Source organism: Rhizobium sp. WCS2018Hpa-16, assembly GCF_031843705.1.
Taxonomy (GTDB): domain Bacteria; phylum Pseudomonadota; class Alphaproteobacteria; order Rhizobiales; family Rhizobiaceae; genus Agrobacterium; species Agrobacterium tumefaciens_C.
In genome coordinates this window covers 458,211-572,455 of the sequence record NZ_JAVTIX010000002.1, presented here as the reverse complement: position 1 = coordinate 572,455, position 114,245 = coordinate 458,211, and the positions used below count along the sequence as shown (strand labels likewise).

107 protein-coding genes, 2 tRNA genes and 2 pseudogenes (2 of these 111 cut by a window edge) are annotated in these 114,245 nt (G+C 57.1%); 41 read left to right on the top strand and 70 right to left on the bottom strand.

Annotation, left to right across the window (positions count from 1 at the left end; genetic code table 11):
• Nucleotides 1–633: the 5' end (the start) of a pseudouridine synthase gene (locus RQI55_RS08845; protein ID WP_243256597.1), read on the bottom strand. The gene continues 1,359 nt to the left of window position 1, outside the view; 633 of the gene's 1,992 nt are visible here — the first part of the coding sequence; the start codon lies at nucleotides 631–633; its stop codon lies beyond the left edge, outside the window.
• A gap of 72 nt (nucleotides 634–705) precedes the next feature.
• Between RQI55_RS08845 and RQI55_RS08840 the strand changes: the two genes are divergently transcribed.
• Nucleotides 706–1,161 (top strand): nucleoside deaminase, encoded by a 456-nt coding sequence (locus RQI55_RS08840; RefSeq protein WP_243256598.1) that lies wholly within the window; start codon nucleotides 706–708, stop codon nucleotides 1,159–1,161.
• A 126-nt stretch (nucleotides 1,162–1,287) separates the two neighbouring features.
• On the opposite strand, the gene RQI55_RS08835 is transcribed toward RQI55_RS08840, so the two are convergent.
• The 5 genes from RQI55_RS08835 to chrA all read right to left on the bottom strand — a co-directional run bounded on the left by RQI55_RS08835 (nucleotide 1,288) and on the right by chrA (nucleotide 8,604).
• Entirely contained in the window at nucleotides 1,288–1,914 is a 627-nt protein-coding gene (locus RQI55_RS08835; protein ID WP_236727951.1) for a hypothetical protein, read from the bottom strand.
• Between the two features lie 227 nt (nucleotides 1,915–2,141).
• On the bottom strand, nucleotides 2,142–5,084 hold the full coding sequence (gene ileS / locus RQI55_RS08830) for an isoleucine--tRNA ligase (protein ID WP_243256599.1): 2,943 nt from the start codon (nucleotides 5,082–5,084) through the stop codon (nucleotides 2,142–2,144).
• A gap of 257 nt (nucleotides 5,085–5,341) precedes the next feature.
• Nucleotides 5,342–6,322: a bifunctional riboflavin kinase/FAD synthetase gene (locus RQI55_RS08825; protein WP_243256600.1), complete on the bottom strand. Its 981-nt coding sequence runs from the start codon at nucleotides 6,320–6,322 to the stop codon at nucleotides 5,342–5,344.
• A 14-nt stretch (nucleotides 6,323–6,336) separates the two neighbouring features.
• On the bottom strand, nucleotides 6,337–7,185 hold the full coding sequence (locus RQI55_RS08820) for a TIGR01459 family HAD-type hydrolase (RefSeq protein ID WP_243256601.1): 849 nt from the start codon (nucleotides 7,183–7,185) through the stop codon (nucleotides 6,337–6,339).
• 90 nt (nucleotides 7,186–7,275) lie between these two features.
• Nucleotides 7,276–8,604, bottom strand: coding sequence for a chromate efflux transporter (chrA, locus tag RQI55_RS08815; RefSeq protein ID WP_311272479.1), 1,329 nt, complete (start codon nucleotides 8,602–8,604; stop codon nucleotides 7,276–7,278).
• Nucleotides 8,605–8,774: 170 nt separating this feature from the next.
• On the opposite strand from chrA, the gene groES reads away from it, so the two are divergent.
• From groES to RQI55_RS08800, 3 genes are all read left to right on the top strand, one after another.
• Complete coding sequence (groES, locus tag RQI55_RS08810) at nucleotides 8,775–9,071, top strand: co-chaperone GroES (protein ID WP_042618090.1); 297 nt, start codon at nucleotides 8,775–8,777, stop codon at nucleotides 9,069–9,071.
• Between the two features lie 63 nt (nucleotides 9,072–9,134).
• Complete coding sequence (gene groL / locus RQI55_RS08805) at nucleotides 9,135–10,769, top strand: chaperonin GroEL (RefSeq protein ID WP_192063478.1); 1,635 nt, start codon at nucleotides 9,135–9,137, stop codon at nucleotides 10,767–10,769.
• Nucleotides 10,770–10,967: 198 nt separating this feature from the next.
• Entirely contained in the window at nucleotides 10,968–11,414 is a 447-nt protein-coding gene (locus tag RQI55_RS08800) for a DoxX family protein (RefSeq protein ID WP_243256603.1), read from the top strand.
• A 69-nt stretch (nucleotides 11,415–11,483) separates the two neighbouring features.
• Here the strand turns inward: RQI55_RS08800 and hisG are convergent, their stop codons facing one another.
• From hisG to hisS, 3 genes are read right to left on the bottom strand one after another with little or no spacing between them, the layout of a single operon-like run.
• On the bottom strand, nucleotides 11,484–12,179 hold the full coding sequence (gene hisG / locus RQI55_RS08795) for an ATP phosphoribosyltransferase (protein ID WP_192063476.1): 696 nt from the start codon (nucleotides 12,177–12,179) through the stop codon (nucleotides 11,484–11,486).
• Complete coding sequence (locus RQI55_RS08790) at nucleotides 12,176–13,297, bottom strand: ATP phosphoribosyltransferase regulatory subunit (protein WP_192063475.1); 1,122 nt, start codon at nucleotides 13,295–13,297, stop codon at nucleotides 12,176–12,178. The genes hisG and RQI55_RS08790 overlap by 4 nt, the downstream gene beginning before the upstream one ends.
• Before the next feature lie 3 nt (nucleotides 13,298–13,300).
• Nucleotides 13,301–14,815, bottom strand: a complete 1,515-nt coding sequence (gene hisS / locus RQI55_RS08785) for a histidine--tRNA ligase (RefSeq protein ID WP_243256604.1) — start codon at nucleotides 14,813–14,815, stop codon at nucleotides 13,301–13,303.
• Between the two features lie 154 nt (nucleotides 14,816–14,969).
• Here hisS and RQI55_RS08780 point away from each other — a divergent pair, with 154 nt between their 5' ends.
• The 4 genes and pseudogenes from RQI55_RS08780 to RQI55_RS08765 all read left to right on the top strand — a co-directional run bounded on the left by RQI55_RS08780 (nucleotide 14,970) and on the right by RQI55_RS08765 (nucleotide 17,053).
• Nucleotides 14,970–15,203: a DUF6290 family protein gene (locus tag RQI55_RS08780; protein ID WP_062586601.1), complete on the top strand. Its 234-nt coding sequence runs from the start codon at nucleotides 14,970–14,972 to the stop codon at nucleotides 15,201–15,203.
• Nucleotides 15,187–15,455: pseudogene (locus RQI55_RS08775) on the top strand (type II toxin-antitoxin system RelE family toxin). The gene RQI55_RS08780 and the pseudogene RQI55_RS08775 overlap by 17 nt, the downstream one beginning before the upstream one ends.
• A gap of 3 nt (nucleotides 15,456–15,458) precedes the next feature.
• Nucleotides 15,459–16,223, top strand: a complete 765-nt coding sequence (locus RQI55_RS08770) for a hypothetical protein (protein WP_243256605.1) — start codon at nucleotides 15,459–15,461, stop codon at nucleotides 16,221–16,223.
• A 455-nt stretch (nucleotides 16,224–16,678) separates the two neighbouring features.
• Entirely contained in the window at nucleotides 16,679–17,053 is a 375-nt protein-coding gene (locus tag RQI55_RS08765; RefSeq protein ID WP_243256606.1) for a DUF305 domain-containing protein, read from the top strand.
• Nucleotides 17,054–17,074: 21 nt separating this feature from the next.
• Here the strand turns inward: RQI55_RS08765 and RQI55_RS08760 are convergent, their stop codons facing one another.
• The 3 genes from RQI55_RS08760 to RQI55_RS08750 form a co-directional block, all read right to left on the bottom strand.
• On the bottom strand, nucleotides 17,075–17,500 hold the full coding sequence (locus RQI55_RS08760; protein ID WP_279290479.1) for a hypothetical protein: 426 nt from the start codon (nucleotides 17,498–17,500) through the stop codon (nucleotides 17,075–17,077).
• A 14-nt stretch (nucleotides 17,501–17,514) separates the two neighbouring features.
• Nucleotides 17,515–18,144 (bottom strand): DNA-3-methyladenine glycosylase I, encoded by a 630-nt coding sequence (locus RQI55_RS08755; protein WP_243256608.1) that lies wholly within the window; start codon nucleotides 18,142–18,144, stop codon nucleotides 17,515–17,517.
• A gap of 76 nt (nucleotides 18,145–18,220) precedes the next feature.
• A complete protein-coding gene (locus RQI55_RS08750) occupies nucleotides 18,221–18,379 on the bottom strand; it encodes a hypothetical protein (protein ID WP_243257024.1) in 159 nt (52 codons plus the stop codon).
• Between RQI55_RS08750 and RQI55_RS08745 the strand changes: the two genes are divergently transcribed.
• On the top strand, nucleotides 18,333–19,055 hold the full coding sequence (locus RQI55_RS08745) for a L,D-transpeptidase (RefSeq protein WP_311272478.1): 723 nt from the start codon (nucleotides 18,333–18,335) through the stop codon (nucleotides 19,053–19,055). The two genes, RQI55_RS08750 and RQI55_RS08745, sit on opposite strands and share 47 nt — an antisense overlap.
• Before the next feature lie 161 nt (nucleotides 19,056–19,216).
• On the opposite strand, the gene glcF is transcribed toward RQI55_RS08745, so the two are convergent.
• The 3 genes from glcF to RQI55_RS08730 are packed head-to-tail and all read right to left on the bottom strand — an operon-like array spanning nucleotide 19,217 to nucleotide 23,207.
• Nucleotides 19,217–20,539, bottom strand: coding sequence for a glycolate oxidase subunit GlcF (glcF, locus tag RQI55_RS08740; protein WP_243256610.1), 1,323 nt, complete (start codon nucleotides 20,537–20,539; stop codon nucleotides 19,217–19,219).
• Entirely contained in the window at nucleotides 20,539–21,762 is a 1,224-nt protein-coding gene (glcE, locus tag RQI55_RS08735; protein ID WP_243256998.1) for a glycolate oxidase subunit GlcE, read from the bottom strand. The genes glcF and glcE overlap by 1 nt, the downstream gene beginning before the upstream one ends.
• A gap of 5 nt (nucleotides 21,763–21,767) precedes the next feature.
• Nucleotides 21,768–23,207 (bottom strand): FAD-linked oxidase C-terminal domain-containing protein, encoded by a 1,440-nt coding sequence (locus RQI55_RS08730; RefSeq protein WP_243256611.1) that lies wholly within the window; start codon nucleotides 23,205–23,207, stop codon nucleotides 21,768–21,770.
• A 272-nt stretch (nucleotides 23,208–23,479) separates the two neighbouring features.
• Between RQI55_RS08730 and RQI55_RS08725 the strand changes: the two genes are divergently transcribed.
• The 6 genes from RQI55_RS08725 to RQI55_RS08700 all read left to right on the top strand — a co-directional run bounded on the left by RQI55_RS08725 (nucleotide 23,480) and on the right by RQI55_RS08700 (nucleotide 30,113).
• Nucleotides 23,480–24,814 (top strand): glycosyltransferase family 1 protein, encoded by a 1,335-nt coding sequence (locus RQI55_RS08725; RefSeq protein ID WP_243256612.1) that lies wholly within the window; start codon nucleotides 23,480–23,482, stop codon nucleotides 24,812–24,814.
• Complete coding sequence (locus tag RQI55_RS08720; RefSeq protein WP_243256613.1) at nucleotides 24,811–25,548, top strand: HAD-IIB family hydrolase; 738 nt, start codon at nucleotides 24,811–24,813, stop codon at nucleotides 25,546–25,548. The genes RQI55_RS08725 and RQI55_RS08720 overlap by 4 nt, the downstream gene beginning before the upstream one ends.
• 203 nt (nucleotides 25,549–25,751) lie before the next feature.
• The gene (locus RQI55_RS08715; protein ID WP_192063462.1) at nucleotides 25,752–26,261 is read left to right on the top strand and encodes an NUDIX hydrolase; all 510 of its coding nucleotides are present in this window, start codon (nucleotides 25,752–25,754) and stop codon (nucleotides 26,259–26,261) included.
• Between the two features lie 58 nt (nucleotides 26,262–26,319).
• Nucleotides 26,320–27,813: an inorganic phosphate transporter gene (locus RQI55_RS08710; RefSeq protein ID WP_243256614.1), complete on the top strand. Its 1,494-nt coding sequence runs from the start codon at nucleotides 26,320–26,322 to the stop codon at nucleotides 27,811–27,813.
• Nucleotides 27,814–27,865: 52 nt separating this feature from the next.
• Complete coding sequence (locus tag RQI55_RS08705) at nucleotides 27,866–28,603, top strand: 16S rRNA (uracil(1498)-N(3))-methyltransferase (RefSeq protein WP_311272477.1); 738 nt, start codon at nucleotides 27,866–27,868, stop codon at nucleotides 28,601–28,603.
• Between the two features lie 136 nt (nucleotides 28,604–28,739).
• The gene (locus tag RQI55_RS08700; RefSeq protein ID WP_243256616.1) at nucleotides 28,740–30,113 is read left to right on the top strand and encodes a glutamate--cysteine ligase; all 1,374 of its coding nucleotides are present in this window, start codon (nucleotides 28,740–28,742) and stop codon (nucleotides 30,111–30,113) included.
• A gap of 99 nt (nucleotides 30,114–30,212) precedes the next feature.
• On the opposite strand, the gene RQI55_RS08695 is transcribed toward RQI55_RS08700, so the two are convergent.
• The gene (locus RQI55_RS08695; RefSeq protein WP_042619087.1) at nucleotides 30,213–30,494 is read right to left on the bottom strand and encodes a DUF1127 domain-containing protein; all 282 of its coding nucleotides are present in this window, start codon (nucleotides 30,492–30,494) and stop codon (nucleotides 30,213–30,215) included.
• A 190-nt stretch (nucleotides 30,495–30,684) separates the two neighbouring features.
• Here RQI55_RS08695 and RQI55_RS08690 point away from each other — a divergent pair, with 190 nt between their 5' ends.
• Nucleotides 30,685–31,638 carry a LysR substrate-binding domain-containing protein gene (locus RQI55_RS08690; protein WP_042619109.1) on the top strand — a complete coding sequence of 318 codons (954 nt, stop codon included), beginning with the start codon at nucleotides 30,685–30,687 and terminating at the stop codon, nucleotides 31,636–31,638.
• Between the two features lie 21 nt (nucleotides 31,639–31,659).
• Here the strand turns inward: RQI55_RS08690 and RQI55_RS08685 are convergent, their stop codons facing one another.
• The 4 genes from RQI55_RS08685 to RQI55_RS08670 all read right to left on the bottom strand — a co-directional run bounded on the left by RQI55_RS08685 (nucleotide 31,660) and on the right by RQI55_RS08670 (nucleotide 35,817).
• Entirely contained in the window at nucleotides 31,660–32,538 is an 879-nt protein-coding gene (locus tag RQI55_RS08685) for a dienelactone hydrolase family protein (protein ID WP_311272476.1), read from the bottom strand.
• Between the two features lie 121 nt (nucleotides 32,539–32,659).
• Nucleotides 32,660–33,079 (bottom strand): MAPEG family protein, encoded by a 420-nt coding sequence (locus tag RQI55_RS08680; protein ID WP_243256618.1) that lies wholly within the window; start codon nucleotides 33,077–33,079, stop codon nucleotides 32,660–32,662.
• A gap of 72 nt (nucleotides 33,080–33,151) precedes the next feature.
• Nucleotides 33,152–34,657, bottom strand: coding sequence for an IMP dehydrogenase (gene guaB / locus RQI55_RS08675; protein WP_042619085.1), 1,506 nt, complete (start codon nucleotides 34,655–34,657; stop codon nucleotides 33,152–33,154).
• A gap of 176 nt (nucleotides 34,658–34,833) precedes the next feature.
• Nucleotides 34,834–35,817: an MBL fold metallo-hydrolase gene (locus RQI55_RS08670; RefSeq protein WP_409233714.1), complete on the bottom strand. Its 984-nt coding sequence runs from the start codon at nucleotides 35,815–35,817 to the stop codon at nucleotides 34,834–34,836.
• 211 nt (nucleotides 35,818–36,028) lie between these two features.
• Here RQI55_RS08670 and RQI55_RS08665 point away from each other — a divergent pair, with 211 nt between their 5' ends.
• Nucleotides 36,029–37,426: an MDR family MFS transporter gene (locus tag RQI55_RS08665; protein WP_243256620.1), complete on the top strand. Its 1,398-nt coding sequence runs from the start codon at nucleotides 36,029–36,031 to the stop codon at nucleotides 37,424–37,426.
• 16 nt (nucleotides 37,427–37,442) lie between these two features.
• Here RQI55_RS08665 and RQI55_RS08660 read toward each other — a convergent pair whose 3' ends face one another.
• A complete protein-coding gene (locus tag RQI55_RS08660; RefSeq protein ID WP_243256621.1) occupies nucleotides 37,443–38,237 on the bottom strand; it encodes an RlmE family RNA methyltransferase in 795 nt (264 codons plus the stop codon).
• Nucleotide 38,238: 1 nt separating this feature from the next.
• Nucleotides 38,239–39,810 carry a Ppx/GppA phosphatase family protein gene (locus RQI55_RS08655; protein ID WP_311272475.1) on the bottom strand — a complete coding sequence of 524 codons (1,572 nt, stop codon included), beginning with the start codon at nucleotides 39,808–39,810 and terminating at the stop codon, nucleotides 38,239–38,241.
• 1,230 nt (nucleotides 39,811–41,040) lie between these two features.
• Here RQI55_RS08655 and RQI55_RS08650 point away from each other — a divergent pair.
• Complete coding sequence (locus RQI55_RS08650) at nucleotides 41,041–43,215, top strand: methyl-accepting chemotaxis protein (RefSeq protein ID WP_311272474.1); 2,175 nt, start codon at nucleotides 41,041–41,043, stop codon at nucleotides 43,213–43,215.
• 74 nt (nucleotides 43,216–43,289) lie between these two features.
• Here RQI55_RS08650 and RQI55_RS08645 read toward each other — a convergent pair whose 3' ends face one another.
• Nucleotides 43,290–44,315: a transporter gene (locus RQI55_RS08645; protein ID WP_243256625.1), complete on the bottom strand. Its 1,026-nt coding sequence runs from the start codon at nucleotides 44,313–44,315 to the stop codon at nucleotides 43,290–43,292.
• 621 nt (nucleotides 44,316–44,936) lie between these two features.
• A tRNA-His gene (locus RQI55_RS08640) sits at nucleotides 44,937–45,013 on the bottom strand.
• Nucleotides 45,014–45,415: 402 nt separating this feature from the next.
• Between RQI55_RS08640 and RQI55_RS08635 the strand changes: the two genes are divergently transcribed.
• Both RQI55_RS08635 and RQI55_RS08630 read left to right on the top strand, forming a co-directional pair.
• Nucleotides 45,416–49,033: an ATP-binding protein gene (locus RQI55_RS08635; protein WP_243256626.1), complete on the top strand. Its 3,618-nt coding sequence runs from the start codon at nucleotides 45,416–45,418 to the stop codon at nucleotides 49,031–49,033.
• Nucleotides 49,034–49,144: 111 nt separating this feature from the next.
• Complete coding sequence (locus RQI55_RS08630; protein WP_243256627.1) at nucleotides 49,145–50,812, top strand: iron ABC transporter permease; 1,668 nt, start codon at nucleotides 49,145–49,147, stop codon at nucleotides 50,810–50,812.
• Nucleotides 50,813–51,050: 238 nt separating this feature from the next.
• Here RQI55_RS08630 and RQI55_RS08625 read toward each other — a convergent pair whose 3' ends face one another.
• The 5 genes from RQI55_RS08625 to RQI55_RS08605 all read right to left on the bottom strand — a co-directional run bounded on the left by RQI55_RS08625 (nucleotide 51,051) and on the right by RQI55_RS08605 (nucleotide 56,668).
• A complete protein-coding gene (locus RQI55_RS08625; protein ID WP_042619078.1) occupies nucleotides 51,051–51,863 on the bottom strand; it encodes an ABC transporter permease in 813 nt (270 codons plus the stop codon).
• 3 nt (nucleotides 51,864–51,866) lie between these two features.
• On the bottom strand, nucleotides 51,867–52,775 hold the full coding sequence (locus RQI55_RS08620; protein WP_243256628.1) for an ABC transporter permease subunit: 909 nt from the start codon (nucleotides 52,773–52,775) through the stop codon (nucleotides 51,867–51,869).
• 12 nt (nucleotides 52,776–52,787) lie between these two features.
• Nucleotides 52,788–53,945, bottom strand: coding sequence for an ABC transporter ATP-binding protein (locus tag RQI55_RS08615; protein ID WP_042619076.1), 1,158 nt, complete (start codon nucleotides 53,943–53,945; stop codon nucleotides 52,788–52,790).
• Nucleotides 53,946–54,019: 74 nt separating this feature from the next.
• Nucleotides 54,020–55,117 (bottom strand): polyamine ABC transporter substrate-binding protein, encoded by a 1,098-nt coding sequence (locus tag RQI55_RS08610; protein WP_243256629.1) that lies wholly within the window; start codon nucleotides 55,115–55,117, stop codon nucleotides 54,020–54,022.
• Between the two features lie 132 nt (nucleotides 55,118–55,249).
• Nucleotides 55,250–56,668 carry a short-chain fatty acyl-CoA regulator family protein gene (locus tag RQI55_RS08605; RefSeq protein WP_243256630.1) on the bottom strand — a complete coding sequence of 473 codons (1,419 nt, stop codon included), beginning with the start codon at nucleotides 56,666–56,668 and terminating at the stop codon, nucleotides 55,250–55,252.
• Between the two features lie 225 nt (nucleotides 56,669–56,893).
• On the opposite strand from RQI55_RS08605, the gene aceA reads away from it, so the two are divergent.
• Both aceA and RQI55_RS08595 read left to right on the top strand, forming a co-directional pair.
• Nucleotides 56,894–58,183, top strand: coding sequence for an isocitrate lyase (gene aceA / locus RQI55_RS08600; protein WP_243256631.1), 1,290 nt, complete (start codon nucleotides 56,894–56,896; stop codon nucleotides 58,181–58,183).
• A gap of 31 nt (nucleotides 58,184–58,214) precedes the next feature.
• Nucleotides 58,215–58,460, top strand: coding sequence for a hypothetical protein (locus tag RQI55_RS08595; protein WP_243256632.1), 246 nt, complete (start codon nucleotides 58,215–58,217; stop codon nucleotides 58,458–58,460).
• 59 nt (nucleotides 58,461–58,519) lie between these two features.
• On the opposite strand, the gene RQI55_RS08590 is transcribed toward RQI55_RS08595, so the two are convergent.
• Together RQI55_RS08590 and RQI55_RS08585 are read right to left on the bottom strand one after the other, a co-directional pair.
• A complete protein-coding gene (locus RQI55_RS08590) occupies nucleotides 58,520–58,651 on the bottom strand; it encodes a hypothetical protein (protein ID WP_279290413.1) in 132 nt (43 codons plus the stop codon).
• Nucleotides 58,652–58,793: 142 nt separating this feature from the next.
• Nucleotides 58,794–59,978, bottom strand: coding sequence for an NAD(P)/FAD-dependent oxidoreductase (locus RQI55_RS08585; protein WP_243256633.1), 1,185 nt, complete (start codon nucleotides 59,976–59,978; stop codon nucleotides 58,794–58,796).
• 129 nt (nucleotides 59,979–60,107) lie between these two features.
• Here RQI55_RS08585 and RQI55_RS08580 point away from each other — a divergent pair, with 129 nt between their 5' ends.
• The 6 genes from RQI55_RS08580 (at nucleotide 60,108) to RQI55_RS08555 (ending at nucleotide 67,459) form a co-directional block, all read left to right on the top strand.
• Complete coding sequence (locus tag RQI55_RS08580; protein ID WP_192063443.1) at nucleotides 60,108–61,544, top strand: glutamine synthetase family protein; 1,437 nt, start codon at nucleotides 60,108–60,110, stop codon at nucleotides 61,542–61,544.
• Between the two features lie 10 nt (nucleotides 61,545–61,554).
• A complete protein-coding gene (locus tag RQI55_RS08575; protein WP_243256634.1) occupies nucleotides 61,555–62,841 on the top strand; it encodes an FAD-binding oxidoreductase in 1,287 nt (428 codons plus the stop codon).
• A gap of 153 nt (nucleotides 62,842–62,994) precedes the next feature.
• A complete protein-coding gene (gene zwf / locus RQI55_RS08570; protein ID WP_042619068.1) occupies nucleotides 62,995–64,470 on the top strand; it encodes a glucose-6-phosphate dehydrogenase in 1,476 nt (491 codons plus the stop codon).
• An 11-nt stretch (nucleotides 64,471–64,481) separates the two neighbouring features.
• Complete coding sequence (gene pgl / locus RQI55_RS08565) at nucleotides 64,482–65,180, top strand: 6-phosphogluconolactonase (RefSeq protein WP_311272473.1); 699 nt, start codon at nucleotides 64,482–64,484, stop codon at nucleotides 65,178–65,180.
• Nucleotides 65,181–65,267: 87 nt separating this feature from the next.
• A complete protein-coding gene (gene edd, locus RQI55_RS08560; protein WP_192063440.1) occupies nucleotides 65,268–67,088 on the top strand; it encodes a phosphogluconate dehydratase in 1,821 nt (606 codons plus the stop codon).
• A gap of 2 nt (nucleotides 67,089–67,090) precedes the next feature.
• On the top strand, nucleotides 67,091–67,459 hold the full coding sequence (locus tag RQI55_RS08555; protein ID WP_311272472.1) for a nuclear transport factor 2 family protein: 369 nt from the start codon (nucleotides 67,091–67,093) through the stop codon (nucleotides 67,457–67,459).
• 8 nt (nucleotides 67,460–67,467) lie between these two features.
• On the opposite strand, the gene RQI55_RS08550 is transcribed toward RQI55_RS08555, so the two are convergent.
• The 6 genes from RQI55_RS08550 to RQI55_RS08525 all read right to left on the bottom strand — a co-directional run bounded on the left by RQI55_RS08550 (nucleotide 67,468) and on the right by RQI55_RS08525 (nucleotide 74,573).
• Nucleotides 67,468–67,824 (bottom strand): hypothetical protein, encoded by a 357-nt coding sequence (locus tag RQI55_RS08550; RefSeq protein ID WP_042619105.1) that lies wholly within the window; start codon nucleotides 67,822–67,824, stop codon nucleotides 67,468–67,470.
• A gap of 299 nt (nucleotides 67,825–68,123) precedes the next feature.
• A complete protein-coding gene (locus tag RQI55_RS08545; protein ID WP_311272471.1) occupies nucleotides 68,124–69,212 on the bottom strand; it encodes a sn-glycerol-3-phosphate ABC transporter ATP-binding protein UgpC in 1,089 nt (362 codons plus the stop codon).
• 24 nt (nucleotides 69,213–69,236) lie between these two features.
• The gene (locus tag RQI55_RS08540; RefSeq protein WP_311272470.1) at nucleotides 69,237–70,913 is read right to left on the bottom strand and encodes an alpha-glucosidase family protein; all 1,677 of its coding nucleotides are present in this window, start codon (nucleotides 70,911–70,913) and stop codon (nucleotides 69,237–69,239) included.
• Nucleotides 70,914–70,918: 5 nt separating this feature from the next.
• Nucleotides 70,919–72,079, bottom strand: a complete 1,161-nt coding sequence (locus RQI55_RS08535; RefSeq protein WP_311272469.1) for a carbohydrate ABC transporter permease — start codon at nucleotides 72,077–72,079, stop codon at nucleotides 70,919–70,921.
• A gap of 1 nt (nucleotide 72,080) precedes the next feature.
• Nucleotides 72,081–73,094 (bottom strand): carbohydrate ABC transporter permease, encoded by a 1,014-nt coding sequence (locus RQI55_RS08530; RefSeq protein ID WP_192063435.1) that lies wholly within the window; start codon nucleotides 73,092–73,094, stop codon nucleotides 72,081–72,083.
• A 117-nt stretch (nucleotides 73,095–73,211) separates the two neighbouring features.
• Nucleotides 73,212–74,573: an ABC transporter substrate-binding protein gene (locus RQI55_RS08525; RefSeq protein ID WP_042619061.1), complete on the bottom strand. Its 1,362-nt coding sequence runs from the start codon at nucleotides 74,571–74,573 to the stop codon at nucleotides 73,212–73,214.
• Nucleotides 74,574–74,818: 245 nt separating this feature from the next.
• Here RQI55_RS08525 and RQI55_RS08520 point away from each other — a divergent pair, with 245 nt between their 5' ends.
• Nucleotides 74,819–75,841 (top strand): substrate-binding domain-containing protein, encoded by a 1,023-nt coding sequence (locus RQI55_RS08520; RefSeq protein ID WP_311272468.1) that lies wholly within the window; start codon nucleotides 74,819–74,821, stop codon nucleotides 75,839–75,841.
• A gap of 7 nt (nucleotides 75,842–75,848) precedes the next feature.
• On the opposite strand, the gene folD is transcribed toward RQI55_RS08520, so the two are convergent.
• Both folD and RQI55_RS08510 read right to left on the bottom strand, forming a co-directional pair.
• Nucleotides 75,849–76,748 carry a bifunctional methylenetetrahydrofolate dehydrogenase/methenyltetrahydrofolate cyclohydrolase FolD gene (gene folD / locus RQI55_RS08515; protein ID WP_311272467.1) on the bottom strand — a complete coding sequence of 300 codons (900 nt, stop codon included), beginning with the start codon at nucleotides 76,746–76,748 and terminating at the stop codon, nucleotides 75,849–75,851.
• Nucleotides 76,749–76,842: 94 nt separating this feature from the next.
• Nucleotides 76,843–78,663 carry a hypothetical protein gene (locus RQI55_RS08510; protein WP_311272466.1) on the bottom strand — a complete coding sequence of 607 codons (1,821 nt, stop codon included), beginning with the start codon at nucleotides 78,661–78,663 and terminating at the stop codon, nucleotides 76,843–76,845.
• Between the two features lie 212 nt (nucleotides 78,664–78,875).
• On the opposite strand from RQI55_RS08510, the gene flgB reads away from it, so the two are divergent.
• From flgB to fliP, 10 genes and pseudogenes are all read left to right on the top strand, one after another.
• Complete coding sequence (flgB, locus tag RQI55_RS08505) at nucleotides 78,876–79,265, top strand: flagellar basal body rod protein FlgB (protein WP_042618050.1); 390 nt, start codon at nucleotides 78,876–78,878, stop codon at nucleotides 79,263–79,265.
• A gap of 1 nt (nucleotide 79,266) precedes the next feature.
• Nucleotides 79,267–79,683, top strand: a complete 417-nt coding sequence (flgC, locus tag RQI55_RS08500; RefSeq protein ID WP_042618049.1) for a flagellar basal body rod protein FlgC — start codon at nucleotides 79,267–79,269, stop codon at nucleotides 79,681–79,683.
• A 2-nt stretch (nucleotides 79,684–79,685) separates the two neighbouring features.
• The gene (locus RQI55_RS08495; protein WP_042618048.1) at nucleotides 79,686–80,033 is read left to right on the top strand and encodes a flagellar hook-basal body complex protein FliE; all 348 of its coding nucleotides are present in this window, start codon (nucleotides 79,686–79,688) and stop codon (nucleotides 80,031–80,033) included.
• 18 nt (nucleotides 80,034–80,051) lie between these two features.
• Complete coding sequence (gene flgG, locus RQI55_RS08490) at nucleotides 80,052–80,840, top strand: flagellar basal-body rod protein FlgG (protein WP_042618047.1); 789 nt, start codon at nucleotides 80,052–80,054, stop codon at nucleotides 80,838–80,840.
• 18 nt (nucleotides 80,841–80,858) lie between these two features.
• The gene (gene flgA, locus RQI55_RS08485; RefSeq protein WP_243256643.1) at nucleotides 80,859–81,347 is read left to right on the top strand and encodes a flagellar basal body P-ring formation chaperone FlgA; all 489 of its coding nucleotides are present in this window, start codon (nucleotides 80,859–80,861) and stop codon (nucleotides 81,345–81,347) included.
• A gap of 83 nt (nucleotides 81,348–81,430) precedes the next feature.
• Nucleotides 81,431–82,468, top strand: a pseudogene (locus RQI55_RS08480) (flagellar basal body P-ring protein FlgI); the annotation flags it as partial.
• Nucleotides 82,465–82,995 carry a MotE family protein gene (locus RQI55_RS08475; protein ID WP_042618044.1) on the top strand — a complete coding sequence of 177 codons (531 nt, stop codon included), beginning with the start codon at nucleotides 82,465–82,467 and terminating at the stop codon, nucleotides 82,993–82,995. The pseudogene RQI55_RS08480 and the gene RQI55_RS08475, both read left to right, overlap by 4 nt.
• Nucleotides 82,992–83,717, top strand: coding sequence for a flagellar basal body L-ring protein FlgH (gene flgH / locus RQI55_RS08470; RefSeq protein WP_192063429.1), 726 nt, complete (start codon nucleotides 82,992–82,994; stop codon nucleotides 83,715–83,717). Before RQI55_RS08475 ends, flgH begins: the two co-directional genes overlap by 4 nt.
• Before the next feature lie 81 nt (nucleotides 83,718–83,798).
• Nucleotides 83,799–84,338 carry a flagellar basal body-associated FliL family protein gene (locus RQI55_RS08465; RefSeq protein ID WP_192063428.1) on the top strand — a complete coding sequence of 180 codons (540 nt, stop codon included), beginning with the start codon at nucleotides 83,799–83,801 and terminating at the stop codon, nucleotides 84,336–84,338.
• Nucleotides 84,335–85,072: a flagellar type III secretion system pore protein FliP gene (gene fliP, locus RQI55_RS08460; RefSeq protein WP_042618041.1), complete on the top strand. Its 738-nt coding sequence runs from the start codon at nucleotides 84,335–84,337 to the stop codon at nucleotides 85,070–85,072. The genes RQI55_RS08465 and fliP overlap by 4 nt, the downstream gene beginning before the upstream one ends.
• A gap of 210 nt (nucleotides 85,073–85,282) precedes the next feature.
• Here fliP and RQI55_RS08455 read toward each other — a convergent pair whose 3' ends face one another.
• The 6 genes from RQI55_RS08455 to flhA all read right to left on the bottom strand — a co-directional run bounded on the left by RQI55_RS08455 (nucleotide 85,283) and on the right by flhA (nucleotide 90,155).
• Nucleotides 85,283–85,816 (bottom strand): hypothetical protein, encoded by a 534-nt coding sequence (locus RQI55_RS08455; RefSeq protein WP_042618040.1) that lies wholly within the window; start codon nucleotides 85,814–85,816, stop codon nucleotides 85,283–85,285.
• Complete coding sequence (locus RQI55_RS08450) at nucleotides 85,813–86,178, bottom strand: hypothetical protein (protein WP_042618039.1); 366 nt, start codon at nucleotides 86,176–86,178, stop codon at nucleotides 85,813–85,815. Before RQI55_RS08450 ends, RQI55_RS08455 begins: the two co-directional genes overlap by 4 nt.
• A gap of 123 nt (nucleotides 86,179–86,301) precedes the next feature.
• Nucleotides 86,302–86,865 (bottom strand): rod-binding protein, encoded by a 564-nt coding sequence (locus RQI55_RS08445; protein ID WP_409233704.1) that lies wholly within the window; start codon nucleotides 86,863–86,865, stop codon nucleotides 86,302–86,304.
• 33 nt (nucleotides 86,866–86,898) lie between these two features.
• Nucleotides 86,899–87,306 (bottom strand): hypothetical protein, encoded by a 408-nt coding sequence (locus RQI55_RS08440; protein WP_192063426.1) that lies wholly within the window; start codon nucleotides 87,304–87,306, stop codon nucleotides 86,899–86,901.
• A 9-nt stretch (nucleotides 87,307–87,315) separates the two neighbouring features.
• A complete protein-coding gene (gene fliR, locus RQI55_RS08435; RefSeq protein WP_042618038.1) occupies nucleotides 87,316–88,068 on the bottom strand; it encodes a flagellar biosynthetic protein FliR in 753 nt (250 codons plus the stop codon).
• Nucleotides 88,065–90,155, bottom strand: a complete 2,091-nt coding sequence (gene flhA, locus RQI55_RS08430) for a flagellar biosynthesis protein FlhA (RefSeq protein WP_042618037.1) — start codon at nucleotides 90,153–90,155, stop codon at nucleotides 88,065–88,067. Before flhA ends, fliR begins: the two co-directional genes overlap by 4 nt.
• A 285-nt stretch (nucleotides 90,156–90,440) precedes the next feature.
• On the opposite strand from flhA, the gene RQI55_RS08425 reads away from it, so the two are divergent.
• Complete coding sequence (locus RQI55_RS08425; protein ID WP_243256645.1) at nucleotides 90,441–92,621, top strand: DUF1217 domain-containing protein; 2,181 nt, start codon at nucleotides 90,441–90,443, stop codon at nucleotides 92,619–92,621.
• An 86-nt stretch (nucleotides 92,622–92,707) separates the two neighbouring features.
• On the opposite strand, the gene yacG is transcribed toward RQI55_RS08425, so the two are convergent.
• The 9 genes from yacG to RQI55_RS08380 all read right to left on the bottom strand — a co-directional run bounded on the left by yacG (nucleotide 92,708) and on the right by RQI55_RS08380 (nucleotide 98,658).
• Nucleotides 92,708–92,938 carry a DNA gyrase inhibitor YacG gene (yacG, locus tag RQI55_RS08420; protein WP_042618035.1) on the bottom strand — a complete coding sequence of 77 codons (231 nt, stop codon included), beginning with the start codon at nucleotides 92,936–92,938 and terminating at the stop codon, nucleotides 92,708–92,710.
• 5 nt (nucleotides 92,939–92,943) lie between these two features.
• Nucleotides 92,944–93,567, bottom strand: coding sequence for a Maf-like protein (locus tag RQI55_RS08415; protein WP_243256646.1), 624 nt, complete (start codon nucleotides 93,565–93,567; stop codon nucleotides 92,944–92,946).
• A gap of 30 nt (nucleotides 93,568–93,597) precedes the next feature.
• Complete coding sequence (gene infA / locus RQI55_RS08410; protein WP_027673809.1) at nucleotides 93,598–93,816, bottom strand: translation initiation factor IF-1; 219 nt, start codon at nucleotides 93,814–93,816, stop codon at nucleotides 93,598–93,600.
• A gap of 105 nt (nucleotides 93,817–93,921) precedes the next feature.
• On the bottom strand, nucleotides 93,922–94,344 hold the full coding sequence (locus tag RQI55_RS08405) for a low molecular weight phosphatase family protein (RefSeq protein WP_192063843.1): 423 nt from the start codon (nucleotides 94,342–94,344) through the stop codon (nucleotides 93,922–93,924).
• A gap of 59 nt (nucleotides 94,345–94,403) precedes the next feature.
• Nucleotides 94,404–94,877 carry a UPF0262 family protein gene (locus tag RQI55_RS08400; protein ID WP_243256647.1) on the bottom strand — a complete coding sequence of 158 codons (474 nt, stop codon included), beginning with the start codon at nucleotides 94,875–94,877 and terminating at the stop codon, nucleotides 94,404–94,406.
• A gap of 3 nt (nucleotides 94,878–94,880) precedes the next feature.
• Complete coding sequence (gene hisD / locus RQI55_RS08395) at nucleotides 94,881–96,179, bottom strand: histidinol dehydrogenase (RefSeq protein WP_243256648.1); 1,299 nt, start codon at nucleotides 96,177–96,179, stop codon at nucleotides 94,881–94,883.
• A 186-nt stretch (nucleotides 96,180–96,365) separates the two neighbouring features.
• Nucleotides 96,366–96,803: a DUF2948 family protein gene (locus RQI55_RS08390; protein WP_311272465.1), complete on the bottom strand. Its 438-nt coding sequence runs from the start codon at nucleotides 96,801–96,803 to the stop codon at nucleotides 96,366–96,368.
• 157 nt (nucleotides 96,804–96,960) lie between these two features.
• A complete protein-coding gene (gene murA / locus RQI55_RS08385; protein WP_192063421.1) occupies nucleotides 96,961–98,253 on the bottom strand; it encodes a UDP-N-acetylglucosamine 1-carboxyvinyltransferase in 1,293 nt (430 codons plus the stop codon).
• A gap of 180 nt (nucleotides 98,254–98,433) precedes the next feature.
• The gene (locus RQI55_RS08380; protein WP_311272464.1) at nucleotides 98,434–98,658 is read right to left on the bottom strand and encodes a hypothetical protein; all 225 of its coding nucleotides are present in this window, start codon (nucleotides 98,656–98,658) and stop codon (nucleotides 98,434–98,436) included.
• Nucleotides 98,659–98,811: 153 nt separating this feature from the next.
• Between RQI55_RS08380 and RQI55_RS08375 the strand changes: the two genes are divergently transcribed.
• Nucleotides 98,812–98,886 (top strand) — tRNA-Thr (locus RQI55_RS08375).
• Nucleotides 98,887–99,146: 260 nt separating this feature from the next.
• Here RQI55_RS08375 and fliQ read toward each other — a convergent pair.
• The 16 genes from fliQ to RQI55_RS08295 form a co-directional block, all read right to left on the bottom strand.
• Nucleotides 99,147–99,413 (bottom strand): flagellar biosynthesis protein FliQ, encoded by a 267-nt coding sequence (gene fliQ, locus RQI55_RS08370; protein WP_042618030.1) that lies wholly within the window; start codon nucleotides 99,411–99,413, stop codon nucleotides 99,147–99,149.
• 105 nt (nucleotides 99,414–99,518) lie between these two features.
• On the bottom strand, nucleotides 99,519–99,941 hold the full coding sequence (gene flgD, locus RQI55_RS08365) for a flagellar hook assembly protein FlgD (RefSeq protein ID WP_042618029.1): 423 nt from the start codon (nucleotides 99,939–99,941) through the stop codon (nucleotides 99,519–99,521).
• Nucleotides 99,935–100,381, bottom strand: a complete 447-nt coding sequence (gene flbT / locus RQI55_RS08360) for a flagellar biosynthesis repressor FlbT (RefSeq protein ID WP_042618028.1) — start codon at nucleotides 100,379–100,381, stop codon at nucleotides 99,935–99,937. The genes flgD and flbT overlap by 7 nt, the downstream gene beginning before the upstream one ends.
• On the bottom strand, nucleotides 100,378–100,725 hold the full coding sequence (gene flaF, locus RQI55_RS08355) for a flagellar biosynthesis regulator FlaF (protein ID WP_042618027.1): 348 nt from the start codon (nucleotides 100,723–100,725) through the stop codon (nucleotides 100,378–100,380). Before flaF ends, flbT begins: the two co-directional genes overlap by 4 nt.
• A 55-nt stretch (nucleotides 100,726–100,780) precedes the next feature.
• Complete coding sequence (locus tag RQI55_RS08350) at nucleotides 100,781–101,794, bottom strand: flagellar hook-associated family protein (RefSeq protein ID WP_042618026.1); 1,014 nt, start codon at nucleotides 101,792–101,794, stop codon at nucleotides 100,781–100,783.
• A gap of 1 nt (nucleotide 101,795) precedes the next feature.
• Nucleotides 101,796–103,238, bottom strand: coding sequence for a flagellar hook-associated protein FlgK (gene flgK, locus RQI55_RS08345; RefSeq protein ID WP_243256651.1), 1,443 nt, complete (start codon nucleotides 103,236–103,238; stop codon nucleotides 101,796–101,798).
• A gap of 19 nt (nucleotides 103,239–103,257) precedes the next feature.
• Nucleotides 103,258–104,526, bottom strand: a complete 1,269-nt coding sequence (locus RQI55_RS08340) for a flagellar hook protein FlgE (RefSeq protein ID WP_042618024.1) — start codon at nucleotides 104,524–104,526, stop codon at nucleotides 103,258–103,260.
• Between the two features lie 286 nt (nucleotides 104,527–104,812).
• Entirely contained in the window at nucleotides 104,813–105,484 is a 672-nt protein-coding gene (gene rem / locus RQI55_RS08335; RefSeq protein WP_042618023.1) for a transcriptional activator Rem, read from the bottom strand.
• 279 nt (nucleotides 105,485–105,763) lie between these two features.
• Entirely contained in the window at nucleotides 105,764–106,327 is a 564-nt protein-coding gene (locus tag RQI55_RS08330; RefSeq protein WP_409233713.1) for a transglycosylase SLT domain-containing protein, read from the bottom strand.
• On the bottom strand, nucleotides 106,275–107,741 hold the full coding sequence (locus tag RQI55_RS08325) for a flagellar hook-length control protein FliK (protein WP_243256652.1): 1,467 nt from the start codon (nucleotides 107,739–107,741) through the stop codon (nucleotides 106,275–106,277). Before RQI55_RS08325 ends, RQI55_RS08330 begins: the two co-directional genes overlap by 53 nt.
• A 1-nt stretch (nucleotide 107,742) precedes the next feature.
• Nucleotides 107,743–108,990, bottom strand: a complete 1,248-nt coding sequence (locus tag RQI55_RS08320; RefSeq protein ID WP_243256653.1) for a chemotaxis protein — start codon at nucleotides 108,988–108,990, stop codon at nucleotides 107,743–107,745.
• Nucleotides 108,991–108,998: 8 nt separating this feature from the next.
• On the bottom strand, nucleotides 108,999–110,324 hold the full coding sequence (locus RQI55_RS08315; RefSeq protein ID WP_243256654.1) for a MotB family protein: 1,326 nt from the start codon (nucleotides 110,322–110,324) through the stop codon (nucleotides 108,999–109,001).
• Complete coding sequence (locus RQI55_RS08310; protein WP_042618020.1) at nucleotides 110,317–110,973, bottom strand: hypothetical protein; 657 nt, start codon at nucleotides 110,971–110,973, stop codon at nucleotides 110,317–110,319. The genes RQI55_RS08315 and RQI55_RS08310 overlap by 8 nt, the downstream gene beginning before the upstream one ends.
• Nucleotides 110,974–111,160: 187 nt before the next feature.
• Nucleotides 111,161–112,126, bottom strand: a complete 966-nt coding sequence (locus RQI55_RS08305; RefSeq protein ID WP_243256655.1) for a flagellin — start codon at nucleotides 112,124–112,126, stop codon at nucleotides 111,161–111,163.
• 290 nt (nucleotides 112,127–112,416) lie between these two features.
• Nucleotides 112,417–113,298 (bottom strand): flagellin, encoded by an 882-nt coding sequence (locus tag RQI55_RS08300; RefSeq protein WP_042618019.1) that lies wholly within the window; start codon nucleotides 113,296–113,298, stop codon nucleotides 112,417–112,419.
• Between the two features lie 320 nt (nucleotides 113,299–113,618).
• Nucleotides 113,619–114,245 carry the 3' portion of a flagellin gene (locus tag RQI55_RS08295; protein ID WP_192063413.1) on the bottom strand. The gene runs 249 nt beyond the window's last position, so only the last 627 of its 876 coding nucleotides appear in the window; its start codon lies beyond the right edge, outside the window; the stop codon is at nucleotides 113,619–113,621.

Sequence of the window (114,245 nt, the reverse complement as noted above, 5' to 3'; positions counted from 1 at the left end):
GTAGAGCACACCATCAACGGCGATGCCCTCTTTCAGCTTGTCCAGCGCCGCCTGATCGACCTCGCCATGGGCGCGCACGCGGTAGCGGCGCAGCCAGCCGGTTGTCGGCAGTTCAAGAACGCGCGACAGACCGCCATCATTGGTCAGCAGCAACAGCCCTTCGGTGTTGATATCAAGACGACCGATGGACAGGACGCGGGGCAGTTCCTTGGGCAGATTGTCGAAAACGGTCGGACGTCCCTCAGGATCGGAATTCGTCGTCACCAGACCTGAAGGCTTGTGGTACAGCCACAGCCGCGTGCGCTCGGCACCACGGATCGGCTCGCCATCGACCTCGATCTTGTCATCGAGGGTGGCATTGATCGCGGGGCTTTCCAGCTTGACGCCGTTCAGCGAAACGCGACCTTCCATGATCATGCGTTCCACATCGCGGCGCGATGCCACGCCTGCACGCGCCATGATCTTGGAAATACGCTCGGGTTTTGCCGCCGCAGTTTCGGCCACGGCAGGCTCCGTTCTTGCCACAAACGGCTTCTTCTCGCGTGCAGCATCGGGGCCACCGGAAGATTTTGGCTTCCTGTCCCGGTCGAATGTCTTACCACCACCGCGCGTCGGCTTGTCTTTGAATGTCATTTGTTGTTTGCCTGTTGTTTGCCGTGTCCTATCAGGTCACGCGGCATCGGTTAAGAGGAAATTGCACGGACAATGGCGGAAACGACGCATTTCATGGACCAGGCGCTTGATGAAGCGCAAGAAGCGGCCCTGCGAAACGAGGTGCCCATCGGTGCAGTGCTTGTGCTGGATGGCCGCGTGGTGGCCCGTTCTGGCAACCGAACACGGGAACTGAACGATGTTACGGCCCATGCCGAGATCGCAGTGATCCGCATGGCTTGTGAAGAATTGGGCCAGGAGCGGTTGGTGGGAGCCGACCTCTATGTGACGCTGGAGCCCTGCACCATGTGCGCTGCGGCGATATCCTTTGCCCGCATCCGCAGGCTTTACTACGGCGCGAATGACGCCAAGGGCGGAGCTGTCGAGAGCGGCGTGCGGTTCTTCAACCAGCCCACCTGCCACCATGCGCCGGAGGTGTATTCGGGAATGGCGGAGGTCGAGAGTGCGGAGATTTTACGGGGTTTCTTTCAGGGGAAGCGTGAGGTTTGAGCCACGTACGACGCTCCAAGAAGGCGTCATATCAGGGCTTGTCCTCAGGATCTGACCGCGTTCGATGTGGGGGTTCGTTAGATCCTCGGGTCAAGCCCGAGGATGACGTTTCTGCCCCACTCACCCTTACTGGAACGGGTTCCACCAGCTCTTGCCAGTGCCAGCCATGGCGGCATTTTTCTTGCGTTCTTTTTCTTTTTTCGCTTCCGGCGTACCGAGATCTGCGAGCTGTTCCTGCGGAACGCTGCGATATTCCAGCGGCGGGTCAGTGAGGAACTTGCGCTGATTGCTGTTGACGATTGTGCCGCCCTGCGCATCAGCCTTGGCCTTGCGGAAGGCTTCCCACTTCTGGGTCTCGGTCATCTGGCCGTTGGTGCCGTTACCGGCCAGCAATGGCGAACGGTATCTTGGATTGTCGCGGTTGTCGTCTGCTTCCTGACGCAGGCGCTCGCGCGCTTCTTCCGGTGTTTCAGGCCATTGCGGGTTGGTCTCGCGGTTGGCGAGGTTCTGCTGTGGCTGCGCCAACTGTCCGGCGCGGGCCTGTGCAGGCACGACGAGGCCTGGACGCGGATTGTATTTCAGGTTGCGCTTGTCCTGGTCGCCGGTGATGGAGGTGGCATTGCCAAGGTCATCGACCAACTGCTCGGCGGATGACTTTCCCGTACCATAGGTCGGGCTGGTGCAGGCGCTCAATGCGAGGCTGACAGATACCGCGCCAAGAATAGTGCCGTAGATGCGAAATCTCTGCGTCATGCTCATCGAAACCCTTCCGCCCCCAGCGCGTCGTTCGCCCTTACGGGCGCTCACAAAGCGCTCTTATATTAATTACAGGCATTGCGCATTCCAAAAATCGTTTCAGATTTTCGGCCTTATGCTGTCGCCGTCCACAGACCGGCAGCCCGCAGTGCTGCAAAAATCCGGCCAATTTCAGGCAGGTTTACCGGATGAACGCCCAAAGTGCAATTCACCCGGTACTTTTCTTAAGCAGTAACCCCTAGCTCACGAAGGGCTGCCGCGTCACGGGCCGAGACATCCGGGAAGGCTGGATCGGAGCCGACATCCGTGGTGATGCGCCACGAACGCGCACATTTCTGACCTTCGGCCAGCTTCTGCTCGACAGACACGTTCTGGACTTCGCCCAGACGGAACGCATCCGAAGGACCTTCGCCTGCCACAACCGAGATGGCCGAGGTGATGCAGATTTCCGCGAAATCCTGGCCTTCAAGGGCAGCCAGCAATTCAGCATCCGCAACATGCACCACGGGAGCCGCTTCGAGCGAGGAGCCGATGCGCTTTTCGCGGCGCTCGACTTCCAGTGCGCCCGTTACAACCGTGCGCACCTTGCGGATCTTGTCCCACTTGGCTTCCAGCGCCTCGTTTTTCCATTCCGCCGGAACGTCCGGGAACTGGACGAGATGCACCGATTCCGCATCTGGGTAGCGTGACAGCCATGCTTCTTCTGTCGTGAAGGGCAGCATGGGCGCAAGCCAAGTCACGAGGCAATCGAACAGCTTAGCGATCACCGAAAGCGATGCGCGGCGTTTGAGCGACGACGGCGCGTCGCAATAAAGCGTGTCCTTGCGGATATCGAAATAGAATGCCGAAAGCTCGACATTGGCAAAATCGATGAGCGCACGGGTGATCTTCTTGAAATCAAACGCGTCGTAACCGTCGCGCACGACCTGATCGAGCTCCGACAGGCGGTGCAGCACCAGCTTTTCCAGCTCAGGCAGATCGGCATAGGCAATGTCTTCGCCCGTGTCATGCGCCAGCGTGCCCAACATCCAGCGGATGGTGTTGCGCAGCTTGCGATAGGCGTCGATATTGGTCTGGATGATGGCCTTGCCCAGACGCTGGTCGTCCCAGTAATCCGTGGTCATGACCCACAGGCGCAGAATATCCGCACCCGACTCCTTCATGACATCCTGCGGTGCCACGACATTGCCGAGAGACTTGGACTGCTTGCGGCCCTGCTCATCCATGGTAAAACCATGGGTGACAACAGCTTTGTAGGGCGCACGTCCGCGCGTCGCGCAGCTTTCCAGCAGCGACGAGTGGAACCAGCCGCGATGCTGGTCGGAGCCTTCCAGATAGACATCGGCAGGCCATTTCAGGTCAGGCCGATCTTCCAGTGTGAAAGTGTGCGTGCAGCCGCTATCGAACCAGACGTCGAGGATGTCGCGGACCTGTACCCAAGGTTCCCCAGCACGCTCGCCCAGGAAACGCTCCCGCGCACCTTCGGCAAACCACGCATCCGCACCTTCAACCTCGAAAGCCTCAAGGATGCGGGCATTGACCGCTTCATCAACAAGCACTTCACCGTGCTCATCGGCAAACACGGCAATCGGCACGCCCCAGGCGCGCTGGCGCGACAGCACCCAGTCCGGGCGGTTTTCGATCATGGCGCGCAGACGGTTCTGGCCACCGGCTGGCACGAAACGGGTGTCATCGATGGCGGACAGCGAACGGGAGCGCAGCGTTGTGCCATCACCCAGTTCCTTGTCCATATAGACAAACCATTGCGGCGTGTTGCGGAAGATGACCGGCTTCTTGGAACGCCAGCTATGCGGATAGCTGTGCTTCAGACGGCCACGGGCAAACAGGTTATTGACGCCGATCAGCGCCTTGATGACACGCTCATTGGCATCACCCTTCTTGCCGTTATCGTCCATCACGCGGGCCGCACCACCTTCAGCCGATGGGCCGAAACCGGGCGCATCTTCGGTGTAGAAGCCATCATCGCCAACCGGGAACGGGATCTTTGTCGAGATGCGACGGGCTTCGAGTTCGCGCACATTTGACATCCACGCCTCAAAGTCTTCACGGCCGTGGCTTGGTGCGGTGTGCACGAAGCCCGTACCGGCATCATCGGTAACGTGATCGCCATCGAGCAGCGGAACTGCGAAGTCATAGCCGAGGTGAGCCAGCGGATGGGCGCAGGTGATCGCGCCGAGTTCTTCCGCTGTGACGGAACGAACCAGCTTGAATGTCAGCTTTGCCTTCTTGGCGGCTTCGTCAGCCAGCTTCGTTGCGAAGATCAGCTTTTCGCCCGGCTGCGGCCCGAACTCGTTCTCAGCCGTTTCGACTTCGAACAAGCCGTAAGGGAAGCGCGACGAGAACGAGATGGCGCGGTTGCCGGGGATGGTCCACGGGGTCGTTGTCCAGATGACGACGGAGGCATTATTTAGTTGCCATTCGGCCTCGGTTCTCCCTTTACCATCCTTGCCGACTATTGGTGATTTTACGTTAACCGGGAACTTCACCCAGATCATGTCGCTCTCAACGTCAGCATACTCGACCTCGGCCTCAGCCAGAGCGGTGCGCTCGACAACCGACCACATGACCGGCTTGGAGCCACGATAAAGCTGGCCGCTCTTGGCGATCTTCAGCAACTCGCCAGCGATGCGGGCTTCCGCGTGGAAGTTCATGGTCGTGTAGGGGTTTTCGAAATCGCCCTCTATGCCAAGACGCTTGAATTCAGCCGATTGCTTCTCGATCCAGCCAGCCGCGAACTCACGGCATTCCTGACGGAATTCGTTGATCGGAACCTCGTCCTTGTTCTTGCCCTTGGCGCGGTAGGCTTCCTCGATCTTCCACTCGATGGGAAGGCCGTGGCAATCCCAGCCGGGAACGTAGTTGCTGTCAAAGCCGCGCATCTGGAACGAGCGGGTGATGACGTCTTTCAGGATCTTGTTCAGCGCGTGGCCGATGTGGATGTTGCCGTTGGCATAGGGAGGGCCATCATGCAGCACAAATTTTTCGCGGCCAGCGGCGGAAGCGCGCAGCTTTTTGTAAAGACCCATCTGCTGCCAGCGGGCAACCGTTTCAGGCTCTTTCTGCGGCAGGCCGGCGCGCATCGGAAAATCCGTCTGCGGCAGGTAAAGTGTTTTGGAATAGTCTAATGTCTGTGCGGTGTCGTTCATGATCATACCGTTATGCGGCGGCCCCAGAATGAGAGGAAATGGCGGGGTCGCGCCGTCTTGAGTGCTAAAAGGGCAAAGGCGGAAGGCGCTTCTGGCAAGCGCCGAAATCCCGGACCTTTCGGCTGCTTATTGCGCACGAAAGGCCGGGCCAATAATTCGGGATATGAACGTCAACCGAAATTGGTGCATAGGCGTCTGCTTATGTGTTTTTGCAGCGTTTGAAAAGGGAATAGATGCCGCACAAAGGCCTATCGCGCTCAAAAAGCGATCAGAGCATCCAGTTCGCCCAGAGGTTTCACGCCTGATAGAAGCGCCCTCGCCTCTTCCTCGTCGCGTTTGATCTGCGCCACCAGCGCCTCCAGCCCGTCAAATTTCAGCTCATCCCGCAAGTTTCCGAAGAAGGACACCGAGCAGACTTCGCCATAGAGATCGCCTGAGAAATCAAACAGGAACGTTTCGAGCAGGGCTGCGCCATCGTCGGTCACTGTCGGGCGGTAGCCGAAGCTTGCGACGCCATCATGCAGCGTGCCATCGGGCCTGCGAAAGCGCACGGCATAGATACCGGGCTTCAGCTCGGTTTCCGGCGGCAGCGCCATGTTGGCGGTGGGATAACCCAGCGTGCGACCCAGCTTCTGCCCGCCAATGACTTCCGCCTCGACAGTGTAACGATAGCCCAGAAGACCGGCAGCCGCGACAACATCGCCTTGGCCCAGCAATTCCCGGATACGGCTGGAGGAAACGACTTCGGCACCCTCATCGCGAAATGCATCCACCAGCGTCACATCGAACCCGTAGCGATGTCCGGCCTCCATCAGGAATGCAGGTCCACCCTCGCGGCCTTTGCCGAAATGGAAATCGAAGCCGGTGACGACAGCGCTTGCGCCCAGCCAGTCAACCAGAACGGACTTTACAAAATCTTCGGCCGAGCGCTGGGAGAACTCCCGGTCGAAGGGATATTCGATGACGGAGTGAAATCCCTCCTTGGCCAGCAGCCGGGCCTTGACCGGGCCGGGCGTGAGGCGGAAAACCGGCTTATCCGGGCGGAAGACCGTTCTCGGGTGGGGCTCGAATGTTAGCGCCAGCACGGGAATGTCGCGCGCGCGCGCCAGTTCCAGCGCACGATCCAGCACGGCGCGGTGGCCGCGATGCACACCGTCAAAATTTCCAATAGCAACGACGCCGCCCTTCAGATTATCCGGAAGCGGTTCTTTCTGCTCATTGCGATGAAATACGGTCATAGGCGCATCTGCTTTCAGGCCAGGCGTGGCATCCACCAGCCGGGAGCGGCGTTCTGGCTTTCCAGATAGGCATTCATCAGCGCCTCATCCGTTTCGCCATTCAACATATATTCCGCAGCGTGAATTCCGCCGCTGATATAGAGCAGCTGCAGCCCGGCGGAAATCGCGCCCTTCACGTCTGTCGGCATGCCATCACCGATGGCCAGCACGCGTGCCTTGGAAAACTCGCCGCGCACCTCTTTTGCTGCCGCAAGACAGGCTTCATAGATCGGGGAGTGCGGCTTGCCCGCAATGCGCACTTCGCCGCCAAGCTGTCGGTAATAGGCCGCCATGGCGCCCGCACAGGGAACGATGCGCTCGCCACGCTCCACCACCAGATCGGGGTTGGCACAGATCATCGGCACGGAACGGGCGATGAAGCCCTTCAACATATCGGTGTAGTCTTCCGGCGTTTCGGTTTCGTCATCGAAAAAGCCGGTGCAGACAAGGGCTGTTGCCTCTGCCTCCGGCGCGACCTCGACGTCGAGACCGTCCATCAGCGGCATGTCGCGCTCCGGCCCCAGAAGGAAGACCTTGTTCGGGCCCTCAGCAATCAGTTTGCGGGTAACATCGCCAGAGGTGACGATGCGGTCATAAACACTGTCGGAAATGCCGAATGCCCGCAATTGGGCGATGACGCCAGGTCCCGGGCGGGGGGAATTGGTGATGAGCACCACAGTCTTGCCCGCCTTGCGTGCCGCCTCCAACGCAATCGCCGCATCGGCAAAAACGGTGACGCCATTGTGCAATACACCCCACACATCAGACAGAATAACGTCAAAGTCCGGGGTAATGTCGCCAAGCGTGGCAATGCGATGGGCCATGTAAAAGATTCCAAGCGTTCCGTGAATTCACGCTGTGACATTGCAAAGCGGGATGCCGAAGGCAAGCAAAAAAGCATTTTTGCATGCGGATCACATCAGCCAGAGCCTGAAAAACCCCGCTGCAATACACATGGAAAGAACCGGCACCATGCCCAGTTTCAGCCGGAAAAGCATGATCGATGATGCAATAAAAAGACTAAGAAGCATGGGATCTAGCGTCGCAAAGACGGGCCATGAAAAGCCAAAATTGATGGCGGGCACCAGCGCCACGCGCTCCACCTCACCAAACAGCACATGCAGACCAAACCAGACGGACAGGTTGAGAATGACACCGACGACCGCCGCCGTAATGGCTGATAGCGCCGATGACAGAAAGCGGTTGTGGCGCAGCTTTTCCATATAGGGCGCGCCTGCGAATATGAACACGAAGCTCGGCACGAAGGTTGCCCAAGCGGCGATGCTCGCACCCAGAATGCCCGCGGTCAGCGGATCAAACCAGCCGGGATGACGGAAGGCCGCAAGAAAACCGACATAGGAGAGAACCAGCACTAGCGGCCCGGGGGTCGCCTCAGCCAATGCCAAGCCATCCAGCATTTCGCCCGCCAGCATCCAGCCCTTCGTTTCCACAGCCACCTGCGCGACATAGGCCAGCACCGCATAGGCACCGCCGAAGGTGACTACCGCCATCTTGGAAAAGAATATCTGCAAATCAATAAGAGTGCCGGGGCCGGAGGTGATCCATAACAGCAGCAGGGGCAATTGCCAGATGACAATGCCAACCAGAAGTCCACGCAGCAGTTTTTTCCATGACGGATTGGCCGTGCTGACCTCGCCGCTTTCCGCGACCGCCAACGCATTTCCTCGCGCTTTGAAAAAGCCGACAAGCCCGGCAGCCAGAATGACCAACGGGAACGGCACGGCAAAGAAAAACAGCGCCACGAATGCCACCGCCGCGATGCCAACCAGAAAGCGGCTCGTCAACGCCCGCTTTGCCACCCGCAGCAACGCCTCCAGCACGATGGCGAGCACTCCTGCTTTCAGGCCCGACAGAAGTGCAGGCAGCCAATGCGTATCCTGATAAAGCGCATAGGCCGATGCCAGCGCGACGATGACCAGAAAGCCCGGCAGAATGAACAGCAGACCGGCGACAATGCCGCCGCGCCTGCCATGCAGCAGCCAACCGGAATAGGTGGCCAGTTGCTGCGCTTCCGGACCCGGCAACAGCATGCAATAATTCAGCGCGTGCAGGAACCGTTCTTCACTCAGCCAACCCTTCTCGTCCACCAGCACGCGGTGCATCAGGCCGATCTGTCCGGCGGGTCCGCCGAAACTCAAAAGGCCGATGCGCGCAAAGGCGGCAGTCATCTCCAGAAAGGAAGGGCGGGCGGGTGCGATATCGCTGCGTAAAAATTCTGTCATGCGCTGGTAGTAACCATTTTACATGAAAATTTTCCGACAGGCCGTCCTTGACTCGGCAACATGGGCTGCTTATCTCCGTGTTGCTGGCACTCTACACTAGGGAGTGCTAACAATCATCACGCGGACCTGTTGTTAGGTCCGCTCAGGTCATTTGATCGAGGGATTAGACAATGACAAGCACCAATTTCCGTCCGCTGCATGACCGCGTCGTCGTTCGTCGCGTTGAGTCTGAAGCAAAGACCAAGGGCGGCATTATCATTCCTGATACCGCCAAGGAAAAGCCACAGGAAGGCGAAATCGTTGCTGTTGGCACCGGCGCCCGCGACGAAAGCGGCAAGCTCGTTCCTTTGGACGTCAAGGCTGGCGATCGCGTTCTGTTCGGCAAGTGGTCCGGCACCGAAGTCAAGCTCAACGGCGAAGACCTTCTGATCATGAAGGAATCCGACATCATGGGCGTTATCGGCTGATCAGCCGGTTTTTCTCACTTTTCCATGACAACCAATGGGCAATGAGCCCGGGAGTTTTCTACAATGGCAGCTAAAGAAATTAAATTCGGCCGCACAGCGCGCGAAAAGATGCTCAAGGGCGTCGACATTCTCGCAGACGCAGTGAAGGTAACGCTTGGTCCTAAGGGCCGTAACGTCATCATCGACAAGTCTTTCGGGGCACCACGCATCACCAAGGACGGCGTTTCTGTCGCCAAGGAAATCGAACTTGAAGACAAGTTCGAGAACATGGGCGCACAGATGGTCCGCGAAGTTGCTTCGAAGACCAACGACATCGCTGGTGACGGCACCACGACTGCGACCGTTCTTGCACAGGCCATCGTTCGCGAAGGCAACAAGGCTGTTGCAGCCGGCATGAACCCAATGGACCTGAAGCGCGGTATCGACCTCGCTGTTTCCGAAGTTGTGAAGGATCTCCAGGCCAAGGCCAAGAAGATCTCCACATCTGAAGAAGTTGCACAGGTCGGCACGATCTCTGCAAACGGCGACACGCAGGTCGGCAAGGACATTGCTGAAGCCATGCAGCGCGTTGGCAACGAAGGTGTTATCACCGTCGAAGAAGCCAAGACTGCCGAGACCGAACTCGAAGTCGTTGAAGGCATGCAGTTCGACCGCGGCTACCTGTCGCCTTACTTCGTCACCAACCCTGAAAAGATGGTTGCTGACCTGGAAGACGCTTACATCCTGCTGCACGAAAAGAAGCTTTCGAACCTTCAGGCCATGCTGCCTGTTCTCGAAGCCGTCGTTCAGACCGGCAAGCCACTCGTCATCATCGCTGAAGACGTTGAAGGCGAAGCTCTTGCGACGCTCGTCGTCAACAAGCTGCGTGGCGGCCTGAAGATTGCTGCTGTCAAGGCTCCTGGCTTCGGCGATCGCCGCAAGGCAATGCTCGAAGACATCGCTATCCTGACCGGTGGTACCGTTATCTCTGAAGATATCGGCATCAAGCTTGAAAACGTCACGCTCGACATGCTCGGCAAGGCGAAGAAAGTTTCGATCACCAAGGAAAACACAACGATCGTTGACGGTTCGGGCCAGAAGTCCGACATCGAAGGCCGCGTTGCTCAGATCAAGGCTCAGATCGAAGAAACATCTTCCGATTACGACCGCGAAAAGCTGCAGGAACGTCTTGCCAAGCTCGCTGGCGGCGTTGCCGTTATCCGCGTTGGCGGCTCCACGGAAATCGAAGTCAAGGAACGCAAGGACCGCATCGACGACGCTCTGAACGCGACACGCGCTGCTGTTCAGGAAGGCATCGTCCCAGGCGGCGGTACTGCTCTTCTGCGTTCTTCCACGAAGATCACCGTTAAGGGTGCAAACGACGACCAGGAAGCCGGCATCAACATCGTTCGCCGCGCTCTGCAGTCGCTGGTTCGCCAGATTGCTGAAAACGCAGGTGACGAAGCCTCCATCGTTGTTGGCAAGATCCTCGACAAGAACGAAGAGAACTACGGCTACAACGCTCAGACCTCTGAATATGGCGACATGATTGCCATGGGCATCGTTGACCCTGTCAAGGTTGTTCGCACAGCCCTGCAGAACGCAGCTTCGGTTGCTTCGCTGCTGATCACGACTGAGGCCATGATTGCCGAACTTCCTAAGAAGGAATCGGCAATGCCACAGATGCCAGGCGGCGGCATGGGCGGTATGGACTTCTAAGAAGCCTGACCCTTCGGAATACGGAAAGGCGGTCCTCACGGGCCGCCTTTTTTCGTTTATGGCTTGCGCCCGCTATCGGCCCACTGTCTTTAAATAGTGAACAATTAGTCTTCACTTGTTCATCTATTCGGTAGCGACAATTTGGCGCATATGGTGGGCATACATTCCTGCCACACGGCACCATCTTTGGAGACTTTTATGTCCACTACCCAGAACGCACTCGTGCTTGTCGCACGCATTCTTCTTTCCTTCATGTTCATCCTCGCAGGCTTCGGCAAGCTGACCGACCCGGCTGGCACTGCTGGCATGATTGCTGGCGCAGGTCTGCCTGCTGCAACGGCCCTGTCTTACCTCGCAGGCGCATTCGAACTCGTTGCCGGCCTTGCTGTTCTGGTCGGTTTCCAGACAAAGATCGCCGCTTGGGCGCTTGCAGTCTTCTGCGTATTCACCGGTCTCGTTTTCCACAGCGGCACGGTTGCCGTTCCTGGCTGGCCTGATGCGGCTCTCGGCTGGATCAACACACTCAACGGCATCATGATGATGAAGAACATCACTCTGGCTGGCGCTTACATCCTGCTCGCAACATCAGGTGCTGGCGCCTATTCGCTGGACGCCCGCCGTGGCGGAGCAGTCGCGCACGCCTGATTGCATCAGGTGCAAATCAAAAGGCCGCTGGAGAAATCCAGCGGCCTTTTTTCATTCAGCAGAGATTTGCTAGAGCGCAGATTGGACGCGCGCGATGATGTCCGCTACCACGGCATCGCCCTCATGCTCGGCTTTCCGTGCCCGCACGAAGCAAGCCTCCGAGCGCAGGATAACGCCGTCGGTCAGGATTTTCAGGTGGTTTGCCTTCAGCGTCGAGCCGGTGGAGGTGATATCGACGATGATATCCGCCTGCCCTGCCGCCGGTGCACCTTCTGTCGCGCCCAGGCTTTCCACGATGCGGTAAAGCTGGATGCCGTGCTGGCGGGAAAAGAACTGCTGCGTCAGCCGCCAGTATTTGGTGGCGATGGCAAGGCGGCGGCCATGCCGGGCACGAAATTCCGAGGCGACGTCGCCCAGATCGGCCATGCTGTCAACATCAAGCCAGATCTCTGGCACGGCGACGACGACATCGGCGTGGCCGAAGCCGAGGCGCGCGCAAAACTCCACACGCTTTTCGACATCGCTCAAGTCTTCGCGCACCAGGTCTTCGCCGGTAACACCGAAATCCACCGTGCCGTTGCCGATCTCGCGCGCGATTTCCGACGCTGAGAGATAGGCGATCTCGATATCGTCTCGTCCTTCGACACGGCCGCGATAGGAGCGGTCATTGCCGATGGCGACAATTTTCAAGCCTGCGCGTTCCAGAATGGCTGAGGAATCATCCTTCATCCGCCCCTTAGAGGGCAAGGCAATGGTGATGGTCATGGTCTGGCCCTCACGGCTTCGATACGGTCCAGCCAGAGCGAGAAGCCGACTGCTGGAATTTTGTCTTTTGCGCCGAGAAGCGTCATCAACCGGTCAAACCGGCCACCGCCCGCTAGCACAGCTGTCTCGCCCTTCACGCTTACCTCAAACACGAGGCCGGTATAATAATCGAGCGGACGCCCGAAGGCTGCACCATAGGTGATCGTATCCAGATCGATGCCGCCATTGGCAAGGGCTGCAACACGCGCATCAAAGGCAGAAAGCGCTGCTTCCAGTTTCAGTTTCGCCTTATCGGCAAATTCGGACAGGGTTTGCGATGCCTGCGAAAGCGGTGCCTGAAGGCTCAGGAACTGCTTCAATAGCTCGAAACTCTCATCCGGCAGGCGCGTGGCGGCGAGCGCCAGCTTTTCGCGCAGGCGACGGGCGATCTCCTGCGGCGCGCGGCTGGCATTGGTGGAATAGCCGGTTTCCTGCATGACGGTATCGATATAATCCACCAGCACTTTTTCATCGCCGGTGGCCAGGAGCCCGGCAACACGGGCGTCAAGCCCCGTCATGGGCTTGGGGCTGACGAGGCTTTCCAGCAAGGCCTGGAGCTGCGCGGTATCACCAAAGGCTTGAACCAGCCGCTTCTGCCAACCAGTGGGCAGGCCGAGAGCGGCAATGACGGCCTCGAACACCTGCTGATCGCCCAGCGTGACGACAAGCGCACGCCCCGGCAACAGGCGTTTCAAAATGGCTGCGGCATCGTTGATCGTGCGGGCGTCTGCGGCGGCGATATCCTTATCGCCCAGATCTTCGATACCGGCCTGATAGAACTCGTTTGCCCCATCACGACGCTGGCGGAAGACTTCACCAAGATAGGAGTAACGCTTGGGCGTTCCGGTTGCGGTTTCGATGTGGCGCAGACAGACGGGAATGGTAAATTCCGGGCGCAGGCACAGGCTCTCACCCGTTTCGCTCTCCGTCATGAAAATTCGGCGGCGCAGGTCTTCCCCGGCCATATCCAGAAACGGCTCGGCGGGCTGGATGACAGGCGTGTTCACCCGCGCCGTCTTGCGGGCCGCAAATTCATCGAGAAGCTCTGCGGAGAAATCCGGCATGTCGATCATCGGCATGGTTCAGCCCGCCCGGCGCCGGTCTTCGGCCTGAGCCGCCAGCATGTCCTTGACCTTGGCAACCAGTTCCGCTTCCGGCACGGTTTCCTGTGCCACGCGGGCCTCGCGCCACGTGGCGTTGTCCTCGATCTCGCCAGACAGGCGCTTGCCCTCGATGAGGTCCTTGATCTGCACCATACCCTCCGCACGTTCGTCACTGCCCTGAATGATGGCCAGCGGCGCGTCCATGCGGTCAGCATATTTCAGCTGGTTGCCGAATTTCTTCCAGTTGCCCTGATACATTTCGGCACGAATGCCTTCATTGCGCAGCGCCTGCGTGAAGCGCTGGTAACGGCCAAGGCTTTCCACATCGCCATCCATGACGGTGACGAGAACGGGGGCCAGCGGCTTGGTCTGACCCAGCTTGCCAAGGTTCTTCAGCGCTGTCATGAGGCGCGAAACGCCGATGGAGAAGCCCGTTGCCGGAACCGGCTGACCCATGAAGCGCGATACCAGACCATCGTAACGGCCACCGCCGCCGACAGAACCGAAGACAACCTTTTCGCCCTTCTCGTTGGTCACATCGAAGGTCAGTTCGGCCTCGTAAACCGGGCCGGTATAGTATTCGAGGCCACGCACGACGGAGGGATCGATCTTGATGCGGTCAGCATCATAACCGGCGCCGGAAACCAGGGCACCAATAACGTTCAGCTCTTCAACGCCTTCCGTGCCCTTGGATGTCCCAGCAACGAGGTTGGCTAGATCCTCAGCGCTTGCGGCGTAGTCTTTGATTCCGACAAAGAACAGAACCTTTTCAATCTGCGCTTCATCCAAGCCCGCGCCCTTGGTGAAATCACCGGATTCATCCTTGCGACCGGGACCCAGCAGCAGCTTCACGCCCTCAACACCAAACTTGTCGAGCTTATCGATCGCCCGCAGCACGTTCAGACGACGGCCTGCATTCTCTTCACCGCCAAGCCCGATGGCTTCCATCACGCCATCCAGAACCTTGCGGTTGTTGACGCGGATCACGTAATCGCCGCGCTTGATGCCGAGAGCTTCCAGCGTGTCGGCCATCATCATGCACATTTCGGCATCGGCCTGAACGCCGAAGGCGCCGATCGTATCGGCATCGAACTGCATGAACTGGCGGAAGCGGCCGGGGCCGGGTTTTTCGTTGCGGAAAACATAGCCAGCGCGATAGGTGCGGAACGGCAGCTGTATTTCGTTGAAGTTTTCAGCGACATGGCGGGCAAGCGGCGCTGTGAGATCATAGCGCAGGCTCATCCACTGGTCGTCATCATCGGTCAGCGAAAACACGCCTTCATTGGGGCGGTCGCTATCAGGCAGGAACTTGCCAAGCGCATCGGTATATTCAAACAGCGGCGTTTCGATGGGGTCGAAGCCGTAGAGTTCATAGACCCCACGAATTTTCTCGATCATCTCATTGGTGGCATGGATATCGGCAGCCGAGCGATCCGTGAAGCCGCGCGGCAGGCGGGCTTTCAGTTTCTGAGGCTTTTTTGCTTTTTCGCTCATGATGCCGGTCCAATTGTCTCTTGAAATCAAGCCGGTCTATTAGAGGATGAAGCCCTGTGCGGCAAGGCGCGGCGGCGCAGTTTTACTGGCGCAGGCACGGAAATCATGCTAGGTGGGATACACGCATCCCACTCTGCCACCGGGAGAAGAGACCATGAGCAAACAAACCGCCATCCGACTGCCCGATGAAACCTATGAGCGCCTCAAAGCTCTATCCGAGCGCACCGGCCGCACATCAGCCTATTATATCCGCGAGGCCATTGAAAAGCATATCGAGGATATGGAGGATTTGTATCTGGCGGAAGAGGCGACGCGGCGTCGGCTTGAGGATAACGAACGCACCTACACTCTTGAAGAAGTGAAGCGCCGCCTTGGCCTGGACAATTGAGTTTCAGGAAAGCCGCTCAAGCAGCTTGAAAAGCTTGGGAAACCCAATGCAACGCGCATCATTTCCTTCCTCACAGACCGTATCGCGCTGGATGACAATCCACGGCGGACCGGCCAAGCCCTGCAAGGCTCCGAACTCGGCAACTACTGGCGCTACCGCGTGGGCGACTATCGCATTCTTTGCGATATTCAGGACAACAGGCTTGTGGTTCTCGTCATTGAAATCGGCCACCGCCGGGAAGTCTATCGCTGAACCATGATCCTCGAAGCCCTCAATTACGCTGCGACCTATTACAAGACGCCCGCCGAGTTCCGCCCCCATGTTCGATATTCCGTGAACCTTTGGGCGCGGGCCAATCGCTGCCAGAAGGCATGGGCCGAGCATGAAGAAAACAGCAAACGCTTCATTCTCTCCACCGCAGCTAAGCTGAAGCAGAGACGCACCGCCGTTGTGCTGGGTTCCGGCCTGTTGCGGGATGTGCCGCTGCACCAGCTGGCCGCTGCATTTGATACCGTGGTTCTGGTCGATCTTGTGCACCTGGCCAGTATCCGCGCCAGACTTTACACGCGCCACAGCCGCACTGTCGTTCTAAACCACCGCGACCTCTCGGGCTACGCCGATCTGGAGGCGGGACGACAGCCGGAGCCCTTGGCGTTTCTGCGGCTGGTGCCCTATCTCGATCTGGTCATCTCCGCCAATCTTCTGTCGCAGATCGGCACCGGCGTGCGCAACCGGCTGGAAAAACACCCCGATAATGGAATGCCAGTTGATACCTTACCGCAACTCATAAAAGCGCATCTGGATGGCCTGTCTGGCCTTCCCTGCAAGGCATGTCTTGTTAGCGACACCTCGTTTGAGGTCATCGATAGAAACGGCAGCGTCCGTCAGCAGGAAGATTTGCTGCACGGCGTGACGGTGCCCAAAATCATGCGCGGCTGGGACTGGCCGGTGGTGCCCTTTGGCGAAGAGAGCCGGGATTACCAGATCATTCACAAGGTTGTCGCCAGCGAGCTGACCTGACAGCCATTGTGCAGACGTTTGTCCGTCGCTACATCTAAATCATGCGTCCTGTCGTTCACATGCTGATGTTTCTGGCCTGGCTGCTCTACGGGGCGATGCCCGCGCAGGCGGCGTTTGGGCTTTCAGTCCCGACGAGCGACGCAAACAGGCAGATGTCTCACGCACAACATGCAGACCACGCCGCTTCGGAAAGTGAACCTCACCACGCCGGAAAAGGCGATCCCTGCCCGCACCGTGGGAGCATGAGCCATGCGCCTTTTTGTGCGGCCTGCATCGTGTTGATACCGCAGTTTCGCTTTGCACAAATGGAACGATTGCCGCATGGGAACCCGAAGAGCCATGTGCTGCACGCCTTCATCGGCTCTGTTCCCGCGCCGCCATTACCCCCTCCCCGTGCCTGACGGACACACGTGACTATCAATGCACAATTCCGTCAGACACAGGAAGGATAATCCATGTCCATGCGAACCATTTCGCTGGCCGCAATGCTTGTTGCTGCCTTTTCCCTGCCTGCCCTTGCGCAGGAAGCCGGTGGCCATGCCGGCCACGACATGTCCGCGAAAACGACGTCCAAGAATGCTTCAACCGAGGCTTTCAAGGAGGTCAGCAGCAAGATGCATGAGGATATGTCGGTGAGTTACACGGGCAACGCCGATGTCGATTTCGTGCGCGGCATGATCCCGCATCACCAGGGCGCGATCGATATGGCAAGGGTGCAGTTGCAGTATGGCAAGGATCCTGAAATCCGCAAGCTTGCCGAAGAGGTGATCAAAGCGCAGGAGGCCGAAATCGCCTCCATGAAGGCGTGGCTGGCCTCCAAGGGTTACTAAACGCGCAGGTGGAGAGGCGGCCTAAGGCTGCTTCTCCACAGTAACAGTATAATTTGCGCCAAGGCCACGGCGCGATGAGCTGAGAACGAGGATAGGGCGGATCAGCCAGTCCGTATCGGCCTTGGGGGTCAGCACCGCATCGTTTTTGCCTGCATCGCTGAAGAAGATGGCGTCGTCTTCCGGCTTGGCAAAATCGAAGATTGCCATGACAACATATTCGCTGCGGCTGGCCAGCGTGATCTTGAGTGTCTCTCCGGCCTTGACCTTGATGCGATAGACATCGCCTTTGCCCTGCCGCGTCCAGCCATTCAGCACCAGCGGGCCGGTAGCGGGCATGGTCGCTGTTTTCAGGGCCTCGCCATCATCAAGCCAGATGCCATCGACATTACGCGGCTCGGCATGAGCGGGAGCCGCAGACGTGAATGCCAGCGCGGCAGCGAGAAACATTGGTGCAAATCTGGTCACGGGCGAACAAACTCCAGCCTTTGCGTTTCGATGCGCGGGCGGCAATGGCAACCTTCAATATGGTCGTTGACCATGCCCATGGCCTGGATGAACGCGTAAACGGTGGTGGGGCCGACAAATGTCCAGCCACGCTTTTTCAGGTCTTTGGACAATTGCACGGAAACAGGCGTTGTCGGATTGGCGCGCAGCGTCGCATAATCAAAAACGTCTGGGCGCTCGTGTGGCTGAGGCTCATAGCTCCAGAAAAAACGGGCAAGCGAACCGAATTCATCCCGCATTTCAATAGCGCGGCGGGCATTGTTGATGGTCGAGACGATCTTGCCGCGATGCCTGATGATGCCTGCATCTGCCACGCACCGTTCAACGTCGTCCTCTGAAAATTGCGCGACCTTCTCGAAATCGAACCCGCAGAAAGCCGCCCGGAATGCCTCGCGCTTTCGCAAAACCGTCAGCCAGGAAAGCCCGGACTGGAAGCCTTCCAGACATATTTTCTCAAACAGTCTGGTATCGTCCTTAACGGGGCGGCCCCATTCCTCGTCATGATAGTGCGCGTAATCGGCCAATCCCTGCTGCCAGAAGCAGCGGATCTTGCCGTCCTCACCCGTCAAAAGCCCGGTTTCACTCATGGCGCTGCTGCCCTTCTTGTCGTGTGCGGGTGATTACCATTGATTCACTCTGTTTCAAAACCGCCCGCTAACCTTATTAAAAGCTTTCGACCAAATCGCGGCTTTTCATCAACTGCCATTTACCATTCGCTGTCGCCGAAGTGCGAACGTGGCGATTATCTTCCGGTGCCATGTAGAGAGTCCACCCGATGTCGATGAAATCTGTTTTTTTGGCGCTGAGCATCAGCTGCGCCATGACCATGCCAGCCCTTGCCAATGACCGTTACCGCGAGCGCCCGCCTGTGGTCGTCAGCCCTGACCTGACAGCCCCTTGGGTCATGCAGCTTGGTGGCGCAAAGGTCCGCCCCGTCGTTTATCCGCAGCAGCCTGCGCGTCCATCGCTGTTTCAGCGCCAGACCGTTCAGCCCCGCCCGCAGGCCGTGGCGGCACGCCCCAACGCACCGCGCCTTCAGATCGCGCCGCAGTTCTTGCCGCAAATGGTTCAGTATCAGGGCAAGGAAGCACCCGGGACGATCGTCATCGATACGCCAAACCGCTTCCTCTATCTTGTCATGGCAGATGGAAAGGCGCGGCGCTATGGCGTTGGCGTCGGTAAGCCTAGTTTTGAATGGGCTGGTACCCACAAGATTACCCGCAAGAATGAGTGGCCAAGCTGGACGCCGCCGCAGGAAATGATTACCCGCGAAGCCGCCAAGGGTCATTATCTGCCAGCCTTCATGGAAGGCGGGCCGCAAAACCCCATGGGTGCACGCGCCATGTATCTCGGCTCCACGCTTTACCGCATCCACGGCACCAACCAGCCATGGACGATTGGCAGCAACAACTCATCCGGCTGCATTCGCATGCGCAATGAGGACGTGACCGATCTCTATGAGCGCGTGAATGTCGGCACCCGGGTGATCGTGATCTGAATGCAACGCTGCCAACAAACCGTGCGCCGAAAGGTTGCATTTTAATAAAGAACACGTTGCCAAAAAACGAAACATTCGTTATTGCTTAATATGTACTCTGGCGGGGGACGCAGAGGGCTGGAAGCGCTTCAAGCAGCATGCCAGCGAGGAGAACGGGCGGGTCAAACCGCCCGTTTTTCGTTGATTCCCGCGATTTTTCCAGGTTTTTTGCCGCCATAGGCCCAGTCCAGCAGTTCAACCGTGTGGAGAATGGGCATAGAAGCCGCGCTGGCAATCTGCGTCATGCAGCCAATATTGCCTGTGGCGATGATATCAGCCTTTGTTGCCTCAATATTTCTGACCTTGCGGGCCTTCAGCTGCGCGGAAATTTCCGGCTGCAAAATATTGTAGGTGCCTGCCGAGCCACAACAGAGATGCCCTTCGGCCGGATCACGAACCACAAATCCCGCTGCTTTCAGGAGGAGTTTTGGTTGGGCGGTGATCTTTTGCCCATGCTGCATGGAGCATGCCGAATGATAGGCCACCGTCAGGCCGTTCCGCTCCAGAGGCGGCAGGTCGAGCGTTGAGAGATATTCGGTAATGTCCTTTGCCAGAGCAGATACGCGCTGGGCTTTTTCGGCATAGGCGGCATCGAGCCGCAGCATGTGCCCATAATCCTTGATGGTAGTGCCGCAGCCGGATGCGGTGATGATGATGGCATCGATCCCACCCTGCTCGATTTCACGCGTCCAGACATCGACATTGTGGCGTGCCGACGCCAAGGCCTGCTCCTCCCGGCCCATATGGTGAACCAGCGCGCCGCAGCATGCCTCGCCCTGCGGCAACACAATTTCAATGCCGAGCCGGGTCAAAAGCCGAATGGCGGCATCGTTGATGCCGGGGTCCAGCACCGGTTGAGCGCAACCGGTCAACATCGCCACCCGCCCGCGCTTTGCGACCTGCGCTGGATGAATGCCGGGATTTGCGAAGGCAGACATGGGTGGGGCGGCTTTCGGGGCCAAATCGAGCATTGATGCCAAGGGCCTCAACGCTTTGCTGTTGCGAAACAATGGCGCGAAAGGCTGGCCAAGGCGAGCGAGCGTGAGTGCCGCACGAAACCGGTCTGGATAGGGCAGCACGCGGGTCAGCACATTGCGCATCAACCTGTCCCAGAAGGGTCTCTTATATGTCTTTTCAATGTGGGCGCGGGCGTGATCGATCAGATGCATATAATCGACGCCCGATGGACAGGTGCTCACGCAGGACAGGCAGGAAAGACAGCGGTCGATATGCGTTACCACCTGGACGTCGGCCGGGCGGTCGTTTTCCAGCATGTCCTTGATGAGATAAATGCGCCCGCGGGGGCTATCCAGTTCGTTCCCAAGCGTGACATAGGTCGGACAGGTCGCAGTGCAGAAACCGCAATGCACGCATTTGCGCAGGATCTTCTCGGATTGCGCGACGTCTGGATCAGCGAGTTGCTGTGGCGTGAAGGAGGTTTGCATCAGGCAGAGCCTTTTTCAGCGTGGGTTCGGGTCACGGTACCCATCTTGCCGGGGTTGAAAATTCCTGCCGGATCGAGCTTTTCCCTGATGCGGGCAGAAAGCATCATCTCTGCCGAAGACAGCGGCTCGAACGCGGCCTCATCGCTGCGGACAGGTGCACGCACTAATGTGGCATGGCCGCCGCCCAGCGCTTTCACGTATTTACGCAGCAACATCGGCTCGGGGTCGGCCTCCATCTGCATCCAGACAAGACCGCCCTGCCAATCGTAGAAAGCATCAATGCCTGTTTCCAGCCGCAGCGCCGCCACCAGCTTATGGCCTTGAGAAGGTGCAACGGACACACGCCACAGAGGCTTGGCGGCGTTGCCAGCATAGGGCGCGATATCGCGGATGTCGCGCCAGAGCGATTGGCTCTCGTCCCTCGACAGCAATATTGAGGGGGCCACCTTGCCCAGCACAGTCTGCAAATTCTGCGCCCGTACCTGAACAGAGGCCTTCAGCCCCTCCAGCCGCAGCACCGTTGCCGCACCATCGGGCAAAGACCCGCCGAGGAAACGCGACCGGACACTTTCCGGCAAATGCGCCGCTCCCGAAACCTCCATGCTGGTCGCCATGGCTGCGGCCATGACATGGGTCGCCGCTTCATCTTCAAGGCCCGAAAGGACAAGTGTTGTCTGCGCAGGCGGCACCGGCAGAACGCGGAATGTGACCTCTGTGAGAAAACCCAGTGTGCCATAGGACCCGGCCAAAAGCTTGACGAGATCCAGTCCCGTGACGTTCTTCATCACCCGGCCACCGGCCTTGATGGCCTCGCCTTTGCCATTGATGAAGCGAATGCCGAGCAGGCTGTCTCGTGCCGCACCCGCCACGTAGCGTCGGGGGCCGGAAACATTGGCGGCAAAGACGCCGCCAATCGTGGGTTCGCCCACCGTTCCCATTACAGCACGATGGTCCACCGGCTCAAACGCCATCATCTGATTGGCGGCGGAAAGTGCCGCCTCAACCTCGGCGACCGGCGTACCGGCTCTTACCGTCATGACCATTTCCGCCGGATTATAGGCGACGATACCGCTCAAAGCGCGTGAGGAAAGATAGGTCTGGGCGTCCACTTCGTTTCCAAAGCCGGAGCGGGTGTTGCCGCCTATGATCGCCAGGGCTTGCCAGGCATCGGCATGGCCACGAATAATGTCGGCAGCTTCGATTTCACTTGCGGGTAACAGCATGTCACTCATGAGGCGGGGCGCCCTTCCAGCGGGAAGACCTTGGAGGGGTTGAGGAGCCAGCCGTCATCGAAGGCGAACCGCACGGACATCTGCTGCGCCAGATCCGCGTCCGAATACTGGTGTCGCATCAGGTCGCGCTTTTCGATGCCGACGCCGTGCTCGCCCGTGAGGCAGCCACCGGCATCCACGCAAAGCCGCAAAATCTGGTTTCCCGCCTCTTCCGCCTTTGCGGCCTCAACGGCATCATTGGCGTTGAACAGAATGAGGGGATGCATGTTGCCATCGCCTGCATGGAAAACATTGGCGACGCGAAGACCGAAATGATCAGTAATCTCGCTTGTTTTCTGAAGCACATAGGAAAGCTGGCTGAGTGGCACAGTTCCATCCATGCAGATGTAATCTGAAATGCGGCCCGTTGCACCAAAGGCGGATTTGCGGCCTTTCCAGATGGCGGCGGCCTCCATGGCCGACTGACATTCGCGCACGGTTTTTACCGCATGCTGGCGGGCGATGGCGACGATATCGGCCAACATGGCATCCATCTCGGCTTCAGACCCCTCCACTTCCACGATCAGCAGCGCGCCGACATCCGTCGGATAACCCGCTTTGGCAAAAGCCTCGCAGATTTCGATAGCCGGCCTGTCCATGAATTCGATGGCCACGGGAATGATGCCTGAGCCGATAATATCCGCCACGCAGGAACCTGCCTGTTCTGACGTATCGAAACCGAAGAGAACGGGACGCGCGCCTTCCGGCTTCGCAATCAACCGCACCGTGGCTTCAGTGATGATGCCGAGTTGGCCCTCCGAACCGCAGACGAGGCCGAGCAGGTCGTAACCGCTGGCATCCAGATGCTTGCCGCCCAGCTCCAGCACCGTGCCATCCACCATCACCATCTTGACGCCCAGCAGATTGTTGGTGGTGACGCCATATTTCAGGCAATGCGCGCCGCCGGAATTCATGCCGATATTGCCGCCGATGGTACAGGCCAGCTGCGAACTGGGGTCCGGCGCGTAGAAAAATCCCTGCGGACCGGCAGCATCGGAGATCGAAAGGTTTGTCACGCCCGCCTGCACCGTGGCAACCCGGTTGAAAAAATCCAGCTCCAGGATTTGCGACATTTTCGACAGGCCGATCACCACAGCATCTTCCTGCGGAATAGCGCCGCCTGATAGCGACGTGCCCGCCCCGCGCGGCACGATGGGGATGCCATAACGGTTGCAATATTTCATCACCGCAGCAACCTGAGCTGTCGTCTTCGGCAGAGCAACCGCAAGCGGAACCTTGCGATATGACACGAAGGCATCCGTCTCGAACGGCACAAGCTCTCGCTGCTCATGCACAAGACATTCAGGCGGCAGAAGATCGCTCAGGTCCGCTACAATTCTGGCTCTGTTATCCAGCACCGAGGCGCTGGGCTTCAGGAATTCTATGGTTTGCGACATGGTTGCTCCACAGGCCTCCTCCTTGCGATGCATGCCCCATGTTATCGGGCTTTACAGGGGAGAAGCAAGCCGTGGATTGGCGCCATATGGAGCATCTGTATACGCCTTGCATCTCGGCACTGTGGGCAAGCGAGCCAGTCCCTGACAGCGCCTTAAAATCTTGCCGAACCAACCGAGATTGACAGATTTTATCACTTTTTGATGGAACCTTTTCGGAAAGGAGCCATTTTCATGTGGTTAATGGAATTTTTTACTACGATGGGACGCTATTGATGACCTTGAGCGAAACTGAACGCTATCCCCGGATAGCACTCATATCGACACATGGCTATGTCGCCGCGCACCCGCCGCTAGGCGCTGCCGATACCGGAGGACAGGTCGTGTATGTCTTGGAGCTGGCTCGAAAACTCGGGCAGCTTGGATATACAGTCGATCTTTACACCCGCCAATTCGAAGACCAGCCGGAATTTGACGAAGTTGATGAGCGCGTTCGCGTCGTGCGCATTCCCTGCGGCGGCAAGGATTTCATTCCAAAGGAATATCTCCACCGCCACATGATGGAATGGTGCGAAAACGCACTTCGCTTCATCAAGAAAAACAACCTGAATTACACCTTCATCAACAGCCATTACTGGGATGCGGGTGTAGCGGGTCAACGTCTCTCGGAAGCGTTGAAGGTGTCGCATCTTCACACGCCGCACTCCATCGGCATCTGGAAAAAGCGCCAGATGGAAACCGATTATCCGGAAAAGGCGGATACGTTCGAACTGGAATTCAATTTCAAGGAACGCATACAGCATGAGCTGATCGTCTATCGCAGCTGCGACATGGTTATTGCCACGACACCGGTGCAGCTGGACGTTCTGATCGAAGATTACGGCCTGAAGCGCAAGCACATCCACATGATCCCGCCGGGTTACGACGACAACCGGTTCTTTCCGGTGTCGGAAGGTTCGCGGCAGATGCTGCGTCAGCGTTTTGGCTTCGAGGGCAAGACGGTTTTGGCGCTTGGGCGTCTTGCGACCAACAAGGGCTATGACCTGCTGATCGACGGCTTCTCCGTCCTCATCGAACGCGAGCCGGATGCCCGCCTTCATTTGGCCGTGGGCGGCGAGAACATGGACGAGCAGGAAACGACTATCCTCAATCATCTCAAGGAGCGGGTAAAGTCGCTAAACCTTGAGGATAAGGTGATTTTCTCCGGTTATGTTGCCGATGAGGACCTGCCCGACATCTACCGTGCCGCCGACATGTTCGTGCTTTCCAGCCGGTACGAACCCTTTGGCATGACCGCCATCGAAGCCATGGCAAGTGGCACGCCAACTGTGGTCACCATTCATGGCGGCCTGTTCCGAGCGGTCAGCTACGGGCGTCATGCGCTGTTTGCCGATCCTTTCGATAAGGAAGATCTCGGCATTACCATGATGAAGCCGCTCAAGCATGAGCGCCTCTATGGCCGCCTCTCGCGCATGGGCGCGCACAAGGCCCGCAGCCTTTTCACCTGGACAGGAATTGCACAGCAGCTGCTGGCCGTTGTGGAGGGGCGCCCGATGATGCCTGTTCTGGAAGAGTCGGACTGGGCTGAACCATGGAATGATGGCGATTGAAAAAGCTTCGCATTTTCTCAACAGATCTCGACGGCACGGTTGTGGGCGACAATGCTGCAACGGCCCGTTTCCGCGACTTCTGGCAGTCACTGCCGGAAGGTAACCGTCCGTTGCTTGTTTTCAACAGCGGGCGGCTGCTCGATGACCAGTTCGACCTGATGAAACAGGTTCCCCTGCCCTCGCCTGACTATGTCATCGGCGGTGTTGGAACGATGCTGTCATGCCGTGACGAACCCTCCTTGGAAACTGCTTACACGGCATCGCTCGGTCAGGCTTTCGACATCGACAAGATCAAATCGCTTGTTTCGGGTCTTCCGGGCGTCAGCATTCAGCCCGAACGTTACCAGCACGGCTTGAAATCCAGCTGGTACCTGCACGATGCAAAGGCCGAAGACATTGCCATCATCGAAAACCTCATGGCGGACAATGGCATAGACGCGCGCATCGTTTATTCCAGCCAGCGGGATCTCGATATCTTGCCGAAAGCAGCAGACAAGGGGGCCGCCCTCACATGGCTGTGCCACCGTCTGGCAATCGGTCTTGATGAGGTTGTGGTGGCTGGCGATACGGGCAACGACCGGGCAATGTTTGAACTTCCCGGCGTGCGCGGTATTGCCGTTGCCAATGCCTTGCCGGAACTGAAAGCATTGGCTGCGCAAAAGGGTAATATTTTCTCAGCCCTTGAAAATGAAGCCGATGGCGTTATATCCGGCCTGCAGCACTGGTTGTTTTGACGGATGTCATTTTGATCACAAAAAATATGTGCTCAACATGAAATATGCTTGAGCATTTGCTGCTATAGCCTTGACCTCAGGTTGTAACAACCTGACAATTTAGCGAATCGTTTCACATTCCATGCGAAGATATGGCCGTGAGCAACTGGCTATATCGGGCTGGATATTTTATATAAGATAAATCGAAAAAAGGATCTCATGAATTGAATCTTCTGAACCGACTGGCAAATGATGTTCGCCTTATTTTGCGCCGCCCACCGCGGCAGCAATATGCGGCGCTTTGCTATCGTCGCGCCAAGAAGAGTTGCTGTGTGGAGGTTCTTCTTTTGACCAGCCGCGACACGGGCCGCTGGGTGATTCCCAAGGGTTGGCCGATGGAAGGCAAGAAGGCGCATGCCGTTGCTGAGCGTGAAGCCTATGAAGAAGCCGGTGTGCGCGGTCGTGTCGAGAAAGACCATTTCGGATTTTTCACCTATGACAAGAAGATGCGCAACGGAATGAATGTTCTGTGCCGCGTGCAGGTGCATCTACTGGAAGTTGCCGAGCTCTTAAAAAACTTTCCCGAGAAAGAAAGCCGCACGCTGGAGTGGGTCAGTCCGCAGGAAGCTGCGCTGCGTGTGAACGAACCGGAACTGAAAGAACTTTTCCTTTCATTCGACAAGCAAATGGCGCAAACGCAACAGCAACCGCCGCTGAAAATCGTAAACCTATAATCTCTACCGACCGCTTGCGCCTGCATATGCGGTGAATACCGCAGCCGAAAGCAGACCCATGGCGCAACCACCCAACAACCGCATGAAACCAACGCTGGACAAGGATCTGGATAAGCTGACGCTTGTCGAGGAGGCCGGGTTTCACTTGACCCGTGGGCTAACGGCCGTTGGTCTTGGTCTGCTGTTCCTCATGCTTTCAGCGCTTGTCGCCAGCGTGTTTGTCATGGACCAGCCCGGCGCGGGAATAGTCTTTGCGGCCGTTATTATCGGCGCCTACATGGCCATGAACATTGGTGCAAAAGATGTGGCCAACAATGTGGGCCCTGCGGTTGGCGCCAAGGCGTTGCCTCTGGCGGCAGCGCTCATCATCGGAGCCATTTGCGAGGTCATGGGTGCCGTTATCACCGGCGGCAACGTGGTGGAAACGATTTCAAGCGGGATCATCAACACCCGGTCCATTCCCGAAAGCTCCATCTTTGCCTGGGCCATGCTCTCGGCACTCATGACCGCTGCATTGCTGGTCAATCTTTCCAATTATCTCAAGGCTCCCATTTCCACCACGCACACCGTTGTCGGCGGCGTGGCAGGCGCGGGTACCGCTGCCTATGGCTTTGCAGCGGTAGACTGGTTTTCGTTGAGCCGCATTGCCATGACCTGGGTCGCAACGCCCTTCATCAGTGCCTTTTTTGCCATTCTTCTGCTTGCCTTAATCAACAAATATATCATCTACCGCACGGACAAGATTGCCGCTGCTCGGACTTGGGTGCCGGTACTGATCGGCATCATGAGCGGCGTTTTCACCGCCTATCTCATCTGGGTCGGGTTTCACCATGTGGTCACCGTCTCCTACCAAACTGCAATATTGTCGGGGCTTGCAGTTGGCGTCATCAGCTGGCGTCTTTGCATACCGCTGATCGCGAAGCAGTCCCAGGGACTTGAGAACCGCAATCAGTCGCTGCGCAAGATGTTTCAATGGCCCCTCATTCTGGCTGCCGGCCTGATGTCTTTTGCGCATGGAGCCAATGACGTATCGAACGCCATCGGCCCCGTGGTTGCCATCGTGCGCGCAACGCAGGGCGTTGTCGTTAGTGAGACGGATCGGGCACCTGAATGGGTGATGCTGATTGGCGCGTTTGGCCTGTCTTGCGGTATTCTGCTGTTCGGACCACGGCTGATCCGTCTGGTGGGTGAGCAGATCACCAAGCTCAACCCCATGCGGGCTTTTTGCATATCGGTTTCGACTGCGCTGACCGTTCTCGTCGCCTCTCGCTTCGGCATGCCTGTCAGCACCACCCACACAGCCATCGGCGCTGTGTTCGGGGTCGGCTTTTTCCGTGAATGGTACATGGAAAGGGCACGCCAGCGGCTGGAAGCAGGCAGCGACAGACAGGTTGAAGACACCGAAAACTCATCCGAGGTCAGCCGCCGCTATCTGGTCCGCCGCTCGCATTTCATGACGATCATCGCAGCCTGGATCATCACCGTTCCGGTCAGCGCAGCCTTGTCGGCAACCTGTTATGGAATCATGTATATTCTGTTTATCAGGCTTTAGAGCAAGTCCAGCGGAAACGCTCTATAGCCTTCAATTCGGTCGAACGAGAAACATGCGCGCCAACTTCAGAATGCAACGTCTTTACGTCAGCCAGCCTTTAAGCGCGGTTGATGCCATCGAGGCTGACAGCGATCAGTTCAACTATCTGGCCAATGTGTTGCGGATGGCGGATGGCGCGGAAATTCTGGTGTTCAACGGTCGGGATGGCGAGTGGAAGGCGCAGCTTTCTTATCCCACCCGCAAGAAAATTCTGCTGACGCCGATTGAGCAGACAAGGCCGCAGCCGTCCAAACCCGATCTTCACTATCTCTTTGCGCCGCTGAAGACCGGTCGCATGGATTATCTGGTGCAAAAGGCCGTGGAGATGGGCGCGGGCGTGCTTCAACCTGTCATGACGCAGCATGTTCAGGGCAAGATCACCAGTCTGGAGAAGCTCCGCGCCAATGTGATCGAGGCCGCCGAGCAATGCGGCATTCTGGCCGTGCCGCAGGTTGAAGAACCGGTAAAGCTCAAAGACCTCTTGGAAACATGGCCCGCCTCCCGCCGCATCATCTATTGCGATGAGGGCGACGAAGGCCAAAACCCGTTGCCGATCCTCAGCGCAATCAAAGAAAAGCAGCTCGCTTTGCTGGTCGGTCCTGAAGGCGGTTTTTCGAAGGAGGAGCAGCACATGCTGCGCGACCATCCATCCGTGACACCCATTCCGCTTGGACCTCGGATTTTACGGGCAGATACGGCAGCGGTTGTAGCGCTTGCTGTCATTCAGGCAACGCTCGGCGATTGGAAATAGCGACTTGTCAGGCTGGTCACGGCGCACAACATAAGCCGTAAATCCATGCTTGAAAGAAATTCATTTGCGCGCCACGGTGCAGCACCCTATCAGCGAATTAAAGCCAGATTGGCAACATCGACCACAAGGTAATTTCATGGCCCGCGACACGACCGACCAGACCCCCATTTCCTCGACGCAGGAATTGATCGATTATCTGGCGCAAGGCTGCAAGCCGGTTGAAAAATTCCGTATCGGCACAGAGCATGAGAAGTTTGCCTTCTTCCGCGATGGCAACAAGCCCGTTCCCTATTTTGGTGATGCCAGCATTTCAGCGCTTCTGAAAGGCATGCAGGAAAAGCTCGGCTGGGAACCCATCATCGACGAAGGCAACATCATCGGCCTGAGCGAGCAGAGCGGCATGGGTGCCATTTCCATCGAGCCGGGTGGACAGTTCGAACTCTCAGGCGCGCCGCTCGAAACCCTGCATGAGACCTGCAAGGAATCCAACCGGCATCTGGCGATGTTGCGCGAGATTGCCGAGCCAATGGGCATTCGCTTTCTCGGCATAGGCGGCAGCCCGCTCTGGACCTATGACGAAACGCCGCAAATGCCGAAATCCCGCTATGCGATCATGACGCGCTATATGCCCAAGGTCGGTAGCCATGGTCTGGATATGATGTACCGCACCTGTACAATCCAGGTTAACCTCGATTTCTCCTCGGAAGAGGACATGCGCCGCAAGATGCGTGTTTCCATGAAGTTGCAATCGCTGGCAACGGCGCTGTTCGCCTCCTCCCCGTTTACCGAAGGCAAGCCAAATGGCCTCCTGTCCTGGCGCGGCGATATCTGGCGCGATACCGATAATGGCCGCTCGGGCGTGCTGCCCTTCGCCTTCCAGCCTGATTTTGGCTTCCATCATTATGTTGAATGGGCGCTGGATGTGCCGATGTATTTCATAGTGCGCGATGGCAGATATCGTGACTGTACCGACATGACCTTCCGCCAGTTCATGAACGGCGCGTTGAAGGGCCAGATTGCCGAGTGGGAACCGAACCTGGGTGACTGGACTAACCACCTCTCGACGCTCTTCCCGGATGTGCGCCTGAAGCGCTTCCTGGAAATGCGCGGTGCAGACGGTGGCCCATGGCGTCGTATCTGTGCGCTGCCTGCCTATTGGGTCGGCCTCCTCTATGATGACAGCGCGCTTACCGCTGCTGATGAACTGACGGCGGACTGGACAGTTGAAGACGTTGTTGCCATGCGCGACACGGTGCCGGTCCAAGGCCTCAAAGCCACCGTGGCTGGTCGCTCCGTAATGGATGTGGCGCGTGAAACCGTGTCGATCTCCCGCGACGGACTGCGCAATCGCAAGCGCCTCAATGAAGAGGGCCAGGACGAGAGCGTGTTCCTCAACCCGCTGGATGAGGTTCTGGCCAAGAAGTCAACCATGGCAGAGGACCTGCTGGCAGCCTACAATGGTCGCTGGAACCAGTCAGTCTTGCCGGTCTTTGATGAGTATCAATACTAAGATAGACGCACAAAAAAGCCCGGTGCAGCGCAAGCGCAGACACCGGGCAAAGGCAGGGTTATTGGCAATCACCCTGCGGGGAAACTGTAGAGGCCGCCGCTAAAGGGCCTTTGCGGCCGCCGTTCTGGCGCAATGCGCCAGCCGCGTGGTGGGGTCCGAAGTAAGGCCCGCGTCGAATGCGTTTTTCAAATCATTGCGCGTCAGCCCAATATCGGCCAGTTGATGGTCATCCATCTCATTGAGCCTATTAGCGGCGATGCGGTTGGAAATGCGGCGCAGAAACGTGCGGAATCCTTTGGCTACGCTGGCGACGACCACTTCAAGGGTCGCGGCCCGTGGTGCGAATAAGCCCAGTTCCATCTTCCGTACTGCCGTGCGCATAACACTATCCTTCATTCAGGCACGATGAGACAAAGCCTGCACACCCATGTGTGGAGGCCGCCGGTTCGATCATCCTTGGATGACCATTTGGTTGATTGATGTTTCTGGCGTCAAAATGTCGCAAGACTATTGATCAGTCCAACGAATGTTTCTAATGTCAGACATCAATCATTCTTATGGATGGCACGCGATGTCCGCACCCCTCGATATTGACCAGCTGCACACATTCATCGCCATCATCGACGCGGGCAGCTTCACCAAAGCGGCAGACCGGGTTTTCAAGACTCAGTCAGCGGTCTCGATGCAGATGCGGCGGCTTGAGGAGCGGCTTGGCAAGCAGCTTTTCGCCAAGGATGGACGCGGCAACCGGCTGACCGCAGAGGGTGAAAAGCTTATGCATTATGCCCGCCGTATCATCCGCCTCAACAACGAGGCTGTCGCCGCCTTTGACGACAACCGCCTCGAAGGCACGCTGCGCATCGGCACACCAGATGACTATGCAGACCGTTATATGCCTGAAATTATTGGCCGCTTTGCCAAGACGCATCCCAATGTCGAGCTTTACATTGTCTGCGAGCCATCGGTCAGCCTTGCGGAAAAGATGGCGCGTGGCGAGTTGGATATCGCGCTGGTGACTCACAATCCCCGCGCCCGCACATCTGATATCGTGCGCACCGAGCCGTTGTGCTGGGTCGCGTCCGCCAACCACCCTCTGCGTGATGACGTGCCTGTGCCGCTTGCGGTAGGACGCCGTGATTGCCATTGGCGGCAATTGGCTGCTTCGGCACTGGATGCCGATGGTCGTGATTATCAGGTGCTGTTTACCAGCTGGTCATCCACCGTCATAGCGTCAGCCGTGCTTGCGGGCATGGCCGTTTCGGTGCTGCCGGAATCCACTCTCAGAACCGGCATGAAGGTGCTGACAGCAGCGGATGGCTTCCCGCCACTGCCACCCGTTCAAATCGGACTGATGAAGCGTCCTGGCCTTTCGCCTTCCCTCATCAATGCCATCACAGATCACATCACCGCCTGCCTGGACAATATCTCGCCAGCCAGCGCCGCTGAGGATCTTGACAGTGATGGCAAGGCCTTTGGCCGCGCTACGCCACGCCTGCGCACCGCGCAACTCATGCCCGGCTGGTAGCGTCACGAGCCGGCACTATAATCAAGCCAGCGTCTTGGCGAAAAACGCGACCGTGCGGCTCCAGGCAAGATCGGCTGCCGCCTTGTCGTAGCGAGCGGACGAGGTATCGTTGTTGAAGGCGTGGTTCACGCCGTCATAGACGAAGATTTCGAACGTTTTGCCATTGGCTTCCAGCGCCTTGCGGTAGGCATCAATCCCGGCATTGATCCGCTCGTCCAGCCCCGCATAGTGCAAAAGCAGCAGCGCGGTGATAGCGGGAACGTCTTTCACCGGCGGCTGCGAACCATAATAGGCAACGCCTGCATTCAAACCCTGTGATTTCGTGGCTAGGCGGTTGACGAGGCCACCGCCCCAGCAAAAGCCTATGGCGCCCGTCTTGCCGTTGGATGCCGCACGCTTCGTCAGCCACAGCCGGGTGGCTTCTGCATTGGCGACAGTCGCGTTCATATCCATGCCCGAAAACATCGCCCGCGCCTTTTCCTCATCCGCAGGCGTTCCGCCCTGCGATGACAGAAAATCTGGAGAGAGAGCAACAAACCCCTCCAGCGCAATGCGGCGGGCAACATCACGGATATGGGCATTCAGACCACGGTTTTCGTGAATGACGATGACCGAGCCGAGTGGCTTGGAGACATCTTTCGGCGTCACCAGATAGCCCTTCATCTCGCCGTCAGCACCGGGATAGGTGACATCTTCGGCTACGATGCGGTCGTCTGTCTCAGCGATCATGGCAGCCTGAGCGCCTGAGGCGGCCAGCATGGGCGCGATGGCTGCGGCGGCTGCACCAGAGCCTGCTAGAAGCGTCAGCTTTTCCATGAACTTGCGTCGGTCGAGGCTAAGATGCGTGTACTCGTCGTATGCATCGATCATCGCCTGCGAAATCTTCGGGCCATCGGTCATCGTATGCTCCAATCTAGCTTTGCTGGAGCATGACACTTAACGGAAATACGCGACGAATGATGCAGTATCAGGGCGGTCAGAAAAACAACTTTTCGCGATCTGCGAGACAGGCCTTATACGCCTATTCCAGCGCAAGCCAGATGCCGAGCCAGCCCCACATGAGGATCAACGCGAGAAAACTGATGGCAAAGGCCGGTGCGCGGTAACGCAGGCGATTGCTTGTGACGTGCACATAGGAATGGACGTAACGGGCAGCGATAAAAATCCAGGCGAGGATGATGGTGGCGATGTTGTCTGCATCGGTGATGTAAAGCAAAAGACACGCCGCATGAAACAGCATCGGCAGTTCGAACTGGTTGGCGAGGTTCTTGTTCACCACCCGGCTTTGATCCGCCTCTTCCCCAGCATCCCGAAAGCGCTTGAACGATTCCTTATTGGAGAATGTATATTTTTTTCTACGAATAAAAAGAAGCATATAGAGACCGAAGACCAGAAGCGCATGCGCAATCATAGGCCAGAACATGGCAGTCGTTGGTGACATTGTCAGGCTTCCTTTTATAGAAAAACGCTCCCCGAACGATCTTGGTTCGGGGAGCGTGCATTGTTAGACGGATCAGACTGCGCCGGGATAGTTCGGGCTTTCGCGGGTGATCGTCACATCATGGGCGTGGCTTTCACGAAGACCCGCACCGGAAATGCGAACGAAGGTTGCGCGCTCCTGGAAGTCCTTGATGGTGCCGCCGCCGACGTAACCCATGGCAGCCTTCAGGCCGCCAGCAAGCTGGTGCAGCACGCCTGAGACCGGACCCTTGTATGGCACCTGGCCTTCGATGCCTTCCGGCACCAGCTTCAGCGTATCACGTACTTCCGCCTGGAAATAACGGTCTGCGGAGCCACGGGCCATGGCACCGACAGAGCCCATGCCGCGATAGGCCTTGAAGGAACGGCCCTGATAGAGGAACACCTCGCCTGGGCTTTCATCCGTGCCAGCCAACAGCGAGCCGATCATGACCGCAGACGCACCGGCGGCAATGGCCTTGGCAAAATCGCCAGAGAATTTGATGCCGCCATCAGCGATGACTGGAATATCCTCAGCCTGTGCCGCTTCAACTGCCGACATGATGGCCGCCAACTGTGGAACGCCAACGCCCGCCACGATGCGCGTGGTGCAAATCGAGCCGGGGCCAATACCGACCTTGACCGCATCCGCACCTGCATCGATCAGCGCCTTGGTGCCGTCTGCCGTCGCCACATTGCCAGCAATGATGCGAATGGCGTTCGACATCTTCTTGACCTGCGTGACCGCATCCAGAACGCGCTGGGAGTGACCATGCGCCGTGTCGACAACCAGAAGGTCGACACCTGCCGCGATCAGGCGCTCGGCCCGCTCGATGGCATCGGCACCCACGCTGATGGCAGCGGCAGCGCGAAGACGGCCCTGCGCATCCTTGGTGGCGTTAGGGTTGAGCTGCGACTTCTCGATGTCCTTGACGGTGATGAGGCCCACGCAGTTGCCGGCGCTATCCACAACCAGCAGCTTTTCGATGCGATGCTTGTGCAGAAGGCGGCGCGCTTCCTGCTGATCGACGCTGCTTTCCTTGACCGTGATCAGGTTTTCACGGGTCATCAATTCGTAGATCTTCTGGCTTGGATCAGACGCAAAACGCACATCGCGGTTGGTCAGAATGCCAACGAGGCGACCCGTCTTGTGACCGCCGGAACCACCATTTTCAACAACGGGAATACCGGAAATGCTGTAGGTCTTCATCAGCGCCTGCGCTTCGGCAAGCGTCGCATCCGGGCCGATCGTGACAGGGTTGACCACCATGCCGCTTTCGAACTTCTTCACCTGACGGACCTCTTCGGCCTGTTCGACCGGGGAAAGGTTGCGGTGAATAACGCCGATGCCGCCAGCCTGCGCCATGGCAATGGCCAGACGACCTTCGGTCACCGTATCCATCGCAGAGGACAGGATCGGCAGGTTGAGTTCGATATCACGGGCAATACGCGTGGAGATATTCGTCTGGCCGGGCATGACTTCGGAGTGCCCCGGCTGAAGCAGCACGTCATCGAATGTGAGAGCATCGAGACCGGTGGGGGTTTGAATAATGCGAGCCATGGCCAAATTCCTAATTTGAAAATGCATGGCCGTCCCGGAACGAATGTTCACCCCGGCGCCCTGCAAAGGATTGCTTGGAAGTTGGCGAGGGCTGGTAACACGTTCATGACAGGAAGGGAATAGAAAAAACCCGGAAACACGTTCCGGGTCTTGGTGTTGCACCTATGCAGCAGGTATCAGATGTCGAACTGATAGGACTTCGGAACGAAGCGATAGCCGACATCCTGGCGCTCCGCATAACCCACCGAAGGGAACGGCATGTGGTAGCCAAGGAACGGCAATCGGTCGGTCGCGACCATGTCGAACACCTTCTTGCGGCTGGCGGCAGCGGCGGCTTTGTCCATGTCGAAGCGCACTTCCCATTCAGGCCGCTGAAGCGACAGAACAAAGTGGTTGGCCGTATCGGCGGTCAGCACGAGGTGCTTTCCTTCCGACTCGACGTGGAAAATCATATGGCCGGGCGAGTGGCCAAATGCAGCGGCACTGGTGATGCCGGATACGACCGTTGCGCCATCACCGATGAAGGTGGCCTTTTCCGCAAGCGGCTTGACGTTGGCGAGCACCGCCTTATGGCCGCCTTCTGCCGGTGATCCCACGCGCTTGGTGTCGGTCCAGAAGTCGTACTCGGCCTGGCCCATGACATATCTGGCGTTAGGGAATGCAGGAGCACCCTTTTCCATAAGGCCGCCAATGTGGTCGCCGTGCATATGGGTCAGCACGACAACGGTCACATCTTCCGGCTTGAAGCCTGCGGCAGCGAGGCCCTCCATCAAGCGGCCATTGCCTGCGCCACGACCGCTCTCACCAAATCCCGTATCGAACAGAACGAGGTCGGAACCGGTATTGATGAGCGCAGGTGAGAAGCTGTTGACGAACTGGTCCGTGGGCAGGAAGTTTTCCTGCAGCAGTGCACCAACGGTTTCGGCGCTCTGGTTGGTGCCGAAGGTCTCACCGGGCTTGCCGGATGGTCTTGCTCCGTCTTTCACGACGAGAACTTCGAAATTTCCAAGTTTGAAGCGATTTGTATCAGGTGGCATGGCGTGATCGACCTTCATGGACGTTTGCGGTTGGTTTGCCTGCGCAAAAGCAGTGCCACGCAGAACGAAGGGAGCAGCGAGTACGCCGAGTCCTGCGGTGGCAAATAGGTTGCGTCTGTTCATCGTCAATAAATTTCTCATGAAATCCTCCAGATATATTCGCCTCAGCGCGATAGCTTTAACATTGCTAAACGTCAGGATTGAGCAGAAAGATCCGTCTCACACAGACGTGATGAATTCCCGAATGAAGGAATGTTTAGTTGGCAAATCCTGCGCGCAGGCGTAGGTAACAGGCAACGACCCTATCAGGATGCGGTCTTCCCGCAATCACCCCATGAATCGCGTCATTCCGCTTATACTCGCCGTTGCTCTTTTCATGGAGCAGATGGATTCCACAGTCATCGCGACATCCCTGCCCGCGATTGCCGCTGATCTCAATGTCGGGCCGATCACGCTCAAGCTGGCGCTGACGTCCTACATGGTCGCGCTCGCCATCTTCATTCCCATCAGCGGCTGGATGGCGGATAAATTCGGCGCGAAGAAAATCTTCCGCATCGCCATTGCCATCTTCGTCATCGGCTCGATCTGTTGCGCGGTGTCGTCCTCGGTCATCGAGTTCGTCCTCTCCCGCTTCCTGCAAGGCATGGGTGGCGCGATGATGACGCCGGTCGGAAGGCTAGTTCTGCTGCGCACCACAAAACGCTCCGAACTCGTCTCGGCCATGGCGCTACTGACCATCCCCGGCCTTGTGGGTCCGCTCACCGGCCCACCCATTGGCGGCTTCATCACCACCTATTTCTCCTGGCACTGGATTTTTCTCATCAATGTGCCGATTGGCGTCATCGGCATCTGGCTGGCGACGATCTATCTGCCAGAAATCGAAACCACCAATCCACCGCCCATGGATACCAAGGGCTTCATCCTCTCGGGCATCGCGGCATCGGGCGTCGTCTTCGGCGTCTCCGTCGTCAGCCTGCCCGCGCTTCCGCCTTCGGTCGGCATTGCGACGATGATCATTGGTTTCATCTGTGGCTTCTGGTATGTCCGGCATGCCAGATCTCACCCCGCCCCGATCCTCGATTTCAAGATTTTCCGCAATGCGACTTTCCGCGCTGCTTCGGTCAGCGGAACCCTGTTTCGCATTTCAACGGGCGCCATACCCTTCCTCATGCCCCTGATGCTGCAGATCGGCTTCGGGCTCAATCCGTTTCAATCCGGCATGATTACCTTTGCCGGTGCCATCGGTGCCATCACCACCAAGTTTGTGGCACGGCGCGTGTTCGCAGCAACGGGCTTTCGAACGATCCTGATCGGGGCGGGCATTGTCGGTGCGTTCACCACCGCCGCCAACGCGTTCTTCACGCCGTTAACGCCCTATCCGCTGATCATGATTTTTCTGGTAACCGCTGGCTTTGCACGGTCGTTTTTCTTCACCGGCACCAACGCGCTCGGCTATGCCGATATCGAGGATGCGCAGGCAAGCCAGGCAACGTCGATGTCATCGGTCTTGCAGCAGATCAGCCTTGCGCTTGGAGTGGCCTTTGCCGCCACCATTCTGGAAGCCAGCAGCTATCTATCGGGCGAGCACCTGCAGCTCGCGGATTTCCACACAGCCTTCACAATCGTGGCTGTCGTCTCGTTGCTTGCTATCGTACCGCTGATTGCGATGGACAGGAGTGCTGGCTCTGCCGTTTCAGGGCATCGTGACAAGGCGTCACAGCCCGCGGAATAGACGATATGCGCTGGGTTCAGCGCATATCCATGTCATCATAGTCATCTTCGCGTGGGTCGAACGCAAGTTCCCGCGTGTTGCGCTCGAGATCCTCTTCCCGGCTCGTGCGGTCGCCGGGCTCTCTTCCCTTGAAGTGCTTGGCCAACAGGAACATTTCCACGGATTCAGACCGCGACGATGCGGGCTTGATGTGAATGACCTGCTTGAAGTTCTTCTTGAGCATATCCAAAAGCGCCCGCTCCGTGCCGCCCTGGAAAGTCTTGGCAAGGAAGTGGCCGCCTTCAGCCAGAACCTGCACGGCAAAATCCGCCGCCACTTCGCACAGATGCATCGTCCTGATGTGGTCTGTCTTCTGGTGGCCGGTGGTAGGCGCTGCCATGTCCGACAGCACCAGATCCGGCGTTCCACCCACAGACTCGATCAACAGATCGGGCGCTCTGGAATCCAAAAAGTCGAGATGCAGGATCTTAACGCCGGGAATGGGGTCGATTTCTAGAAAATCGATGGCCGCAACGCGGATATCGTCCTCGGTCGAGTCCGTAACCTTGGCGGCAATCTGCGACCAGCTTCCCGGTGCGGCACCAAGGTCAATGATCCGGCGCGCATCTTTCAAAATCTGATGCTTGTCGTTGATTTCCAGCAGCTTGAATGCCGCGCGGGCGCGGTAGCCTTCGAGCTTCGCACGCTGCACATAAGGGTCATTGATGTGACGCTCGATCCAGGCGCGGGAAGAAGGCTTCAGCTTTGCCTTCTTCACCTTCTGGCCAATCTTGCGTCCGGTACGGGTTGTACTCGTGGGCGCTTTGCTCATATCAAGCCTTCCGTTCCGGTTTGCCCTGCGTAGCCGCACGGCGGATCTTGTTGCGGCGCCATGCGCCATCGTCTGCCATCATATCCGTCAAAATTCCTTCGCGAAGCCCTCTATCGGCAACACGCATGCGCCGGGAAGGCCAACGTTTGCGGATGGCCTCGAGAATGGCACAGCCTGCCAGAACGAGATCAGCCCGGTCAGGCCCAATGCAGGCATTGGCGGCTCGCCCTGCAAAATCCCAGGCCAGCAACTTATCCTGCATGGCCGTCACTTCGTCGTCAGACAGCCACAGGCCATCCACTTTTCTACGATCATAGCGCGGCAGGTCAAGATGCACGCCCGCCAGCGTGGTGACCGTTCCGGATGTTCCGATCAGGTGGAAGTCATCATTGGGCATGTCTTCGCCGGGTGCCGGGCAATCAAACCCGTTCAACAAGCCTTCGACTTCCGCCACCATCGCCGCGAAAACCTCTGGCGACACGTCGCGTCCGCCGTGGCGCTCGGACAGCGTCACAACACCCACCGGCAGCGAGGTCCAATGCGTGATGTGGTTTGCCAGCCGGCTGGAGCGGTTTTCGCCAACCTTTATGACGGCAATTTCGGACGAGCCGCCACCAATATCGAACAGCACGACAGAGCGCGCTTCACGACCGACAAGCGACGAGCATCCTGAAACGGCAAGGCGGGCCTCGGTCTCGCGGCTGATGATCTCCAGCGTCAGCCCCGTTTCGCGGGTCACGCGCTCAAGAAACTGTTCACCGTTCACCGCAGCACGGCAGGCCTCAGTCGCGATCAGCCGCATGCGCCGGATAGGTCGGCCCGAAAGTTTGGAGGCGCAGACACGCAAGGCTTCAACCGCCCTGTCCATCGCGTCATCGGAGAGGCGTCCCGTCGAGACCAGACCTTCGCCGAGCCGAACGATGCGGGAAAATGCATCGACAACACGAAACTGGCCGGGGCGGGTCGGCTGCGCAATCAGCAGGCGGCAATTGTTGGTGCCGAGATCAAGCGCCGCATACATGTCGGCGCCGATGTCATGCCCAGCATCCCGGTAATGGCTTTGCGACCGGCCGTGCGAGCGCCCCTGATGATCTGCCGTAGACGGAGCATGGGAAGGAGATGCCCCGCCGTTTTGACGGGCGGAGGGCTTGGGCGCATGGGTGGGCACCAGGGGCCTGCCCTGCGGTCCACGATGCGAGTGTTTGCTACCCCGGGCCCTGCGCTTTTCATGCGGAGATTGCGGCTTGGCGGGGCTTGCAACATCGCCTGCCGAAGCGCCAACTGTGTCGCCGTGTTCCACAGCTTGGGAAGGCTGTCCGCCGCCTTGGCCACGGGAACGCCTGCGGCGCTTGCGCTTTCGGGGTTCGGAGTCACGCTCCGCCTGGCCATTGTTTGGGGAATCCGCGCGGGAATCGGCAATATGAGGCTGCGCCAAAGCAGAAGCGTCACGGGGTTTCCCGCTACGCCTGCTTTTGCCACGACGGGAACGCTTCGCATTCCCTTTTTCCACCGCCGACGCCCCCGATTCCGACGGCTTTATGCCGTTACCGGGGTCAGTCACTGTTTTATCCATTCCGCCGCGCGAAAGCTTATTGCGATGCTGCTGGCGTTCATAAAGTTACGTTGCCGCAATCATAACAGTGCCGGACATTTTAGCCAACCGATTTTTGCCAGTAGCACTTAGCGCCACGGGTCAAAGCTCACCCATCGGCGCCGAACCAGCGCATGGCCTCCGCTTATTTCAGTTGTGCGCACAGGCCAATCCCAGCCTGAGTTGAATATCTGAAACGCATTTCCGGCACTGAGGTAAACCGCAGTATAGTGCCAGACTCGAACAAGGCTCAAGTCCGCACAGAAGGTCCGCACCTGCGGAAACATCAAAACGATGTCATAGCCTCAAAACATTAGGAGACAACGAACAGAGCTTTAATAAAATTAATCGCATTGACCATTCACGATAGTGAATTTAAATATTATAACAGCAAAACAAAATAACAATCAATATTCATAATAATCTTTAATAAAATAAATACACTTAAATTTGGAATTTACTGAATATTTTGTTCTATATGAATATAATATTATTTTGTAATGTATTATAATTCTAACAAAAATCAATTTTTATTTATTTCTAACATTTTCATGAATCTCCCACTTGGGATGCCACCTTGCCTCGCGGCCATGCAAGATCTGCCATATATTGGAAAGCGAACCTTAACTCTTTCAAGTTGTATGTCGACGATCATCAGCGGACAATAATCCATATTAACGGATATAAATGTGCCTGTTTGACGCCTGTCGAAGCAGTGTTCTTTCCGACGGCTTATATTCACTCAACCCACGGTAATTTAAAAATACGACGGCAAATAGGGGGGCCTCTCCAATCTGCCGCCCCTGCCCCATATCAGTTCAAGGCCGAGACTGCCTTGTGCCGAACTTCGCGATTTCCCTTAAAATCAAACTCCACTTAAAACTACATTAGATTTTCTTTAACCTGACATCGCATATACTCATAGTTGAGAAGGATTAATTCGTGTGCGCTGTTGAGTCGGCAGGTGGCTTTGCGACCTGTGGGACAGCCTACGCACTTTCAATGTGCTGTTTGAGATTGGAAAAGCCACCAGGCTTGCAACAGGCCGCCGTCGTCCAGTTTTGAGGGATCAAGCTGGTGGATTGGACGAGCCGGAAGCGCCATTTCACCACGATGAAACGGTCTGCCTCAACTTTATTGCATGTAGGTTCAAATTTCTTTCACCCGTTCATGGGGAGATTTTCCTCCCCGGGTGTCGCACTGGAGAAAACCGTGAAAAACTTCAGCCTTCGTAGCCTTCTTTATTTAATTGCATTTGCGCCACTGGCTGCTTTCCTTTTCCTGAGCATTTCCTCAGTGTGGACTAGCTATAACCGATATGTGAACCTGGAAAAGCAGCTGGTCGTGCAGCGGCTGGCCAATGCCGGGGCCGCCATTGCGGTTGTTTTGCCTTCCGAGGGCGTCGCGCCACCTGATAAGCTGGCGCAGAAACGCAAGGAAACAGATGATGCTTTGGTTGCGTTGAAACAGGCATATGATGACTGGAAAACGCTTGGCAAAGTCGATCCTGCCATTGATGCCGCCGTTAGCTTTGTTATGGAACGGAAGGATCGTATCAACGGATTTCGGGCCAAGCTTGACAATAACGCACCCAATCTCTCGGAAGAGGTGGCGGTCCTTCAGCCTATCGTTGGAAACAGCATCTCTCTGATTGCGCGGTCCAGCGCGACCATCGGCGACCTTGATCTCGCTCGCTTTATTGATGGCTACCATGCCCTGATGCAGGTGAACGACGGCAGCCTGATCGAGGGTGTTGTAGCAAGGAGCTATCTCGGTGAGGAAGGCATCGGCGGACCGTTGGTCAATCTTCTGTCTCATGCCCGCGAATTGAAACAGATCTATGGCGTCACGATGCGGGCGTTTCTTCCAGCCGATATTATTGCTTCGTTCGAAGCTTTTCAAAAAAGCGATCAGGGTAAAATGCTGGACGCCCTCGCCAAAGATATGGCGGTGAACGCGCCCAAAGGCCCGACGACCATTTCGATGGCTCAGTTCGGCGAAGCTGCCAATGCAGCCACTCGCACACGCTTCGAGATGATTGCAAAAACCGGGATAGCATTGAATGCCGCCGCGCAGGCCCGCAAGGACGCACTTTATTCCGATTTTATTGAGGGCAGCGTCATTGCTTTGCTCGTCACTGTTCTTGTTATCATTCTCTGTATCGTCGTCATGCGCACCGTGTCCGGAATTATCCGGGTGATAGAACTGCGCATGGGAGAACTGGCTGAGGGCAAAACTGAAGCCCCCATTCCCTTCTCCACCCGTCAAGATCAGTTCGGCAGCATTGCACGCAGCGTTGAAGTGTTCCGCCAGGGCGCCATTCGAACGCGCCAACTGGAAGCCGAAGCCGAAGAAACCCGCAAGCGCAATGAAGCAGAGCGCGAGGAGGTGCAGCGACGCGCCGAAGCGGAAGCGGAAGATCGCCTCAACAGGGCCACGGGCTCGCTGGCAACCGGTCTGCGCCAATTGGCAAGCGGTGACATGAATTGCGAAATCCGCGAGCAGTTTGCGCCACAGTTTGAAGCTCTTCGCCAGGACTTTAACGTGTCCGTCAACCAACTGCGTGATGTTCTTGTGGCTGTGGGTCAGTCCGCAAGCGCCGTGAAGGCCGGTAGCGGTGAAATCTCCCATGCCGCCGACAATCTGGCGCGCCGGACCGAACAACAGGCCGCATCGCTCGAAGAAACAGCGGCCGCGCTGGAAGAAATCACCACCAACGTGAAGTCAACATCGACACGCACCAACGAAGCGCGCGACCTTGTTCGCGAGGCGCGTGGCAATGCCGGACATTCCAGCGAGGTGGTGGGCAACGCGGTTTCGGCCATGGAGCGGATTGAACAGGCGTCCGGTCAGATTGGCCAGATCATCGGCGTGATCGACGAAATCGCCTTCCAGACCAATCTTCTGGCGCTGAATGCTGGTGTTGAAGCCGCCCGCGCTGGCGAGGCAGGCAAGGGATTTGCTGTCGTGGCACAGGAAGTCCGCGAACTTGCCCAACGCTCGGCGCATGCCGCTCGGGAAATCAAGGCCTTGATCAGCAACTCCAACAGTGCCGTCACTGAAGGCGTCAAGCTGGTGGGAGATACGGGCCAGGGCCTCAATGCGATTGCCGAAGTGGTACAATCCATCAATCAGCACATGGATGCCATTTCCGCTGCGGCACAGGATCAGTCATCGGGACTGACGCAGGTCAGCACCGCTGTCAACCACATGGATCAGGCAACCCAGCAGGGTGCCGCGATGGTGGAGGAGATGAACGCTGCCAGTGCTGGCCTTGCCCAGGAAGCCACGAAACTTGCCGATCTTCTCAGCCAGTTCAAAACCGAGGCCACCGGCGCACATACGGGCCGAGGCAGCAACAGATCCAGCATGTATGCTGCGGCTTGAATGACACGATTTTCTTCCCCACAGGCTTTGCTGCTTTTAGAGCGCGGCCTGTGGGGGAGAGAAGCATTCAAGCGTCAGATTTTCGGCTTGGGCACATAGAGTGGCGTGGAGAGCGATAGCCACACCGCATTGGCCTTCGGTGCGTTCTCCGCTAGCACCGAGAACTGGTAGCTGAGAGAAACCGTGGAGTGGCCAAGATCATACATCACGGTCGGGCCAAGATTTAAGCCCCTGAAACGCCTGTTCGCGATGGTAGTCGAGCCGATCTTGTCGTCCTCGATCTGAACGAGAAAACCACCATAGCCACCAATTTTCAGTTTATCCGTAACGGCATAGGTGAGCTTGAAGTCCGTGGCGAACAGATCGCCGGAAAGATAATCGGTATCTTCGTTGCGATTGTTGCGGTGATAACCAGCCATGACACCGAAATCCAGGCCGGTTGGATCAAAGTAGTTGTAGTGCACGGAAACATCGGCGGTAGAGTACCCATTCTGGACATTAATCTGCCGTGACGTTTTGTAGCTCGACGTATGCGCAGCATAGCCAATGGCGCCGCCAATATTATGAAAGTGCCCGAACGTGTAGTTCGCGATTTGAACAGCCCCCAGATTGCCGAAGCCATCGACCTCGCCGGATACCGGAATGTTGTCAAAGTCGGTGTTATTGTAAGCATAAGGGATCACCACCTGGGTTGCGAAACGCCAGCCATCCAGATCAACTGGCCACACACCCATAATTCTCGACACGCTGACCGCCGCCTTCTGGTCGAGATCAAACAGCGGGTCTCTGTTTCCATCTGGACCATTGTACTCGCTGGCCGTCAGATAGCCGGTCTTGTTCAGCAGAAATATGCCGGGAACAGGCGGCAACGCGCCAAAATAAGTGCCCGGGGCGCCAGGCCCCCAGTTCATTGCCCCCGGCTCTGCCGCCATGGCGGAGGAAGCCATGCCGCTCACACCGGCAACACAGGCGCCAGCCAGAATGTGGACAAGCGAAATCGAGCGCCGCTGCGATCTGTCACGACCGCCGATGGCGCCAGATTTCAATCGGTCAGGCTCATACTCTCGTACTCCCAATGCAAGTATAGGTACCATAATCATAATACACCCCTGCGTGTTATAAGTTTCAGATATACGCGCAACGATGCGACCGAAACCTGAACAGGAATCGGGCCACACGTGCTTTGCTTTTCATAAAAATTGTGCGCCGCAATAGACGAAAAGCCGCTAATGACGGCTTATGCTGATGACGGTGATTTTACGTTTCTGCCATTATCATTTTCTCCCCTATGATCCCCAATGGCCGAATCGATTACCATTGGTTGCATTCCCCAGAGTGGAAATATGAGGATAAGCTTGCTTGAAGCTAACTAATACTTTTGAAGCTAACTCGCCCTATGGTTTCAGGAAGGAAGGCAGCCTGTCAACATTTGTTGACTTTTCAGCACCACATTCTGGCGAGGTGAAAACGGATTGGCACAATCAGAAGCCACAGACGACATGCGCGCAAAACGGGCTGCGTGGATAGAAGACAGGGAGGTGAAAAAGGGGTCGAGACGCTGGCGGTTTCAGCCGGCCTCTGACGCCAGAGTGTATGATCGTTCGCGACGAAGCGCCCTGACCAAGGATAAAGAAAACTCTGTGGGCTGCAGTAAGGTATAGAAACTCAGCGCACCACAATGTTCCGGCTTACCGTAAACATCTGGATATATTGTGGAAAAATGGTACGGTTGGGGGGAATTGAACCTCCGACCTCAGGTGCCACAAACCTGCGCTCTAACCAACTGAGCTACAACCGCACATCACGGACGCCGTGTTGGCGTCACGGGGGCTCACATACGGGGAGTTTTTCCGTTTTGCAAGTCCTTCGGTGATTTTTACGAAAAAAGGGTCATAAAACAAGCATGTTTCGAATAGGCGTCGGCAAGAGCTGCAAAAAGCCTATGGAAGAAAGGCCGCAAACACCGATTGTCGATTGCATTTGGGCTGCTGCCGACACACATTGGATGTGATGTACAGTTCTGATCCTAAAAGTCTGGCGCATTAACTGTAATTGGCAATTCCCCTTACAGATGATGGACCAAAAGACCCTGTCAAGTTATTTAAGATTCTGTTAACATCGGGCCGATGCAGGCCGTATACCCCTCATGATGAGGTTTTGCGGTTGCGTGAGGTCAGGTCGTGCCAGAATAGGTATCCACATGCCCGCCGTACAATATCCATTTATTGACATTGCAGTCCATGAGCGCGTTCGTGACCATTTCGGTCGCGGCGAAGCCATGGCCCTATTCTCAATGGATTTGCAGACGGCGCTCTGGGCCAATGGCCGGGGTGCGGCCTTGTTCGGCACGCCCATGATCTATGATTTCCTGGAGCGCGGGCCAAGGCAGCAGGATGTAACATTCCGGCAATTTGCCGCAACGGCGGCGCGCCTTGCAAAAACCGGCGACAGCGGGCAGTTCAATATCCGCATTCATTCCGGTTTCAAAAGCGTTTCGGTTATGGCGACGGCCCAGATCATCGAACCGGAACCCGGCCAGCCTGCAATCCTCTTTACCGCGCCGATCGACGCCGTTGTCCCTTCGCTTCAGGAGCGGGCACGCCGGATGATTGAGGGTTTCGATGACCCTGACATTCACTTGGCGGTGCTGGATGCCGACAGCAAGGTCCTTGCGGCGTCGCAAGGCTTTTCGGCGCTAGGCATTACGCCTGTTACGACACGCACGCTTGTGGCCATGGCATCTGGCCAACCCGGCAAGCTGGTCAAGAGGCCGGTGCCTGCGGGCAAGGGTTATCTCCCTGCCGCCGCCGGGCAACTGTCACAAGACCCGCAGCTCAACCTTCTGTTCGTGGTTGAAACCGTCATCGGCACGCTTGATCCTTCCGCCGAGTTTACCCAGACAAGAGTAGAGCCAGCGGCCCAACAGCATGTAGAGCTTCCCGGTACCGTCTCGAAGGAAGAGGTTGCTGAGGCTGTCTCTGCCGATCCGGTTGACTCAGTTGACGGCCTTGCGACTGAAATGACCGATCTGGAGCCAGCGCTAGAGCCGCAAGTGCTTGACGAGGCTGACACAACGATCCCGGAAACGGTCATCGTTGAAGCTGAGGCCGACGTCGATGTCACGCCCTCCGAAGAGGAAATCACACCTGTAGAAGCCGTCCAGACTGAAACCACTGTCTTGGGCGAGGACGAGGCTGAAACAGAGACAGCCGACGTCGAGCCGGAACCGGTTGCCGTTGCCGATACAGTCGAGCTGGAAGATGCCGCGACATCGCCTGTTGAGGATGAGGCAGGATTCACATTCGATCCAAGTCGGCGCGCATCCCGCTTCGTCTGGAAGATTGATGCCGCCGGGCGGTTCAGCTCCGTATCGCATGAATTCGCGGATGCTGTGGGGCCAAAGGCTGCCAATGTTGAAGGCATGAGCTTTGCCGATCTGGCCGCTTTGTTCAACCTTGACCCGGATGGCAAGATTACCGAGCTTTTGAACCGACGCGACACGTGGTCCGGCAAGACGATCTATTGGCCTGTCGAAGGCACATCATTGATGGTTCCCATCGATCTTGCAGCCCTGCCAACCTATACGCGGTCGCGTGAGTTTGATGGCTTCCGGGGGTTCGGCATTGTTCGCATCACGGACGCGGTAGAAGATCCGAACGCCGTTGGCCTAGCGCTTGCGGGTGAAGAACAGCCAGCAGATGACGAACTGGCCGAAACAGTCGCGGATGATGCGGCCGTTGCGGCGGTTTCGCCAGCAGACGCTAAGGATGACGCGGCAGAAGACGCGCCCGCTCCCTTGCAGGCTGTGAACGAGAATATTGCCGAGGACGAACGCCCGCAGGCGCAGCGTGACTTCAATCCGCCAGAAACTGAAGTCCCTGTTCTTGAGATCACCGAGACGCCGAACCGCCGTTCTACCGACAAGGTCGTTCAGTTTGAACAACACCGCGCTAAGAACCGCGAGGGCTTGAGCGCGAGCGAGCAGGCTGCCTTCCAGGAAATCGGCCGCGCCCTCACGCCGGTTGTTGCCGACGAGAGGAAGACGGAACACGATAAAACTGTTTCGCCCGAGCCTATCGATGATGCGGCATCGGATGTCGAACCCGTCAATACAGACGAAGCATTGCAGCAGGAGTTGTTCACAGCAAACAGTGAACAGTCTGCAGACGTGTCCTCTGATGATGACGACGATTTCGCTGCCTACACGCGTGGTGATGAAAATGTTACCTTCATCGCTCCACAGAGCGTAGCCCGCCCCTCTCAAGCGGATGCGCCCGTTGAGACCCACAATGCGCCGCGCACGATCGCTACGCTGAATGCTGACACAATCGACCAGATGCCGGTCGCGCTTCTGGTTCACAGCGGTGACCGGCTGATCCATGCCAATCCGGAATTTCTGCGCCTGACAGGCTATGGCACCATCGAGGAACTGGCCGAGGTTGGCGGTCTTGATGCGCTGTTGCAGCGTGATGATCTCGACGCCGTGTCGCAGCGCTCGGGCGGCTTGGTGGCCGTCAGCGCAGAGAACGAACTCATTCCGGTCAAGGCACGCCTGCAATCCGTAAGCTGGGACGACGCGGGCGCTTTGATGCTGTCTCTCATACCGATGCAGGAGCCTGCCGCCAATCCCCTGCCCGCCAACGAGAATGACGTTCAACAACCTACAACCGATGCCACGGATGGCGAGGTTTCTGCGCTGAAAGGCCAGGTCGAGGAACTGCATTCGATACTGGAAACGGCGACGGATGGTGTAGTGCTGCTAGACGAAGGTGGCACGATCAGGTCGCTGAACCGTTCCGCCAATGCTTTGTTCAATTACGATAATGATGAAATCTCCGGCAAACCCTTCGTCATGCTGTTTGCTCATGAGAGCCAGCGTGCGGTTCTTGATTATCTCTCGGGCCTTGCCAATAATGGCGTCGCAAGCGTGCTGAACGATGGCCGTGAAGTCATTGGCCGTGAGGCATCCGGCGGTTTCCTGCCGCTGTTCATGACCATTGGCCGGCTGAAATCATCCAATGGCTATTGCGCTGTTATTCGCGACATTACCCAGTGGAAACGCACGGAAGAAGATTTGCGCAACGCCAAGCGCGCCGCAGAGACAGCAAACGCGCACAAGACCGATTTCCTCGCCCGCGTCAGCCATGAAATTCGTACGCCTCTGAACGCCATTATCGGCTTTGCAGAACTGATGGCAACGGAGCGTTTCGGCCCTGTCGGCCACCCGCGTTATGTGGAATATTCCAACGACATCGGTCGCTCTGGTCGTCACGTTCTCGATATCGTCAACGATCTGCTGGATATTTCCAAGATCGAGGCGGGCCAGATGGATGTCGACTTCAAGGCGGTCGCCCTGAACGACACGATTGCCGAGGCCGTGTCCATCGTGCAGCCGCAGGCGAACAACCAGCGGGTCATCATTCGCACTGCGCTGTCGCAGTCTGTGCCGCAGATCGTTGCCGATCTTCGCTCGATCAAGCAGATCATGCTCAACGTGCTGTCGAATGCCATCAAGTTCACGCCATCGGGCGGTCAGATCGTTGTGTCGACGGCCTACGAAGCCAATGGCAGCGTTGTTCTGCGCATTCGTGATACCGGCATCGGCATGACCCGCACGGAACTGGAACATGCCATGAAACCATTCCGTCAGGTTTCGGCCTCCAGCAACCGCGTTCGCGGCGATGGCACTGGCCTTGGCCTGCCGCTGACAAAGGCGATGGTGGATGCCAACCGTGCCAACTTCTCGATTACATCGGCTCCCAACGAGGGAACGCTGGTGGAAATCAGCTTTCCTTCGCAGCGCGTGCTTGCGAACTGAACCCTTCCAGGATTAGCAATGTCTGCGAGGCTCGTTCCTCCAGACATTTTTAGATCGACGCATCGGCTTTAGCCGATGTCGGAAGGAATAAAGGCATTGGCGTCATCACGGATGTTCTCTTCCCGCATATTCCGGCCAAGAGCGGGCGTCTCAGGCCTGTCCATAGCCACGCTGGTGCTGGCGGCAATGGTCTCCATGCCTTTGATTGCCATCTTTTCTATTGCGGCCACAGGCGGCACCGATGGCTGGCATCATTTGCTGGTCAATGTTCTGCCGCGTGTGGGTGTGCAAACGCTGGCGCTTCTCGTGATGACCGGGCTTACTTGCGCCGTCTTTGGCATCATCGCCGCATGGCTCGTCAGCAGCTTTGAGTTTCCGCTGCGCCGTCTGGTATCCTTTGCGCTGGTCCTGCCGCTTGCCATCCCGTCTTATCTGGCTGCCTATGCATTTGGCGAGTTCCTGGATTTCACAGGCCCTGTGCAGACGGCTCTGCGCTCTCTCTTGGGTTATCAATCCATCAAGGACTACTGGTTCCCGGATGTGCGATCGCTCGGTGGCGCGGTTCTGGTGCTGAGTTCGGTGCTTTACCCTTATGTGTACCTATCTGTGCGCGCCGCTTTTGGCCTGCAAGGCAGGCTGGCCACGGAGGCCGCCAGAACGCTCGGCGCAAGCCCTTTGCGAATATTCCTCACCGTGCAACTGCCCATGGCCAGACCCGCCATCATCATCGGTCTTGCACTTGTGATGATGGAGACGCTCAACGATATCGGAGCGGTCGAGTATCTGGGCGTTCGTACCCTGACATTCGCCATCTACGAAACCTGGCTCAATCGAGGAAATCTGGCTGGCGCAACACAGATCGCCTCGGTGCTCATCCTCATTGTCGTGGCGCTCATCATCACCGAAAGAAAGGCGCGCAGCAGCCAGCGGTTCACCGCCGCCAAATCCACGGCCATGAAGCAGCGCTTTGCCTTGAAGGCACTTCCGCCAGCAACCGGCTGGGCAGCGACGGCCTTCTGCCTGCTGCCCGTTCTCTGTGGTTTTGCAATCCCGGTTCTGGTGCTGGGGGGTTATGCCCTCAAGCGGCTTGGTGCGCTTGCCGATCCGAAACTCATCAAGGCGCTGGCACACAGTTTGGAAGTGTCGATTTGTGCCGCTGTCATCACCCTCGTCTTTGGCTTTCTTTTTGCCTATGTCCAGCGCATCAACGCATCGCCCTTTGCGCGTGTTGCCAGTCGCGTAGGCTCACTGGGTTATGGCATCCCAGGAACGGTGCTCGCCATCGGGGTGTTGTTGCCGCTTTCAGCCTTTGACAATGCGCTCGATGGCCTCTTGCGGGCTCACCTCAACATTTCGACCGGACTTCTGCTTTCGGGAACGGCATTTGCCATCATTTACGCCCATAGTGTGCGGTTCGTGACGCTTTCGGAAGGCACGATCGATGCGGGCTTTCAAAAGCTCTCGCCGCATGTCGATATGGCCGCCAGAACGCTCGGGCGCACGCGCTCCCGCACGCTGGTGGATGTGCTGTTACCCAACATTCGCCCGGCCGCCGTGACCGCCGCCCTGTTGGTTTTCATCGAATCCCTGAAAGAACTGCCCGCCACCATCATGCTGCGACCGTTCAACTTCAACACGCTCGCCACATTGGTCTATGAGAATGCGTCGCGCTCCAAAGTGCAGGATGCCTCCATCCCAGCTCTCATCATCATCGCCGCAGGACTTATTCCCGTACTCTTCGTTTCCCGGTCGCTCGACCACGGACCTGATGCACACTGACAGTGAAAAAAAAGGCAGCGAATGCTGCCTTTAAAAGTTTGTGCTAATAACGAGAGTAGGAATAAACAAACATCATGTCTTTGGGTCACCGACCCGGCCACCCTCTCATTGAGTGCACCCACGTTAAACACCATTTGAGACATTGCCCTTTAACAAAGTGTTAAAAGCGCACTACACCATTTAGGGACAACAAAATCCTAATCGGCTCATTTGCATTAAACCGCCACAAATAAGCCGATCAGCCTTTGGCCGCCGCGTGCTGATCCCGCATCCGCTGCAATTCCGAACGCTTGGTGGCAAGCGAGGCGCAGATGACGCCAACGGTGACGAAGGCGATCAGGATCGTGCAGATGGCATTGATCTCAGGCGTCACACCCAACCGCACCTGCGAATAGATCTTGATTGGCAGCGTTGTTGCGCCCGGCCCCGTGGTAAAGCTCGCGATGACCAGATCGTCCAGCGACAGTGAAAATGCCAGCATCCAGCCCGCAACGACACCCGGCAAGATCAACGGAAGAGTGATGCGGAAGAAGGTTTTGACGGGCGGGCAGCCAAGATCGAGCGCTGCCTCTTCCAGGCTACGGTCGAAGGTCAGCAGACGCGATTGCACCACGATCGCCACATAGCACATGGTGAAGGTCGTGTGCGCGATGATGACGGTCCAGAAACCGCGATCCACCCCGATGGAGACGAACAGCAGCAGCAAGGATAGGCCGGTGATAACCTCTGGCATGACGAGTGGCGCGTAGATCATGCCGGAAAACAGCATCCGCCCCGGAAACCGGGTAAAGCGAGTGAGTGACAGAGCTGCCAGCGTTCCCAGGATCGTGCCGATGGTCGCGCTCAAAAGCGCCACGCGCAGCGTGATCCATGCTGCATCCATCAGGCTCTCATTGCTCCACATGGACTGATACCAGTGTAGCGAGAACCCGCCCCAAACCGTGACGAGCTTGGACGCATTGAAGGAATAGATCACCAGAATGAGGATCGGAATATAGAGGAACGCAAAGCAGAGCGTGAGGATGGTGGTGTCAAATTTACCGCGCTTCATGGCTCAGCTCACCTTCTTCTGCTGGTTCTGGAAGATGGCGATGGGCACGACAAGCACCAGCAGCAACAACACGGCAACGGCCGAGGCCAGCGGCCAATCTCTGTTGCCGAAGAACTCCGTCCACAATGTCTTGCCGATCATCAGCGTTTCCGCGCCGCCCAGGAGATCGGGGATGACAAATTCACCTGTTATGGGAATGAAGCAGATCATCGATCCGGCAATCACGCCGGGCAGAGACAGTGGGAAGGTGATTTTCCAGAAGGCTTTCCATGGCGGGCAACCGAGATCGGCTGCGGCTTCCAGCAAGGTATTGTCGAGCTTTTCAAGGGCTGCATAGAGCGGCAGCACCATGAAAGGCAGGTAGGAATAAACGATGCCGATGAAGACCGATGTATCCGTTCGGAAAATATTGACCTGCTCGTCCGGGCCCAGAATGCCGATGGTCTGGAATAGAACCGTCAACAGCCCCTCTGGTTTCAAGATGCCGATCCATGCGTAAACACGGATGAGGAACGAGGTCCAGAACGGCAGAATGACCAGCATGACCAGAGTTGGCCTGATGGTCGTAGGCGCACGCGCCATGGCCAGCGCCATGGGGTAGCCGATCAACAACAGCAGGAGTGTTGAAATCAGCGCGATCCGCAGCGACGACAGATAGGCTTCAACGTAAAGCGGGTCCTGCGTGAGGAACAGATAATTCTCGAAATCGAGCTGCGACAGGAAATCGCCAATGACGCTGAAGCCGTCAAACACCGGCACATAGGGCGGCATGGCGATGGCCGTATCGGACAGCGAAATCTTGACGATGATCAGAAACGGCGCGGTGAAAAACAGCGCAAGCCAGATATAGGGAACGGCGACAATGAGCCAGCGCAGAGGGCTCTGCCGATTTTCAGGAGACGAGATAGCCATATGACACCTCCTTTAGCGGGTGAGAACCAGACCGGAATCGGCTTTCCACTTCAACCAGACCATATCCCCGAAGGTGATGGGTCGATCGACGAGGCGTGACACATTGGCTTGCGCCGCCCGCATGATGCGGCCATCACTCAATTTGACGATGAATATCGAGAAATCGCCAAGATAACCGATATCCCAGACTTCGCCGTGACCGACATTGACTGTCGTGTCCGCAGGCGGGTCGAGCGAGATGCCTACCTTTTCCGGGCGAATGGCAAAGGCAACCTTGCCGCCGACCGCGACGGCGCAATCCTGCTCCACCACAACGGGCAGACCTTCGCAGTCCAGACGGATATGGGCCGGCGCACCCTCACGCGGGGCGATATCCTTGACCTCGGCTTCGAAAATATTGATATCACCAATGAAATCCGCGACGTAGCGGCTGTTGGGCGCTTCGTAGATTTCGGCGGGCGTCGCCACCTGCACGACGGTGCCCTTGTCCATCACGGCAATGCGGTCCGAGACGGTCATGGCCTCTTCCTGATCGTGCGTGACGATAAGAAAGGTCAGGCCCAGCGTCTGCTGCAAATCCATGATTTCGAACTGGGTTTCTTCGCGCAGCTTCCGATCCAGCGCGCCCAATGGCTCATCCAGCAGAAGAACCTTCGGGCGCTTTGCCAGCGAACGGGCAAGCGCCACACGCTGGCGCTGGCCGCCGGAAAGCTGGCTCGGCTTGCGCTTGGCAAACTCGGTGAGCTTGACGAGGCGCAGCATTTCCTGGACACGGGTGTTGATCTCGGCCCGTGGCAGATTATCCTGTTCAAGCCCGAAGGCGATGTTCTTCTCAACCGACATATGCGGGAAAAGCGCGTAGGACTGGAACATCATATTGGTGGGACGCTTATAGGGCGGAACACCGGAAATATCCTTGCCCTGCAAAAGGATACGGCCCTCGGTCGGCTCTTCGAAACCGGCCAGCATGCGCATCAATGTCGTCTTGCCGCAGCCCGATGGCCCGAGCAGGGAGAAGAATTCGCGCTCGTAAATATCCAGCGTCAGATTATCGACGGCAACGAAATCGCCAAATCTCTTGGTCACATTCTCAAACCGAATGAACGGCACGGAGGCCGGGTCTGTCCATGGAGAGAATTTGCGCTTCACCGGACCAAGAGATTTAGCCATGTATTGTCCCATCTGTTTCATAAGCCTGAACGAGAAAGGGGCAGGAATGCGCCCGCCCCTTTTTCCAATCCCGGTCAGCTGCCGGTTTTTATCTGTGTCCAGACGCGGTTGAGAACGCGCTGTTCTTTTGGCCCGTAAGGCGAGATGGTGAAGAGCTTCTTCATTGTCTCGGCGTCCGGGTAAACACCGGGGTTCTTCGAAACAGCCTCATCCATCAATGCCTGCGATGCCAGATTGCCGTTGGCATATTGCACATAGTCGGATGCCTTGGCAGCGACATCGGGCTTCATCATGAAATTGATGAAGGCGTGGGCTGCATCGACATTTTTGGCATCTGCCGGAATGACGAAGGAATCCATCCAGATATAGGTGCCTTCCTTGGGAATGACGTAGTTCACTTCCACGCCATTCTTGGCTTCTTCAGCGCGCGCCTTGGCCTGAAGAATGTCGCCAGACCAACCGATGGTAATGCAGCTATCGCCATTGGCCAGCTCATCGATATAGGCCGAGGAATTGAAGGTCTTCACCGAAGGACGGATGGCCTTGTAGACATCGCCGCCTGCTTCCAGATCGGCAGTTTCCTTGCTGTCAGGGTTTTTGCCGATGTAGTTCATGGCAATGGCGAAGGTTTCGTCGGATGCATCCAGAATGTTGATGCCGCATGACTTCAGCTTTGCAGCATTTTCAGGCTTGAAGATAACATCCCAGCTATCGATCTTCACGTCGCCCAAGGCGGCCTTGATCTTGGCCACGTTGTAACCGATGCCGGTGGTGCCCCACATGTAGTTGACGGCATATTCGTTGCCGGGATCGTACTGCGCCAGACGGGTGGTGATCTCAGGCCACATGTTCTTGAGGTTCGGCAGCTTGGATTTATCCAGCTTCTGGTACACGCCAGCCTTGATCTGACGCGCAAGGAACGGCGATGTCGGCGCAACCACGTCATAACCGGAATTGCCGGCCAAAAGCTTGGTTTCCAGAACCTCGTTGCCATCATAAACGTCGTAAACGACCTTGATGCCGGTTTCCTTAGTGAATTCTTCCAGCAGAGAAGGTTCGATATAGTCGGACCAGTTATAAACGTGGACGACCTTTTCCTGCGCATAGGCCGTGCCGGCGGCCAGCGCCGCGGCCACAACAGCAAGACTGAAACGAAGCGAACGGTGTTTCATGGTAACTCCTGTTTGAGCGCGCCGTGGGAAGCGCGTGATCCCCTTGTTTTGTCAGAGACTAGAAAGGAAAACTTGCCGCCGCAAGCGGGAAATGTGCAGCGCGGCATTTTCAAACAATTGTCTTCAAATGCGTCACTGAAAATCGAAAACGCTGAGACCCGTGACCATCTCATCCAGCCCCAATGGCCGCGTCAACGGCGCTTCGGCACGCGACAGGCAGCCTTGCCTCTCACACAGACGACAGGATGGGCCGATGGCAACCCGCAGCGCTGCGCTTCCAACCGCGTCACCATAAACCGTTTCCCTGGCAAGTGCGGCATCGCAGGCGATCATGACCGTGGTGCGGCGAAGCCTTTCTCCAAAGCCTGCCTGCGGCCCCTCCAACGTGCGTGCAATGGTCAGATAGGCACCGCCATCCGGCATCTCCACCTGCTCGGCCAGAACCTGACCGGGCTGTGAAAAAGCGGCATGCACATTGAGCTTGGGACAGAGCCCACCAAAGCGGGCCTGCGGAAAGCCAAGCGCGCCCGCCTTGCGAAAACGGTTTCCGGCACTGTCGATTTCCATGAGGAAGAAGGCAATACCGTTGGCACCCGGCCGTACCAGAGTAACGAGGCGGCTTGCCGCCTGCTCGAACGATACGTTGAAGCGCCCGCGCAAGATGTCGATATCGTAACGCGCCCGCTGTGCGGCGGCGAGATATGCGCCATAGGGCATCATCAGCGCATGGGCGGCGTAACGCGCAAGCTCGAAACGGGCGATACGTTTCGCCTCTTCACTGGAAAGCGGCAGGTCTGCAAGCTCAACACCAATCTCCGTCGTCAGCGCCAAAAGACAGGCTTCCATGGCCATCTCACGCAGCTGATCCTGCGGCGAAAGGCGCTCGGAGAGAAACAGCCGCATGGAGTGGCGGTCATAACGCCTTCGCAAATTCGGCATGGCGTGCACCGGCATGGTGCGCACAACGATGCCGTGGTTTTTCTGAAGCCAGAGTTTCAGCGCCTGCGCCAGATCGTCTCCCGGCTTCAGCGCAGCGTGAAACGCTTCCGCCGCCGCATCCAGCTGCGCAAAAAAAGCGGGCCGCCGTTCAAAGATTTCCCGCACTTCGTCAATGGGCAGGCGCGTTGCCGAAAGCGTGGTCTGGTGCCCTTCCCGCGCCAGAAGATCGGAGAGGTCGCTGAGGCGCTGCGCCTGCTCGCGATAGGCACGGTAGAGCTTGTTGATACCAGCCGCCACATTGGGGGCCGCTTCCGCCACCTCAACCAGTTCCTGTCCCGACGGCACCTCCCCCGCCAAAAGCGGATCGGCAAACACTTCCCGCAGCTGGCTGGACATGCCGCCACTCTCGCCCTGCAGATCATCGAGATCCACCTTGTAGACAGATGAGAGTTTCAGCAGAAGCTGAACGGTCAGCGGGCGTTGGTTGCGTTCGATGAGGTTGAGATAGGACGGCGAAATCGACAGTGCCTCCGCCATCGCCGTCTGCGTCAAGCCCAGTCCATTACGCACACGGCGCACGCGCGCGCCTGCGAAAATCTTTGCTTCCACCAACGCCTCCCAGCAAGTGATGCAGACAGAATAACTCAGCCGGTCATTTTTACAAAATTTACAATTTTACAAATCTTGCTGTCAAATTCCCCACAGCGTGACCTCTTTCAAGTCACTGATATTGCTTTTGAACTGGCGACTGAAGGCAGTAAATTGTAAACATTTCTACATCGGATCACTGCTGATCGGGAGTGGATCAGCAAGGAGATGTGACAAAGGGAGAGAGATATGACGGATTTTTACAAGCTTGTACCGAAGGCTCCGAAGGGTCGTTTTGATGGCATTGAGCGCAGCTATACGGCAGCGGATGTGGAGAAGCTGCGCGGCTCTGTCGAGATCCGTTACTCGCTGGCGGAGATGGGCGCGAACCGGTTGTGGCAGCTCATCAATGAGGAAAGCTACATCAATGCACTCGGCGCGCTCTCCGGCAATCAGGCCATGCAGATGGTTCGCGCTGGATTGAAGGCGATCTACCTGTCCGGCTGGCAGGTTGCAGCGGACGCCAACACGGCCTCTTCGATGTATCCCGACCAGTCCCTATACCCGGCCAATGCCGCCCCGGAACTGGCAAAGCGCATCAACAAGACATTGCAGCGCGCCGACCAGATCGAAACCGCCGAAGGCAAAGGCCTGTCTGTCGATACCTGGTTTGCGCCCATCGTTGCCGATGCCGAGGCAGGGTTCGGTGGCCCGCTCAATGCGTTTGAAATCATGAAGGCCTTCATCGAGGCGGGTGCTGCGGGGGTTCACTATGAAGACCAGCTGGCATCGGAAAAGAAGTGCGGCCATCTGGGCGGCAAGGTTCTTATCCCGACAGCCGCGCATATCCGCAACCTGACGGCGGCGCGTCTGGCAGCAGACGTCATGGGCACACCAACGCTGGTCATTGCCCGCACGGATGCAGAAGCCGCCAAGCTTTTGACTTCCGATATCGATGAGCGCGACCGCCCCTTCGTGGATTATGATGCCGGTCGCACCGTCGAAGGCTTCTATCAGGTCAAAAACGGACTGGAGCCCTGCATCGCCCGCGCCAATGCCTATGCGCCCTATTGCGATCTGATCTGGTGCGAAACGTCCAAGCCCGATCTGGAACAGGCCAAACGCTTTGCAGAAGGCGTGCATAAGGTGCATCCGGGCAAGAAGCTTGCCTATAATTGCTCGCCGTCCTTCAACTGGAAGAAACATCTTGATGATGCGACGATTGCCAAGTTCCAGCGCGAACTCGGCGCCATGGGCTACAAGTTCCAGTTCATCACCCTTGCCGGTTTCCATCAACTCAATTACGGCATGTTTGAACTGGCACGCGGCTACAAGGACCGGCAGATGGCGGCCTATTCGGAGCTTCAGGAAGCGGAATTCGCCGCCGAAATCAACGGCTACACCGCCACCAAGCACCAGCGCGAAGTCGGCACCGGCTATTTCGATGCGGTATCCGTCGCCATTACGGGCGGCACATCATCCACAACTGCGATGAAAGAATCGACCGAACACGACCAGTTCCGCCCGGCAGCGGAATAAGCTATCAATCCCATTGAACGGAGGAAAAACAATGGCTTCGATTTCGAGAGTTAAGGAACGCACCGAGGAGCAATCCTCATCCATGAGCCACGATCAGCAAAGCGCCATCCGTATGCTCGCCAATGATTTGCACCGCCTCAATCAGGCGGTCATGAACGCTGTCGAAGCTGGCGTTTCGGTAGAGCTCGTCCGCTCCGCCCGCCACCATGGCGGCGACGGCAACTGGGGAGACCTGCTCATCCCCGTCATCGTTGCGCAGGGCAAGGCTGCGGCTTGAGCGCTTCCCACCAAATGTTCGTCATGCCGGGCTCTGCCCGGTATGGCGCAACGGAATTTTCAGAACAGCAAAACGAGAAACGCCGCAATCGCACCAGCCGAGATCAGGCTGAGGCGGAAGGCGTAAACTGCGTTGTCATGGGCGGTGCGAGCAATCGCGATAGCGCGGGCAGGTTTTCTGGACGTCATCATGAGCGGCTTCCTGAACGAGAAACATAACCGATCGATGCCGGGTTCCGGCGTCCAGCGGGACATCATGTATCAACTTGCGTTGTGCTGGCATTCGATCAGCATGACTCCGCGTCTCTTAATAAGGCCTTAAGATGGCGAAGCTTCACACAGATTCTCCAGCGGCGTGGCCGGATGCCCATGCCCACTGGAAATTATAGCCGCCCAGCCAGCCCGTGACGTCAACACATTCGCCAATGAAATAGAGGCCCGGCATGGCTTTCGCATGCATCGTCTTGGAATCGAGATGGGTGGTATCGACGCCGCCCAAGGTGACCTCAGCGGTGCGGTATCCTTCAGACCCCGACGGCTTTATGGTCCATTCCTGCATGGCGGAAGCAAGCGCGCCCAAAGTCTTGTCCGACATATCGCCCAGATTGCCCGTGACCCCTGCCCGCTCCACCACATGCTGCGCCAGACGCTTAGGCATGATGTCACCAAGCACCGTTTGCGCGGACTGGCGGCCATTCGTCTTTTTCGCCGCCTTCAGATGGCCGATGACATCGAGTTCCGGCTCCATCTTCAGGCTGATCTCGTCACCCTCGCGCCAAAAGGAAGAGATTTGCAGAATCGCGGGGCCGCTCAGGCCTCGGTGGGTAAACAGCAGCGCCTCTTTGAACGATGTCTTTCCATGCGAAAGCTCCGCAGGAACAGCAATGCCCGACAGCGGTGAGAGCTTTTCCAGCACCACCGGATCGAGCGTGAGCGGCACAAGGCCGGGCCGTGTTTCGATGATCGGCAACCCGAACTGCTCGGCCACGCGGTAGGCAAAGCCGGTCGCGCCCATTTTCGGGATGGATTTTCCACCGGTGGCGATGACCAGACTGTCCGCTTCGATCATCCCGGCCGATGTTGCAACCCTGAAGCCACCGGTGCCGATGGCTTCCACCGATGTGATCTCCGTCTGCAGCCGCAGCTTCGCACCAACCGCCTGCATTTCGCCAAGCAGCATGCGGATGATATCCTTGGCGCTGTCATCGCAGAACAATTGGCCAAGCGCCTTTTCATGGAAGGCAATGCGGTGCTTTTCCACAAGGCCAATGAAATCACGCGGCGTGTAACGGGCAAGCGCGGATTTGGCAAAGTGCGGATTGCTGGAAAGATAGTTCTTCGGGCTGGTATGCACATTAGTGAAATTGCAGCGGCCCCCACCGGAAATGCGGATCTTTTCGCCCGGCGCCTTGGCGTGATCGATGAGAATGACGGAGCGGCCACGCTGACCGGCACGGATGGCACACATCATGCCCGCTGCCCCCGCACCCAATATCAGCACGTTACATTTTTCCGTCATGGAGTTTCCCTAGTTTCGGTGTACTTCCTCTTTTCGAAGTCAGGTCTGTTGTCAATGGCGCTTTCCCCTTTTGCCAATTGCCAAAGTCTGGCTATGATAGTGCCAATCGAAACACAAAGCCGGTGATTTATGCCTTCCAAGAAAACCATGCTCCGTCCCAAAAAACCGGCAACCATGGCAAAGAAGATACCCGTCGACGTCTCGCCCACACGCGGTTGCGCCACATGGCGGGAAGCCGCGCAATGGCTGAAGGCCCGCGGCATCGAGGACATTGAGTGCATCACGCCTGACCTTGCCGGCGTTCCCCGTGGTAAGATGATGCCGACATCCAAGTTCACCGGCGATACATCGCTGGCGCTGCCATCCGCCCTTTACCGCCATACAATTTCTGGTGAATATCCTGATGAGACGGCAAACTTCCGCTATGAGCCGCGCGATAGCGACCTGAAGCTGGTGCCCGATCTATCTACGCTCTGCGTCGTGCCATGGGAAAGTGACCCCACCGCGCAGGTCATCTGCGATGTCGTGGATCAGGAAGGCAATTTCGTTCCCTACACGCCGCGCAACGTGCTCAGAAACGTACTCGATCTTTACAAGGAAAAGGGCTGGAAGCCGGTCGTTGCCCCGGAAATCGAGTTTTATCTGGTCGCCATGAATGACGACCCCGATTATCCGCTGCATCCGCCAAAGGGTCGCTCGGGCCGTTCCATCGTCGGCGGGCAGAGCTACTCGATTGCCGGCATCAACGAATTCGACGAATTGATCGACGACATCTACCACTTCTCGGAAAAGCAGGGTCTGGAAATCGACACGCTGATCCATGAAGAGGGTCCGGCGCAGCTAGAAATCAACCTGCGCCATGGCGATCCCATCGAGCTTGCCGATCAGGTCTTCCTGTTCAAGCGCACCATTCGTGAAGCAGCGTTGAAACACGGCATCTATGCCACCTTCATGGCAAAGCCCATGCAGGGCATGCCCGGCTCCGCCATGCACATTCACCAGTCGGTGGTGGATGCCGAGACTGGTGACAATGTGTTTTCCAACAAGGATGGCAGTCCATCCAAGGAATTCTTCTCCTTCGTCGGCGGTATGCAGCGTTATGTGCCGAATGCGCTTGTTATGCTTGCGCCTTACGTCAACTCCTACCGCCGCCTGACGCCTGATATGGCATGCCCGGTCAACAATGCCTGGGGTTATGATAACCGCACGACCGCCTTCCGCGTTCCGATATCAGGCCCTTCGGCGCGGCGCGTGGAAAACCGTCTGCCCAGCTCCGATGCCAACCCCTATCTGGCCATCGCAGCATCGCTTGCCTGCGGCTGGCTTGGCATCATGAACAATATCGAGCCGACCGAGCCGACCTATGAGACAGCCAACGAAGGCTCCATCGAGCTGCCGCGTGGCCTGTTGGAAGCGGTGGCGTTGCTGGAAGGCGAGCCTCAGCTGGAACGGGTCTTCGGGCATGAGTTCGTGGGTCTTTATGCCGGTCTGAAGCGTGGGGAGTTTGAAACCTTCATGCAGGTGATCAGCCCCTGGGAGCGGGAATTCCTGCTTCTGAACGTATGAGGGTTTGCGCATGACATGGCAAAGCCCGATAGCGCCCGGCCTGTCCTGGTATCAGGATAGCCTTGGCGAGAGGCCGCAATATCCAGCCATGGATGGTTCCCGCACGGTGGATTGCGCCATCATTGGCGGCGGCTTCACCGGTCTGCAGGCCGCCTATAATCTGGCCAAGGCAGGCATTTCCGTTGCGGTTGTGGAAGGGTGCCGCTTTGGTGATGGCGCATCCGGGCGCAATGGCGGCCAGTTCGGCACTGGACAGCGCGCCTGGCCGGACGAGCTGGAAAAGCAGATCGGCTTCGAGCGTTCGAAGGCGCTGTTCGACATTGCCGAAGGTGCAAAACATTACGTGCTGGATTTTGCCCGCGACCATGGCATCGACATGGAGTTTCTGCCGGGACAGCTGAATGTCCTGCACAAGAAAAGCTATGAGAAGACCTATCGCGACAGCGTCGACGCGATGCGCGACCGCTATGGCTACGCCCATGTTTCCTTCATGGAAAAGGCCGAGACAGAGCAAAGACTGGGTTCCGATCATTACCATTTCGGCGTTCGTGACACCGGCACCGGCCACATCCATCCGCTGAAGCTCATCGCCGGGCTGGCCAAGGCAGCTCATGCTGCGGGCGCACAGATTTTCGAGATGACGCCTGCCACATCCATCAAGCAGACGGACGGCAAGACGTTGATCGAAACGCCATCCGGCACCATCACCGCAAGCCGTGTTCTCATCGCGACCAATGCCCATATTGGCAATCTGGAGCCTGTGACGGCGGCCCATGTCATGCCCATCCGCTCCTTCATTGGCGCGACGGTGCCACTGGATAAGTTTCCAGAGATCATTCCGGGAAAGGAAGCGGTCGCGGATAGTCGTTTCGTGGTGCGTTATTTCCGCAAGACACCTGATAATCGCCTGTTGTTTGGCGGGCGCGAAGCCTATACAGCCGATTCTCCACGGGACATTTCTAGGCATATTCGCAAGCAGATCGCCGAAATCTATCCGGCGCTCGATACGATCGAGATGACGCATGCCTGGGGCGGGTCCGTCGGCATTACGCTCAACCGGCAGCCATTCGTGCGCGAAGTCATGCCCGGCGTGATGTCCATCGGCGGTTATTCCGGTCACGGTGTTATGCTGTCGAATTATTGCGGCAAGCTTTATGCGGATATGGTGATTGCCAAGGACCGGGCGCTGGACCAGTTCTCGTCGCTTGACGTGCCGTCATTTCCGGGCGGAACATCATTGCGGGCACCGCTGCTGTTTCTGGCGCTTTCGTGGTACGCACTGCGAGACAGGTTCTGATGCAACAAGCGGGAAATATCGGCGCGGCGAAGGTTAACGCAGCATAAACAACGTCTTAAAAGCAAAAACCATATTTTTTTCCAACACATCTGGCATTTTTAAATCGATTAGATTATGGATGCCTCCAACACATGAGAGATCGAGAGAATCGGTATGAGCAGTCAAATCATTCCAGTAGAGCCCTTCGATTGCGTCGTTTTTGGCGGCACTGGCGACCTGGCCGAGCGCAAGCTTTTGCCAGCTCTCTACCACCGGCAGGTGGAAAACCAGCTGTCTGAGCCAACACGCATCATCGGTGCATCCCGTTCGGTTATGACCCATGACGAATACCGTAAATTCGCTCAGGATGCTCTGAAGGAGCATTTGAAGAAGGGCGAGTATGATGACGAGCAGGTCGCGAAATTCTGCGCCCGCATCTTCTATGTTCCTGTCGATGCCAAGTCTGACGGCGGCTGGGACAAGCTGAAAAAGCTTCTCGATGAAGGCAAGGACCGCATTCGCGCTTTCTATCTGGCTGTCGCCCCCGGCATTTTCGGCGATATCGCCTTCAAGATCCGTGACCACAAGCTGATTACCAAGTCTACGCGCATCGTCGTGGAAAAGCCGATTGGCCGCGATCTGGCGTCCGCGCTTGAGCTCAACGACACGCTGGGCAACGTCTTCAAGGAAGAGCAGATCTTCCGTATCGACCACTATCTCGGCAAGGAAACCGTGCAGAACCTGATGGTACTGCGCTTTGCCAATGCGCTGTTTGAACCGCTGTGGAACTCCGCCCATATCGACCATGTGCAGATCACCGTTGCCGAGTCCGTTGGGCTTGAAGGCCGTGCCGGATATTACGACAAGGCTGGCGCGCTGCGCGATATGGTGCAGAATCATATTCTCCAGCTTTTGTGCCTTGTGGCGATGGAGCCCCCCTCCTCCATGGACGCGGAAGCCGTTCGTGACGAGAAGGTGAAAGTTCTTCGCTCGCTCAAGATGATCGACCAGTCGAATGTTGAGAAGCTGACAGTTCGCGGACAGTACCGCGCTGGCGCTTCTGCCGGTGGTGCGGTCAAGGGTTATCTGGAAGAACTGGAAGGCGGTGTTTCCAACACCGAAACTTTCGTGGCCATCAAGGCTGAAATTGCCAATTGGCGTTGGGCGGGCGTGCCTTTCTACATCCGCACCGGCAAGCGTCTTGCATCGCGTGTGTCTGAAATCGTCGTCACCTTCAAGCAGATCCCGCATTCGATTTTCGATGATGCGGCAGGCAAGATCGAAGCCAATAAGCTGGTCATTCGCCTGCAGCCCGATGAAGGCGTCAAGCAGTCGCTTCTCATCAAGGACCCGGGTCCGGGCGGCATGCGCCTGCGTCAGGTCTCCTTGGATATGAGCTTTGCCCAAGCCTTCAACGTGCGCAGCCCAGACGCCTATGAGCGCCTGTTGATGGATACGATCCGCTCCAATCAGGCTCTGTTCATGCGCCGCGACGAAGTGGAAGCGGCATGGAAATGGGTCGATCCAATTCTGAAAAGCTGGGAAGCCGTCAATCAGGGCGTTCAGGGCTACACGTCGGGCACATGGGGACCAAGCGGTTCGATTGCGCTGATCGAGCGTGACGGCCGCACATGGCACGAAGCCGATTAAGGGGATATGCAATGATCGGACAGGAGCATATCTTCGCAAACGGCCGTGAACTGGCGCAAACGCTGGCAAAGGACGTGGCCGAGCGTCTGGAGCGTGGGCTTTCCGAGCGTGGGACGGCAAGTATTGCCGTCTCCGGCGGCTCGACGCCCAAGCTGTTCTTTCAGGAACTGTCCAAGCATGAGCTGGACTGGAAGAACATCAGCGTAACGCTGGTGGACGAGCGTTTCGTAGCCCCGGAAAGCGACCGTTCCAACCACAAGCTGGTGGCCGACCACCTGCTGCAGAACGCCGCGACCTACGCCTATTTCGTGCCGCTCTATCAGTTCTTCGCCACGCCGGAAGACGCTGCGACGCTTGCAACGGTGAAGACGGAAGCGATCTGCGATCCATTCGACGTCGTCATTCTTGGCATTGGTACGGATGGCCACACGGCATCGTTCTTCCCCGGCGGAGACAATCTGGAAGAGGCGCTCGATCTCGATGAAGAGCGCTCGGTGCTTCCGATGAGTGCGGAAACTGCCGGTGAAGAGCGACTGACGTTCAACCTCTCGGCGCTTCACGACGCCCGTTTCCTCGTGCTGCACATCGAAGGTGCCGCCAAGAAGGAAACGCTCGACAAGGCAAAGTCCGATCTGGACGAGGAAGACATGCCTGTGCGGGCCGTGCTCAACCGCGCGGAATCGCCCGTTCAGATCTATTGGGCGCCATAAGCCCCACGCTTGAAACAGCAACATGAACACCGGCTGGCATTCCCAAGTGCCTGGCCGATGTTCCACTAAAGGACAGGATACACGCCCATGGCTGCCGACCCGCGTATTCAGGCTATTACAGCCCGTATCGTCGAGCGCTCGAAACCTTACCGCGAGATTTATCTCGAAAGGCTTCGTCTCCAGCTAACCAAGGGTGTGCATCGTTCTGTTCTGTCCTGCGCCAATCTTGCGCATGGATTTGCGGTCTGTTCCCCCGCCGACAAGGACATCCTTGCCGGCGACCGGGTTGGCAATCTGGGCATCATCACCGCCTATAACGACATGCTCTCAGCGCATCAGCCCTTCGAGATCTACCCGTCCATCATCCGCGATGCGGCCAAGGAAGCGGGCGGCATTGCGCAGGTTGCCGGTGCGGTGCCAGCCATGTGCGATGGCGTGACGCAAGGTCAGCCGGGCATGGAACTGTCGCTGTTTTCGCGCGATGCGATTGCCATGTCGGCTGGCATCGGCCTCTCGCACAATATGTTCGATGCAGCCGTGTTTCTCGGCGTCTGCGACAAGATCGTCCCCGGTCTGGTGATTGCGGCGCTGTCTTTCGGCCATCTGCCCTCCATATTCATTCCAGCTGGACCGATGACATCTGGTCTGCCGAATGACGAGAAGTCCCGCATTCGCCAGCTTTACGCCGAAGGCAAGGTCGGCCGCGCTGAACTGCTGGAGGCGGAATCCAAATCCTACCACGGCCCCGGCACCTGCACCTTCTATGGCACGGCCAATTCCAACCAGATGCTGATGGAAATCATGGGCTTCCACATGCCCGGATCGTCCTTCATCAATCCGGGCACGCCGCTGCGCGATGCACTGACACGGGAAGCGACCAAACGGGCGCTGGCCATCACCGCGCAGGGCAACGAGTTTACGCCAGCGGGCGAAATGATCGATGAACGCTCCGTGGTCAACGGCGTTGTCGGTCTGCACGCCACGGGCGGCTCCACCAACCACACGCTGCACCTTATCGCCATGGCGCGTGCCGCTGGCATCGTGCTGACATGGCAGGATATTTCCGATCTCTCCGACGTCGTGCCGCTTCTGGCCCGCGTTTACCCCAATGGTCTGGCAGATGTGAACCACTTCCACGCAGCCGGTGGCATGGGCTTCCTCATCAAGCAGCTGCTGAAGCAGGGCCTGGTGCATGATGATGTCCGCACCGTCTTTGGTCAGGGGCTTGAAGCATACACCATTGAGCCGACGCTGGATGAGAAGGGCGGCGTCACGCGCAGCCCATCACCTGATGTCAGCCATGACCCGAAGGTTCTCGCCAGCGTCGAAACGCCTTTCCAGCCAAGCGGTGGCCTGAAAATGCTGACCGGCAATCTCGGTAAGGCCGTCATCAAGATCTCGGCAGTCAAGCCGGAACGGCATATCATCGAAGCACCGGCGATCATCTTCCATGATCAGCAGAGCCTGCAAACGGCGTTCAAGGAAGGCAAGCTGAACCGCGATTTCGTGGCTGTGGTTCGCTTCCAGGGACCGAAGGCCAATGGCATGCCCGAGTTGCACCAGCTGACGCCGCCGCTCGGCGTGTTGCAGGATCGCGGCTTCAAGGTGGCCTTGGTCACAGACGGTCGCATGTCCGGCGCGTCAGGCAAGGTGCCCGCCGCCATTCACATGACACCGGAAGCCGTGGATTGCGGACCGATCTCCCGTATCAAGGATGGCGACATCATCCGGCTCGACGCCATCACCGGCACCATTCAGGTTCTGGTATCGGATGCGGAGCTTGCGGCGCGTGAGCCTGCAACCGCTGACCTCTCCGAGAATGAGTGGGGCATGGGCCGCGAGCTGTTCGCACCTTTCCGCCGCAGCGTCGGACCGGCAGATCAGGGTGCTAGCGTGTTCGCGAGCTGACAATGGTGGACCCGACAGAGGTCGCCTACCCGGTCCAGATGCAGCTGGAGGCGTATAATGCACGCGACATTGACGCCTTCATGCCGTGGTGGGCAGGTGATTGCCACTACTACCTGTTTCCCGATACGCTTCTGGCGAAAACGGCTGACGAGATCCGTGAAAGACACGTGGAGCGGTTCAAGGAGCCGAACCTGCATGGCAGGTTGCTTCACCGCATGGTGCTCGGCAACACGGTCATCGACCATGAAACAGTGACACGCACATTCCCCGATGGTCCCGGAGAGCTTGACGTCATCTGCATCTATGAAATTTCGGCGGGCAAGATTGCCAAGGCGTGGTTCAAGATCGGCACGCCTCGCCTATACGGCTGATATTAGCGTTACCAGGCCCGGATATCGAGCTTGCGGTCGCGGTGCTGCGGATGCGTGCTGAACACGAAAATCCGCTCCATATCCTTCTTGCTCAGAATATGCAGGAAGCGAACGTGGATCGTGTTGTTGGGATTGACCTTCAACAAGACGCAACCGATCTTGGTAATGCGGGCGTCTGGGATATCCAGATAGAATTGCTGGGGCAGATTGTACTGGGTCAAAAGCGCCAGCACGGCTTCGGAGTGGGAAATCTTGACGACATCGCACCGGCGTGAAGCCATATTCATCACGGCTTTCTCGGTATATTCGATGCGTGCGGCATTCATCGTATCTTCCAGTTTGAACCGCCCCTCGCGGTCGTACATGAAAGATTCTTCCTTGCTGAGATAGCTGGGTTTGCCGATGTCTGCCCGGGCGTTCAATTTCGTCATCCCTTTTCATTATTTGAGAAAAAAGACTAGCCAGAAGGTCTTAAGAATTTATCTCCCCGTTTCGATATGAAACACATGCCAGATCTGACTGTGGATAAGATCCACCACTGCGCGCAGGCATGAGACAGCCATGGTTAAGCCGCTGATATCTTATCATATTCTCTAATATGATAAGAAAACGACGCCACGAAACGCCTTTCAAAAATAGTTAATGCCGCGTTTCAAAAGCCGTTTCAGCGGCGATAAGTCTGGCCCTCCGCATCAAACAGATGCAGCTTTTCACGCGGTGCTGAGAAGCGCAGAACCTGACCTTTTTTGGCCTGGGCGATGCCCGGAATTTTCACGATAATCGGCTCTTGGCCATCAGGGGCTTCGAGGTAGAGCAAGGTGACTTCCCCGAGCGCCTCGACAATGGAAACCTTGCCCTCGAAAAGATAGTCATCGCCCGTGACGACAGACAAATCCTCCGGGCGCACGCCGAAGGATGCGGCTTTGCCGTCCTCTCCGGCGGGGGTCGCAATATCGACGGACAGAGTCTTTCCACCGGCGAGCTCGATAGCAGTCTGCGCGCCCGAACGTTTGATCGTTGCGGGAATGATGTTCATGGCTGGAGAGCCGATGAACTTCGCCACAAAGAGATTGCCGGGGTTTTCATAGAGATCCAGCGGTGCGCCCACCTGCTCCACACGACCGCCGTTGAGCACAACAATACGGTCAGCCAGCGTCATGGCTTCGACCTGGTCATGGGTGACATAGATCATCGTCGTATCCGCCATCTGCTCGCCAAGCTTGGCGATTTCGATGCGGGTCGCCACACGCAGGGCCGCATCGAGGTTGGACAGTGGCTCATCGAACAGGAAAACCTTGGGGTTGCGGCAGATGGCGCGACCGATGGCAACGCGCTGGCGCTGGCCACCCGACAGGGCTTTGGGCAGCCGCTCCAGATATTGCGTCAGTTGCAGAATGTCGGCCGCAGCGCGCACTCGGCGGTCGATTTCCTGCTTGTTCTCTTTGGCGATCCGCATGCCGAAGGCCATGTTGTCGTAGACCGTCATGTGCGGATAGAGCGCATAGGACTGGAAGACCATGGCGATGCCCCGCCGCGAAGGCGGGATTTCGTTGACCAGTTGGCCGTCAATATACATCTCGCCGCCAGTGATCTCCTCCAACCCGGCAATCATGCGCAGCAGCGTGGATTTACCGCAGCCAGATGGGCCGACGAAAACAATGAATTCGCCTTGTTTGATCTCCAGATCAATGCCGTGCAGGACTTTGACCTGGCCATAGGCCTTGCGGATATCCTTGAGAACGAGACCAGTCATGCGGTGTTCCTCCCTCGTATGATGTCAGGCGTAACGGGCGAAGAATGCGCCCCATGCCGGTAGTGCAACGGTCTTGCCTTCACGTTCAGCCGAAAAACCATGGCCGTCGAGAACCTCCCAGTTGCCCTCAGGCAGCGATGCCGTGGATGGTTCTGCGGAAAGGTTGAACAGGCAGACCACGGTCTCGTTGCCCAGCGTGCGGGTGTAGCTGGAAACGGTGCCCTCAACCGGCTGAAACGCAATGCTGCCTTTGGCAAAGGCCGGGTGCTGTTTGCGGAAGGCAAGGAAGCGGCGGTAATGCTCCAGCACGGATGCCTCATCACCCTGCTGGGCGCTGACAGCACGCTGCTTGTGTTCAGGGGGAATCGGAAGCCAGCCCTTATCAGCTGTCGAGAAACCTGCCAGCGCATGGCCCGCATCCCAGACCATCGGCGTGCGGCAACCGTCACGCCCCTTGAACTCCGGCCAGAACTGAATGCCGTAGGGGTCCTGCAAATCATCGAATGCGATATCGGCCTCGGTTAGGCCAAGCTCTTCGCCCTCGTAAATGCAGACTGATCCGCGCTGCGTCATCAACAGTGCGGCAAGCACCTTGGCGAAAGCATCCTTGTCTTCCACCACATCGCCCCAGCGGCTGACATGGCGCACGACGTCATGATTGGAAAAGGCCCAGCATGCCCAGCCCTCGGGGGCAGCGCGGGCAAAATCTGCCTGCACATCGGCCACACGCTGCGGCGTCAGCGCATCCGGCGCCAGAAACTCGAATGCGTAGCACATCTGCATCTTGTCATCGCCGGATGTGTATTCACCGACGATCTCAAGCCCGCGCTGGCTATCCCCCACCTCGCCCACGGCTGCGATATCCGGGAACTCATCGAGAACGGCGCGGAAGCGCTTCAGGAATGCGATGTTTTCGGGGCGGTTCTTGTCGTAGATGTGTTCCTGGAAATTATAGGGGTTCACGGCTGGTGCGGTGGAAGCGTTGCGGCGTTCCGGAGCAAGCGCCGGGTTGTTGCGCAATTCCTTGTCGTGGAAATAGAAGTTGATCGTATCCAGACGGAAACCATCGACGCCGCGCTCCAGCCAGAAGCGGGTAATGTTGAGCAACTCCTGCTGCACCTCTTCATTGTGCAGATTAAGATCAGGCTGCGAGGTGAGGAAGTTGTGCATGTAATATTGCATGCGCGTCGGGTCCCACTGCCAGCCGGAGCCGCCGAAAATGGAGAGCCAATTGTTGGGCGGTGTGCCATCCGGCTTGCCATCGCTCCAGACATACCAGTCAGCCTTCGGATTCTGGCGGCTGGAACGGCTCTGCACAAACCACGGATGCTGATCCGACGTGTGCGACAGGACGAGGTCGATCATGACGCGGATACCAAGACGGTGCGCCTCGGTAATCAAGCCGTCGAAGTCCGCCAGTGTGCCGAACATCGGGTCGACATCGACATAGTTGGACACGTCGTAGCCGAAATCCTTCATCGGAGAGGTGAAGAAGGGAGAAATCCAGATCGCATCTGCGCCAAGCTTTGAAATATGCTCCAGGCGCGAGGTGATGCCCTTGAGATCGCCAATGCCATCGCCGTTGCTGTCCTGATAGGAGCGCGGGTAGATCTGATAGATCACGGCACCGCGCCACCAATCCTTGTCGCGCACGAGAGTAGAAGTCGTCATTTCAGTATCCTGTTTGGTATGGGCATTCATGTTGATCAGCCTCCCTTGACCGAGCCGGAAAGCAGCCCGCGCACAAGGTAGCGTTGGAGAGCGAAGAAAACGCAGAGCGGCACGACGATGGTGACGAAGGCCGATGCGGTCAGGATTTCCCAGTTGCCGCCGCGTGAACCCAGAAGCGCGTTGAGCGCCCCCGTCAGCACCAGCTCATCCTTCTGCGTTCCCAGAAACACCATGGCGACCAGAAGGTCGTTCCATGTCCAGAGGAACTGGAAGATGGAGAAGGATGCAAGCGCCGGGAAAGACAGCGGCAGGATGATCTTGACGAAGATTTCAAAATCACTGGCCCCGTCCACACGCGCACTCTCGATGATCTCTTTCGGCAGGCCGGAAATGTAATTGCGCAACAGATAGATGGCGAGCGGCAGACCAAAGGCCGTGTGCGCCAGCCAGATGCCCGCATAGGTCTTGGATGGCACGCCGAAGACGTTGCCAATCCAGTTATAGAGCTGCAACAGCGGGATGAGCGACATCTGCAACGGCACCACGATGAGGCCGACGACCATGGCAATGATGAGGGAGCGGCCCGAAAACTTCATCCAGGACAGGGCATAGGCTGCGAAAGCCGCGATGAGAATGGGGATGACCGTGGCCGGAATGGCAACCGTCAGCGAATTGACGAAGGCCTGGCCGATGCCCTCAGAGGCAAGCACGGTGCGATAATTATCGAGTGTGAAGATGGGCGGTGTCGAAACGGCCAGATAGACACGCTTGGCGCGCGAACCCTCGAAGGTCGCGTTCTTGCTGTACTGGTAGGTGCCGTCTTCGTTGATAACGAGGCTTTCGCCCTCACCCAGATCGGCCGCCTCCCCTGCCGGGAAGGCTTCAGGCTCTTGCACACGCACGCCAAAAGCGGAAATCTTGCCGCCCGCGCCGTTTTCAAACACATTGCCGGAGATGATGAAGCGATCACCCTCCTGCCTTTGCGTTGCAGGGTCGGCAAGGCGAAGCGCCTGGGTCTGGCTTGAGCTGGAAAAGGCCGTCCACCAGCCGGATACAACAAGCTGGTCCTTGTCTCGCAGCGAGCTGACCAGAATGCCGAGCGTTGGCAAAAGCCAGAGCAGCACGACGAAGAGGACGCTGACGTGAACGATCAGGCGTGGCAGGCCGATGCGGCGAATACGCGTGGCTATGCTCATCTCAGCGACCCTCCATCTCACGGTTTGCCTGGCGAATGTTCCAGATCATGATCGGCGTAACCGCTGCCATGATGATGAGCGCGATAACGGCACTGCGTCCGCTGTCTCCACCGCCTCTGAACATCCAGTCGAACATGAGGTTGGCCAGAACCATGGTGTTCCATTGGCCATTGGTCATGGTCAGAACGATATCGAAGACCTTGAGAACAAGAATGGTGATGGTGGTCCAGACAACGGCAATGGTGCCCCATATCTGCGGAACGAGGATCTTCCAGAAAATCTGCCAGCCATTGGCCCCATCGATCACAGCGGCTTCCACGGTTTCTTCGGAAATGCCGCGAAGCGCTGCCGAGAGGATGACCATGGCAAAGCCGGTCTGGATCCAGATGAGGATGACCATAAGGAAGAAGTTGTTCCAGAACGGCATAGAAATCCACACCTCGGGCGAGCCGCCGAAATATTCGACGATGGCATTCAGCAAGCCGATCTGCGTTTGCCCCTCGCCGCGATATTCATAGACGAACTTCCAGATGACGGAGGCGCCGACGAAGGAGATCGCCATCGGCATGAAGACGATGGATTTGGCGATATTGCCCCACCAGATGCGGTCGGTCATGACGGCAATCACGAGGCCAAAGAAGGTGCAGGCGGCGGGCACGACGGCCAACCAGAGGATATTGTTGAAAATGGATTGGCGGAAACCATCATCGTAGATGGCCCAGCGGTAATTGTTAAGGCCAACGAAATTGTCTCCGGTCCGGTCGTAGAAAGACAGGATGAAGGTGGCGACCACGGGGTAGACGAGATAGACGATGAGCAACAAAAGTGCGGGGCCGACGAAGAGCCAGGGGCGGACCGCCGCGCGCCGGTTGAGGTTGCGCGATGCGTGGATCACATCGCCGTCTTTCACCGGAAAAATGACCTGTAGCGCCTTGTCGGACAGCCAGTAATAGGCCGCACAGGCAAAGACGCCGACAATCATCACGCCGAGCGCCGAAACGATCTGGGTAATCATATTCCCTCCCCGTTATTTCGTGTTCATACCCGGCCTGACAGCGTTACCCCGTTGCGGCAGAGACATGCGAGAGAAACGACCCGGCAGCGGATTGCCGCCGCCGGATGGAGTTTTCGATTACTTGAGGCCGTCCCAGGCCTTCTGGATGTCATCAGCAACCTGCTGGGCAGACTTGCCACCGACATAATCGACCATGCCCGTCCAGAATGCGCCAGCACCGATCTTGCCGGGCATCAGGTCCGAACCATCAAAGCCGAAGCTTGTGGCCGTGGTCAGAATTTCACCCTGACGCTTGGTCTGTTCGCTGGCATAGGTGTCGAGGTTCACGCCCTTGTAAGGTGTCAGGAAGCCGGACTGCGCCATCCAGACTTCATGGGCAATCGGTGTCTTCAGGAATTCCACGAAAGCGCGAGAAGCCTTGGAGTCCTTTGTGATGGTGAAGAGCGTTCCAGCGCCCAGAACCGGCGTGCCGAGATCAGGCTTGGAAGCAAATGTCGGCATGTAGAAGAAGTCCACATCCGTTCCGACCTTCGTGCCTTCCGGGAAGAAGGATGGAATGAACGATGCCTGGCGGTGAAGGTAGCACTTCGGCGGAATATCGAACAGGCCCTTGGGGCTATCGCGGAAGTCGGTGGAGGCAACGGCAGCAGCGCCACCACTCACATATTTGTCGTTCTTGGCAAATTTGCCGAATTCCTCGATGGCAGCGACAACGCGCGGATCGTTAAACTTGACCTCGTTGGTCGTCCACTTCTGGTAGACGTCCAGCGGCTGCGTGCGAAGCATGAAGTCTTCAACCCAGTCCGTGGCTGGCCAGCCGGTCGCACCGCCTGAACCAAGCCCGATGCACCATGGCGTGCCGCCATCGGCCACGATCTTGTCGCTGAGCTTGACGAGATCTTCCACGCTTTTCGGAACCTCGTAGCCCGCTTCTTCAAAGTTTTCAGGCACATACCAGACTAGCGATTTCAGGTCGGCCTTGAACGGAAAGGCGAAATAGGCCTTCTGTCCGTCCTTGCCGGGATAAATACCCAGATCCACCCAGGACTGGCCCGCGCCGTAGTTTTCCTTCACCCAGTTGGCTGTCTCATCGCCAAGCGGCGTAAGCAGACCTTTAGCAGCAAGGTCGGCCAGCAGGCCGGGCTGCGGCAGAATGGCGACATTGGGAGGAGAACCGGCTTGCGTATCGATAACGATCTGCTGCTCGTAATTTTCCGATGAGGAGTAACGAACATTCACGCCCGTCGCCTCGGTGAAATAGGCCAGCACCGATTGGAACAGCGCCTCGTCCTCGCCGCGCCATGGTCCGAAAATCGTCAGCGTTTCGCCCTTCAGGCTGGCGTTGGCGGCCTTGAAATCCTCATAGCTTTTCCAGTTGAATTTGGCATCGCCACCGGGCTGAAACTTCAGCTCCGCAGCGAAAGCTGCCCCCGACAGAAACGTGGCCACGGCCACGGTCGTCCAGAAAGTCTTTTTCATGTGATCTACCTCCCATCACATTGTCAGGCGTAATAGCCTGAAAAGATACTCAAAGCGCTTTGGCTAACCATTCATCTCACTGAGATGGAAGATGAGTCAAGTCCATGCTACGCCGATTAGGTTTCAATAACCATCTTGCGCTGCAGCATAAGCGAAAACCTGGGCATTTCCGCAGTTTCCAATTGTGGCTGGAAGAGACAGTTGGTAGGGTCCAAAGCGGTTTGGGAAAGCGGAGGCTGGATGATATGAACCTAAAACAGCTTTCGCAAATGCTCGGCATTTCGCAGACGACCATCAGCCGTGCGCTGAACGGTTATCCTGAAGTGAAAGCCGAGACACGACGCAAGATAATTGAGGCCGCGCAAGCCACGGGCTACCGGCCAAACGCTGCGGCACAACGTCTGGCCACGGGCAAGATGGGCTCCATCGGGCTGGTCATGCCAACCGGGGCGGAGCACCAGTCCGACGTGCATTTCGCGGAATTTCTGAATGGTCTGGGAGAGGTGTCGGCGCGCAACGGCTTTCATCTTGTCATCATGCCCAGCCCACCCACCCATGAGCAGGAAGCCCTGCGAGAACTGGCCGCCAGCGGCAGCGTCGATGGCATCTATCTCGCCTATATGAAGAAGAACGATCCCCGTATCGAGATGATGAAGAGCCTGCCCATTCCCTTCATCGTTCACGGTCGTTCATGGGGTGTGGAGACGGATTACCCGTTTCTGGATGTGGACAACGAAACCGCGTTCAACGATGCAACATCGCTCCTGCTCCAGCTTGGCCATCGCAACATTGCCTTGATGAACGGGCCTGAAGGCTACGACTTCACCTTTCGCCGCCACCGGGGCGTCGAGGCGGCGCTGGCCGCGCAAGGCTATGCGCTAAACCCGGCCAATGTCAGCCACAGCGTCATGAATGACGAGGCCGGATTTTCGATTATGGAAAGGCTGCTATCTCAGGCTGATCGCCCGACAGCGGTCATCTGTGCATCGACTGCGCTGGCGCTGGGCGCCGTGCGCTCACTCAATCTGCGGGCCCTTAAGCCGGGAAAAGACATTTCCATCATCGCCCATGACGATGTTCTCCCGCTATTGAAACCGGTGAATTTCTCAGTACCGCTGACAACCACCCGGTCATCGCTTCGTGAGGCTGGATCGCGCATCGCAGAGCGGTTGATCGAGCAGATCAAGACCGGCAAGGCTGATACATCCGAAGAGCTTTGGAAGGCAGAGCTTGTGGTGCGCGGATCGACCGGACCTGCGCACCTTTAGAAAGGTCTCAGAATTTTGGCGCGGCTTTTCCAAGCGCCCGGTGGGCTGCAATCACAGTGTTAGCCATCAGCATAGCGATTGTCATCGGGCCAACACCGCCGGGAACAGGCGTAATCGCGGCGGCAACGGCGCTTGCCTCATCATAGGCCACATCGCCCACCAGCCGTGACTTGCCCTCGCCCTTTTCAGGTGCTGGCACGCGGTTGATGCCGACATCGATGACCGTTGCACCGGGCTTGACCCAATCGCCCTTGACCATCTGCGGGCGGCCAACGGCTGCAACGAGAATGTCGGCGGTCTTGCAGACGGCAGCCAGATCCTTGGTGCGCGAATGGGCCATGGTCACGGTTGCGTTGGCGTTGAGCAGCAATTGCCCCATCGGCTTGCCGAACAGGTTCGAGCGACCAATGACAACGGCGGTGAGACCGGAGAGGTCATCGCCGTGAATGCTGCGCACCAGCAACAGCGAGCCCGCTGGCGTGCAGGAAATCAGACCAGTTTCGAGGTCGCCGGATGCCAGCTTGCCAGCGTTGAGAACGCTCAAACCGTCAACGTCCTTTTCGGGCAAAATGGACTGGATGACGGGATCGGAATTGAGGTGCTTCGGCAAGGGCAGTTGTACCAGAATGCCGTGAATGGCAGCATCGTCGTTCAAAGTCGCGACCAGCGCCTCAAGATCCGCCTGCGTAGTATCTTCCGACAGCGTGTGCTGGATGGAATTGAACCCGCATTCCTTGGCTGTCTTGCTCTTGGAGTTGACATAGGCGTGGCTGGCCGGATCGTTGCCGACGATGACCACGGCGAGGCCGGGCTTGATGCCGGTCTGCTGCTCGAGTTTCTCCGCCGCCTCTCGCACGGCCGTCGTTACCGATGCCGCCTTTGCCTTGCCGTCGATGACCGTCGCCATATGCCTGCCTCCTGGGAACACGATAGCTCTTTAGCGCCCTAATGCTGTGCAGCACCGTGGAATGCAAGGAAAATCGCTGTTTCAGGGCAGCAAATCAGGCCCGGCGGCTGTCGCGCTCTTCATCGGCCAGCCTTTGGAGGCGCTCGCGCAGAACAACGAGTTCCTGACGCAGCGCGTGCAGTTCCTCGGTCTCCGCCTGTGGGTGCTCAGCCTCTCCGGCCAAAGCTGCCGCCAGCAGCGGCGGAAGCTTGAACACAGGCGCTTCGCGCTGCATCTGCTCAAGCGGAACAGCATTGCGCATCAACACCTGCCGCACCTTTTGATCCAGGGGCATGTCGTTGGCGGGCTCATCATGAACGGTCAGACCATCATCCCCACCGTCCTGCATCACCGCCTCGCTGACAGGCTCCCCATCAGAATGCGCGGCGATGGGTGCATCGAGTTCAGGCTCTTGTTCATCCCGAGCGATCATGACGTCGTCGAAAATACCAGGCTCGATCTCTATGGCCTCAGCGGCGACAAGCTCAAACTCTTCAGGCGTTTCGGCCACTTCGGCCTCTACTGAGTCTGGAAGCGCTACCTGCTCACTCTCATCGCCGCGCTTGCGTCGGAAGCTCAAAGCCAGAAGCGACATCAGCAAACCAGCCGCTCCGCCGGCCAGCGCCATGCTCTTGGCGGTAAAGCTGTCGTAATTTGCAAGACCCGGCTGAGCTGCCTGCGCAATGGCAGCACTTGGACGAGGTGCCGGTGAAAATGTGCCTGCGGCATCGCTGGAACGGATATAGGTGCTGCGGGCTTCTTCCAGCGCCGCTTCCAGCCTTGCCAGATTGGCCGGTGCGTCACCCATCTCCTGCATCTGCCGGTCCAGCTCAGCCCGCGCAGTTTGCTGTCTGCTCAAAGCCGCAGCGATCTTTGCCTGTTCGCTCGCCAGCGCCTCACGCACACGGCGAAGAGCGGGCATGGCCGCGGCACGGGCAGCGTCCAGCGTCGTTTGAGCTGCAATTGTGCGCGGATGTTTTGGTCCGTGGTCGACGCTGACCTCGGCCAATGCGAGTTTGGCGGCGGTATAATTCTGCCTGATATCATCAAGAGCTGTAAAGGCCGGCATCGCTGGCAAGGACTGGCTCAGCACATCATCCAGCTTCATGGAGGCAGCAGAGGCGATGGCGTCGGCCAGTTGCGTGTTTCTGGAAACCAGCGCTTCCGTCTGCGTGTCATCTTCGCGAATTTTCTGTTGCAGATCCTGTATGCGTGACACGGCATCGTTTCCATGCCGCATCTGAAACCCGGTCAAAGCTGCCTCGGCACTATCGAGCGCAAGCCGCGCCGTCTCGACGGCCTGAAGTTGCGGATCGTGCCGCTCGGCCCCTATGTCCCGGACCACGCGGCTGGCCAGATTATCGGCTATGCGTTGCGAAGCCTGCGGGGTGGCGGCAGTCACACGGATATCGATCTCGTCGCTGGCTGGCTTCGAGGTGATGGCAACGGAGTCTTTCAGAGCTGTCTCAGTCGCGCCCACCACGGCACTCCCATCCTGCCCACCGCCTGCAAGCAGGTCCAGCAAGACGGACAGATGGCCTGGCGTCTCAACGCCGGTCACGTCCTCAGCCTTGAGCTTCATGTCAGAGACCATCAGCCCAAGAGCGACCGGAGACAGCAGTGTCTCGCGCAGTTGCGCGGCCATGCGCTGCACGCCCTGTGTGCCCGAACGGGAATTGGAAATCTTGACGCTTGTATCCGACACATAGCCCTTGAGGCCCGGGTCCAGAAGCATGCCCGGCAAAAGGAACCCTGCCGCCGAAAGCGAGATAGCGACAAAGCCCGAGAGGAGATAATCCCGCAACGAGGCTGCGCCGCGCCTTGGGTGAAGCGCGTTCCAGTTTCGCAATGTGTGTCTATCGCTCTCAAAAACCATCGCAAACCCAAGGGGTTACAGAATTCCGGCTGGAACCCCGCTGGTAAAAACATAAACGAACCCTAAAGCGACAAGGCAAACAAATGGTTAATTGGGGCCAAAACAGCGCATTTTCAGCTGTTTTCGCGACCGCTTACACAAAGCCATCGCCCGCAAGTCCCGCGCAAGATTGTCGGCCTAAACCGGAGACAGGTTAAACACGGAGAATTGTCATGCAGCCGATTCAGCTCTTTGCGCTGGCATCCCGGCAGGCCGAATGGCTTTCTGTGCGTCAAGAAGTCGTCGCCAGTAACATCGCGAATGCCAGCACCCCAAAATTCCGCGCACAGGACGTCGTTCCTTTCGATACGGAATTGCAGTCGGTCGGCATGCAGATGGCGCGCACCAATTCCGCACACATGGAACTGGCAGTCGCAGGCGGCGGCAAAGTTGCTCTCGACGAGGCTGACCTTAACAACGAAATCGGCGTTCAGGAGTCGGGCAACACGGTGTCCCTTTCCAAGGAAATGGCCAAGACAAGCGAGATCAAGGGGCAGTTCGAACTGAACGCGCAACTCGTTCGCTCTTTTAACAGCATGATGCTGACAGCGGTGGGCAAGTAAGATGGATCCTTTAAAGTCTGCGACGAAAATTGCAGGAAGCGGAATGGAAGCTCAGGCCACGCGCCTGCGCATCGTCTCGGAAAACATCGCGAACTCTCGTACAACGGGCGATACGCCGGGTGCAGACCCCTATCGTCGCAAGACCATTACGTTTGCAAATGAGATGGATCGCGTTTCCCAGACAAATCTTGTCGAGGTCAAGAAACTGGGCGTTGATCGCTCCGACTTCACCCAGGAATACGATCCCGACAGCCCTGCCGCAGACGAAAAAGGCATGGTCAAGCTTCCGAACGTCAACATGCTGATCGAGATGGCCGACCTTCGTGAGGCCAACCGCGGCTACGAGGCTAATCTACAAATTATCAAGCAGACACGCGACATGGTTGCCTCGACCATCGCATTATTGAAGGGTCAGTGATCATGATCGACGCCATCAGCAGCCTGAAATCACTGACGGGCAATTCCGCAACCGACAGCCTGAAAGAGGTCACATCCGGCCTCGGCTCTCTGGCCGGAAGCGCTATCTCCACGGCGGCAACCGCTGCCACTGGCCCTACCTTCGCCAGCGTTCTTGGCGGCGTCGCAAGCGATGCTGTCCAGTCCCTGAAAATGGGTGAAGCCATGTCGTTTGCAGGCATTCAGGGCAAGGCCAATACGCGAGAAGTCGTTGATGCCGTCATGCAGGCGGACCAGACGCTCAAGACCGCCGTGGCTCTGCGCGACAAGATCGTCTCGGCCTATCTCGACATCGTGAAAATGCAGATTTGACGCTTAAGGATATAAAAAATGAGAGCACTAGCTATCGCAGCGACGGGCATGGATGCCCAGCAGACAAACCTTGAGGTCATCGCGAACAACATCGCGAACATCAACACGACCGCCTTCAAGCGCGGCCGCGCCGAGTTCACCGACCTCTTGTACCAGACAGAGCGCGCACAGGGCGTGATGAACCGTGCCAACCAGTCCGTGGTTCCAGAAGGCGCCAATATCGGCCTGGGTGTTCAGACATCTGCCGTCAGAAAACTCCACCTCCAGGGTGAAATCTCCCAGACCGGCAACGATCTGGATCTTGCCATTGTTGGCAAGGGCTGGCTTCAGGTCGATGGACCGGAAGGCACCACGCTCTATACAAGAGCCGGCGCTCTCAACAAGGATTCGACTGGCCGACTGGTCACGATCGACGGCTTCGGCGTTCAGCCAAACATCACCATTCCCACGGACGCGACGGAAGTCACGATCAGCACGGATGGTATTGTTTCGGCACGCATCGGAACGGCAACAACCCTCACGGAACTTGGTCAGCTCAGCCTCAGCAACTTTGCCAACGAAGCGGGTCTCAAGCCCCTTGGTGACAACCTGTTTTCGCAGACGGAAGCGTCTGGCGATCCCGTAACGGCAACTCCTGAGTCTGTCGGCTTCGGCTATATCAAGCAGCACTATCTTGAAAGCTCGAACGTCGATTCCGTCAAGGAAATCACCGACCTCATTTCCGCACAGCGCGCTTATGAAATGAACTCCAAGGTCATCACCACTGCAGATGAGATGGCGACGATCGTCAGTCAGAACCTGAAGTAACGCAAAAGGTAGGGTAACATGAAGTTTCGCCCGAAATTCGTGCCTGGCAGTCTCTGCACAACGGCGCTGGCGCTCATGGTTGGTCTTGTGGCGCTCGCGCCGCAGGCTGCCCTTTCGCAGCAAAGACACGCCGTTGTTCCAACAGGCACTATTTTCCCCGGCGATATCATTACCCATGAGCGTGTGACCGAAGTTCCAGTGACCAACCCCAACATCGCTCCGGGCTTTGCGGAAACGACTGACGTTGTGGTGGGCAAGGTTTCCAAGCGCACACTCGTTGCTGGCCGCACCATTCCGCTCAGCGATCTGCGTGATCCTTTCGCCGTCCAGCGCGGAGCGACGATCAGGATCATCTATAGTGTGGGTGGCATGCACCTTTCAGCATCCGGCACCGCCATTGAAGATGGCATGCCGGGTGAAGTCGTGCGTGTTCGCAACCGCGACACCGGCGTCACAGTCAGCGGCACGGCCCTGCAGGACGGAACCGTGGAGGTTTTCCAAAAATGAGTTTTCGTAAGGGCCTGATCGCTGTCACTGTGATGGTCGCCACTTTATTGGCAACCACACCCGTCGCCTATTCCCAGACCAATGCGCGTGTCAAAGACATCGCTTCCTTGCAGGCTGGCCGTGAGAACCAGCTGATTGGTTATGGTCTTGTCGTCGGCCTCCAAGGGTCCGGCGACAGCATGCGTTCCTCGCCCTTCACCGAGCAATCGATGCGGGCGATGTTGCAGAACCTCGGCATTTCCATGCAGGGCAACCAGAGCGGCTCCAAAAACGTCGCCGCAGTCATGGTCACCGCCAACCTTCCGCCATTTGCAAGCCCCGGAAGCCGGCTGGACGTCAATGTCAGCTCGCTGGGCGATGCCTCGTCCTTGCGCGGTGGCACGCTCGTCATGACATCCATGTCGGGCGCCGATGGCCAGATCTACGCAGTGGCGCAGGGCTCGGTCATTGTCTCGGGCTTCAATGCCGAAGGCCAGGCCGCGCAGCTGACACAGGGCGTGACGACAGCCGGACGCGTTCCAAGCGGCGCGATCATCGAGCGCGAGCTGCCATCGCAGTTCAAGGATTCCGTCAATCTGGTCCTGCAGCTGCGCAACCCCGATTTCTCAACCTCGACACGCATTGCCGATGCTATCAATGGCTACGCCCGCACCGCTTTCGGCGAACCGATTGCCGAAGCCCGCGACAGCCAGGTGGTTTTCATTCAGAAGCCGAGAACGGCTGATCTGACCCGCCTGATGGCGAGCATCGAAAACCTTGCCGTGGAAACCGATACGCCTGCCAAGGTGGTGATCAACGAGCGCACGGGCACCATCGTCATCGGCGCCGATGTTCGCATTTCACAGGTCGCCGTCAGCTACGGAACGCTGACCGTTCAGGTGACCGAAACACCACAGGTTATTCAGCCAGAGCCATTTTCGCGCGGAGAGACCGCCGTTCAGCCGCAGACCGACATTTCGGCACAGGCAACCGGCGGCCCTGTCGCCATTCTCAACGGGCCCAATCTGCGCTCGCTGGTGGCTGGCCTGAACAATATCGGTGTGAAGCCTGATGGCATCATCGCCATCCTTCAGGGCATAAAATCAGCGGGTGCGCTGCAAGCAGAACTGGTGTTGCAATGATGCTGAAACTCTCTGAGCTATTCACCCCGCAACGCACGATCCTTGCCGTGTTTCTCATGGTCGCGTCGCTTCCTTCCGCCCGCGCCCAGGAACAGGTGCGGGTAACGACGGGCGATACGAGCAGTCAGGAAATCCAGCAATATTGCACCAATGTCATCGATCAGGCGCGCGACCAGCGCTATGTGCTGCAAAAGCAGGACCTGGAAAAGCTGCAACAGGATGTCGATAACCGCATCGCCGTCATGGAAGCGCGCAAGGCCGAGTATGAAGACTGGCTGAAGCGCCGCAACGATTTTCTGAAGCAGGCCGAAGCAAACCTCGTCAACGTCTACAAGACGATGAAAGCCGATGCTGCGGCACCCCAATTGCAGGAAATCGACGCTGGCATCGCAGCGGCGATCATCATGAAGCTGCCGCCTCGCCAGTCCGGTCTGATCCTTGCTGAAATGGATGCCAAGAAGGCCGCCACCATCGCATCGATCATGTCCAGCGCGACCGACAAAACCACATCAAGAGATCCGTCATGAACAAAGCGCTTATTCTCGTTCTTTCTGCCGCAAGTGTTCTGAGCGGTTGCTCGAGCATCACCCAGAACCAGACGCTGAAGGAAATCGGCAATGCGCCTGCCATGAGCCCGATTGGCAGCGGCCTGCAATTCAGTCAGGCGCCGCAACTGGCTTCCTACCCCAAGCAGCCATTGCGCTCGGCCAGCGGTTACTCGCTGTGGAGCGACAGCAAGGCAGCCTTGTTCAAGGATGCGCGCGCGTTGAACATTGGTGACATTCTGACCGTCAACATCCAGATCAACGACAAGGCGACGTTCGACAACGAAACCGACCGTACCAAGAAGAACAATCGCGAGACGGGCTGGAAGGCAGACGCCGAAATTCTCGGCTGGAAGCCGCAGGCCGATTCGTCGCTCAGCTTTGACAATACCAGCGAATCCAACGGCAAAGGCTCCATCAGCCGCGCCGAAAAGCTGACCCTGCTGGTGGCCGCCGTCGTGACCGGGATATTGGAAAACGGCAACCTGTTGATCAGCGGCTCGCAGGAAGTGCGCGTCAATCACGAGGTCCGTATCCTCAACGTGGCGGGTATCGTGCGGCCGCAGGACGTCAACTCCGAAAACACCATCTCCTACGAGAAGATTGCCGAAGCGCGTATTTCCTACGGCGGACGCGGGCGCATCACGGAAATCCAGCAGCCACCGGTTGGCCAGCAGATCGCCGATATGTTCTCACCGATCTAACGCAAAACACCGCATAAAACGAACCTACGGTCCATTGCATTCCGCACGGGCTGCTCTCCGAGACAGACGTAAGAAGCGATCATGAGCCTCACTACAACCGAACCTGAAGCCCCAAAGAAGCCGTCGATCATCGTGACCGCAGGTGCCATTGCGGTGCTTTCGCTTCTCGGCCTGGGAGGCGGATGGTTCGTGGGCAACGCCCTGTTCGTGCCGGCTGCGCCAGTTGAGGCAACACCTGCCCCCGCCGCACCGGAACATGCAGCCGAGCCTGCAGCCGCTGCAGGGGCAGAGGGCGAACATGGCGCCCCTGCCGCCCATGGGGAAAAAGGTCCGGCGGGACCGAGCCTGATCGCGCTCGATCCGATCGTGACCAATCTTGGCTATCCAAACGACAAGTGGATCCGACTGGAACTTGCCCTGCAATTCAACGGCCCCGGCGATGTGCCGTTGAGCCAGGAATTGCATCAGGAATTGATGTCCTATCTCAGGACTGTCTCCCTTCAGCAGATCCAGGGCCCTCGTGGCTTTCAATATCTTAGGGATGACCTGAGAGAAATCGTTGACGTTAGATCAAAAGGGCGCGTATCCAAGGTTCTCTTCAGAACCTTTGTGATCGAATGATTCGAAACCTTGTCCTACTGCTGGCCCTTGTCCTGACCCCAGGGCTTGCGCTTGCCCAGCAAACACCGGCTGATCTGCTGAACCTGCCACTGGACGGGTCTGCGGCATCGTGGATCATTCGCACCTTCGGGTTGCTCACGGTTCTGTCCATCGCGCCCGGCATCCTCATCATGGTGACGAGCTTTCCTCGCTTCATCATTGCTTTTTCCATCCTGCGCTCCGGCATGGGCCTGGGTACCACCCCATCGACCATGATCCTCACCAGCATGGCGATGTTCATGACCTTCTACGTCATGGCTCCGACATTCGAGCGTTCCTGGCAGGATGGCATACAGCCGCTGTTGCAGAACCAGATCACGGAAGCCGTCGCAATCGAGCGCGGCGCCGAGCCGTTTCGCACGTTCATGATCGGCAATACCCGCCCCAAGGATCTCGCCCTCTTCGTGGATCTGGCCAATGAGCGTGGACAGGAGACGATGAACGGCAACGTGCCGCAATATCGCGTACTCGTCCCCGCCTTCATGCTATCGGAAATCCGCCGTGGCTTTGAAATCGGCTTCCTGATCATCCTGCCCTTCCTTGTCATCGACATGGTCGTGGCCACCATCACCATGGCGATGGGTATGATGATGTTGCCGCCGACCTCCATCTCCCTGCCCTTCAAGATCCTGTTCTTTGTCTTGATTGATGGCTGGAACCTCCTGGTCGGCTCACTAGTCAGATCGTTCTACTGATCGATCGTCTCCTATCGGGGGCCATGAGCGTTGCGACGCGCCGTCCATTTGCCGTCTTACCTCATCTGCGTGCTGCTCGAGCTTCGAGCCCTTGGCCACGTCGTAGGCCGGCACCGAGCTGGTTTCTTGGCGCCATGAGGCATGCCCCGCCCCAAACGCAAAACCGCCCGGACTGACGAAGCAGACCGGGCGGTTTTAGCGGGAGAATAATCAGTGCGCGGCCTTGGCAGGCTCGGCTGGCTTTGGCGGTGGTGGATCGGTATTGACCACGATTTTCTTGGGCTTGCGACCCGGGTCTCTCGCCTCGATCTCCTCTTTCGAGATGAAATCCATCTGCTCGATGAGAACCTGCTTGACAAACGGCTTTTCCATGCGGGCATTCAACCCGTCCATGATCGTCGTCTTGAAACCGGCCACATCGAATTTGCCAGCATTCTTCACGTCAACAAGCTTGTTACCCACCAGCAGCGTGTAGAGCTCATCCGTCAGATAGGTCGGCACGGGGACATGAACGTCCTTCATTGCCTCTTCATCGATCTGAAGGCTGGCGCGAACGAGGAAATATCCGCTCACCTGGCCATCTGTTACCACCGGCAGTGTCACGGTTTCGCTCTGGACGAAGTGCGGTGGACGGACGACCTCGACGGTCTTCTCGCTATCCTTCTTTCCGAGCGTCACGGCGGCATAGACGCCGCCGAGCGTTACGACGAGAACCCATATCCCGGTCGCGATCAGCTTGATCATTGCGCCCCACTTGCAAACTGTTGCAGCGAGTAGGTGCCGTCATCCTCTGCGCGTCTGGCAGCGTTCTTCAACAGATCGACCACTGCTTTCACGGCATGAAGATTGGCATCGACGCGGCGCAGGTTGATCGCAAGCTTTGCCTTGATGTCCAGAATCTGGCGCTTGTGCGCGGCGGCAATCTTGGCGCCATCGACATCGCGCAACAACATGCTGAGCTCATAAAGGCAACGGCTCTTATGGGCGTTCGACAATTTGAAATCGAAATCGGGATCCTTGCCGATCCGCTGGTTTTCGTTATCGATGACGGTTTCGAGACGCCCCAGAATGGCCTGGGTTCTATAGTCGTTGTTTACGATGTCCATAATGTATCAGCGCTCCGCCGCTTTAGAGCATTTCCGGTGAACACGGTTCACCTTCAAAGCTCTATCTGTTTGTTTTAAGCAATTCCGGATGCAAAACCGGTTTCCACTTTTGCTGGAATTGCTTTAGCTTTCAGTCTTGTTGGTTTCGGCTACAGAAAATGTGCGCCGCTGGAAGTCCGTCACCATGCTGACGGCAAGGCTCTTGTCGTCCTCGTTCATCTTGGTGGGGGCCTCAGAATTGCGCACCCGCTGCATGGCCTGACCGTAGGCCTGTTCGGCAATGCCGATGCCACCGCGCTTGGAAACGGCATCCGCCATCTGCTCGGCCATCATGCTTTGCCAGAATTCACCTGCAGAACCCTTGCCGTAAACCTCTTCGCTGTCCTTCGGCATCATGTTCTGAAGCATAGTCGTCAGAACACTGGCCTCGAACTTGCGGTAGGTTTCGGGAATCTTTTCATCGGACTTGATGTGGTGGATGTTGCCGACGCCCGCCTTGCCGGCTGCCGTATCGATGCTGTTGATGGCAGATTCGAAGCCGGCATTGCTGGCTGTCAGCACCGATGCTTCGCGTGTTGCGCTCACAGAGCGCAGTTTTTCCCGTGCCGCCATGACCTGTGTCGGGTCAGCTGCGTTCACAACATCAAGCACAAGATCGCTTGGAGGAGAAATGGCCAACGTCGTCATCCTTTTTACGTTTTATCGGATGACGCTATATCTCTAACCTTGCTGGAGGCTGGTGTCTTTCAGGCTCATCTGCAAATCAATGAGCTCATAGACGCTGTTATCGTCGCGCACCCGCGCTTCGTCCGCACGCGCATCATCCCTTTTATCTTCGAGACGCTCGCCCTTTTTCGTCTCTTTCACCACCTGCTGTTCCTGCGCTTTCTCGATGGACTCGAGTCTGATGTCGCGAGACTTCAGCCTGCCGTGGCGTGTGGCATAGTGCTTGAGCATGTGCTGGTGCAGCGGGTCGAGAGAGGTCAGGTAGCCCGTCAAGGTATCGATTTTTTCGGCCAGTTCATTGCGCTCACGCGTGGTAATCGCCAGCTCGTTTTCGGCCATCTGCTTCAAATGTCCCTGGACCTTGACGAGCCTGCCGAGCTTTTTGGATTTGCTGTCGTCCATGATTGCCCCTCACATATTCGCAAAGACGCGAAAGAACCCGGTGACGTACTGGTTGACCAATGCTGCTATGCCAAAATACAGCAACAGCAGACCCCCGCCAAGCGCGTAAGGCGTCGAGATGAAATAGACCGGTATCTGCGGGGCCATCTTGTTGATGAGGCCAATCGCCATATTGAACAGAAATCCATACAGAATGAACGGGCTGGCGACGCGAAGGGCAATGGTCATTGAAGCGACCAGCGTATCGGTCAGCGAGATCAGCATTCGCTGCACGCTCATGGCCCCGCCCAGCGGAATGGACGTGTAAGATTCCACGATGGCACGGAAAATCACATGATGGAAATCGAGAATGAACAGCAGCAGCAAGACGCCATAGGATAGCATGCTGGCTAGCTGGCTTTCCGACGTATCCTCCAGCACATCCTGCACCGGCGGGCCGGTAAAGGCCATGGCCATGCCCATGGCGGTCGCGGCAAACTGCATGCCCAGCACATAGAGATGCGCGATCATTCCGAAGGTCGCGCCAATCAGCGATTCGAAGAACATGAATTTGAGAAGCGTGATGGCATCGGTCGTCACCACGGGATAGATCGTGGTCCACATCAAAGGCAGAATGGCCATGGCGAGAGCCATGGCCGTCAGCAGGCGGATTTGCATGGGAAGGCGCGCCGAGGAAAATCCCGGCATCACCATCAAGCAGGCACCAATCCGGCAAAATGCCAGAAACAGCGCCACAACCGTTCCCTGCGGGTCTGAGATCATGAGATCGAGCCGAGTATCTTTATTTCCGTGCCCTTGGCCAATTCGACATGCGAGAGGACTGGCAGCGTGCTGAAGAGGCGTTCCGTAATCATGCGCACATAAGAACGGGTTTCCGGCAAGGTAACAAGTACGAAAGGCAGCCCGACATCCATGTATTCACGGATTACTTTGCTCGCCTCGTTCGAGAACTCTTCCACCTGACGCGGATCGATATCGAATTCGATCACTTCGCCCTTTGGATCGCGCTTGATGGCCTGCTGGAACACGACGTCCCACTTGGTGCCAAGTCTCAAGACGCGCAGCACGCCATTGTCCGAAAGGTCGCCGCAAATCTGCTGAGCCATACGAATACGGACATGCTCGACGATCTGCTCTGTTCTGCGAAGATGCGGCGCAAGCTCTGCCACGGCTTCGAGAATGAGGTGGAGATTGCGGATGGAAACACGCTCTGCCAGCAACAGTTTGAGAATGGCCTGCAAGCCGGAATAGGACATGTGCGACGAGCAGATTTCGTCCGCCAGTTTCTTGTATTCCGGGTCAAGGCGATCGATCAGCACCTTGACGTCCTTGTAGGACAGCAGCATCGGCAGATTGTTGCGAATGACTTCGCTGACATGGGTCAGAAGTGCCGAGATGTTGTCGATCGGATGGAAGCCCTCGCGCTTGAGGTCTTCCACGAAGTTTTCAAGCACGGAAACGGCCGGCATGCCGAACGCTGGTTCCCGAACCTCGTCGCCCGGAACAGACGGTCTGCGACCCTTGCCGGTGATGACGAGAACTTCGCCGACGCGCAGGGTGCTGGCGGCAACCGTCGTGCCGTGAATGCGGATCTGGTAGGACTTGTCGGGAATGGCGATATCGTCTGTGACCTTGATTTCCGGCACGACGAAACCGTACTGGGTTGCGAATTTCTTGCGCATCTTGCCGACACGGAAGCCAAGCTCCTGGTGCGCGCCGAGCAATCTTGGCGAAACCTGCTTGCCAAGCGCAAGCTCGATTTCGGTTGTGCGCAGAGAATTCTTGACGGTGTCCTTTTCGGCTTCCTGGGCCTTGTTCGTCTGCTGTTCTTCGGCCACGCGCTCGGCGTCTTTCTCCTGCGCCAGCTGGCGCGGGATGATCCAGGCACCGAAGGCAAGCAAGCCACCCAGCGTCATGAACGGCAAGAATGGCAGGCCGGGAACAAGCGAGAGAACCATCATCAGCCCGGCAGCAACGCCAAGAGCCTTCGGGTATCCGCTCAACTGGTTGAGAACCGCGGTGTCTGTGGAGCCCTTGGCACCGCCACGGGTAATGATAAGGCCGGCGGCCAGCGAAACGATGAGGGCCGGCACCTGCGAAACGATACCGTCACCCACCGACAGTTTGACGAAAACGTCAGCGGCTTCACCGATGGCCATGCCGTGGCGGAAAACACCGATGATGATGCCGCCGCAAATGTTGATGCCGGTAATCATGAGGCCCGCGACAGCGTCACCGCGCACGAACTTGGACGCACCGTCCATGGCACCGTAGAAGGCGCTTTCTTCTTCCAGCTCGTGACGACGCAGCTGGGCTTCTTTTTCATTGATGATACCAGCCGACAAGTCGGCATCGATCGACATCTGCTTGCCGGGAATGGCATCGAGGGTGAAGCGCGCGCCGACTTCCGCGATACGCGTTGCACCCTTGGTGATGACGATGAAGTTCACCACGATGAGGATGAGGAAGACGATCAGACCGATCACGAAATCGCCCGACATCACAAGACTGGAGAAGCCAGCGATAACACCGCCGGCTGCTTCGTGGCCCTGGTTGCCATGGGACAGGATGACTCGCGTCGTGGCGATGTTCAGCGCCAGACGGATCATGGTCGAGATCAGAAGAATGGTCGGGAAAGATGAAAAATCCAGCGGGCGCTGGATCCACAGGGACACCATCAGGATGAGGACGGAGAATGCAATCGAGAATGCCAGACCCATGTCGATCAGGAAGACAGGGATCGGCAGGAACAGGATGCACAGAATGGACACGATGCCCACCGCAAACCCGATATCGCGCCCACGCGCCGCGACTTTCGGAAGGGGCAATATGCTTGGAGGCGTTGCCATTCTAACTCCATCTCTTGATGAGAACTGTAGAAATGTCCCGGCCTTGCCCTCATGGAAAAGCCTGCCGACCCAATGGACAGAGATCGACGTCGCAGCATTATGGGATCAAGCTTGCGCGAGAATGGACAAAAACGCGAGGTAAGGCCTGAGATCTGCTTTTTAATCGCCCGCTATATTTAGGCTTTGGTTCAGACTATTTCTGTAATATATTAGGCAGGAACTTCGCGCGATGATAGCGTGCACTCTGGCCATGACCCTCAAAGGCCAAACCCTGCAAGGCTATCCATGTCGACTGTATCTACCTATACCAGTTACCTCAACGTAAACCGGGATATCAAATCCTCGCTGGAGACAGTTGCCAGCAAGGCTTCGGTTGCGCGTGAAACCGCCTATTACGAAGAAAACATCGGCAAGGTCTCCACGGTCGATGAGTTTCTGGGCGACTATCGTCTCTATTCCTATGCCATGAAGTCTTACGGTCTTGAGGATATGACCTACGGCAAGGCCTTCATGCGCAAGGTTCTGGAGAGCGATCTCAGCGATAGCACCAGCTTCGCCAATTCCATGACCGACAAGCGATACCTGCAATTTGCTGAGGCTTTCAACTTCAAGGGCGATACCAAGACTGTTCAGAACACCCAACAGGCCACCAGCCTGACGGATGCCTACAAGGCGTCGTTCACAGCCGAGGAAACATCGCTCAAAGCCGAATCCACCTATTTCGCCGCGCAGATTACCAAGGTCACCAGTCTCGACGGCCTCGTCAACAATGAGCGCCTTCGCACCTATATGCTCGATGCGGCCGGCCTTGATTCGAAATATACGTCCCAGTCCTATCTGAAACAGGTTTTGACCAGCGATCTCAATGATCCGGCGAGCGTCGCCAATCAGGCCAAAGATCCTGCATGGAAAAAACTCGCAGAAGCTTTCAATTTCAAGACAGACGGCACCATCAATGGCAGCGTGCAGACGGCTGACCAGACCGAAGATCTGAAGCTGGACTACATCTACAACCAGTCGACATTCCCATCCGATACCCTGGCCGATGCCAACAAGCGTTACTGGGAAAAGAACGTCGCCACGGTGGCAACGGCCACCGAGCTTGTTGCCGATCCTCGGATGCTGGATTACGTCAAAACGGCGTTCGACCTGAACCCGACGATCATGGCCAGCAGCGTGGCAAGCCTTATGTCGAGCGTGAACTTTGCCACGACCTATGGCAACACGAAGCTGCTGGACAGCTTCAATTTCGAAACGGATGGCACGCTGGCGTCAGGCAACACGGCGCAGACCGCGCTCCAGACCGTCGACATCAACAAGAAGTACAAGACCGCGTTTCTGGAAGACCAGTCCAAAGCGTCGGACGAAGCCATTACCAACTATAAAGCACGGGTCGAGGGCTTTACCAGCATCGAGGACTTCTTCGTCTCGAACAAAAAGGATAAGGACAAGAAGAATGACAGCGTCACCGAAGTCTGGGACGTGGCACTCAGGGCTTTCGGCATTGATCCTGATGAGGTCAGCCAGTCTGAGCTGAAGCGTGTTTTGACGAGCGATGTCAATGACAAGAAAAGCTACGTCAACACCCTGAAAGACGAACGCTTCGTTGAGCTGAACAAGGCGTTCAACTTCACCTCCGATGGCTCGCTAAAGGCTCCTCTTCTGGCGCAATCGGAAAGCATAACGGAGAGACTTGCGGGCGATTACCAGAACGCGAAGCTGAGATCGCTGACCGGGGCCGAAAAAGATGCGGCTGGCAAGAAAGCGGACGCCGAGATCGAATATTACAAATCGCAAATGCAATCGATCAAGTCTGTGAAAGACTTGCTGGCCGATAGCCGCCTGACGAAGTTCATTTTCGAGGCCAATGGCATCGACCCCAAAAGCGTCGAACCGGCTGACCTGAAGAAGATGTTCACGTCCGACCTGTCGGACCCGAAAAGCTACGTCAATTCACTGGATGACAATAAATTCGCCGAGATTGTCGCATCGTTCAACTTCGATACTGAAGGTAAACTGACTGAAAAGGCCGTTGGTGGAGCGCAGCAGCGAGGCGCTATTCTGGAAACGACCAACCAGTATGTCCGCCAGACGATGGAAGAAGACCAAGGCGAATCCAATGCGGGCGTTCGGCTTGCGCTGTATTTCGAGCGCATGGCGCCCACCATTTCAAGCGCCTATGGCTTCCTCAGCGACGATGCGCTGTTCCAGTTCTTCAAGACTGCCTATAACCTGCCAACCTCGGTCGGCAACATGGATGTGACCAAGCAGGCGGATCTGGTGAACACCTATATCGACATCACCAAATTGCAGGACCCGGATTACGTCGGAAAGATGCTGAAGCGGTTTACCGCCCTTTACGATGTTCAGAACAATAACAGCTCTTCGACCCTGTCGATCCTGAGCGGCGCGACATCCATCAGCGCCGATACGCTTCTAGCCGTGGCGCAGCTGAAATCAGGTTAGTCGAACGTAATTCGTTTCGAGCAAAAGAAAACGCCGTAAATCACGAGGATTTACGGCGTTTTTCATAGATAGCCATGTTTGGTGGCTTAATACTCTTCGTCGCTGCGGCGCTGTGCGACACCTTCTTCATCCGGATTGCTTTCATCATCTGCAACGGGAATGGCGTAGGAGCCTTTCAGCCAGCGCGAAAGGTCCAGAGACCGACAGCGATCCGAGCAGAAAGGATAGTCTTCGCGCGTGGAGGGCCTTTTGCACTCCGGGCAAGGCTGCGCCTTTCGCAGCGGTGTGACAGTCGGTTTGTTGGATGGATCGGTCACTGGGATTAGCCTTCTTGCCAGGAGGAAGCCACCTCGAAGCCTTCACCAGCCAGAAGTGACACCGTTTCATAGAGCGGTAGCCCGACGACATTGGTGTAGGATCCGGTCAGCTTCTGCACGAAACAACCGGCAATGCCCTGAATGCCGTAAGCACCCGCCTTGCCGCGCCATTGGCCTGACGCGATGTAGCTTTCGATTTCATCCTGCGACAGGCGCTTGAAACGAACCTTGGTTTCAACCACCTTCTGGCGCACCTTACCGCTGGGTGTCACCAGGCAGACGCCCGTATAGACCCAGTGGCTGCGGCCGGACAGAAGATGAAGTGCCGCCGAAGCCTCTTCGATATACTCAGCCTTGCCGACAATGCGGCGGCCCACGGCCACCACCGTATCGGAGCCAAGCACATAGGCGCCTTTCCAGGCAAGCTCACCCTTCACCGCCTTGTAAGCAGCCTCGGCCTTCTGCAAGGACAGGCGGCGGCATAGCGTGCGGGGATGTTCAAGCCGGGCTGGCGTCTCGTCGATATCCATTGGCATCAAACGATCGGGCTCAATGCCCACCTGATGCAACAGCTCAAGGCGGCGTGGCGACCCGGAAGCCAGAATCAGCTTTTGTTTTGCGTCTGTCATGCTCTGCCAGTCGTCCGGTCTGCCGGGCGATTACTTGAAACGATAGGTGATGCGACCCTTGGTCAGGTCATATGGTGTCATTTCGACAAGCACCTTGTCGCCCGCCAGAACGCGGATACGGTTCTTGCGCATGCGGCCGGCTGTGTGGGCGATGATTTCGTGTTCGTTTTCCAGCTTCACGCGAAACGTGGCATTCGGCAAAAGTTCGGTTACGACGCCCGGGAATTCGAGGACTTCTTCTTTGGTCATATAGAGTTTTTCTTCCTGTTGATAATGCCGGACTGAGCAGTCCGGGAAAATTGCGCGGAAACTACACAATCGCCGCACATTTGTGAACCTAAATTGTCAATCGTTTTAAAGTGTCTCGGAAAACAGCCTTGGCCGCTGCGGCAGGCGCTCCGAAATCAGCTTTTTGAGATGCTCGCGCACCTCGCGATAGGCTTCCAGAATCTGTTCTCGCGTGCCTGTCGCCACCGTTGGATCCATGGTTGGCCAGTAGACGACATCAAGGGCGTTCGATCTGGTCAGTTCAAGGGCGGCATGATGCGCTTCCGGCGTCAACGTAATGATAAGATCAAAGAAATCATCCTCGATTTCATCCAGCGTCCGCGGTTTGTGTTTTCCAAGCGTCAGACCCGCCTCATCCAACACCGCATCCACGAAAGGGTCGCGCTCACCTGCGCGCACGCCTGCCGATTGAATGTAGATGCCGGGAGCAACGATTTGTTTGGCGATGACTTCGGCCATGGGTGAGCGAATGGAGTTCATGCCGCACATGAACAATATGGCGCGCGGGGGCTTGTCTTTCAAGTCGATGCCGACAGGGTCCTGCACGCCTACCCCCGCCAATAGAGCACACAGACCAATGTGAACAGACGACGCGCCGTATCGAAATCGACCTTTATCTTGCCTGAGAGACGATCCATCAGCGTTTGCGAGCCGTCATTGTGAATGCCGCGCCGACCCATGTCGATGGCCTCGATCTGGCTTGGCGTGGAAGAACGGATCGCTTCATAATAGCTTTCGCAGATCATGAAGTAGTCTTTGATGATCCGCCGGAATGGCGTCAACGAGAGGATGTGGGTGGCAACAGCCTGCTCGTCTTCGGTCCTGATGGTGAAAACCAGCTTGGAATCGACAAGCGAAATATTGAGCTTGTAAGGCCCACCCGCATGGCCATTGGGCTCGAAACTGTTTTCCTCGATCAGATCGAAGATTGCGACGGCGCGTTCATGCTCCACGTCGGGTGTGGACCGGCCGATGCTCTCGTCCAGTACCACATCGCAGAGCCTGAAAGCGCCGGGCTCCATCTCTTAACCCTCTAGATTGAGACGAATGGCAACGGAGCGCGCATGGGCGTCCAGCCCTTCGGAATGGGCCAGTATGATGGCCGCTGGCGCCAGTTGCCGCAACTGATCCGGCCCAAGCCTCAGGATCGACGTGCGCTTGACGAAATCGAGAACAGACAGGCCCGAAGAGAAGCGCGCAGAGCGCGCCGTCGGCAGCACGTGGTTGGAACCGCCGACGTAATCGCCGATGACTTCAGGCGTGTGGCGTCCGACAAAGATCGCACCGGCATTGCGAATGCCCGCCATCAGCGCGTCGGGATCATCGACGGCGAGTTCCAGATGCTCTGCCGCGATGCGGTTGGCCAGCGGAAGCGAGGCCTTGAGGTCATCGACCAGAATGATCGCGCCGAAATCGCGCCAGCTCGCAGTCGCCGTCTTCTCACGGGACAAGAGTTTCAACTGGCGTTCAACGGCCTGCTCCACGGCCTTGCCCAATTCCCGATCATCGGTGATCAGAATGGATTGTGCGCCCTCGTCATGCTCGGCCTGCGCCAGAAGATCGGCGGCCAGCCATTCGGGATTGTTGTTTTTGTCCGCAATCACGAGCACTTCAGAAGGTCCGGCAATCATGTCGATGCCGACAGTGCCGAACACATGGCGCTTGGCCGCTGCCACATAGGCATTGCCCGGGCCGACGATCTTGGCCACTGGCGCGATCGTCTGCGTGCCATAGGCGAGTGCCGCCACAGCCTGTGCGCCGCCAATGCGGTAGATTTCCTCAACACCTGCAATGCGCGCTGCCGCCAGCACCGCCGGGTTGATGACACCGCCATTGGCCGGAACGACCATCACGACGCGCTCAACGCCGGCAACCCGTGCCGGAACCGCGTTCATCAGCACCGAACTCGGATAGCTTGCGGTGCCGCCGGGCACATACAGACCCACAGCTTCGATGGCCGTCCAGCGAGAGCCGAGGCCCACACCGATATCGTCCTCGTAAATATCGTCCTTCGGCATTTGCCGGGCATGGTGCTTTTCAATTCGCGCGGCCGCAAGCTTCAGCGCGTCCAGCACGGCAGGATCGACCTGCGCAATTGCTGCATCGATTTCCTCAGCGGTCACGCGCATGGATGTCTTGGTAAAATCCAGGCCATCGAATTTCAGAGAATAATGGGCGAGCGCCTCATCGCCACGGGTGCGGACATCATGAATGATATCGCGCACGACAACATTGACGTCCTCGGAGACTTCTCTCTTCGTCGTCAGGAATGTCGCGAATGCCTGTTCGAAATCTTGAGACGATTGTTCCAGCCAGATTGCCACGTCACTTACCCTCTTGATGCCCCAAAGCTCAAACCCCGGGGCGAATGCTTTGCCTGCACATTTCACTCAACGCAACGCGCCTTCCGAAAATCACACCGGACTTCCTGAAGGCGAATTGCTCTGGGGTATGTGGCATAAATTAAAACAGGCGAGCAAGGCAATTCACCCTGCCCCGGCTTTATAAGATCAGTCTAACGAATGTTGCGGTTGCGATGCCGTTTCCCAACCACCGCTGAGATCGGCAAGTTGCGCCTCGATGCACTCGACATCCAGCGCAATCGCACCGCCACCGGACAGTGTCAGCTCCACCGTTCCATCGGGGCCTTCGCCATTCTGGGTGAACTGCACGGCCAGCAGCGACAGGACCTGATCCTTGTTATCGCGATTGAAACCGTAGGAGCGCACATTGCCCACGCGCTTCAGCGCTAGCACGCTGCGGCAACGCTCGGGCGGCTGGCCTTTTTTGGCAGTGTGTTCCCAGACAAAGCGGTTGGCAGAAAGAACGAACTGGCCGTGCTTTCGATCAAAGGACACATCTTTCAGCTTGAAGACGCTGTCCTGCATGTGTGTCGAGATAATGGAGAGGTCTTCTCCATCAAGCGCCATCAATTTAAGGCCGCTCATCGTATCTATGCCCTCCGTGCGCGGCCAGAGCCGCTCAAATTCCATTGTGACTCGGAGATAGGCAGTCGAGGCCCGATCTGCAACCAGCGGGCCTCGATGACGGGTGGATTAGAGCAATTCCAGCAAACGTGGCCACCGGAATTGCCTATAACAATAGTTAGTCGCTGACGCGCTCAACCTGCGCGCCGCAGCGGTTGAGCTTTTCTTCCAGACGCTCGAAACCACGGTCGAGGTGATAAACGCGGGAAACCATCGTCTCGCCTTCAGCAACCAGACCGGCAATGACGAGCGAAACGGATGCACGAAGGTCGGTTGCCATGACAGGCGCGCCCTTGAGGCGGGACACGCCCTCGATGCGGGCCATCTGGCCGGAGAGCGAGATCTTCGCGCCCAGACGCGCCAGTTCCTGCACGTGCATGAAGCGGTTTTCGAAGATTGTCTCTGTAATGTGCGAAACGCCCTGCGCGCGCGTCATCAGCGCCATGAACTGCGCCTGAAGATCCGTCGGGAAGCCAGGGAAAGGCTCGGTGACGACATCAACGGGGTGAATACCGTTGCCGTTGCGCACAACGCGCAGGCCGGTTTCCGTTTCGGTGATGGTCGCGCCGGCAAGCTTTAAAGTTTCCAGTGCGTTGTCGAGCAACGACGCTCTGGTGCCTTCCAGCAGAACATCGCCACCTGCCATGGCAACGGCCATGGCATAGGTGCCGGTTTCGATGCGGTCTGGAAGCACGCGGTGGCGAGCACCGTGCAGCGATGTGACGCCTTCGATTGTGATGGTGGAGGTGCCTGCACCCTCAATCTTCGCACCCATCGCCTTCAAGCAATCGGCAAGATCGACCACTTCAGGCTCACGCGCCGCATTGTGAATGACTGTCGTGCCACGCGCCAGAGACGCGGCCATGAGCATGACATGGGTTGCGCCCACAGAAACCTTGGGGAATGTGTATGTCGCGCCGATAAGGCCACCCGCCGGTGCTGTCGCGTTGATGTAACCGCTGTCGATTTCCATCTTGGCGCCCAGCGCCTCCAGCCCCTCGATGAACAGGTCAACCGGGCGCGTGCCGATGGCGCAGCCGCCGGGCAAGGACACACGGGCCTTGCCATCACGCGCCAGAAGCGGGCCAATGACCCAGAAGCTTGCGCGCATCTTGGACACCAATTCGTAAGGTGCCGTCGTATCGACAATCGTGCGGCAGGTGAAATGCACCGTGCGCGAATAGCCCTCGCCCTGGCTTTCGCGCCGTCCGTTGACCGATACGTCCACACCATGGTTACCGAGAATGCGGACGAGCTGCTCGACATCGGCCAGATGAGGCACGTTTTCCAGCGTCAGAGTGTCACTCGTCAGCAAGGAAGCGATCATCAAGGGCAAAGCTGCATTCTTTGCGCCGGAAATCGGGATGATGCCGTTAAGTTCGTTGCCGCCGATGATTCTGATGCGATCCATACGTGCCTACGAGCGATGCGCTCGCCTTTCCTGAGTGCTTGCAACGGTAAGGCGCCGCGCCATCCGTTGTGTGATATCCGGTCTGAGATCGGTTTTGAGAGCGGGCCTGCCGCGTAATTCGTCAGGCTACGCAGTAAAGGAAACTCAGCACCAATTCAATTTTCTGATGAATATTTTATGTCAGCACGATTCGTCCGTTTTTGCGGCGGGCAGACCATTTGTTTCGTCCGCCTCTCCAGCGCGTCGTGCCCGCGCCTGCTGTTTGCGCCGCGCCAGGTTTTCACGCAGCTTCTGCGCCGCACGCGCCTTGCGCTCGGCCTCCTGCCGCTTGGCCCGGTCGCCGGGTCCATTTTGCCCCAAGGGAGGCTCAGGCTTATCCGCCTGATTCTCGTGATGATCGTCCATGGGCGCACCCATAGCCGAATTCACGGCTTTTCAACAGCCCCCACCGGTTTTTGCACTGTTGAACGACGAAGTCTGTATTTGCGGCTTGCACTCGTCATAAACCTATGGCAATAGGCCCCAACTTGATGTGAAGCACCTGCTTCGGCGTCAGATGCTGCGGTAGCTCAGTGGTAGAGCACTCCCTTGGTAAGGGAGAGGTCGAGAGTTCAATCCTCTTTCGCAGCACCATTTCCCAAGTTCTCAGTTTTCTTTGAAATAGATCGCCAGCACAGCTGCGTCAGCACGCGCTTATTGGCCGCGAACTTACGCAGCCGCTTTGGGAATGATGTTCTTTTGAAAAGTGGGTGCAGGGCCGCGTTCGACGCCTTGAAAAAACAAGCCAGCACGACAGCGCACAGTGGCTGCCACCTGCTCGCCTCACACGCAGGCGCGGCTTTTCAAGGCAGGCGCGGACATACCTGCTAACCATCGCATCGTTCTAGCTGTGCTTAAAACCCGGATTGAACGCGGGAGAAGACCATGTTTGTGAACATGCCGATCTGCGCACCGACAAAGGGTGCTGACACGCCAACCGCCACCATGACCGCAATGATCTTGGGAACGAAGGTCAGCGTTGTTTCCTGGATCTGGGTCAGGGCTTGAATCAACGCAATGACGATCCCGACGATCATCGCTGCACTGACAGCAGGGCCAGATGCAATCAGGACAGTCCAGATCGCATTCTGCATAATATCAAGAGCGTCGGCCTCGTTCATCTCGGCGGCTCGATTCACTCGGCGTCACGAAGCCGAAATTGAGACATGAAAATTTGTGACGCCGTTACCGTCAGGCAAGAGCGATAGATGATTCGCGCCCCGCCGTTAAGCCGGGGTCTGCGCTATTTTGATGCCCTGGGTAATGGCAATGCTGGCACCAGAAGTGGTTGTTGCCGTCAGGCCCTCTGCTGTGACCTTGATGGAGGCCACGACACCGCTGGTCTTTTCATCCGCGCTGGTAATTGTCTTGCCAATATAGGAAGACGCATTCGCCAGCGTGGAATTCGACAGCAGGCTCTCAAGATTGGTGTTGGTCTTGATCTGCTGCTCCACCTGGGAGAAGGTCGCAAGCTGCGATACCTGCTCGGTGGCGTCCATCGGGTCCGTCGGATCCTGGTTCTTCATCTGCGTGATGAGGAGCTGCAGGAAGTTGTTGTAGTCGAGCGTCGCCTTAGCGGAGTCCTGTTTGGACGCCGCTGGGGTGCTGGTCTTGGATGTACCTGTGGACGAATTGATTGGGTCTACCACGGTGCAATTTCCCGTCTCAGTTCACTGACCACGGCAGGCGTGATCTCGTGGCTGTTGAGAATGGCCTCTTCCTTGGCGTAGAGGCCGCGGATTGTCTTGAGGGCATCGAAAGGCCGACCAGACGAAACCGTCGCATCCACCCGCTTCAATTCGGAACGAATTTCTTCGTTCTTGAAGGTTGTCAGAAGCATGGTGATGGACTTGCGGAACAGTGAAAGCGACTGATCCTTGCCTTCGGGGTTGATCAGCATCATCTGAACGATGAAATAGAGCTGCCGCAAAGGTGTCGTCGTGTCTTCAAGTTGCAACACGTGGTTTTCCAGAAGGAATGTCACGTCGTTGAGAAATTCCAGAGACACTTTCCGGTCAACGCGCAGAACAGCGCCGTTGATGAAAATCTTTTCCCCAGACTTCAGAGAGATCCGCAGTGTACTTTTCATTTTAATCCATCCTTGATGATGGTTGTAACGTCGATAATGCCCTGATAATTCTTCGAAGTACGCTTGCGTATCAGCTCACACTCTCTCAGAATCCAGATAGCGATGGATATCAGGTTGGCTTTCAGTTCAACGGGAAGCTCATTTTCCGATTGCTTAAGATCGTCGATGAGCCTTGTCCAAACGCGTCTTGTATAAAAAATTGCCTCGATGCCGTCCTTGCCGTAATTGTCCTGGCCTTTGGCCACGGTAAGAAGTTCGATCGATCTCTCTAGGACCTGTCTTTCCCTATCCCGGGCGATATTGGGGTCATCCTCCATTATCTCCGCATATGAAAACTGGAACATTCATCTTTCCTTCATGGTCTCAACCGGCACCCGTCATAGGCGTTTTCTGTTTTCGTCAGAGATAGTTCACCAGGCTCAGTCCCTGGATTTTCGAAGTGATCGAGTAGGAAGTCTCGACCTGGTTCAAAAGGGTTGTGAGGCGCGTGGAAGCTTCGTACGTGTCAACGCCAATGAGGTTGGTGAGCTGCGTATCGATGATGGTCTTCTGGGCGCTCATGTAAGTATTCGCCTTTTCCACACGTTCCTGGGAAAGTCCGATCTTTGAGCGCTGGGTATCGATGCCGGAAATTGCCGATCCGGCCAAGCTGGTTGTGGTGCTGTTGACAACAGCCAGCGCACTCGCGTTCAATCCGGTATTTACCAGTTGTGACGATATCACACTTGCAAGAACAAGGTTTTTAAAACCATCGGAGTTGGCCGTCGTGGATGTAGATACGGTTTCCGAAGTACTAATACGGCTGCTCATCGTGGCTTCGGATGCGCCTGTCCAGGACGACCAGTCGAGATTGTCCTGATAATCGGTCAGGAAGGTCTTCATATCGTCAGCCGTCACCGCAGACGGGTCGGGAAACTGCAGATCGAAGGCATCCTTGAAGTCCTTCGTGAAATCCGCGACGAACGTATCGCTCAGCGTCTGGACGTCGGTGTTGATGCCGGAGAACAGGAACTCACCATTAACAGCCGTGTTGGAGTAGCTGACGAAATTCTCAAGCGTGGACATGGCCGTCGTCTGGGCAACGCTCAAGCTGCTGGCATCCGTGTTGCCGCTGAGTGCAATCGTCGAGTTCAGAAGGCTCTGTGCGGAAGCAGACATGTTTTCCATGGCGAGCTGAGAGGCGTCCATGCGCTGCTCGGCAATGGAATTTGCATCCATGATGGACTGAAGACGGCTGCTTTCGCGATTGTAATCCACACTCGTCGATGTGCGTGTTCCAAGTTCCAGGCCCACATCGGCATAGGTGCCAGTCACAGCTTCGGTCTGCAACTTCGTGATTTCCGTCTGCGCGGTCGCGACAGTCAGCTGCATGGCATTCGTGATGGAAAGGGATGAGATTGGGGTCGTTTTCATATTAGCCTGCGGCCTCCATCAGCGTCTTCAAAAGGTCATCAATGGTCGACATGAGTTTTGCCGCAGCTTTATAGGACTGCTCGATGTCCAACATCTGGATGAGTTCCTCGTCCAGATTGACACCTGTCGAGTTGGAGTAGGCCTCTGTTGACTTGTTCAACATTGCCGATGTGCTTTCCGCAGCCGTCGTCGCATTGCTGCGATATTCTTCCACAAACCCGATAGAGTCCGAGGCGAAGCTGAGCAGCGTCACTTTGGTCGAGATGCCTGCATTCGGGTCGAACTCAACCTGTGTGTTCAACGCCGCTGCATATTTGTACAGCAGATCGGAATAACCGGAGGAGCCGTCCACATTTGGCGTATCCCCGGCAATGTTACCGTCACGCAGCTTGATCGGCGACGCCGTCGCATCTGCTGACACGGTGATCAGACCAGCCAGGCCAGGCACGAGTTCAGCCGTCTCGAAATCGACGGTGGAGCCATCCTTGGTGGTGAACAGTCCTGCGATGGCATCGCCACCAGCGTCGACTTCAGCAAAGGCTCCGATGACCGTACGTGCGATTTCATCGAGCTGCGCCTGGTAGGTCGGGTAGACCTCATCGCGCAATTGCAGAAGTGCCGGAAGGCTGCCCTTGGCATTGGTATTGCTGCCAGCGCTGGTCTTGATCGACACGCCATCGATATAGATGCCGGCGCCGGTCGAGCTGGCGTCATAGGCCGCTTGCGGGTCGAACGAGACTTTGCGCGCCGTCGTTTCAAACAGCGTCGTGCCGTCAGAGGTATAGATCACCATGTCGTTGTTGGAACGCGTGGTGGTGGAAATGCCGACAATGCTGGAAATCTGCTTGAGAAGACCTTCGCGCTGGTCAAGCGCATTGTTCGGGTCCCCGCCTGCCGCCGTTGCGGAACTGACCGCATTGTTGGCCTGCTCGAAATCAGCCAGAAGCTGGTTGAGCTTCTGGATCGTCGTGTCGATCTTGCTATCGGCGTCCGCTCTCAACTGCTGAACAGCCTCGGTAGAGGTGTTCAGAGAGCTGGCCACGTCGCCTGCGGCACTGATGGCGGCCGATGCCAGAGTCACGTCACCGGGTGACGCAGCGTAGGTCTGCATGGCTTCCTGCAGTGCGGAGAGATAGGTGGAAGGCGCTGCCGTGTATTCTTCGCCACCCAAAAGGACGCTCAGCGAATTCATGCCATCGAGGAATGTCTGCTTGCCGGCATCGTCGGAGGTTGCCGTCAGCGTCTGCTTCAAAAGCGCGGTGTCTTCGGTACGCTCGATCTTGACCGTGATTGCGCCTGTGGACGCATTCGTGGTCGTGATCGCCGTACGGCGATTGTAATCCGCAGTGCTGGCGTTCGAAATGTTATTCGAAACGACACCCGTCTGAATAGCAGTGTTACTCAGAGTTGCCTTTGTCGTATTAAGCGCCGATCCCAGAGACATTCACTCGTCCTTTAAAGCGTTACCGTACCAGATTGATGAGAACGTCCATCAGATCGGAACCGGTCTGGAAGACTTTGGAATTGGCCGTGTAGCTGCGCTGCGCCTGGATCATTTCTGTCAGTTCAGTCGCGATGTCGACGTTGGACGATTCCAGCTGCTTGGAGTTGATGGAGCCAAACCCGGTCTGACCCGCAAAGCCGAGCGTCACGACGCCGGATTCCGCACTCGGCTGGAATACGTTTCCAGACAGGACAGAAAGGTTGTCAGGGCTTGCTACGTCAGCAAGAGGAACGCGATAGAGCGGCCGAGCTGCTGATTTTGCGTAAGTTGCATAGACAGTACCGTCAGAGTTAACCGAGATGGACTGTACCTGCTCTGCAGTATTGCCGTTGATCCCGCCCTCTTCAATGGTCGAACCGGCTGCTGACAACTGCGTCATACCAGACAGATCAATCACAATATCTGTGCCATTGTTTGGGTCAGAAATATTCAAGCTGGTGACATCAAAGGTCTTGGTTGTAGGATCAAATACCATGGTATCAGACGCAACAGAGGGCTGCGAATAAGGGAACGAACCATCCGCGGAAGCATATGCAGCGTCATAAACGGCCACTTCCCACTGGTTGTCTGCCGACTTGGCGAAATAGAAATCGTATTTGATTGCCTTGCCGAGCGTGTCGTAGCCAGTCACGGACGTTTTAAGCGTACCCTTTTGATCCACGACCACCGTCGCGTTCTGATTGCCTGGGAGGTTGGCAGGATCCACAATTGGCGCGGACGAGCTGAGGTTACCCGTAATGGAACCCAGCGTGGATTCCGTTGCCGTCATGCCGTTGGCTGAAACGTTGACAGGCACAAGACCATCGTAGCTGTTGATCACGGTCGTTGGTGTTGTGCCGGTATACTCGTAACCGAGGAGCGTGAAGCCCGCATCATTGACAAGGTTGCCTTCGTCATTTGCCGTAAACGAGCCGGAGCGCGTCAGGAAGACGTTGCCTGCCGTGTCCTGCACGACGAAAAATCCGTCACCGTTGATGGCAAGGTCCGTCGAAGACTGCGTTCCAACAGCCGCGCCCTGCTGGGAAATCGAATATTTTACTTTGGTATCAACGCCACCGGAATTGTAGTTGCCCCCGGCTGAAGAGAGGACAAGCGAAGAAAAGGCTGTCGAGGCGCTTTTGTAACCGGTGGTGCTGGAATTAGCGATGTTGTCGCCGACTGTGCCGAGCTTGTTTGCCTGGGCACCCATGCCGGATACGGCGGTTTTCATCGTTCCAAAAAGGCTCATCTCGAATCCTCTGCTTTAACTGTCTCGACGTTAGGATGCGGGCCTTGCGTGAAGCTGTCTGTTTTTCCGCTGGTTGAAAAAGTTATTCAAAAAATAAGATATTAAGCGGAACCAATTGGCGCAGCGGCCGTTGTGATGTCGATATGTGATGAAAATCGAATATAGCCTTTGAAAAGGCTTAAACGAAAAAACGCCGCGGGCTGGATAGACCCACGGCGTGTCAGGGATAGGCTTGCATGTGTTTTCTCCAAATACCTTTTTCAAGGATCTCCGGGGGTGAACCTGCTTAGCTCCAGTCGATGCAGTAACCGAGAAATCTCTTGGAATCGATCGGGTCGAAACCGAGCTTCTTGCGAAGCTTTTTGCGCAACTTGCTGATGTGGCTCTCAACGACGTTCTCTTCGACTTCCTCGTCGAAAATGCCATAGATCGCGTTGAAGATCTGCGACTTGGAAACGCGACGACCGCGATTTGCGATTAAGTATTCCAGAATACGACGCTCGCGGCGCGGCAATGCGAAAAGCTCGCCGTTGACCTCGGGATCGCGTCCATCCGAAAACACTCTGATCGGACCAACATCCGTGAAATTCGTCAGCACCGACAAGCGGCGACGAATTGCAGCTGCACGCGCCAAGATCTCTCTTGGATGAACCGGCTTGCGGACGACATCGTCCACGCCACAGTCAAACAGAGCAAGCGTTGCATCCAGCGAATGATGATCGCTGACTGCGATCACAGGTGCCTGCGAGCGATCTCTGATCGCGCGTGGCAATTCATGCGTCATCTCGGCTTGCCCGATCAGGAAAGCCTCGATTGCAGCGACGTCAGAGTCTGCTGCTGTGGTTACCCACTCACCAAATTCAACCGGGTCAAACCCGGTCGAGGGAATACCCTCTCGCCCAAACAGGGCTGTATAGCCGTCCTTAACAAGCTTCCGCTCATCAACTACCACGATCATTCGTCCGCCTCCGAATCAGTGTAGCCAATCTACAAGCTGAGGTGTACGAATCGTGGGAATCTCTCACAACTACAAAAAAGCACAGGCATTAATTAATAATTGATTAACCATATTGTCCCGATTTGATCTATATCTAGTAGGCCTCACGAAAAATTGGGATATTTTTTCGGGGGAAAAGTGCGAGTCAAGCCACTTAATGCTTGCGTGCCTTTTTTTGGGTTAATCCTGCCACATTTGTTTTTTGGGCCCTTTGCGAGCTTGATTGCAACTTTTGATTGCTCAACTCAAGCAGAAATTTCTCGCATTGGCGGTCCACTGACCATAGCCGGTAGCGATCAGATTGGAGATGACACGGCACACATTTCGCTGTTGGGCGGGGTCATTATTGGGTCCAGCGTGGTAGCGCGCGACCGCCATCGTCCATGTCTCGTGTCGGTCGTGAAGCCTTTTCAGGAACTGCGCGGCATAGGCGACGTTCTTCGCGGGGTCGAACATTTCGGCAACGGAGGCAAATTCACCCCCGTGGAAATGGACGTTGATCTGCATGCAGCCGATGTCGATCAGCTTCGCGCCGCCGCGTCTGGCATCCTCCACCAGCTTGTAAGCGTCAGGCATGGTGGCAGGAAAATAGGCCTTGCCTTCAATGTTGATGGCGTAGGGGCTGAGCGACCCCTTGCGGCCTGTCTCCGTCAGACCGACCGAATAGAGGATGCCTTCGGGTATCCCATAATGGCCTGCGGCGGCCTGTATCTGGCGTTCGCAATCTGCTTTAGAGGCTGTCTGGGAGGCCTCACAGATAGACGTGGTCAGGACGAGTGCCGACGCCGCCAACAGCAGTCTCAGGCTGCAAAATGCTCTCATTGATAGTGGTCTCCTCACGGCCGCTTTGCCCTGGCTGCCGGTAAAACTGTTCCTGCGATTTGTCGCCATCGCCGCGCTGACCCTGCTGCGCGCCATTCTGGCTTGCATCGTTTGGCTGGCGGTTGCCGGTGGCGCTATCCTGCCGGTCTGCATTGCTGGCCAGTGTCACCGTCACCTGGTCGACGCTGAAACCCTGTGCCTTCAGGGCATCCATGATCTCGGAGCTGTCTTTCTGCAGCTCGCTATAGCCCTTGAGCGTATGGGCCGTCAGTTGCACACTGAGCTCGTCGCCCACCAGCTTCATCGCTGCGGTCACGTGCCCAAGCTCAACCGGGCTCATCTGGATCTTCAACACGTGAACAACCTGTCCCGTACTGGAGATCATAGGAGCGTTGCCGGTCTGCCCAGCCATGGAGGCCGCCCAATCGGGATCAGCTGCCATAGCGCTGCTGATGGCTGTCGCATTGGAGGCAGCCGCCATGCCGACAAAACGCCTGCTCTCCACGACCTGTACGATATTGGTGACATCACCTGATGCTTTTGACACATCCAGGGTGGCGGTACCGTCTTCGCTGGTTTCAATGTGGAAATCGACACCCGGTGTGTCCTGCTTTTGCAGCCTGACCACCGTCGATGTAGTCGCAGCGCTGTCAGAAAGACCCGGATCAGTCGCGGCAGTGCCGGTTATGCCTCCCTGTTGTGCCTGTTGGGCCATGGCATTTTGTGCTTCCGGCGGGGTGTTCTGATTAATCGGCATGGTGGTCGAGGACAGCAGGGACAGAAGATCCATATTGTCGCCAGCGCCCTCAACGGGCTCTGCCTCCACCTCACCCTCGCCTGCGTCTTCCCCGTTGTCGCCCGCTTCATCTGTCTTTGCGGAGAGAGGCGATGTGACAAGATTGGTCAGGGCCGTCACAAGCGCTGCAAGGTCGTTATCCGGAAGAGCCGCGACATTGACATCGTTCAACGGCTTGATGACATTGGTAACATCAGGCTGCTTGCCCGCCTCTGTCGCGGCCAGCGCCGTCTCCAGGCTTAGGTCTTGCTGCACAGGCAGCACGGGCTGCTCGATAACGATTGGAGCCGGCGCGACAGGATTGGCGTTGGAAACTTGGGCCTGCGTTCCCGAAATGGGCGCCGCAACTGGCGAGGGTGCCGCTTCGGATACGACCGGTTGGACCGGGGCCTCGTTTACCGAGGCAGAGCTTGTATCCGCTGATGGTGTTCTTTGATGTGCGGGAGACGAGCTTTGCGGTGGCGATTTGCTTTTTTCAAACGATCCCAGCGTATCGGAAAAACCCGTCCCTCCCCTCTTGGACGCGCTTTCTTTATTCTGCCGGTTAGACTGGCTGACGGAGTCGGCCATACCCGGAATAACAGCCTGTGCAACGTTCATGCTATCTCTCCTCCTGCTCCAGCAACGAGTCGATCTCGGACAGCCGAGCTCTGCTCTTGTTGAAAAATTCGTTCAAAGGCGCGCCGGCCACGTCCTGCGCCGATGCCTCGGCAGGTGCGGTAGCGTCGCCAGCAGCCGGTTCAGCCGCTTTTTCCGGCGCATCCGGTGCGCCACTGGCGCTGGGTGGCGGTGTCGGTGTCGCGACGGCAGGCTGTCTCACAATCTGTTCGGCAATCGTCTTTGCAGCATCGCGCAATGCGATATCGCGAGGCGACAATTCCTCGTTTGGTATGCTGGCCAGCGCTTCACTGGCACTGCGAACATCTTGGCCCGGCACACCCGCCAGGCCAGAATAAAGCTTGGACAGGGGTGCGCGAGAGGTCTCGCCGGTCTGCGATGTCAGCCCCGCGACCTGCTCTGTGGCAAAGCTGGCCAGTTTTGTCTCGCCCCGCAACGAAGCCTGGCGCGCGATCCGAAGGTAGATTTCTTCCGCGCGGTCCGGGTCCATCAACTCCGCGATCTCGGCAATCTTCTCATGGGTAACGGCACCATTGCTCTCGACAATGAAATTGACGAAGAGATCGGCAAATTGCGAAGCGTAGGGCGAATGCAGGAACCTGACTGCGTATTTACGGATATATTCGAATGTCTTGTCCGGCTGCTTGGCTTGCATCGTCGCGATGATGGACCGCCGAAGCGCCGCTTCCTCGATAATCGAACCGGGTGCAGTCAACCGCGCATCGTCAAAAAAGACGAGTGAGGCCACTGGGTCCCTGTTGACCGCGATGTTACCGGCAATCAGCATCAGGTATGGCCCGAGGACACCATTGCGATATTCGGGAAGAATATCGGCGATGACCTTTTCAGCCTGCTGGCCACGACCGTTGAAATACTTCTGAAGCACGTTGATGACACGCGAATCGAAGTTGCCCTGCACGTCTCGCGCCACCAGATATTCCAGCGTCTGCGGGTTGCCGCCGCTCATGATATAGGCAAGTGCTGCATCTGCATTGTGCTCATCTTCAAAGACCGACGCATCGGAGGTCCGAAGCGTAGTGTCCATGGTCTCGAGAAGATATTTCTGCATCTCACGTGCGGCGTGATCACCCATCACCACCGAGTCCTGAACGAACTGTAGGGAACGCAGGATCTTGGCCGGTGGCAAGTCGCTCTGCGCATGTCCGTAACCGGCACTGGCCAGCCACGGAATGCCAACGAACAGAACAGCTAGGCGGGTCGCTTTCATCATCCGCTGCCTCAACTATCCTCTAGCAAAATTTCGATGCGACGGTTTGCACCGTCCAGCGGATCTTGCGTGGTTTGCAAGCGACGGTCGGCAAAGCCGGACAGCTGCTTGATGCGTGTTTCGTCCAGGCCACCGCGCGACAGCATGAAATAGGCGGCATGGGCGCGGTCCATCGAAAGTGACCAGTTGTCTTTTCCGCCGCTGTTGTAGGGACGTGCATCCGTATGGCCGCGAATGACGACAGCGCCCTTCTGCTTGCTCAAGACCGAGCCGATCTTTTCCATCGCCAGAACGAGATCCTTTTGCGGAACCGCCGATCCAACGTTGAACATGGCCGTATCGGCTTTTTCTGAGATCGTGATGAGCGTGCCACCTTCGGCAGGCGTCACAACGATGCCTTCGGCAAGCCTGCCCGCAACGCCACCAAGCTGCTTTGCAATCTCATCGCGCAGTTTGTCGGCGGCTTTTGCCTCGGCTGCGGTCGCAGGTTTTGGCGGCGCGGGGGTGGCAGGCTTTGTCTGTGGCTTGGCGTTGGCCTTTGGCGGGCTTGGCTCTGTGGAGACTTCGCCGATCTCATCATCCGCAGCCGGTTCAACCTTTTTGGCGTTCGGATCGACCGGTTTCAGAGGGTCGGCGAGACCGGTGTCCTCGATGACACTTGCAAGGTCCTGCGAAGCGACAACGGGTTTCGGATCGGTCTTCTTCTGCGCCTTTTCAGGCAAAGCCGTGTCCTGAACCGTCATGCCGCCCTGATCCGGGCGCACTTCGACCTGCTTGCTCCAGAAATCCGGATCGAAAGGATCGCGATAAGCCTCACCGCCGGAAGCACCCGTGGATGGACCGGATTCGCCGGCACCGCCCTCACCCTTTACGCTCACATTGGCCTGCTGGCCGACTTCCTGGGCGATCTCGGCCAGAACGGCATAGGGATTTTCAAACAACGCCGCCTCGGAATAGGCCGTCTTGTCGCCAGACGAGGAGGTCATGTCTTCACCGCTGGCTGCAGCTGCGGCATCCTGCGGCTTTTCCGATTTCGTGTCAGAGGTCTGCTGCGTCTGCTCGCCCTTGGCGGTTTTCGCAGGCTGCTTCATGCCTCTGTCGGCCGGTTTTTCATCCGTCAGCTTGATGGGGTTAAAATAGCTGGCAACTGAAGCCTTCGTTTCCTCATTCGAGGCATTAACCAGCCACATAACGAGAAAGAAGGCCATCATGGCGGTCATGAAGTCGGCGAATGCGATTTTCCAGGCGCCACCATGCGCACCATCGTGACCGCCCTTGTGACGCTTGACGATGATGATCTCGTTCTTGCCGTGATGGTGATTTTCGCCTTCACTCATCGGCTAGACCTCTAGTATTCTGGAAAAACTCCGAAAGTCTTGTCATCAAGATTGAATTATCCATTTGAACTTTAATATCGATATCGTCAGACACATCGTAATCGACCTGATTGTCGACATCGCCCAGCGTCTCGCGAACGCGTGACAGAAGGCGGTCGGGGCCCGTGATCTTGATCGTGCCGGCAAAACCACCCTCGATCTCGCGCGTAATTTCGGCGGAAATTCCCGTGGCTGCCGTCAGCGCGAGGTCTCGCTCCATCACCGCAGAGAACAGGCGCAAACACGCAGACTCGACATTTGCGGCAATGGCCTGCTTCATCGTTGTAACCGATGTGGCGAGATGCGTTGCGATTTCGTCTTCGTATTTGTTCCGCATCGCCTCGAGCTCATCTGCGTGGCTGGCACGCAAAGCCTCGATTTCTTCCTCATGGATCTTGCGCTGTTCCTGCCCGGCTGCTTCCTGGCCTTCGGCAAATGCCTTGCGCTTTTCCTCGTCCAGATCAACGACATCTTCGGGTTCAGCCGCCCAATCGCTCTGAAAGTCAGAGACTGGAGCATCGAAGTCGAATGCACTCGTTGACGGGGCTGGAGTTGGGGCAGCCGCAGGCTCGCCGAAATCCTTCAGATATTTTGCCAGTGCTCCGCTCACAGCTTCACCTCGCCCAGTAACGTGCTTGTCGTTTCGATGGAGAAGAAAATCATGAAATCATCCGCAAGGCATTCAGAGAGGGCCAGCAGGATCGGGTCGTTTGCTCAACACCCAAGAAAATCCGGCAGCAATTCAGTTTTCTAAAATAGAGGTTCAAACTTGTGCGAGGATGAACCCCCAGGCGTCATCAGCCAAGAAGGCCTGCGAGGCTTTTTTCATGATTATTGGCCATGGATACGACTTCGACGGCCAGATCGCGTTGGGTCTTATAGGCCGTCAACCGTGTCGACTCCTCTTCCATGTTGGCATCCACCAGTCGGCTGACACTCTTGTCCATGGAATCCTTCAAGGCACTGATGAAGACTGTCTGCTGATCCATCCGGTTCGACATGCTACCGATCGACCCGCCCAGAACATTGAGCTGCTTCTGGATATTGCCGACCACATAGACCATGTCGTCAAGCTCAGCCTGGGTGGTTGAATCCGAAACCATGATTTCGGTGCCCGCAGCGGCGGTGGCGGAGTTAGCGTTGAGCAGGTAGTATTCACGCGGCGACGAAGGAACGTCGGGGTTGCGGGCACTCGCATCCATGGATTTGGTCATCAAGCCGCGTTCCGCATCGTTTGTGTCCACCATTGTCGTCTGGGATGTGCGGACTTCGAGATATTGCAGCGAAATGGCGCCCGTTGTGCTCTTGTTGAACGCAAACGGTACAGATTTGACCGATGGAAGCAGCTCACTGGTGTTAAACAGCCAGTTGTCTCCAGAGAAGGAGGCTGCCTGTGCAACTGAGTAAAGATTGCTCTTGAGGGCATTGATGGCATTGTTGATCTGGCCGCGGTCGGCGCCTGTTTCATGGGCCGTTGTCAGCTGTATCATGATCTGATCGACAACATCGATCATCGACGACACCGCCTCATAGGCAGTGTCGGCCTTGGATGCGCCGAGATCCAGCGCGTCGCTGACACTGGACAGAACGCCGCTATCCGATCTCAAATTGGTGGCTGTGGACCAGTAACCCGAATTATCCGCGGCATTGGCAATCTTCAATCCCGAGGTCACGCGCTGCTGCGTTTGCTGCAGCGTATCGTCGCTGAACAGAAGCGTCTGGAGAGCACTTTGCACGGTGTTGGAAGAGAGAATCTTGGTCATGGAACCTACTTCGGGCAGAGAGAAACGGAACATGCCAGAACACACTGGCGCTAAGCCGCACTCTCATCATGAAGAGGCTTGGGTTGGGCAAAACATGCACAACGCACGGCTGGAAGGTTAACGAAAGGATAAACCTGTGACAAGCCATGTATAGGCCCAAGCTATGGCGAAGCTTGCGCAATGTGCGGTGCGCGAGAAAAAATGACGTCTTTTGAAGTGCTTGTCGGCAAACACGAAAAAACCGCGCCTCCTTTTCAGAGGGCGCGGTTTTGATGTGAAAGAGCAGAAACTTACTGCTGGAAGAGCGACATGATGTTTTTCGCGCTGGAGTTCGCAATCGACAGAGACTGGATCGCGAGCTGCTGCTGCGTCTGCAATGCAGAGAGCTTGGCCGATTCTTCTTCCATGTCGGCATCGACCAGACGGCTCACACCGGCTTCCATCGCGTCAGACAATTTCGCGGAATAGGCATCCTGCAGGTCGATACGGGTCTGAAGGGCGCCGATAGCGGCAGCCGAGTCAGTCAGGCCGCTCATTGCAGCTTCGACGGTGGTCATGAAGGCGTCGATTTCGCCCTGGGTGGAAACGCTGGTCAGCTGCACACTCATGACGCTTCCGAGGATACCACCCTCGCCAACGCCGCTGGCATTGATGGTGGAGAACATGGCGTAGGATGCAATGTTGAATTTCGCGGTCGTAACGCTCACACCGCCGCTGGATGTACGGATGAAACCATCAACGACGCTTGCTTCGGTGGAGTTGCCCAGAACCATCCAGTTTTCGCCGGAGAAGGACGCACCCTGAGCGATTGCCGAGAGCTGTTCCTGAAGCTTGCCGATTTCGAGCTGAATCTGCGCCTTGTCGGTTGACTGCTCGCTTGCTGTAACAAGCTTGGCCTTGATTTCGTCGACCGCGCTAATGGCGCTTTCCATGGCGGCATAGGCTGTATCAACCTTTGCAGCGCCAACACCCAGAGCGTCAGACGCTGCGTTCAGCGCCTTGTTGTCGGAGTTCATCGTCGTGGAGATGGACCAGTAAGCGACGTTGTCCTTGGCCTGACCAACGCGGAAACCAGACGAGACGCGATCTTGGGTGTTGGAGAGGTCCATGTTGATCGAGCGCAGCGTCTGGAGAGCAGACATTGCAGAGGTGTTTGTCAGAATACTTGTCATCTTCAGGTCGCCCCTTTGGCAAATTCTTTAAGAAGGGACATTCCGGTCAAGCCGGGAAACGCAGCAGGCAGCTTCATGCTTACCGATTAAGAGTTCGGTGCGCTGTTTCGATGACCACAGAAAACAGGTTTTTGGTTAACAAAGATTTAATCGTAGGGATTCTTTTACCTTATTGAAGAAAGCATTAAGACCGAACCACCCGGTTAATCATCAATAACATATTGTTAATTATGCAGAATTTTAAATTCGAATGGTTAATATTTTTTTATAAAAAAAAGCCGCGCTGAGAGCGCGGCTTTCTGTTTTGAAGAGTGAAACGACTATCTGAAGAGAGTCATGATGTTTTCGGAGCTGGAGTTCGCAATCGAGAGCGACTGAACTGCCAGCTGCTGCTGTGTCTGCAGGGCCGAGAGGCGAGCAGATTCTTCTTCCATGTCAGCGTCGACCAGACGGCTCACGCCAGCTGTGATCGCATCGCTAAGCTTGGCAGAATAGTCGTCCTGCATGTCGATACGGGATGACAGAGCACCGAGTGCTGCGGCACCGTCTGTAAGCGTGTCGAGAGCAGTCTGAACTGTGGTCAGGAACGTGTCGATGTTGCCCTGAGTCGTTACGCTCGTCAGAGAAATCGTCATAACGGCAGCCAAGATGCCGTTGCTGCCGACGCCAGCAGCGATTGTGTCAAACAGGGCGTAGGAGCCAGCGTTGAACGTCGCTGTTGTTACCTTGACAGTGCCGTCGGCGCTGCGGATGAAGCCATCCACAACGGTTGTGGAGGAAGCGGCGCCGCGAACTGCCCAGTTTTCACCGTTGAAGGATGCTGCCTGGCCGATGGCTGTCAGCTGTTCCTGAAGCTTCTTGATTTCGAGCTGAACCTGGTCCTTGTTGACCGAAGTTTCGCTGGCGGTTGTCAGCTTTGCCTTGATTTCGTTGACGACCTCGATCGC

Coding starts and splice junctions, on each gene's coding strand:
- RQI55_RS08840 (WP_243256598.1), top strand. CDS start 706: ATGGCGGAAACGACGCATTTCATGGACCAGGCGCTTGATGAAGCGCAA.
- RQI55_RS08835 (WP_236727951.1), bottom strand. CDS start 1,914: ATGACGCAGAGATTTCGCATCTACGGCACTATTCTTGGCGCGGTATCT.
- ileS (WP_243256599.1), bottom strand. CDS start 5,084: ATGAACGACACCGCACAGACATTAGACTATTCCAAAACACTTTACCTG.
- RQI55_RS08825 (WP_243256600.1), bottom strand. CDS start 6,322: ATGACCGTATTTCATCGCAATGAGCAGAAAGAACCGCTTCCGGATAAT.
- RQI55_RS08820 (WP_243256601.1), bottom strand. CDS start 7,185: ATGGCCCATCGCATTGCCACGCTTGGCGACATTACCCCGGACTTTGAC.
- chrA (WP_311272479.1), bottom strand. CDS start 8,604: ATGACAGAATTTTTACGCAGCGATATCGCACCCGCCCGCCCTTCCTTT.
- groES (WP_042618090.1), top strand. CDS start 8,775: ATGACAAGCACCAATTTCCGTCCGCTGCATGACCGCGTCGTCGTTCGT.
- groL (WP_192063478.1), top strand. CDS start 9,135: ATGGCAGCTAAAGAAATTAAATTCGGCCGCACAGCGCGCGAAAAGATG.
- RQI55_RS08800 (WP_243256603.1), top strand. CDS start 10,968: ATGTCCACTACCCAGAACGCACTCGTGCTTGTCGCACGCATTCTTCTT.
- hisG (WP_192063476.1), bottom strand. CDS start 12,179: ATGACCATCACCATTGCCTTGCCCTCTAAGGGGCGGATGAAGGATGAT.
- RQI55_RS08790 (WP_192063475.1), bottom strand. CDS start 13,297: ATGCCGATGATCGACATGCCGGATTTCTCCGCAGAGCTTCTCGATGAA.
- hisS (WP_243256604.1), bottom strand. CDS start 14,815: ATGAGCGAAAAAGCAAAAAAGCCTCAGAAACTGAAAGCCCGCCTGCCG.
- RQI55_RS08780 (WP_062586601.1), top strand. CDS start 14,970: ATGAGCAAACAAACCGCCATCCGACTGCCCGATGAAACCTATGAGCGC.
- RQI55_RS08770 (WP_243256605.1), top strand. CDS start 15,459: ATGATCCTCGAAGCCCTCAATTACGCTGCGACCTATTACAAGACGCCC.
- RQI55_RS08765 (WP_243256606.1), top strand. CDS start 16,679: ATGTCCATGCGAACCATTTCGCTGGCCGCAATGCTTGTTGCTGCCTTT.
- RQI55_RS08760 (WP_279290479.1), bottom strand. CDS start 17,500: ATGTTTCTCGCTGCCGCGCTGGCATTCACGTCTGCGGCTCCCGCTCAT.
- RQI55_RS08755 (WP_243256608.1), bottom strand. CDS start 18,144: ATGAGTGAAACCGGGCTTTTGACGGGTGAGGACGGCAAGATCCGCTGC.
- RQI55_RS08745 (WP_311272478.1), top strand. CDS start 18,333: ATGTCGATGAAATCTGTTTTTTTGGCGCTGAGCATCAGCTGCGCCATG.
- RQI55_RS08750 (WP_243257024.1), bottom strand. CDS start 18,379: ATGGCGCAGCTGATGCTCAGCGCCAAAAAAACAGATTTCATCGACATC.
- glcF (WP_243256610.1), bottom strand. CDS start 20,539: ATGCAAACCTCCTTCACGCCACAGCAACTCGCTGATCCAGACGTCGCG.
- glcE (WP_243256998.1), bottom strand. CDS start 21,762: ATGCTGTTACCCGCAAGTGAAATCGAAGCTGCCGACATTATTCGTGGC.
- RQI55_RS08730 (WP_243256611.1), bottom strand. CDS start 23,207: ATGTCGCAAACCATAGAATTCCTGAAGCCCAGCGCCTCGGTGCTGGAT.
- RQI55_RS08725 (WP_243256612.1), top strand. CDS start 23,480: ATGACCTTGAGCGAAACTGAACGCTATCCCCGGATAGCACTCATATCG.
- RQI55_RS08710 (WP_243256614.1), top strand. CDS start 26,320: ATGGCGCAACCACCCAACAACCGCATGAAACCAACGCTGGACAAGGAT.
- RQI55_RS08705 (WP_311272477.1), top strand. CDS start 27,866: ATGCGCGCCAACTTCAGAATGCAACGTCTTTACGTCAGCCAGCCTTTA.
- RQI55_RS08700 (WP_243256616.1), top strand. CDS start 28,740: ATGGCCCGCGACACGACCGACCAGACCCCCATTTCCTCGACGCAGGAA.
- RQI55_RS08695 (WP_042619087.1), bottom strand. CDS start 30,494: ATGCGCACGGCAGTACGGAAGATGGAACTGGGCTTATTCGCACCACGG.
- RQI55_RS08690 (WP_042619109.1), top strand. CDS start 30,685: ATGTCCGCACCCCTCGATATTGACCAGCTGCACACATTCATCGCCATC.
- RQI55_RS08685 (WP_311272476.1), bottom strand. CDS start 32,538: ATGACCGATGGCCCGAAGATTTCGCAGGCGATGATCGATGCATACGAC.
- RQI55_RS08680 (WP_243256618.1), bottom strand. CDS start 33,079: ATGTCACCAACGACTGCCATGTTCTGGCCTATGATTGCGCATGCGCTT.
- guaB (WP_042619085.1), bottom strand. CDS start 34,657: ATGGCTCGCATTATTCAAACCCCCACCGGTCTCGATGCTCTCACATTC.
- RQI55_RS08670 (WP_409233714.1), bottom strand. CDS start 35,817: ATGAACAGACGCAACCTATTTGCCACCGCAGGACTCGGCGTACTCGCT.
- RQI55_RS08665 (WP_243256620.1), top strand. CDS start 36,029: ATGAATCGCGTCATTCCGCTTATACTCGCCGTTGCTCTTTTCATGGAG.
- RQI55_RS08660 (WP_243256621.1), bottom strand. CDS start 38,237: ATGAGCAAAGCGCCCACGAGTACAACCCGTACCGGACGCAAGATTGGC.
- RQI55_RS08655 (WP_311272475.1), bottom strand. CDS start 39,810: ATGGATAAAACAGTGACTGACCCCGGTAACGGCATAAAGCCGTCGGAA.
- RQI55_RS08645 (WP_243256625.1), bottom strand. CDS start 44,315: ATGATTATGGTACCTATACTTGCATTGGGAGTACGAGAGTATGAGCCT.
- RQI55_RS08635 (WP_243256626.1), top strand. CDS start 45,416: ATGCCCGCCGTACAATATCCATTTATTGACATTGCAGTCCATGAGCGC.
- RQI55_RS08630 (WP_243256627.1), top strand. CDS start 49,145: ATGTTCTCTTCCCGCATATTCCGGCCAAGAGCGGGCGTCTCAGGCCTG.
- RQI55_RS08625 (WP_042619078.1), bottom strand. CDS start 51,863: ATGAAGCGCGGTAAATTTGACACCACCATCCTCACGCTCTGCTTTGCG.
- RQI55_RS08620 (WP_243256628.1), bottom strand. CDS start 52,775: ATGGCTATCTCGTCTCCTGAAAATCGGCAGAGCCCTCTGCGCTGGCTC.
- RQI55_RS08615 (WP_042619076.1), bottom strand. CDS start 53,945: ATGGCTAAATCTCTTGGTCCGGTGAAGCGCAAATTCTCTCCATGGACA.
- RQI55_RS08610 (WP_243256629.1), bottom strand. CDS start 55,117: ATGAAACACCGTTCGCTTCGTTTCAGTCTTGCTGTTGTGGCCGCGGCG.
- aceA (WP_243256631.1), top strand. CDS start 56,894: ATGACGGATTTTTACAAGCTTGTACCGAAGGCTCCGAAGGGTCGTTTT.
- RQI55_RS08595 (WP_243256632.1), top strand. CDS start 58,215: ATGGCTTCGATTTCGAGAGTTAAGGAACGCACCGAGGAGCAATCCTCA.
- RQI55_RS08590 (WP_279290413.1), bottom strand. CDS start 58,651: ATGATGACGTCCAGAAAACCTGCCCGCGCTATCGCGATTGCTCGCACC.
- RQI55_RS08585 (WP_243256633.1), bottom strand. CDS start 59,978: ATGACGGAAAAATGTAACGTGCTGATATTGGGTGCGGGGGCAGCGGGC.
- RQI55_RS08580 (WP_192063443.1), top strand. CDS start 60,108: ATGCCTTCCAAGAAAACCATGCTCCGTCCCAAAAAACCGGCAACCATG.
- RQI55_RS08575 (WP_243256634.1), top strand. CDS start 61,555: ATGACATGGCAAAGCCCGATAGCGCCCGGCCTGTCCTGGTATCAGGAT.
- zwf (WP_042619068.1), top strand. CDS start 62,995: ATGAGCAGTCAAATCATTCCAGTAGAGCCCTTCGATTGCGTCGTTTTT.
- pgl (WP_311272473.1), top strand. CDS start 64,482: ATGATCGGACAGGAGCATATCTTCGCAAACGGCCGTGAACTGGCGCAA.
- edd (WP_192063440.1), top strand. CDS start 65,268: ATGGCTGCCGACCCGCGTATTCAGGCTATTACAGCCCGTATCGTCGAG.
- RQI55_RS08555 (WP_311272472.1), top strand. CDS start 67,091: ATGGTGGACCCGACAGAGGTCGCCTACCCGGTCCAGATGCAGCTGGAG.
- RQI55_RS08550 (WP_042619105.1), bottom strand. CDS start 67,824: ATGTACGACCGCGAGGGGCGGTTCAAACTGGAAGATACGATGAATGCC.
- RQI55_RS08545 (WP_311272471.1), bottom strand. CDS start 69,212: ATGACTGGTCTCGTTCTCAAGGATATCCGCAAGGCCTATGGCCAGGTC.
- RQI55_RS08540 (WP_311272470.1), bottom strand. CDS start 70,913: ATGAATGCCCATACCAAACAGGATACTGAAATGACGACTTCTACTCTC.
- RQI55_RS08535 (WP_311272469.1), bottom strand. CDS start 72,079: ATGAGCATAGCCACGCGTATTCGCCGCATCGGCCTGCCACGCCTGATC.
- RQI55_RS08530 (WP_192063435.1), bottom strand. CDS start 73,094: ATGATTACCCAGATCGTTTCGGCGCTCGGCGTGATGATTGTCGGCGTC.
- RQI55_RS08525 (WP_042619061.1), bottom strand. CDS start 74,573: ATGAAAAAGACTTTCTGGACGACCGTGGCCGTGGCCACGTTTCTGTCG.
- RQI55_RS08520 (WP_311272468.1), top strand. CDS start 74,819: ATGAACCTAAAACAGCTTTCGCAAATGCTCGGCATTTCGCAGACGACC.
- folD (WP_311272467.1), bottom strand. CDS start 76,748: ATGGCGACGGTCATCGACGGCAAGGCAAAGGCGGCATCGGTAACGACG.
- RQI55_RS08510 (WP_311272466.1), bottom strand. CDS start 78,663: ATGGTTTTTGAGAGCGATAGACACACATTGCGAAACTGGAACGCGCTT.
- flgB (WP_042618050.1), top strand. CDS start 78,876: ATGCAGCCGATTCAGCTCTTTGCGCTGGCATCCCGGCAGGCCGAATGG.
- flgC (WP_042618049.1), top strand. CDS start 79,267: ATGGATCCTTTAAAGTCTGCGACGAAAATTGCAGGAAGCGGAATGGAA.
- RQI55_RS08495 (WP_042618048.1), top strand. CDS start 79,686: ATGATCGACGCCATCAGCAGCCTGAAATCACTGACGGGCAATTCCGCA.
- flgG (WP_042618047.1), top strand. CDS start 80,052: ATGAGAGCACTAGCTATCGCAGCGACGGGCATGGATGCCCAGCAGACA.
- flgA (WP_243256643.1), top strand. CDS start 80,859: ATGAAGTTTCGCCCGAAATTCGTGCCTGGCAGTCTCTGCACAACGGCG.
- RQI55_RS08475 (WP_042618044.1), top strand. CDS start 82,465: ATGATGCTGAAACTCTCTGAGCTATTCACCCCGCAACGCACGATCCTT.
- flgH (WP_192063429.1), top strand. CDS start 82,992: ATGAACAAAGCGCTTATTCTCGTTCTTTCTGCCGCAAGTGTTCTGAGC.
- RQI55_RS08465 (WP_192063428.1), top strand. CDS start 83,799: ATGAGCCTCACTACAACCGAACCTGAAGCCCCAAAGAAGCCGTCGATC.
- fliP (WP_042618041.1), top strand. CDS start 84,335: ATGATTCGAAACCTTGTCCTACTGCTGGCCCTTGTCCTGACCCCAGGG.
- RQI55_RS08455 (WP_042618040.1), bottom strand. CDS start 85,816: ATGATCAAGCTGATCGCGACCGGGATATGGGTTCTCGTCGTAACGCTC.
- RQI55_RS08450 (WP_042618039.1), bottom strand. CDS start 86,178: ATGGACATCGTAAACAACGACTATAGAACCCAGGCCATTCTGGGGCGT.
- RQI55_RS08445 (WP_409233704.1), bottom strand. CDS start 86,865: ATGACGACGTTGGCCATTTCTCCTCCAAGCGATCTTGTGCTTGATGTT.
- RQI55_RS08440 (WP_192063426.1), bottom strand. CDS start 87,306: ATGGACGACAGCAAATCCAAAAAGCTCGGCAGGCTCGTCAAGGTCCAG.
- fliR (WP_042618038.1), bottom strand. CDS start 88,068: ATGATCTCAGACCCGCAGGGAACGGTTGTGGCGCTGTTTCTGGCATTT.
- flhA (WP_042618037.1), bottom strand. CDS start 90,155: ATGGCAACGCCTCCAAGCATATTGCCCCTTCCGAAAGTCGCGGCGCGT.
- RQI55_RS08425 (WP_243256645.1), top strand. CDS start 90,441: ATGTCGACTGTATCTACCTATACCAGTTACCTCAACGTAAACCGGGAT.
- RQI55_RS08415 (WP_243256646.1), bottom strand. CDS start 93,567: ATGACAGACGCAAAACAAAAGCTGATTCTGGCTTCCGGGTCGCCACGC.
- infA (WP_027673809.1), bottom strand. CDS start 93,816: ATGACCAAAGAAGAAGTCCTCGAATTCCCGGGCGTCGTAACCGAACTT.
- RQI55_RS08405 (WP_192063843.1), bottom strand. CDS start 94,344: ATGTGCGGCATGAACTCCATTCGCTCACCCATGGCCGAAGTCATCGCC.
- RQI55_RS08400 (WP_243256647.1), bottom strand. CDS start 94,877: ATGGAGCCCGGCGCTTTCAGGCTCTGCGATGTGGTACTGGACGAGAGC.
- RQI55_RS08390 (WP_311272465.1), bottom strand. CDS start 96,803: ATGAGCGGCCTTAAATTGATGGCGCTTGATGGAGAAGACCTCTCCATT.
- murA (WP_192063421.1), bottom strand. CDS start 98,253: ATGGATCGCATCAGAATCATCGGCGGCAACGAACTTAACGGCATCATC.
- RQI55_RS08380 (WP_311272464.1), bottom strand. CDS start 98,658: ATGGACGATCATCACGAGAATCAGGCGGATAAGCCTGAGCCTCCCTTG.
- fliQ (WP_042618030.1), bottom strand. CDS start 99,413: ATGAACGAGGCCGACGCTCTTGATATTATGCAGAATGCGATCTGGACT.
- flbT (WP_042618028.1), bottom strand. CDS start 100,381: ATGAAAAGTACACTGCGGATCTCTCTGAAGTCTGGGGAAAAGATTTTC.
- flaF (WP_042618027.1), bottom strand. CDS start 100,725: ATGTTCCAGTTTTCATATGCGGAGATAATGGAGGATGACCCCAATATC.
- RQI55_RS08350 (WP_042618026.1), bottom strand. CDS start 101,794: ATGAAAACGACCCCAATCTCATCCCTTTCCATCACGAATGCCATGCAG.
- flgK (WP_243256651.1), bottom strand. CDS start 103,238: ATGTCTCTGGGATCGGCGCTTAATACGACAAAGGCAACTCTGAGTAAC.
- RQI55_RS08340 (WP_042618024.1), bottom strand. CDS start 104,526: ATGAGCCTTTTTGGAACGATGAAAACCGCCGTATCCGGCATGGGTGCC.
- rem (WP_042618023.1), bottom strand. CDS start 105,484: ATGATCGTGGTAGTTGATGAGCGGAAGCTTGTTAAGGACGGCTATACA.
- RQI55_RS08325 (WP_243256652.1), bottom strand. CDS start 107,741: ATGAACGTTGCACAGGCTGTTATTCCGGGTATGGCCGACTCCGTCAGC.
- RQI55_RS08320 (WP_243256653.1), bottom strand. CDS start 108,990: ATGATGAAAGCGACCCGCCTAGCTGTTCTGTTCGTTGGCATTCCGTGG.
- RQI55_RS08315 (WP_243256654.1), bottom strand. CDS start 110,324: ATGAGTGAAGGCGAAAATCACCATCACGGCAAGAACGAGATCATCATC.
- RQI55_RS08305 (WP_243256655.1), bottom strand. CDS start 112,126: ATGACCAAGATTCTCTCTTCCAACACCGTGCAAAGTGCTCTCCAGACG.
- RQI55_RS08300 (WP_042618019.1), bottom strand. CDS start 113,298: ATGACAAGTATTCTGACAAACACCTCTGCAATGTCTGCTCTCCAGACG.